The organism is Flavobacterium sp. LHD-85, assembly GCF_030929595.1.
Taxonomy (GTDB): Bacteria; Bacteroidota; Bacteroidia; order Flavobacteriales; family Flavobacteriaceae; genus Flavobacterium.
The window spans coordinates 1,153,429-1,267,417 of sequence record NZ_JAVFVR010000001.1; the positions used below are offsets into that span (position 1 = coordinate 1,153,429).

At 32.2% G+C, this 113,989-nt stretch carries 111 protein-coding genes and 1 tRNA gene; 66 read left to right on the top strand and 46 right to left on the bottom strand.

The window, feature by feature from the left end:
• Positions 1-41: 41 nt before the first annotated feature.
• From RB618_RS04935 to RB618_RS04985, 11 genes are read left to right on the top strand one after another with little or no spacing between them, the layout of a single operon-like run.
• Complete coding sequence (locus RB618_RS04935) at positions 42-1,208, top strand: hypothetical protein (RefSeq protein WP_308067740.1); 1,167 nt, start codon at positions 42-44, stop codon at positions 1,206-1,208.
• Between the two features lie 10 nt (positions 1,209-1,218).
• Complete coding sequence (locus tag RB618_RS04940; protein WP_308067741.1) at positions 1,219-1,716, top strand: DUF4280 domain-containing protein; 498 nt, start codon at positions 1,219-1,221, stop codon at positions 1,714-1,716.
• A gap of 22 nt (positions 1,717-1,738) precedes the next feature.
• Entirely contained in the window at positions 1,739-4,339 is a 2,601-nt protein-coding gene (locus tag RB618_RS04945) for an OmpA family protein (RefSeq protein WP_308067742.1), read from the top strand.
• 1 nt (position 4,340) lies between these two features.
• Positions 4,341-5,048 carry a hypothetical protein gene (locus RB618_RS04950; RefSeq protein WP_308067743.1) on the top strand — a complete coding sequence of 236 codons (708 nt, stop codon included), beginning with the start codon at positions 4,341-4,343 and terminating at the stop codon, positions 5,046-5,048.
• A complete protein-coding gene (locus RB618_RS04955; RefSeq protein ID WP_308067744.1) occupies positions 5,045-5,395 on the top strand; it encodes a hypothetical protein in 351 nt (116 codons plus the stop codon). The genes RB618_RS04950 and RB618_RS04955 overlap by 4 nt, the downstream gene beginning before the upstream one ends.
• Positions 5,392-6,180, top strand: a complete 789-nt coding sequence (locus tag RB618_RS04960; protein WP_308067745.1) for a hypothetical protein — start codon at positions 5,392-5,394, stop codon at positions 6,178-6,180. The genes RB618_RS04955 and RB618_RS04960 overlap by 4 nt, the downstream gene beginning before the upstream one ends.
• 18 nt (positions 6,181-6,198) lie before the next feature.
• Positions 6,199-7,020, top strand: coding sequence for a hypothetical protein (locus RB618_RS04965; protein ID WP_308067746.1), 822 nt, complete (start codon positions 6,199-6,201; stop codon positions 7,018-7,020).
• Between the two features lie 9 nt (positions 7,021-7,029).
• The gene (locus tag RB618_RS04970) at positions 7,030-7,743 is read left to right on the top strand and encodes a hypothetical protein (RefSeq protein WP_308067747.1); all 714 of its coding nucleotides are present in this window, start codon (positions 7,030-7,032) and stop codon (positions 7,741-7,743) included.
• A gap of 4 nt (positions 7,744-7,747) precedes the next feature.
• A complete protein-coding gene (locus RB618_RS04975; RefSeq protein ID WP_308067748.1) occupies positions 7,748-8,593 on the top strand; it encodes a hypothetical protein in 846 nt (281 codons plus the stop codon).
• Between the two features lie 9 nt (positions 8,594-8,602).
• Complete coding sequence (locus RB618_RS04980; RefSeq protein ID WP_308067749.1) at positions 8,603-9,094, top strand: hypothetical protein; 492 nt, start codon at positions 8,603-8,605, stop codon at positions 9,092-9,094.
• Between the two features lie 11 nt (positions 9,095-9,105).
• Positions 9,106-9,804 carry a hypothetical protein gene (locus tag RB618_RS04985; protein ID WP_308067750.1) on the top strand — a complete coding sequence of 233 codons (699 nt, stop codon included), beginning with the start codon at positions 9,106-9,108 and terminating at the stop codon, positions 9,802-9,804.
• Between the two features lie 85 nt (positions 9,805-9,889).
• Here RB618_RS04985 and RB618_RS04990 read toward each other — a convergent pair whose 3' ends face one another.
• The gene (locus RB618_RS04990; protein ID WP_308067751.1) at positions 9,890-11,140 is read right to left on the bottom strand and encodes a tryptophan 7-halogenase; all 1,251 of its coding nucleotides are present in this window, start codon (positions 11,138-11,140) and stop codon (positions 9,890-9,892) included.
• A gap of 101 nt (positions 11,141-11,241) precedes the next feature.
• Here RB618_RS04990 and RB618_RS04995 point away from each other — a divergent pair, with 101 nt between their 5' ends.
• The 32 genes from RB618_RS04995 (at position 11,242) to dusB (ending at position 43,961) form a co-directional block, all read left to right on the top strand.
• Positions 11,242-12,762 (top strand): aromatic amino acid ammonia-lyase, encoded by a 1,521-nt coding sequence (locus RB618_RS04995; protein ID WP_308067752.1) that lies wholly within the window; start codon positions 11,242-11,244, stop codon positions 12,760-12,762.
• Positions 12,763-12,802: 40 nt separating this feature from the next.
• Entirely contained in the window at positions 12,803-14,026 is a 1,224-nt protein-coding gene (locus RB618_RS05000; protein WP_308067753.1) for a WG repeat-containing protein, read from the top strand.
• Positions 14,027-14,120: 94 nt separating this feature from the next.
• A complete protein-coding gene (gene fabG, locus RB618_RS05005) occupies positions 14,121-14,852 on the top strand; it encodes a 3-oxoacyl-ACP reductase FabG (protein WP_201999149.1) in 732 nt (243 codons plus the stop codon).
• A gap of 180 nt (positions 14,853-15,032) precedes the next feature.
• Positions 15,033-16,268, top strand: coding sequence for a beta-ketoacyl-[acyl-carrier-protein] synthase family protein (locus RB618_RS05010; RefSeq protein WP_308067754.1), 1,236 nt, complete (start codon positions 15,033-15,035; stop codon positions 16,266-16,268).
• Positions 16,261-16,515, top strand: a complete 255-nt coding sequence (locus RB618_RS05015; protein ID WP_008465907.1) for an acyl carrier protein — start codon at positions 16,261-16,263, stop codon at positions 16,513-16,515. The genes RB618_RS05010 and RB618_RS05015 overlap by 8 nt, the downstream gene beginning before the upstream one ends.
• The gene (locus tag RB618_RS05020) at positions 16,516-17,397 is read left to right on the top strand and encodes a lipid A biosynthesis acyltransferase (protein WP_308067755.1); all 882 of its coding nucleotides are present in this window, start codon (positions 16,516-16,518) and stop codon (positions 17,395-17,397) included. It begins immediately after the preceding gene.
• 313 nt (positions 17,398-17,710) lie between these two features.
• Positions 17,711-18,613, top strand: coding sequence for a dialkylrecorsinol condensing enzyme DarA (locus RB618_RS05025; protein WP_308067756.1), 903 nt, complete (start codon positions 17,711-17,713; stop codon positions 18,611-18,613).
• A 17-nt stretch (positions 18,614-18,630) separates the two neighbouring features.
• Positions 18,631-19,764, top strand: a complete 1,134-nt coding sequence (locus RB618_RS05030; RefSeq protein WP_308067757.1) for a beta-ketoacyl-ACP synthase III — start codon at positions 18,631-18,633, stop codon at positions 19,762-19,764.
• Entirely contained in the window at positions 19,764-20,192 is a 429-nt protein-coding gene (locus RB618_RS05035) for a hypothetical protein (protein ID WP_308067758.1), read from the top strand. Before RB618_RS05030 ends, RB618_RS05035 begins: the two co-directional genes overlap by 1 nt.
• 8 nt (positions 20,193-20,200) lie before the next feature.
• Positions 20,201-20,668 carry an ABC transporter permease gene (locus RB618_RS05040; RefSeq protein ID WP_308067759.1) on the top strand — a complete coding sequence of 156 codons (468 nt, stop codon included), beginning with the start codon at positions 20,201-20,203 and terminating at the stop codon, positions 20,666-20,668.
• Positions 20,669-20,990: 322 nt separating this feature from the next.
• Complete coding sequence (locus RB618_RS05045) at positions 20,991-21,395, top strand: hypothetical protein (RefSeq protein ID WP_308067760.1); 405 nt, start codon at positions 20,991-20,993, stop codon at positions 21,393-21,395.
• The gene (locus RB618_RS05050; protein ID WP_308067761.1) at positions 21,396-22,394 is read left to right on the top strand and encodes a BtrH N-terminal domain-containing protein; all 999 of its coding nucleotides are present in this window, start codon (positions 21,396-21,398) and stop codon (positions 22,392-22,394) included. It begins immediately after the preceding gene.
• Positions 22,395-22,457: 63 nt separating this feature from the next.
• On the top strand, positions 22,458-23,156 hold the full coding sequence (locus RB618_RS05055) for an ABC transporter ATP-binding protein (protein ID WP_308067762.1): 699 nt from the start codon (positions 22,458-22,460) through the stop codon (positions 23,154-23,156).
• Entirely contained in the window at positions 23,146-24,429 is a 1,284-nt protein-coding gene (locus RB618_RS05060) for an ABC transporter permease (protein ID WP_308067763.1), read from the top strand. The genes RB618_RS05055 and RB618_RS05060 overlap by 11 nt, the downstream gene beginning before the upstream one ends.
• A complete protein-coding gene (locus RB618_RS05065) occupies positions 24,404-24,853 on the top strand; it encodes a thioesterase family protein (RefSeq protein ID WP_290963861.1) in 450 nt (149 codons plus the stop codon). The genes RB618_RS05060 and RB618_RS05065 overlap by 26 nt, the downstream gene beginning before the upstream one ends.
• Before the next feature lie 261 nt (positions 24,854-25,114).
• On the top strand, positions 25,115-26,266 hold the full coding sequence (locus RB618_RS05070; protein ID WP_308067764.1) for a beta-ketoacyl synthase N-terminal-like domain-containing protein: 1,152 nt from the start codon (positions 25,115-25,117) through the stop codon (positions 26,264-26,266).
• Positions 26,267-26,345: 79 nt separating this feature from the next.
• The gene (locus tag RB618_RS05075) at positions 26,346-26,963 is read left to right on the top strand and encodes a 3-oxoacyl-ACP synthase (RefSeq protein WP_308067765.1); all 618 of its coding nucleotides are present in this window, start codon (positions 26,346-26,348) and stop codon (positions 26,961-26,963) included.
• Between the two features lie 2 nt (positions 26,964-26,965).
• Positions 26,966-27,223 carry a phosphopantetheine-binding protein gene (locus RB618_RS05080; protein WP_111378796.1) on the top strand — a complete coding sequence of 86 codons (258 nt, stop codon included), beginning with the start codon at positions 26,966-26,968 and terminating at the stop codon, positions 27,221-27,223.
• 151 nt (positions 27,224-27,374) lie between these two features.
• On the top strand, positions 27,375-28,574 hold the full coding sequence (locus RB618_RS05085; protein ID WP_308067766.1) for a beta-ketoacyl-[acyl-carrier-protein] synthase family protein: 1,200 nt from the start codon (positions 27,375-27,377) through the stop codon (positions 28,572-28,574).
• Complete coding sequence (locus RB618_RS05090; RefSeq protein WP_308067767.1) at positions 28,574-29,635, top strand: beta-ketoacyl synthase N-terminal-like domain-containing protein; 1,062 nt, start codon at positions 28,574-28,576, stop codon at positions 29,633-29,635. Before RB618_RS05085 ends, RB618_RS05090 begins: the two co-directional genes overlap by 1 nt.
• Before the next feature lie 113 nt (positions 29,636-29,748).
• Positions 29,749-30,417, top strand: a complete 669-nt coding sequence (locus RB618_RS05095; RefSeq protein ID WP_308067768.1) for a polysaccharide deacetylase family protein — start codon at positions 29,749-29,751, stop codon at positions 30,415-30,417.
• Positions 30,418-30,528: 111 nt separating this feature from the next.
• Complete coding sequence (locus tag RB618_RS05100; protein ID WP_308067769.1) at positions 30,529-31,155, top strand: outer membrane lipoprotein carrier protein LolA; 627 nt, start codon at positions 30,529-30,531, stop codon at positions 31,153-31,155.
• Positions 31,121-31,756 carry a hypothetical protein gene (locus RB618_RS05105; RefSeq protein WP_308067770.1) on the top strand — a complete coding sequence of 212 codons (636 nt, stop codon included), beginning with the start codon at positions 31,121-31,123 and terminating at the stop codon, positions 31,754-31,756. Before RB618_RS05100 ends, RB618_RS05105 begins: the two co-directional genes overlap by 35 nt.
• 37 nt (positions 31,757-31,793) lie before the next feature.
• Positions 31,794-32,393 carry a porin family protein gene (locus RB618_RS05110; RefSeq protein ID WP_308067771.1) on the top strand — a complete coding sequence of 200 codons (600 nt, stop codon included), beginning with the start codon at positions 31,794-31,796 and terminating at the stop codon, positions 32,391-32,393.
• A 40-nt stretch (positions 32,394-32,433) separates the two neighbouring features.
• Entirely contained in the window at positions 32,434-32,805 is a 372-nt protein-coding gene (locus tag RB618_RS05115) for a 3-hydroxyacyl-ACP dehydratase (protein ID WP_308067772.1), read from the top strand.
• Positions 32,806-32,807: 2 nt separating this feature from the next.
• Positions 32,808-33,293: a hypothetical protein gene (locus tag RB618_RS05120; RefSeq protein ID WP_308067773.1), complete on the top strand. Its 486-nt coding sequence runs from the start codon at positions 32,808-32,810 to the stop codon at positions 33,291-33,293.
• Between the two features lie 16 nt (positions 33,294-33,309).
• A complete protein-coding gene (locus RB618_RS05125; RefSeq protein WP_308067774.1) occupies positions 33,310-34,485 on the top strand; it encodes a DUF2062 domain-containing protein in 1,176 nt (391 codons plus the stop codon).
• A gap of 168 nt (positions 34,486-34,653) precedes the next feature.
• Positions 34,654-38,331: a 1-acyl-sn-glycerol-3-phosphate acyltransferase gene (locus RB618_RS05130; protein WP_308067775.1), complete on the top strand. Its 3,678-nt coding sequence runs from the start codon at positions 34,654-34,656 to the stop codon at positions 38,329-38,331.
• Positions 38,328-39,845, top strand: coding sequence for an NAD(P)/FAD-dependent oxidoreductase (locus RB618_RS05135; protein WP_308067776.1), 1,518 nt, complete (start codon positions 38,328-38,330; stop codon positions 39,843-39,845). Before RB618_RS05130 ends, RB618_RS05135 begins: the two co-directional genes overlap by 4 nt.
• A gap of 7 nt (positions 39,846-39,852) precedes the next feature.
• On the top strand, positions 39,853-41,517 hold the full coding sequence (locus RB618_RS05140) for a C45 family peptidase (RefSeq protein WP_308067777.1): 1,665 nt from the start codon (positions 39,853-39,855) through the stop codon (positions 41,515-41,517).
• Positions 41,514-42,806, top strand: a complete 1,293-nt coding sequence (locus tag RB618_RS05145; protein WP_308067778.1) for an AMP-binding protein — start codon at positions 41,514-41,516, stop codon at positions 42,804-42,806. The genes RB618_RS05140 and RB618_RS05145 overlap by 4 nt, the downstream gene beginning before the upstream one ends.
• A gap of 162 nt (positions 42,807-42,968) precedes the next feature.
• The gene (gene dusB / locus RB618_RS05150) at positions 42,969-43,961 is read left to right on the top strand and encodes a tRNA dihydrouridine synthase DusB (RefSeq protein ID WP_308067779.1); all 993 of its coding nucleotides are present in this window, start codon (positions 42,969-42,971) and stop codon (positions 43,959-43,961) included.
• Between the two features lie 145 nt (positions 43,962-44,106).
• Here dusB and RB618_RS05155 read toward each other — a convergent pair whose 3' ends face one another.
• The 3 genes from RB618_RS05155 to rbfA all read right to left on the bottom strand — a co-directional run bounded on the left by RB618_RS05155 (position 44,107) and on the right by rbfA (position 47,301).
• Positions 44,107-45,534: an MATE family efflux transporter gene (locus tag RB618_RS05155; protein WP_308067780.1), complete on the bottom strand. Its 1,428-nt coding sequence runs from the start codon at positions 45,532-45,534 to the stop codon at positions 44,107-44,109.
• 173 nt (positions 45,535-45,707) lie between these two features.
• Positions 45,708-46,907: an FtsX-like permease family protein gene (locus tag RB618_RS05160; protein WP_308067781.1), complete on the bottom strand. Its 1,200-nt coding sequence runs from the start codon at positions 46,905-46,907 to the stop codon at positions 45,708-45,710.
• A 1-nt stretch (position 46,908) separates the two neighbouring features.
• Positions 46,909-47,301, bottom strand: a complete 393-nt coding sequence (rbfA, locus tag RB618_RS05165; RefSeq protein WP_144216310.1) for a 30S ribosome-binding factor RbfA — start codon at positions 47,299-47,301, stop codon at positions 46,909-46,911.
• 124 nt (positions 47,302-47,425) lie between these two features.
• Between rbfA and RB618_RS05170 the strand changes: the two genes are divergently transcribed.
• Complete coding sequence (locus RB618_RS05170) at positions 47,426-47,845, top strand: CBS domain-containing protein (RefSeq protein ID WP_308067782.1); 420 nt, start codon at positions 47,426-47,428, stop codon at positions 47,843-47,845.
• Positions 47,846-47,889: 44 nt separating this feature from the next.
• Here the strand turns inward: RB618_RS05170 and RB618_RS05175 are convergent, their stop codons facing one another.
• From RB618_RS05175 to RB618_RS05265, 19 genes are all read right to left on the bottom strand, one after another.
• The gene (locus RB618_RS05175; protein ID WP_308067783.1) at positions 47,890-49,143 is read right to left on the bottom strand and encodes a peptidoglycan DD-metalloendopeptidase family protein; all 1,254 of its coding nucleotides are present in this window, start codon (positions 49,141-49,143) and stop codon (positions 47,890-47,892) included.
• Between the two features lie 24 nt (positions 49,144-49,167).
• Positions 49,168-49,947 carry a DUF4292 domain-containing protein gene (locus RB618_RS05180; protein WP_308067784.1) on the bottom strand — a complete coding sequence of 260 codons (780 nt, stop codon included), beginning with the start codon at positions 49,945-49,947 and terminating at the stop codon, positions 49,168-49,170.
• 13 nt (positions 49,948-49,960) lie between these two features.
• On the bottom strand, positions 49,961-51,313 hold the full coding sequence (locus RB618_RS05185; RefSeq protein ID WP_308067785.1) for a tetratricopeptide repeat protein: 1,353 nt from the start codon (positions 51,311-51,313) through the stop codon (positions 49,961-49,963).
• A gap of 48 nt (positions 51,314-51,361) precedes the next feature.
• Complete coding sequence (locus tag RB618_RS05190) at positions 51,362-52,378, bottom strand: sugar phosphate nucleotidyltransferase (RefSeq protein ID WP_308067786.1); 1,017 nt, start codon at positions 52,376-52,378, stop codon at positions 51,362-51,364.
• Positions 52,379-52,441: 63 nt separating this feature from the next.
• Positions 52,442-52,876: a dUTP diphosphatase gene (dut, locus tag RB618_RS05195; RefSeq protein WP_008465845.1), complete on the bottom strand. Its 435-nt coding sequence runs from the start codon at positions 52,874-52,876 to the stop codon at positions 52,442-52,444.
• A 27-nt stretch (positions 52,877-52,903) separates the two neighbouring features.
• Positions 52,904-54,361: an oligosaccharide flippase family protein gene (locus tag RB618_RS05200; protein WP_308067787.1), complete on the bottom strand. Its 1,458-nt coding sequence runs from the start codon at positions 54,359-54,361 to the stop codon at positions 52,904-52,906.
• A 95-nt stretch (positions 54,362-54,456) separates the two neighbouring features.
• Complete coding sequence (locus RB618_RS05205) at positions 54,457-54,903, bottom strand: GNAT family N-acetyltransferase (RefSeq protein WP_308067788.1); 447 nt, start codon at positions 54,901-54,903, stop codon at positions 54,457-54,459.
• Positions 54,904-55,563: 660 nt separating this feature from the next.
• Complete coding sequence (gene atpG / locus RB618_RS05210; protein ID WP_201999192.1) at positions 55,564-56,424, bottom strand: ATP synthase F1 subunit gamma; 861 nt, start codon at positions 56,422-56,424, stop codon at positions 55,564-55,566.
• Between the two features lie 88 nt (positions 56,425-56,512).
• Positions 56,513-58,090: a F0F1 ATP synthase subunit alpha gene (gene atpA, locus RB618_RS05215; protein ID WP_095930606.1), complete on the bottom strand. Its 1,578-nt coding sequence runs from the start codon at positions 58,088-58,090 to the stop codon at positions 56,513-56,515.
• A gap of 37 nt (positions 58,091-58,127) precedes the next feature.
• Positions 58,128-58,661: an ATP synthase F1 subunit delta gene (atpH, locus tag RB618_RS05220; RefSeq protein ID WP_308067789.1), complete on the bottom strand. Its 534-nt coding sequence runs from the start codon at positions 58,659-58,661 to the stop codon at positions 58,128-58,130.
• 4 nt (positions 58,662-58,665) lie between these two features.
• Positions 58,666-59,166 carry a F0F1 ATP synthase subunit B gene (locus tag RB618_RS05225; RefSeq protein ID WP_308067790.1) on the bottom strand — a complete coding sequence of 167 codons (501 nt, stop codon included), beginning with the start codon at positions 59,164-59,166 and terminating at the stop codon, positions 58,666-58,668.
• A gap of 90 nt (positions 59,167-59,256) precedes the next feature.
• The gene (gene atpE / locus RB618_RS05230) at positions 59,257-59,454 is read right to left on the bottom strand and encodes an ATP synthase F0 subunit C (protein ID WP_008465835.1); all 198 of its coding nucleotides are present in this window, start codon (positions 59,452-59,454) and stop codon (positions 59,257-59,259) included.
• A 34-nt stretch (positions 59,455-59,488) separates the two neighbouring features.
• Positions 59,489-60,664 carry a F0F1 ATP synthase subunit A gene (gene atpB / locus RB618_RS05235; protein WP_308067791.1) on the bottom strand — a complete coding sequence of 392 codons (1,176 nt, stop codon included), beginning with the start codon at positions 60,662-60,664 and terminating at the stop codon, positions 59,489-59,491.
• A 118-nt stretch (positions 60,665-60,782) separates the two neighbouring features.
• Positions 60,783-61,175 carry a hypothetical protein gene (locus tag RB618_RS05240; protein ID WP_308067792.1) on the bottom strand — a complete coding sequence of 131 codons (393 nt, stop codon included), beginning with the start codon at positions 61,173-61,175 and terminating at the stop codon, positions 60,783-60,785.
• A gap of 59 nt (positions 61,176-61,234) precedes the next feature.
• On the bottom strand, positions 61,235-61,462 hold the full coding sequence (locus RB618_RS05245; protein WP_111368381.1) for an AtpZ/AtpI family protein: 228 nt from the start codon (positions 61,460-61,462) through the stop codon (positions 61,235-61,237).
• The gene (locus tag RB618_RS05250; RefSeq protein ID WP_201999196.1) at positions 61,443-61,841 is read right to left on the bottom strand and encodes a polymer-forming cytoskeletal protein; all 399 of its coding nucleotides are present in this window, start codon (positions 61,839-61,841) and stop codon (positions 61,443-61,445) included. The genes RB618_RS05245 and RB618_RS05250 overlap by 20 nt, the downstream gene beginning before the upstream one ends.
• Before the next feature lie 12 nt (positions 61,842-61,853).
• The gene (locus RB618_RS05255) at positions 61,854-64,466 is read right to left on the bottom strand and encodes a tetratricopeptide repeat protein (RefSeq protein ID WP_308067793.1); all 2,613 of its coding nucleotides are present in this window, start codon (positions 64,464-64,466) and stop codon (positions 61,854-61,856) included.
• A gap of 90 nt (positions 64,467-64,556) precedes the next feature.
• Complete coding sequence (locus tag RB618_RS05260; protein WP_308067794.1) at positions 64,557-65,252, bottom strand: ABC transporter ATP-binding protein; 696 nt, start codon at positions 65,250-65,252, stop codon at positions 64,557-64,559.
• A 47-nt stretch (positions 65,253-65,299) separates the two neighbouring features.
• Positions 65,300-66,760 carry a DUF5687 family protein gene (locus RB618_RS05265; protein ID WP_308067795.1) on the bottom strand — a complete coding sequence of 487 codons (1,461 nt, stop codon included), beginning with the start codon at positions 66,758-66,760 and terminating at the stop codon, positions 65,300-65,302.
• Between the two features lie 128 nt (positions 66,761-66,888).
• Here RB618_RS05265 and RB618_RS05270 point away from each other — a divergent pair, with 128 nt between their 5' ends.
• From RB618_RS05270 to RB618_RS05280, 3 genes are all read left to right on the top strand, one after another.
• Positions 66,889-67,941, top strand: coding sequence for a 2Fe-2S iron-sulfur cluster-binding protein (locus tag RB618_RS05270; RefSeq protein ID WP_308067796.1), 1,053 nt, complete (start codon positions 66,889-66,891; stop codon positions 67,939-67,941).
• A 159-nt stretch (positions 67,942-68,100) separates the two neighbouring features.
• Positions 68,101-68,409 (top strand): hypothetical protein, encoded by a 309-nt coding sequence (locus tag RB618_RS05275; protein ID WP_308067797.1) that lies wholly within the window; start codon positions 68,101-68,103, stop codon positions 68,407-68,409.
• Positions 68,410-68,549: 140 nt separating this feature from the next.
• Positions 68,550-68,984, top strand: coding sequence for a hypothetical protein (locus RB618_RS05280; protein WP_308067798.1), 435 nt, complete (start codon positions 68,550-68,552; stop codon positions 68,982-68,984).
• A gap of 199 nt (positions 68,985-69,183) precedes the next feature.
• Here the strand turns inward: RB618_RS05280 and RB618_RS05285 are convergent, their stop codons facing one another.
• Both RB618_RS05285 and RB618_RS05290 read right to left on the bottom strand, forming a co-directional pair.
• On the bottom strand, positions 69,184-70,191 hold the full coding sequence (locus RB618_RS05285) for a glycosyltransferase family 9 protein (RefSeq protein WP_308067799.1): 1,008 nt from the start codon (positions 70,189-70,191) through the stop codon (positions 69,184-69,186).
• A gap of 43 nt (positions 70,192-70,234) precedes the next feature.
• The gene (locus tag RB618_RS05290) at positions 70,235-70,840 is read right to left on the bottom strand and encodes a DUF4254 domain-containing protein (RefSeq protein WP_095930592.1); all 606 of its coding nucleotides are present in this window, start codon (positions 70,838-70,840) and stop codon (positions 70,235-70,237) included.
• A 110-nt stretch (positions 70,841-70,950) separates the two neighbouring features.
• Between RB618_RS05290 and upp the strand changes: the two genes are divergently transcribed.
• Entirely contained in the window at positions 70,951-71,604 is a 654-nt protein-coding gene (upp, locus tag RB618_RS05295) for a uracil phosphoribosyltransferase (protein ID WP_308067800.1), read from the top strand.
• Here upp and RB618_RS05300 read toward each other — a convergent pair.
• On the bottom strand, positions 71,599-72,528 hold the full coding sequence (locus tag RB618_RS05300) for a DUF6427 family protein (protein WP_308067801.1): 930 nt from the start codon (positions 72,526-72,528) through the stop codon (positions 71,599-71,601). The two genes, upp and RB618_RS05300, sit on opposite strands and share 6 nt — an antisense overlap.
• Positions 72,529-72,669: 141 nt before the next feature.
• Here RB618_RS05300 and RB618_RS05305 point away from each other — a divergent pair, with 141 nt between their 5' ends.
• Positions 72,670-72,900 (top strand): hypothetical protein, encoded by a 231-nt coding sequence (locus RB618_RS05305; protein WP_031453858.1) that lies wholly within the window; start codon positions 72,670-72,672, stop codon positions 72,898-72,900.
• 42 nt (positions 72,901-72,942) lie between these two features.
• Here the strand turns inward: RB618_RS05305 and purD are convergent, their stop codons facing one another.
• Entirely contained in the window at positions 72,943-74,217 is a 1,275-nt protein-coding gene (gene purD / locus RB618_RS05310; protein ID WP_308067802.1) for a phosphoribosylamine--glycine ligase, read from the bottom strand.
• Positions 74,218-74,352: 135 nt separating this feature from the next.
• Here purD and RB618_RS05315 point away from each other — a divergent pair, with 135 nt between their 5' ends.
• Both RB618_RS05315 and RB618_RS05320 read left to right on the top strand, forming a co-directional pair.
• On the top strand, positions 74,353-75,663 hold the full coding sequence (locus RB618_RS05315; RefSeq protein WP_308067803.1) for a phenylacetate--CoA ligase family protein: 1,311 nt from the start codon (positions 74,353-74,355) through the stop codon (positions 75,661-75,663).
• 43 nt (positions 75,664-75,706) lie between these two features.
• Positions 75,707-76,234 (top strand): ORF6N domain-containing protein, encoded by a 528-nt coding sequence (locus RB618_RS05320; RefSeq protein WP_308067804.1) that lies wholly within the window; start codon positions 75,707-75,709, stop codon positions 76,232-76,234.
• A 287-nt stretch (positions 76,235-76,521) separates the two neighbouring features.
• Here RB618_RS05320 and RB618_RS05325 read toward each other — a convergent pair whose 3' ends face one another.
• The 4 genes from RB618_RS05325 to RB618_RS05340 form a co-directional block, all read right to left on the bottom strand.
• Positions 76,522-77,289, bottom strand: coding sequence for a glycosyltransferase family 2 protein (locus RB618_RS05325; RefSeq protein WP_308067805.1), 768 nt, complete (start codon positions 77,287-77,289; stop codon positions 76,522-76,524).
• A gap of 29 nt (positions 77,290-77,318) precedes the next feature.
• On the bottom strand, positions 77,319-78,302 hold the full coding sequence (locus tag RB618_RS05330) for a UDP-glucuronic acid decarboxylase family protein (RefSeq protein WP_177211503.1): 984 nt from the start codon (positions 78,300-78,302) through the stop codon (positions 77,319-77,321).
• A 62-nt stretch (positions 78,303-78,364) separates the two neighbouring features.
• Positions 78,365-79,489: a glycosyltransferase gene (locus RB618_RS05335; RefSeq protein WP_308067806.1), complete on the bottom strand. Its 1,125-nt coding sequence runs from the start codon at positions 79,487-79,489 to the stop codon at positions 78,365-78,367.
• A 2-nt stretch (positions 79,490-79,491) separates the two neighbouring features.
• Positions 79,492-80,541 (bottom strand): glycosyltransferase, encoded by a 1,050-nt coding sequence (locus RB618_RS05340; RefSeq protein ID WP_308067807.1) that lies wholly within the window; start codon positions 80,539-80,541, stop codon positions 79,492-79,494.
• Between the two features lie 75 nt (positions 80,542-80,616).
• Between RB618_RS05340 and RB618_RS05345 the strand changes: the two genes are divergently transcribed.
• Positions 80,617-81,855, top strand: a complete 1,239-nt coding sequence (locus RB618_RS05345; protein ID WP_308067808.1) for an oligosaccharide flippase family protein — start codon at positions 80,617-80,619, stop codon at positions 81,853-81,855.
• A 1-nt stretch (position 81,856) separates the two neighbouring features.
• Entirely contained in the window at positions 81,857-83,065 is a 1,209-nt protein-coding gene (locus RB618_RS05350) for an O-antigen ligase family protein (protein ID WP_308067809.1), read from the top strand.
• Here RB618_RS05350 and RB618_RS05355 read toward each other — a convergent pair.
• The 7 genes from RB618_RS05355 to RB618_RS05385 form a co-directional block, all read right to left on the bottom strand.
• On the bottom strand, positions 82,991-84,196 hold the full coding sequence (locus RB618_RS05355; protein WP_308067810.1) for a hypothetical protein: 1,206 nt from the start codon (positions 84,194-84,196) through the stop codon (positions 82,991-82,993). The genes RB618_RS05350 and RB618_RS05355 overlap by 75 nt on opposite strands.
• 31 nt (positions 84,197-84,227) lie before the next feature.
• The gene (locus tag RB618_RS05360) at positions 84,228-84,743 is read right to left on the bottom strand and encodes a hypothetical protein (RefSeq protein WP_308067811.1); all 516 of its coding nucleotides are present in this window, start codon (positions 84,741-84,743) and stop codon (positions 84,228-84,230) included.
• 15 nt (positions 84,744-84,758) lie between these two features.
• Positions 84,759-85,751: a hypothetical protein gene (locus tag RB618_RS05365; RefSeq protein ID WP_308067812.1), complete on the bottom strand. Its 993-nt coding sequence runs from the start codon at positions 85,749-85,751 to the stop codon at positions 84,759-84,761.
• 6 nt (positions 85,752-85,757) lie between these two features.
• Entirely contained in the window at positions 85,758-87,437 is a 1,680-nt protein-coding gene (locus tag RB618_RS05370; RefSeq protein WP_308067813.1) for a hypothetical protein, read from the bottom strand.
• A gap of 124 nt (positions 87,438-87,561) precedes the next feature.
• Positions 87,562-88,167, bottom strand: a complete 606-nt coding sequence (locus RB618_RS05375; RefSeq protein WP_308067814.1) for a hypothetical protein — start codon at positions 88,165-88,167, stop codon at positions 87,562-87,564.
• 37 nt (positions 88,168-88,204) lie between these two features.
• Entirely contained in the window at positions 88,205-89,689 is a 1,485-nt protein-coding gene (locus RB618_RS05380) for a GH3 auxin-responsive promoter family protein (protein WP_308067815.1), read from the bottom strand.
• A gap of 11 nt (positions 89,690-89,700) precedes the next feature.
• Positions 89,701-90,207 (bottom strand): peptidase, encoded by a 507-nt coding sequence (locus RB618_RS05385; protein WP_308067816.1) that lies wholly within the window; start codon positions 90,205-90,207, stop codon positions 89,701-89,703.
• Positions 90,208-90,420: 213 nt separating this feature from the next.
• Here RB618_RS05385 and RB618_RS05390 point away from each other — a divergent pair, with 213 nt between their 5' ends.
• Together RB618_RS05390 and RB618_RS05395 are read left to right on the top strand one after the other, a co-directional pair.
• On the top strand, positions 90,421-90,600 hold the full coding sequence (locus RB618_RS05390; protein WP_008465789.1) for a twin-arginine translocase TatA/TatE family subunit: 180 nt from the start codon (positions 90,421-90,423) through the stop codon (positions 90,598-90,600).
• 118 nt (positions 90,601-90,718) lie between these two features.
• Positions 90,719-93,214 (top strand): T9SS type A sorting domain-containing protein, encoded by a 2,496-nt coding sequence (locus RB618_RS05395; protein WP_308067817.1) that lies wholly within the window; start codon positions 90,719-90,721, stop codon positions 93,212-93,214.
• 102 nt (positions 93,215-93,316) lie between these two features.
• Here RB618_RS05395 and RB618_RS05400 read toward each other — a convergent pair whose 3' ends face one another.
• Positions 93,317-95,440 (bottom strand): Tex family protein, encoded by a 2,124-nt coding sequence (locus tag RB618_RS05400; protein ID WP_308067818.1) that lies wholly within the window; start codon positions 95,438-95,440, stop codon positions 93,317-93,319.
• 116 nt (positions 95,441-95,556) lie between these two features.
• On the opposite strand from RB618_RS05400, the gene RB618_RS05405 reads away from it, so the two are divergent.
• Positions 95,557-95,826, top strand: a complete 270-nt coding sequence (locus RB618_RS05405) for a DUF1294 domain-containing protein (RefSeq protein ID WP_308067819.1) — start codon at positions 95,557-95,559, stop codon at positions 95,824-95,826.
• Between the two features lie 140 nt (positions 95,827-95,966).
• On the opposite strand, the gene rpiB is transcribed toward RB618_RS05405, so the two are convergent.
• Together rpiB and RB618_RS05415 are read right to left on the bottom strand one after the other, a co-directional pair.
• The gene (gene rpiB, locus RB618_RS05410) at positions 95,967-96,398 is read right to left on the bottom strand and encodes a ribose 5-phosphate isomerase B (RefSeq protein WP_008465784.1); all 432 of its coding nucleotides are present in this window, start codon (positions 96,396-96,398) and stop codon (positions 95,967-95,969) included.
• A gap of 803 nt (positions 96,399-97,201) precedes the next feature.
• Positions 97,202-97,435, bottom strand: coding sequence for a putative signal transducing protein (locus RB618_RS05415; protein ID WP_308067820.1), 234 nt, complete (start codon positions 97,433-97,435; stop codon positions 97,202-97,204).
• Between the two features lie 110 nt (positions 97,436-97,545).
• On the opposite strand from RB618_RS05415, the gene rnr reads away from it, so the two are divergent.
• Genes rnr through RB618_RS05430 form a run of 3 tightly spaced genes read left to right on the top strand, consistent with a single transcriptional unit; the run spans position 97,546 to position 101,116 of the window.
• Positions 97,546-99,729, top strand: coding sequence for a ribonuclease R (rnr, locus tag RB618_RS05420; protein WP_308067821.1), 2,184 nt, complete (start codon positions 97,546-97,548; stop codon positions 99,727-99,729).
• A 24-nt stretch (positions 99,730-99,753) separates the two neighbouring features.
• On the top strand, positions 99,754-100,422 hold the full coding sequence (locus RB618_RS05425) for a head GIN domain-containing protein (RefSeq protein ID WP_308067822.1): 669 nt from the start codon (positions 99,754-99,756) through the stop codon (positions 100,420-100,422).
• Positions 100,423-100,435: 13 nt separating this feature from the next.
• Positions 100,436-101,116, top strand: coding sequence for a LysE family translocator (locus RB618_RS05430; protein WP_111378732.1), 681 nt, complete (start codon positions 100,436-100,438; stop codon positions 101,114-101,116).
• A gap of 276 nt (positions 101,117-101,392) precedes the next feature.
• Here RB618_RS05430 and RB618_RS05435 read toward each other — a convergent pair.
• Positions 101,393-101,463: transfer RNA gene (locus RB618_RS05435), tRNA-Cys, on the bottom strand.
• 94 nt (positions 101,464-101,557) lie between these two features.
• Positions 101,558-101,917, bottom strand: coding sequence for a dihydroneopterin aldolase (folB, locus tag RB618_RS05440; protein ID WP_125718486.1), 360 nt, complete (start codon positions 101,915-101,917; stop codon positions 101,558-101,560).
• Positions 101,918-102,024: 107 nt separating this feature from the next.
• Between folB and RB618_RS05445 the strand changes: the two genes are divergently transcribed.
• The 5 genes from RB618_RS05445 to RB618_RS05465 all read left to right on the top strand — a co-directional run bounded on the left by RB618_RS05445 (position 102,025) and on the right by RB618_RS05465 (position 106,939).
• The gene (locus RB618_RS05445) at positions 102,025-104,142 is read left to right on the top strand and encodes a glutamine--tRNA ligase/YqeY domain fusion protein (RefSeq protein WP_308067823.1); all 2,118 of its coding nucleotides are present in this window, start codon (positions 102,025-102,027) and stop codon (positions 104,140-104,142) included.
• Between the two features lie 1,214 nt (positions 104,143-105,356).
• Positions 105,357-105,836 carry a hypothetical protein gene (locus RB618_RS05450; protein WP_111378727.1) on the top strand — a complete coding sequence of 160 codons (480 nt, stop codon included), beginning with the start codon at positions 105,357-105,359 and terminating at the stop codon, positions 105,834-105,836.
• Positions 105,837-105,929: 93 nt separating this feature from the next.
• Entirely contained in the window at positions 105,930-106,256 is a 327-nt protein-coding gene (locus tag RB618_RS05455; protein WP_111378726.1) for a YtxH domain-containing protein, read from the top strand.
• A gap of 75 nt (positions 106,257-106,331) precedes the next feature.
• A complete protein-coding gene (locus tag RB618_RS05460; RefSeq protein ID WP_308067824.1) occupies positions 106,332-106,682 on the top strand; it encodes a competence protein in 351 nt (116 codons plus the stop codon).
• Positions 106,683-106,684: 2 nt separating this feature from the next.
• Complete coding sequence (locus RB618_RS05465; protein ID WP_177211520.1) at positions 106,685-106,939, top strand: DUF6327 family protein; 255 nt, start codon at positions 106,685-106,687, stop codon at positions 106,937-106,939.
• A 19-nt stretch (positions 106,940-106,958) separates the two neighbouring features.
• On the opposite strand, the gene RB618_RS05470 is transcribed toward RB618_RS05465, so the two are convergent.
• Complete coding sequence (locus RB618_RS05470) at positions 106,959-107,942, bottom strand: SPFH domain-containing protein (protein WP_308067825.1); 984 nt, start codon at positions 107,940-107,942, stop codon at positions 106,959-106,961.
• 134 nt (positions 107,943-108,076) lie between these two features.
• On the bottom strand, positions 108,077-109,582 hold the full coding sequence (gene gltX, locus RB618_RS05475; protein ID WP_308067826.1) for a glutamate--tRNA ligase: 1,506 nt from the start codon (positions 109,580-109,582) through the stop codon (positions 108,077-108,079).
• Positions 109,583-109,745: 163 nt separating this feature from the next.
• Between gltX and RB618_RS05480 the strand changes: the two genes are divergently transcribed.
• Positions 109,746-113,123, top strand: a complete 3,378-nt coding sequence (locus tag RB618_RS05480) for a DUF4175 family protein (RefSeq protein ID WP_308067827.1) — start codon at positions 109,746-109,748, stop codon at positions 113,121-113,123.
• The gene (gene ybeY, locus RB618_RS05485; protein ID WP_308067828.1) at positions 113,120-113,539 is read left to right on the top strand and encodes an rRNA maturation RNase YbeY; all 420 of its coding nucleotides are present in this window, start codon (positions 113,120-113,122) and stop codon (positions 113,537-113,539) included. The genes RB618_RS05480 and ybeY overlap by 4 nt, the downstream gene beginning before the upstream one ends.
• Positions 113,540-113,786: 247 nt before the next feature.
• On the opposite strand, the gene RB618_RS05490 is transcribed toward ybeY, so the two are convergent.
• Positions 113,787-113,989, bottom strand: a 203-nt coding sequence (locus tag RB618_RS05490) for a hypothetical protein (protein ID WP_308067829.1), incomplete at its 5' end; no start/stop codon positions are given.

The following is a 113,989-nucleotide window of genomic DNA, read 5'->3' on the forward strand; positions in this document are numbered from 1 at the left end:
GGAAAAAACATATATTTGGTTCTAACTATTCTACCAGCCTAATGCATTATATTCCAGAACCTTCACTTGAAGATTACTTAACCTACAAGATTAAAAAAGGAGATACTTTACTTAGTGTTGCTCAAGATTTGGGAGTCGAACCTTACCTTCTCAGAAGCTATCATAATCGATTTGCCTTATCAATAAAAGACTTAATTGAAGCAGATTTTCCTCATCATCTAGAATATATTATTTTAGAACCTCAAAAAGCTCCACTTTCTGATGAAGAAAAAGAACAAAACCGAACAAAAATCAACACTTCGGGTTCATTTACACTTTCTCTTGATAATTCTCATATCAATAATTCATACGCTGTTCTCTACTCTATTGAAAAAGGACAAAATGTATATCATATAAAACAAGAAGTCAATGTAAAATGGAGAGCCAAAAATGAAGATGGTTATTCTTTTTTTGAAGTAGACCGAATTGGACATCTTTATATAAATGACACACGAACCTCAACAATGGCCGATGAAATTGCAGAAAAAGCTTCTGCAGCCTTATATCCTCTATTGGTGGTGGTTGATGAATCTGGAAAATGGGTTTACATTAATAACTTTAATCAAATTGAAGAACGTTGGATTGAAACCAAAAAACAGATCCGAAAATATTACAAAGGCGAGCTGGTCGAAAAATACATTTCTATTTATGACCGAAATTTAGAAGACAACGATTCTTTATATATCTCACTTTCTAGAGACTGGTTTCTTAATGCATTTTTCAACGAAATTCATGTTGAATATCCTGCTTCTTTAAGCATTCGGAAAGAGCAGGAATTTCCATTCATGGTTAAAAGCGACAATCTTAATTTTAATGTTGAGCAAAAAGTGGATGGGTACTTAGACATCGATAACTTTTTAGTAATTGATGTTAACGGAAAATTAAATGACCATCGAACAAAGACTGATTTAGAAAAAGAATTAGGCCTGCCCGTAAAAGAATATTCAGAGGAAAAAGCGATAGGCAATTACAGAGCAAAATATTTTTTAAATCCGCAAAATCATATGCCTGAAGTCGTTTTTATAAGCTGTGATTTAGCATTAGAAACACCTCAAAAATTTTCGATTACCATATCCAATAAAGACGATCAAAAAGAAATGAGCGCAAAACCCCAACCACAATTATTTGTTGAAGAAGTCGAACCTAAAAAGAAGTGGTGGCAATTTTAAAAATCAAATTATGAGCGAACAACATTTTGTAGTACAAGGCGCTACTTGCAAATGCAAGTTTAGCGAAGACCCTTCTAAAACAGATAAAATTAAAGTCAAATCACAAAACAAACATTTTGGAAATGATAAAGAAGGTTCAGAAAAACTTATAGCCACATCAAAAGAAATTGGTCAGACTTTAGAAAAAAACACCTTTGGCAAATGCAAGAAACAACCTGTAGGAAACAGTTTTATGGTTTGCCAAGCCACAATCACCAAATGGAGTGGTTTTTATGAAAAAGTAACCCTGAGCAATGAGGGCAAAATATTATTGGAAAACAGCAAGGCAACCTGCCCAATGGGAGCGCCCGATTGTATCGAAATTACAGATCACGGACAAACCGCAGAACCTGGCGAGCAGAATTTTAAAAATACCGAACCAATGGTACACAATCTAATAAACCCAATGGTAGATGTTAGAGATATGTACACAAAGGAAGCGAAGCATGAGGGAATAAGCGATGCATAATTGATTAAAAAATGTTTTTATAATGGCAAAAGGTGTTAAAAAAATAAAATGGACAGGGCAGGGAATTGTAAAAAAAGATTCATCAATTCCGAATAAAAAAGTAGTTATTGCGCCAGATCAGCATGTGTTTTTTGAAGTTGATCAATGGTATGATGGAACTTCTGAAACGGATAAAAAAAAGAACGTAACTTGGATCTTTCAAGATCGCAAAGTAAAAACCATTGTTTTGCAAAAAACTTTGCCTTCCAATAATCGATATGGCATAAAGCTTCCAAAAGCCTTATGTGGTCCGTTTGAATATTATCTTGAAGCTAGTCTTTCGGGCAAAAGAGACGTGATTAACCAAACTGGTTTATTGATTAGCGGCTCTTGCCCGGCAAAAATAGTAAGCAGCAAATGGTGCACTACAAACGATGGAAAGGATGTTCGAAAAGAACACGTATTTAGCTATGGCGAAACGGTTTATTTAAATCTAAAAACTGAAGGGCTCAATGGTAATTTAAATTTAAGTGTTGACGTTTTTAGAAATTCTGGCGATGGCAAAACAGCTTTATTCAGATACACAAGTGTCGATGTAATTGATGGCGAAATAAATCTCGAAATTAAAAATACTTTTTCCTGGTTTCCTCTTATAAAAGGTATAAAAGAAACAGAGGAGTTTTATGTAAAAGTATTTGATCCTGCAATCAAGCATTATATTCCAAATGGTCAAAACGAGACCAAACATGCCAGTTTTTTAAAAATCAATAAAAAAATTGTTTCGCAAACGGCAAAACCACCAACAAACTTATCTCCTTTAAAAACAGGAGAGCCAGACAAAAATGCCACAAGATATGAACCTTGCAAGTTTGAAACCATTACTATTATTGAAGATAAAAAAGAAGATGGAAAAACAACAAAAGTTAAAGCTTTAGTCTTCGACAATGGCAAAAACCTAATGAATAAAGTTCCTAAAAAAGAACCCATCAGAAAGTCAATTCTCTTTGAATTCGATAAATATGACATTACAGCAGATGCAAAAACAGTACTTAACAACATACTCCAATTTTTACTGGAACACCAGTTTTCAAGCATAAAAATTGATGGGCATGCCTGCGTAATTGGCAAAGAAAATTATAACCAAAAATTATCACAGCAACGAAGTGATGCTGTTAAAAAATTATTTGTTGATGGCGGTTTAGATGCAAAGCGCATCACCTCTATTGGTCACGGCGAAGTAAACCCAACAGACGACAAACAAGGCCGTGACAATTTAAAATACAGAGATGAAAAAGAATACAAAGAAAACCGACGTGTAGATATTTCGTTTGATTATTATGGACATGACGCCCAAACGATAGTTTATGAAACTATTGCGCCAAGTTTTGATAAAAATATTACAATTGATATTACCGAATATCAAAACAAAGCCTGTTTTAGAGAAAAAGGAAAACACACAAAGAACATTAAAGTTAGCTCTCCTGAATACAACAAAGCAATCGATCAGGTTACCAATAAATTAGACTTTCCTATAAAGTCCAATTTAAGCCAATTCAATCTTTTTCCTTTAAAATACATTTGGCCGAAAGTTTTTGCCAATGAATATAATATTGATGTACACTCTTGCCGTTATTTTTCTAATGATACAAATTCTACAATTCAGGTAATGGTTTATCCTGATATCAAGTGGACTTTGGAATTTAAGTGGAATCACAAAGAAGCTTTCGCTTACACTTATGGTAACAAACTTCATCCTCACGATATAAAAGAAGGAAAAAACAAGGTCATTAGATCCGAGTTTGACAGAGCTCTTTCTAAAAATTACGGTGAGATGAACCAATCTTTCGAATTATCTTTGCAGGCACAGTGGGATGACAAAGCTCACACTGCTGAAATAGGAAAAGAATTTGCTGATAAAATTAGAAAAACACTTTCAATTTTTAATAAAATTAAAAGTATGACTGAATCTATTGCAAACTCACCTCTTTCTAAAGGAAAAACAACTTTTGAAATTAAAGCTCCTGTTATTGCGGTTTCTGCTCAATGGTATCTACAAAAAACTGATAATACTGTTGGTGAAATTGTTGAAATAGGAGTAGAATCCAAACCGTTGGTTGAAGCAGAATTCACAATTAATCTTTTTAAAATATTCATTGAAAGTGCCGGAAATGGAGTTTGTCCAGGTGCTGGTTATCTCATCAATTGGCTGTTAGAAAAATTTGAAAGAAATGCTGGTATACATTTTTTAATAATTTTTTCTGGAGGAATAAATGTATCTGGAAAAACAACTATAAACATTTCCTATCCAAAAGAAACGACCGGGGAAATTAAAGCGACAGGAGAAATCAAGGCTGTAGTAGAATTAAAAGCTTGGGCAAAAGGGAAAATTGCAGTTGCAGAATTTGAAGGAATAATAAAAGCTAACCTTTCAACATCTGTAACAGGTGGAATAAAATTTGGCGCAGATAAAAATGGAATATATTCATCTCCAATAGCTGAATTCGCTGGTATTGTCGGAACTTTTGTTGCTGCTGGAAGTATTAAATTTGGGGTATACAAAAAAACTTTACAATATGAATCACCACAATGGATTATAATTGAGAAAGATGAAATCAAATTTAACAAATATTACTTAGACATATAAAATGAAAAAAATCACTATCTATCTTTTATTATCACTAATAATTATGAGTTGTAAAGGACAAACTTTAGATTTATCTACAATAGATTTCGATAAGCCTGCAAATAGCTATCCTTTAGAGAAATTAAAAATATATCGGAAAGAAAATCAAAAAGGGCATTATGAAATTAAAGAAGACAAAGACGGGGTCTCACTGGATCTAAAAGATAACGGAGAACGGGTCTTAAATTATATTTTTATGGATGAAAGCACCTCTCAAATTAATTTTAAAGGATTAAATATTGATCCTATATTAGGCGCAAAAATAGTTAATTACAATAATAAAATAGGATACATTTCGGCTAATATAATTTCAAAAGAAACTCCAGAACTAATTAACTCCTTAATGAAAACATTAGGACAACCTACTGAAGTGATTTATAATGAAAGGCTTGAAGAAACTCTAGAATTAGGAGCTTCTAAAATATTATTTAAAACCCTTCCTCAATTTACAAAAAAGCAACAAAATAATATAGGAAATAATATTATTAAGTACTCTCAACGCATTATTTGGAATAAGAACGATGTTATATATCAATTGACTTTAGAACCTTTAAATAATTTGGTTGGGAATGATATTAAAATCATTTCAAAAAAAGCTTTTAAAGACAGAATTATTATTGGTTTTCATAATCCAGAAAAAGATCCGTACTTAAGTAAATATCTAAAATGAAAAAAACTATAATTATAATGATGTCCATTTTGACTATATCATGTTCCCGAAGCATTGATAATGAAAAAAAAATTATCGGAAATTGGCAATGTGATCTAAAAGATGAGACAACAGGCAAAAAAATCGGGACAATAATTTTAGAGTTTACCAAGGATGGAAAATTCATATATAAAGAACACGAAAAAACATTTGAATCATCTTATCAGCAACTATATCATGCCGAAGCAAATGAAATTTATTTAAGAGGAATTGATACCAAAGACTATCCCGTAAGTTATTATTTTGAAAATGAAAAATTAATAATTGAGCTGGATGGTATTAAAAATACTTATGAAAAAACTAAATGAAAAATTTTATAAACCCATACTACTTAGTAGATTTTAACTCATCTATTTGTAATTTCAAAATTTACATTAATGATATCCCTGTTTTTAGCCATAGTGGAGGTGGTATAATTTCTTCACATTATCCGATTAATCATTTTATATTAGAAAGTGGCGAACAAAAAATAAAGTTAAAAATACTTCCGCTGAAAGGAGAAACTATATTAAAAGATGATGCTTTTTTAAAAATAAAAGTACATGCATACGATGACTACACCAATAACTATGAAAATTTGCTTGAAGTTTTCAATTTTGAAACTCCAAACTTATCTAATCCTAAATTACCATTAATAGAAATAGATGCCAATTTTATTGCTGATATTCCATACAAAGTTTCTGGTTGGAAAAATTCAATTTTTTTAGACGATGTCGACAAAATAAAAAACGAATTGATTTCTTTTTATGAAGAAATTTATGAATTAGCCAAAACTCAAAATTCAATAGCTTTTTATAAATTATTAAAAACTAGGTTAGATGAAATTGATGTTGCCATGTATATGAGAAATGAAGACAATTTAACAGAATTGAAAAATATGTTTGATAATCTTAACAAGGAGAATTTCCTTTTGGAAGATTTTCCAAAATTGTCAGAAATAGAAATCTATGGAGAAAATCGAATTTTTAATTTGATAAGAAGCGATAAAAATCCTATTCTACATTATGTAAATAAAATAACAAACGAAGAATTTAATTTGCCTTTGTTTGTTCATAGAAAAGTGAATTCTTCAAATTTTGAAATAATAAGATAGTTAAAAAAATGAAAATTCTTGAATAAATTAGAAAGACCTTTATATACCATTGACCCTCATATATATTGTGCAGGTACAATTTTGGTAAACGACATTCCAGTTATAGACTGGTATGGAAATCAAACAGAAGATGGAGGTTATCTTGGTGCATTAGATATAAATCATGTTCTATTACAAAGTGGCCAATGCAGAGTCGTTGGCAAAATGTTTCCAAGAAAAGGGCAAAAAACATTGACAGAAGAAGAGGCAATGCTTATAGATTTTTATTGCGCTGATGCAGATCCAAAAATATGGAAATCCTCTATATACAAATTCCATCCTAAAATAGAATCTCCATGGAGTGGCTTAAGTGAAAACATTAATTATCCTTACTTTGAAATAGCTACAGAAATAGAAGTTGAATTACCTTTTGTTTTAGATGGATGGCAAAATTCTGTCGATTTATCTAAATTGGACAAAAATGTTTTAAAAGAAAAAGTTCTGGAATACTACAGACAAATTCATGCTGTGCTTAAAGAGCATAATGCTGGTAAGTTTTTAGAATTATCAAGAGAAAAACAGAAATTACAGGAACAAGCTTTTTACTTTAATGAAGAAAGAAGACAAAGTTTTAAAGAAGGGCTTACAGCATTATTTAATCAAAACCTTGAATTGGAGCCTTTAAATGAAAAAGAACTAAAATTAGAGTTTTTAGGATATGGAAAACTAGTGAGATTAATGAAACTAGACGGCTCTCAACCTCTTCAATTTAAAAGTCCAAATCCTAAAGAACAGAGCAACATAGAATTAGAAATTAAATTACACGTCCGAAATGCTGAAAAAGGATTAAGCATTATTTAAAATCACATTATGAAAAAAACAATTCTTTTTTTAGCACTTATTATATTATATAGCTGTAATAACACACTGGATTTATCAACAGTTGAATTAGGAAACAAAGCTGATCAATATGATTTAGAAAGCAATAAAAATCTTGAACGCAATACTCTTAAAGGCCATTATGAATGGAAAACTACAGATGGAAAAAATACCCTTATCACCGTAGATAATGGAGAAATAATAACCAACTACAATGAAATTAATAAAATAAAAAATCAATTCAATTATTCAGGAATTCCTACTGATTCAACATGGGATGTAAAAATAGTTGTTTACAAAGACGAAATCGCTGAAGTCAACGCACGTTTTACAAAAGATAATGCATTCATTTTTTTAGAAAAAATATTACAAAAACTTGGAAATCCTTCAAAAATTAATTTTGATACAGCGACCATAAATAATAAATCTGATCGAGAGATTTATTTAAAATTACAAAAGTTTTTTCCAAAAGAAACAAAACTTTATAAACCAGAAGGAATTGTAGAGGAGGATTTCACTTATCCCAGAGATATTATATGGGATAAAGATAAAGTCTTATACATTGTAAATATTATTATGGATAGCGAAAATTTTAGTGTTAACTACAGACCAATGACTAAGAAAGCATGTAAAGATCGAGTACTCTATCCTGCGCCTTTACCAGAACAAAAAGATAACATTCCTTTTTATGAATATTTAAAGTAAAAAAATGTCAATAGGAAGTACAATAAATAATCCTTTCTACGAATTATATCCTAACCTAAATTGTTCAGGAATAGTTTTGATTAATGACGTTCCTGTATTTAGCTTTCTAGGTAAAGACACTAAAGACGGAATATTAGATGGCTCTGTTCCTATAAATCATGTGGTTTTACAAAGCGGAAAATACAACGTTGTTGGAAAAATATTCCCTAGGTTTGGGCAAAAAACTTTAACAGAAAATGATGGAATGGAAATCAGTTTTAATGTATCCGATATTGATAACTGGAAAGAAACAAAACAAAACTTTTTCCCTCAATTAAGTACACCAGACCCCTCATTTGACAAAAACAATAAAATAACAAGCCCTTTAAAAGGTTTACCCTACTTCGAAATTACCACAGAAATTGAAGTCGAATTACCATTTGTTTTAGATGGATGGCAAAATTCTATTGACTTAAATAAAATCAACAAAACGATTTTAAAAAATAAAGTCATAGAGTTTTATTCTCAAATACATGCCATTTTAAAAGAACATAATGCAAGTAAATTTTTAGAATTATCAAAAGAAAAAGAAGATTTACAGACTAAAGCATTTTACTTTAATTCAATTAGAAAACAAGAAATAAGAGACAGTATTATAAGTTTATTCAATAAAAACTTAGAGGTTTTACCTTTAAATCCTGATGAATTAAAACTTGAGATTTTTGGATATGGTAAATTAGTCTCACTTATTCGTACTGATGGGAGTGCAGCACTTCAATTTAAGCGCGAGAATATAGAGGGAGAAAGAAATATCGAATTAGAAGTTAAACTACATGCCCGAAGTTTAGAAAAAGGATTAAGTATCATTTAATAAAACAAAATGGATAGACGAAAATTTATTATAAATACAGGTCTCGGAGCAATAAGTTTGTACTTTGCTCCAACTCTTATAAGTTGCTCAAATAAAGACGCAATAAATTTAAATAACATAGTAGGTCAACCCTATTCTTTCTTATCAACAACAAATTATCTGAGCAAAGAAGGGAACAATCAGTTTGGATATTATCAATTTGATGAGGATAATTTTGTAATGGAACAATATAAAGCAAAACAAGCTTTTGTATTTTACAAAAACTCCAAAATTGTAGGTTACACTATTCAGATCGAAGGAATCGATTTTTTTTCAAAAAACATTGAGCTTATTTCAAAAACATTAGGAAAATTTAAAACCAATTTTAAAAATGATTTTGGACAAGAAATACAATGGAATAATTCTGGAAAAACAATAAAACTATCTGTTAATAATTTTCAAGATACTCCTAAATTATCTTTTTATAGCGAATTTACAGATAATTCAGGATTAATTATTTAAAACCTTATTTAATGAAAAATGTAATCAAGTTATTTATTCTATTCATTTTATTAAATAGTTGTACTTCGAAAGAAATGAAACCTGATGATGTAAAAAACATTCAGGAAATATTTAAAATTAAAGGCAATGTAAAAGAAATTCAAGAAAAAATAGTTACTGAAAATTTTTATTATTTCTCAATAACAACATTTGACAGAAATGGAAATCCCATTGAAACTGCACAATATGACAAAAATGGAAAGATAAAAAGTACCGACCCATGGATTAAATTAACAGAGGAAGAATTGGAACAGGTAAAAGTTAAGAAAGAGTATGATTATCATAAAAGACTAGTTAAACAAATAGAGTATAATAATTCAGGAACAATAGAAACGGAATATAAGTATAATTCCGCTGGCAAAAAATCAGAAGAAATTAGAAAATTTGGAGATCGAAAAATTAAATCCTTATTTGATTCAAATGGTTTTTTAAAAGAAGTTATAATATCCATTTTAGAAGACAATAAATTTTATGAACAAGGTAGAGAAAAGTATATATACAACAAAGGATATTTAACTGAAAAACAAAGCTATAACAATTATATTGAAAATAAAATTTCCAGTAAAGAATTATATCAATATGATAATGTTGGAAGTCTGATTAAAACAACTACTTATTATCATGACAGCAATTTACCAGAAATAAAAAATAGAAAAATTATCTATTATTAATTTGTTTTAACAAACAAAAGACTAATTCAATTCTTAAATTTTTTCTTATCATTCGTTTAATTTTAAACATAAAAAAAACCCTGAATCATTCAGGGCTTTGTTCTTTTTGCATATTTAATAAATACGCCATATTAGCAATTACGTGATCATGTTTTTTGACAAATGAATTTTCTTCGTTCCAAACATAACCTGCTAAAACCGCACATATTTTTTCTTTTACTTCTGGATTTTCAGGTTGGTGGAAAAATAAAGTCTGTAAATTTCCCGTATACCATTCTTGAACATAAGTCGTGAAAACGGCTATTCCGCGTTTCATGTATTGAGTAAATTCCACTTCCCAATCAACAGGAATTCCATGCGATTCTTTTAAGTATAATTTTGCTGCTAGCATTCCAGATTCTGTTGCAAAAGCAACTCCCGAAGAGAAAACCGGATCTAAGAATTCTGAACTGTTTCCTGTCAAAGCAAAACCATCGCCATACATTCTTTTTACCGCTCTTGAGTAGTTTTCTAATTTAACTGGCTCAAACAAAAATTCTGTTCCAGCAAATCTTTTAATATAATAATCCGATTTCTGAATGGCATTTCGCAACGCCTCAGCATTATCTTTATTTTCAGAAAGAGAATTGATAAAATCTGTCGGACCAACAACACCTAAACTTGTGTTTCCGTTAGAAAATGGAATTACCCAAAGCCAAACTTGAGTTTCTAAAATGTCAAACGAAATTTGAGTTCCCTCTACTCCTTCTTCTCTATTAATATCTTTTACATGCGTAAAAATCGAAGAATGCGGATCTAGTTTTGACGGAGTATCCAAATCTAAAAGCCTTGGCAAAACGCGTCCATATCCGCTTGAGTCGATGATAAATTTAGCGTGAATTTCTTTTAGGTTTCCGTCTTTATCTTTTACAATAGTTTTTGAATTTTTCCCTTCAAAAGAAACTTCCAGAACTTCGGTTTCAAATTCTAAATCAATTCCTTTTCTTATGACTTCTTGAGCCATTGTATTGTCAAAATCGGCTCTTGGAACTTGCCAAGTCCAGTCCCATCCTTCGCCAAATTTTACGCTGAAATCAAAATTGCAGATTTCTTCTCCTCTGATAAAACGAGCTCCTAATTTCTTTTCGAAGTTCATCGCGTCAAGGGCGTCAAACAATTCTGCCTCAGCAAAATGATCCATAACGCGCGGAATAAGGCTTTCGCCTACTACAAGTCTCGGAAACTTCGTTTTTTCTACAACTTTTACCTTTACGTTGTTTTTAAAAAGATACGATGCCGAAACACATCCAGATGGTCCTGCACCAATCACTAAAACATCAACAAACTCCTTTGTCATATTAGAATTATTATCATTAATTAACCTACATTTGCCATCATCAAAATAACTACATTTATTTTGATAAATAAAATTAAATTAGCGCAACCAAAATCGATTTGATGAATACAATAAATGAATATCTAAGTTTAGCAGAATTTGAAGCCATAATCTTTGGAAAAAACAAAGTTGCCATAAGCGATGTGGTTCAAAATCGAGTAAACGAAAGTTTTAATTTCTTAAAAGAATTCTCAGGAAATAAAGTAATATACGGCGTAAATACAGGATTTGGTCCAATGGCTCAATACAGAATTAAGGAGTCAGATCAAATTCAATTACAGTACAATTTAATCAGAAGCCACTCTTCTGGAACTGGAAAACCTTTAAACGCTGAGTGTGCAAAAGCCGCTATTCTTGCAAGATTAAATACACTTTCTTTAGGAAATTCGGGAGTTCATTCTTCTGTTATTCATTTAATGGCTGAATTAATCAATCGAGATATTACGCCTTTAATTTTCGAACACGGCGGTGTGGGTGCCAGCGGCGACTTAGTACAATTATCACATTTAGCTTTGGTATTAATTGGCGAAGGCGAAGTTTTTTATAAAGGCGAGAGACGTGCAACTGCAGAAGTTTTCGAAATTGAAGGTTTAAAACCAATTCAGGTAGAAATTAGAGAAGGTTTGGCATTAATCAACGGAACTTCTGTAATGACAGGAATTGGAGTGGTAAATGTTCATTATGCAAAAAAATTATTAGACTGGTCGTTAAAAGCTTCTTGCGCCATTAACGAATTGGTTCAAGCTTATGATGATCATTTCTCTGAAGAATTAAACCAAACCAAACGTCATAAAGGACAGCAAGAAGTTGCTGAAAGAATGAGACAAAATCTTTCTGACAGTACTTTGATCCGTAAAAGAGAAGACCATTTATATTCTGGCGAAAACACAGAAGAAATCTTCAAAGAAAAAGTTCAGGAATATTATTCATTACGTTGTGTTCCTCAAATTCTGGGGCCAGTTTTAGAAACTATAAATAATGTCGCTTCTATTCTAGAAGACGAATTTAACTCGGCAAACGACAACCCAATCATCGACGTAAAAAACAAACACGTTTACCACGGCGGAAATTTCCACGGAGATTATATTTCGCTTGAAATGGATAAACTGAAAATCGTTATTACGAAATTAACAATGCTGGCAGAACGTCAATTAAATTATTTATTGAATTCAAAAATCAACGAAATTCTTCCTCCATTTGTAAATCTAGGAACATTAGGATTTAATTTCGGAATGCAGGGCGTTCAATTCGTAGCAACTTCAACAACTGCCGAAAACCAGATGTTGTCTAACCCAATGTACGTGCATAGTATTCCAAACAACAATGACAACCAAGACATTGTAAGTATGGGAACCAATGCGGCGGTTATTACATCTAAAGTAATTGAAAACTCATTTGAAGTTTTAGCTATCGAATTAATCACAATTGTTCAGGCAATTGATTATTTAAAACAAAAAGATCAAATTTCGTCTACGACTAAAAAATGGTACGACGATATCAGAAATATAATTCCAGAATTTAAGGAAGACCAGGTAATGTATCCTTTTGTTCAAAAAGTAAAAGATTATTTGATCAACAGTTAAAAATCTTTATTTCACAGTATTAATATTGAATCTTAAAATCATGAAAAAGTCACTTGTTTTTTTATTGCTAAGTTGCATTCAATTTGTTAATAGTCAAGAATTAGCATTAGTTAAGAAAAATTCTAAAATTGGATATCTGTCTAAAGACGGATCTTTTAAAATCGAACCTCAATATAAATCTGCCAGAAGTTTTTCTGAAGGATTAGCCGCTGTAGAAAATGGCGGAAAATGGGGATTTATCGATGCAAAAGGAAGTTGGGTAATTCCAGCCGATTTTAAAGATGCTAAAGATTTTAACAGCGGAATTGCAGTTGTACAAAAAGACAAAGACTGGGTTTATATTAATACAAAGGGAGAAGTCCAAAAAGGACCAACTACTGACAAAATATTTGATTTTAATGACGGTGTTGCCTTCTTCAGACAAAACAATAAAGTGGGTTTAATCAACAACAAAATGACTGTTGTTTTGGAACCAAAATACGATCAGATCAAACCTTTTGAAAATGGTTACGCGAGAGTGGAACTGAACAAAAACTGGGGAATTATTGATACCAACGGAAAAGAATTGGTTGAACCTGTTTATGCTGAAGTTGGAAATTATTTTAAAGGAACAACTTGGGCAAGAAAAGACAAAACTTTCGGTTTGGTAAGCAGCGGAAAATTTATTCCAGTTGACGGAGCTGAAAAAATCTGGGATTTTGAAACTCAAGATTTGACCTTTGCTAAGAAAAACGGAAAAATTGGATACATCGATTTAAAAGGAAATTGGGCCATTCTTCCTATTTATGATAAAGGGAAAGCTTTCTCAAAAAACCTTGCTCCAGTTTTAGTTGGAAAGAAATGGGGATTCATTAATCCAGAAGGAAAGTTTGTGATTGAACCAACTTACAGCGATGCAGAAGTTTTCAGCACAAACGGACTTGCTCCTGTAAAAGAAAGCAACTGGGGATTCATCAACGAATCTGGAAAACTAGTAATTCCAACTCAATACGGTATCACCACAAATGCCATTATTGCGATGTTTACAGAGCAAGACAAAGGATTTATTGGTGGTGTTGCCAGAGTAAAAAACGAAGGAAAATGGGGATTTCTAAAACCTGACGGAACAGTTTTGGCCAACCAATGGTTTGAAAATGCTGAACTATTTTCTAAAAGTGCAGAAAAACCTCAGCCAGCTGCAGCTCCTGCCGAAAAACCAAAAGAGGAAACTAAGCCAGTAGCAAAAAAACCAGCTGCAAAACCAGCCCCGAAAAAAAAGAAATAATATTTATCTCCAAATAAATTAGAACTTTGCATAAATGAAATCGCATTTTATAAGGCGGTTTCATTTATGGCGAATAAAAATAAACCCTACATCAATGAAGTGTGTATTAGTAACAGGCGGTTCGAGAGGAATTGGAAGTGCGATTTGTAAAAAACTGGCCGTAGAATCCGATTATCATATTCTGATTAATTATCATTCGAATAAAACAGCTGCCGAAGAAACATTACAAGAAGTACAAAAATTAGGCGCAACAGGAGAAATCTTAGGTTTTGATGTTTCTAATTTTGAAAACGTACAAAATGTTTTAACTGCTTGGCAGGAAGCAAATCCTGAGAAATTGGTTGAAGCAATTGTAAACAATGCCGGAATTACAAAAGATGGTCTTTTTATGTGGATGACACCAGAAGACTGGAACGGCGTTATGAATACAAGCGTAAACGGTTTCTTTAATGTTACACAATTTTTTATTCAAAAAATGTTACGCAACAAATACGGCCGAATCGTAAATATGGTTTCGGTTTCTGGAGTAAAAGGTACTGCAGGACAAACCAATTATTCGGCAGCAAAAGGTGCCATTGTAGCAGCGACTAAAGCTCTAGCCCAAGAAGTTGCAAAACGAAACATTACTGTAAATGCTGTCGCTCCAGGTTTTATCAGAACTGACATGACGAGCGAATTGGACGAAAAAGAATTATTAAAGCTAATTCCGGTAAACCGTTTTGGCGAAGCAGAAGAAGTAGCAGATTTGGTAAGCTTTTTGATTTCTAAAAAAGCAAGCTATATTACAGGAGAAATTATCAATATTAACGGCGGAATATATTCTTAAAGAATACTATGTTTGCGAGATTATTTAAAGATTTTTAAACATAGAAAATTGCTCGCAATCCCGATGGCTATCGGGAGCTAAGTCGCAAAGTTTTAGCAAAAGACTTAAAAAAACTTAGTGCCTTTGCGGCAAGATTAAAAAAATTACACTTTAAGGATAAAAAATTACTTTTGAAAGACGATGAATAGACGAGTTGTAATTACTGGAATGGGAATTTATTCTTGTATCGGAACTTCTTTAGACGAAGTAAAAAATTCGTTATATGAAGGAAAATCTGGTATTCAGTTTGATTCTGAACGTAAAGAATTTGGTTTCCAGTCGGCCTTAACAGGGATGGTTCCGAAAGCCGATCTTAAAAATTTATTGACGCGCAGACAACGTATGAGCATCGGTGAAGAAACTGAATATGCTTATATGGCTACTATAGAAGCTCTTAAAAATGCCAATATTGATGATGCCTTTTTCGACGAGCGCGAAGTAGGTATCATGTACGGAAACGACTCTGTTTCTAAAGCAATCATTGACGCGACAGATATTGTACGCGAGAAAAAAGACACCGCACTTATCGGCTCTGGCGCTATTTTTAAATCGATGAATTCTACCGTAACAATGAATCTTTCTACGATTTTTAAACTTCGCGGTATCAATCTTACTGTTAGTGCGGCTTGTGCGAGCGGTTCTCACTCTATTGGTTTGGCTTATTTTTTAATAAAAAGCGGTTTTCAAGATATTGTTATAACTGGCGGAGCTCAGGAAATTAACAAATATGCGATGAGCAGTTTTGATGGATTAGGTGTTTTTTCTAACCGAGAAGGCGATCCAACAAAAGCTTCAAGACCTTTTGATACTGGTCGCGACGGATTAATTCCGAGTGGCGGTGGCGCAACTTTGATTTTAGAAAGTTACGAATCTGCTATTGCTCGCGGCGCCAATATTATTGCTGAAATTGGCGGTTACGGATTTTCATCAAATGGCGGACATATCTCAACTCCAAACGTTGAAGGACCAGCAACAGCAATGAAGCGTGCACTTGACGATGCCAAATTAGAAGCTTCAGATATTGAATATATAAATGCTCATGCGACCTCAACGCCAGTTGGAGATGCCAATGAAGCCAAAGCCATTTTTGAAGTTTTTGGAGAAAAAAATCCTCCGGTAAGTTCTACAAAATCAATGACTGGCCACGAATGCTGGATGGCGGGAGCCAGCGAAATCATTTATTCTATCCTCATGATGCAGCACGATTTTATCGCGCCAAACATCAATTTGGAAAACCCAGATGAAGATGCGTCAAAATTAAATTTAGTTAAAACTACGTTAAACAAAAAATTTGACATATTTTTGTCCAATTCTTTCGGTTTCGGAGGAACCAACTCTGCGTTGGTGGTTAAAAAGTTTAAATTGAACAATGAATAAAGAAGAGATTATAGCAAAAATTAATGGTTTTTTAGTTGATGAATTTGAAGTTGATAATGACGACATTGAACCAAATGCTAATTTAAAAGATACACTTGGGTTAGACAGTCTGGATTATGTTGATTTGGTCGTTTCAATAGAGGCAAACTTTGGTGTAAAACTAGTTGAAGCAGATTTTGTTGGAATTTCTGATTTTCAAAGTTTTTATGACTTAATCGAAACTAAAATCAAAGCCAAATCAGCTTAAATGAGTCAATGGGATGGTAAATCCAAAGGAACTGTTTTAGGTTATAAAATATTCGTTTTTTTAATTCAAAAAGCGGGTGTCAAAGCTGCTTATGCCTTACTTTATTTCGTAGCTTCTTATTATTTTTTGTTTCTTAGAAAAAGCAACAAAGCTATTTTCTATTACTTTAAAGAAAGGTTGCAATACTCCTATTTCAAATCCAAAAAAATGGTTTTCAAAAGCTATTATACTTTTGGACAAACCATTATTGATAAAGTTTCCATTTCTGCTGGAATGAGAAACAGATTCACTTACGAATTTGACGGAATAGAAACACTGAAAAAATTACTTGCCGAGAAAAAAGGCGGTGTTCTTATTAGTGCACATGTTGGTAATTTTGAAATTGCAGAACATTTTCTAGGAGATATTGATCTTAATTTCCAAATCAATCTTGTTACAACAGATTTAGAACATTCTGCTATTAAGAATTATCTAGAAAGTGTTTCTCAAAAACCAACCGTAAAATTTATTATCATCAAAGAGGATCTCTCTCATATTTTTGAGATCAATGCCGCTTTGGCCAATAACGAATTAATCTGCTTTACAGGCGATCGTTATTTTGAAGGAACAAAATCGCTTTCTGAAAATCTTTTAGGCAAAGAAGCCAATTTTCCTGCGGGTCCGTTTTTAATTGCTTCAAGATTAAAAGTTCCAGTAGTTTTTGTTTACGTAATGAAAGAACCAAACCTTCATTATCATTTATACGCAAGAGAAGCCGAAGTCAAACACCGAGACGAAAAAGCGCTTTTGAAAGAATATGTAAAAAGCGTAGAAAGCATCTTAGATCGTTATCCATTACAATGGTTCAATTATTTTGATTTTTGGAACGATATAAAATCGTAATTTTTTTTAGCCACAACCCGAGCGATAGCGAACAGGCGAAGCAATTCACGAATTTCGCTAATCATTTGTACCGAAATTTTAGCTGTGAATTTCACCAATTTCCATTAATCTATTTTTTGTAAAATCATAACTTTTGCACGAATGATAATTCGTGAAATAAACGTCATTCATAATTTAAACAAAATCATTCATAACAGCTGTATTTTGAATAATTCGTGAATTCGTGGCTAATAAAAAAACCTTGGTCGAAATAAGAAAATTCGTTTAAATAAATTTACTTATTTTTGCTGACCACCAAAGCCAAAAAACCTAAATGAAAAATGTTCTCGTAATTTATTATACGCAATCTGGACAACTGGAATCTATTGCAAAAAATATTGCAAAACCATTCCTAAATTCAGACGAAATAAATCTCACATTTCACGAAATACAATTAGAAAAACCATTCCCATTTCCATGGAACAAAGAATCCTTTTTTGATGCCTTTCCAGAATCTTTTTTACAGATTCCAACCGCATTAAAACCAGTTCCAGAAGAAATTCTAAATACAAAGTTTGATCTAGTTTTATTTCATTATCAGGTTTGGTACTTATCGCCTTCAATTCCGATCAATTCATTTTTGAAAAGTGATGATGCCAAGAAAATTTTAAACAATACACCTGTTATCACGATAAGCGGTTCAAGAAACATGTGGATTATGGCTCAGGAAAAAATCAAAGTTTTACTGAGAAAAGCCAATGCCAATTTGGTCGGAAACGTAGCTTTGGTAGATCGCGTTGGAAATTTAATCAGTGTAATTACCATTGTAGAATGGATGTTCTCTGGGGTTAAGAAAAAATATTTAGGCATTTTTCCGCTTCCTGGGGTTTCAGAAAAAGACATACAAGAATCGAGTCAGTTTGGAGAAATCATGCTGGATTCTTTACAGCAAAATAATTTAGCCCAATTACAGCCAAAATTGGTCGATGCCGGCGCTGTAAAAATAAGTTCGTATTTGGTGACTGTCGACAAAACGGCCAATAAAATTTTTAATAAATGGTCAAATATCATTTATAAAAATCAAAAAAACCGAAAACAGCTGCTTAAAGTATTTAATGTTTATTTATTCCTTGCGATATGGTTAATCTCACCAATAGTGTATATATTGCACCTTATTACCTATCCGCTTAAGTTAAAATCTATAAAAAAGGAAACTCAATATTATCAGGGAGTTTAGAAGACGAAATTTAAATTATGTTTGAAGTATATATTACAAAAGCTGCAAAATATTTGCCAAACGAAGCCGTTTCAAATGACGAAATGGAAGCCTATCTAGGCCTTATCAATGATACTGCTTCAAAAGCAAGACGCATTATTTTGCGCAATAATAAAATTACAAGCCGATATTACGCTGTTGACAAAGAAGGAAAAAGCACTCACAGCAATGCCGAATTAACCAAAAATGCTATTTTACCATTATTTGACGAAAACTTTACGCCACAAGATTTAGAAGTACTTTCATGCGGGACCTCAACTCCCGACATTTTTCTGCCTTCGCACGCTGCGATGGTTCACGGTCTTTTAAAAAATAAATCGGTAGAATTAAACTCTTCAACAGGAGTTTGCTGTGCCGGAATGAACTCTCTTAAATTTGGTTTTCTTTCTATAAAATCTGGAAATTCAAAAAATGCAATCTGTACAGGATCAGAAAAAGTTTCGACCTGGCTGAATGCTCAAAAATACAATCACGAGGCCGACAATTTAAAAAGCCTTGAAGAACAGCCAATTATTGCTTTCAAAAAAGATTTCCTTCGTTGGATGTTGTCTGATGGTGCAGGAGCTTTTCTTTTGGAAAATAAACCAAGAGGACCAATTTCACTAAAAATCGAATGGATGGAAGCTTTTTCGTATGCATACGAATTAGAAACCTGCATGTATGCTGGAGGTGATAAATTGGAAAATGGAGAAATTAAAGGCTGGAGCGATTATTCGCCAGAACAATGGCTGAACGAATCTGTTTTTTCAATAAAACAAGACGTTAAATTATTAGATGAATTTATCCTGTCAAAAGGTGCTGAAAGCATGAAAGACGCCATGGATAAAAACAATATTAAATCGGAAGATATCAATTACTTTATTCCTCACGTTTCTTCAAACTTTTTTGTTGAAGGACTGAAAAAAGGATTAAATGAAAAAGGTATCGGAATGAGCGATGACAAATGGTTCATGAATCTTTCTCGAGTTGGAAATGTCGGCTCTGCCTCTATTTATCTAGCTCTTGAAGAATTATTGAATTCAGGGAATTTGAAAAAAGGAGATAAAATTTTATTATCTGTTCCAGAAAGCGGAAGATTTTCTTTTGCTTATGCCTATTTAACAGTTTGTTAATGGAAACAATGCTTTTAGAAAAAGAAATGGTAGAAAATTTATTGCCGCAAAAGTTCCCTTTTGTGATGGTAGACGCTATGCATTCTTATTCTGAAACTTCTTTGGTTTCAGGTTTAGAAATTCAGCGCGAGAATATTTTTGTATCAAACGATATTTTTCTTGAAGCTGGATTAATAGAACATATGGCACAATCTGTGGCATTGCATACAGGATATCAATATTTTTTGAAAAACGAAATTGCTCCAACGGGCTATATTGGTTCTATTAAAGAAATTGAAATTAAGAAACTTCCAAAGCTTAACGATACTATTCAATCTGAAGTTACAATTCTGCAGGAATTTGCAGGAATTACTCTTGTTGACATTGTTACGACGTTAAATAATGAAGAAATTGCCCGAGGACAAATGAAAACCGTTTTGGCAAAATAAAAGCATCGATGAAAACTACTTCTGCTGTTGACATACAAAATTACTTACCACACCGAGCACCAATGCTTATGGTGGATTTGATTTTGGATATAGATGCCAACTTTGTAGAAACTATCTTTTTGATAAAAGAAGACAATATTTTTGTTCAGAATACTGTTTTTAACGAAGCAGGTTTAATCGAAAATACAGCACAGACTTGTTCTGCAATTGTTGGAAAAAAATACTTTTTTGACGACAACGGAATCGAGAATGAAAACGTAAATGTAATCGGATTTATAAGTGCTTTGAAAAGTGTAAAAATTCATGCGCTTCCAAAAGTTGGCGATACAATCATAACAAAAGCCAATCTGGTTTCTAAATTTGTTGGAGACGATTACACTTTGTGCACAATGAGCTGCAAAAGCTTATTGGAAGACCAGATACTCTTAGAATGCGAAATTAACTTGTTTATTCAGAAAACAATTTCAGTTGGATAATTTTAAAAAAGTCATTTCACATTTAGGAATTCGAATCGGGATTTTATTGTCATTGTTTGGATTATTAGTCTTGTATTGGAGCTTCATTTATGACCCGCATTCACTTTGCGATCAAGACCAACATAGACATACAGATGCAGGTTTAGGAATGTTTGTTTTAGCATTATTCATCACTGTTTTTTTCTATTTTGGATTATTAATAGAAATGATTTATTTATTCGTGAAGAAAAACCGAATTTTAGCTTTCGCAAATCTTGGATTTTTAATAATTAGTTTATGTATAGTTTCAATCTGTATGTTTCTAATAAATTAATTTAGCAAAATGGAAAAAGACAAAGTCCCTCAGGATCAAAGCAACTTAACGAAAAACAACGTAAAAGAGCTTTTGTATGCAACAGATGAAAATGGTAATTATACCACAACATTAAGTACAGGCTGGGAACCTAAAACAATAGCACTTTCAAATTCTATTGACGAAATAAACGAACGAATTGCCGATGCCAAACAGCAGGTCTTAAATGGCGAAGTAAGTCCGATTGTGTATTTTATGGAGGCCAATAAAATGGATCTTAACATCTTATGCAGCTACGTAGGGTTTTGGAAATGGCGCGTAAAAAGACATTTTAAACCTAGTGTTTTTGCCAAACTAAACGATAAAATCCTGAAAAAATATGCTGATACTTTTGGAGTATCAATCGAAGAATTAAAAAACAGCATTACCAAATAAATGGAATTAACTTTCACACATCATCAGTCTGCTCATTGCGAGAATGGAGTAGCGTCAAATCTGCTAAAAAATAGCGGACTAAACATTAGCGAACCGATGGTTTTTGGTATTGGCTCTGGATTGTTTTTTGTATATCTGCCATTTATAAAAGTGAATCATGCACCGGCAATCAGTTACAGAACTTTGCCTGGACAGATTTTCAATAAAGTGGCTACTCGTTTAAATTTAAAAATAAAAAGACAAAAATTTTCTTCTGTTGCAAATGCCAATAAAGCATTAGACGAAAATTTAAAAAATAATATTCCAACAGGATTACAGGTTGGCGTATACAATTTAAGTTATTTCCCAGACGAATATCGTTTTCATTTCAACGCGCACAATTTAGTCGTTTACGGAAAAACCGAAACCGAATATTTAGTGAGCGATCCTGTTATGGAAACCGTTACGACTTTAACTTATGAAGACATGGATAAAGTACGTTTTGCCAAAGGAGCTTTTGCGCCTCGCGGACAAATGTACTATCCGATTCAGATTCCAAAAGAAGTCGATTTAAAAAGCGCCATCATTAAAGGAATCAAAAATACGTGCCGAGATATGCTCGCGCCAATGCCAATTGTTGGTGTTCGCGGCATCAAAATGGTTTCTCGCCAAATTCGTAAATGGCCTGCAAAACATGGCGTTAGAAAAGCCAATCATTACCTAGCGCAAATGGTTCGTATGCAGGAAGAAATTGGAACTGGAGGCGGTGGTTTCCGTTTTATTTATGCGGCATTTTTACAAGAAGCTTCGGTTATTTTAGGTAACGAAGAATTAAAAGATCTTTCTAAAGAAATGACCAAAATTGGCGATTCATGGCGTGATTTTGCTGTTGAAGCTTCCCGTATTTACAAGAACAGAAGTGCCAAAGAAGATGCCTACAACACTATTGCTGATGAACTTTTGGACATTGCCAATAGAGAAGAAATCTTTTTCAAAAAATTAAAAAAAGCGATTAGCTAACACACTATTTTGCAGTCTATCATTCAAATAGAATCCCTTTCGAAAAAGTACAAAAATGCAGAAATGTATTCTTTGGACAACGTTTCGCTAAATATAAATGAAGGTCAGATTTTTGGCCTACTTGGCCCAAACGGTGCTGGAAAAACTACTTTGATTTCTATGCTCTGCGGATTGGTAAAACCAACTTCTGGGCATTTTACAATTGATGGTTTAGACTATCAGCATCATGCTTCAAAAATTAAAAAAATCATAGGCGTTGTTCCACAAGAATATGCTTTGTATCCAACTTTAACCGCTAGAGAAAATCTGCTTTATTTTGGAAGTATGTATGGTTTAAAAGGTTCTGATTTAAAAGATAAAGTAATCGAAACGCTTGATCTTTTAGGCTTATTGAAATTTGCCGATAAACAAGTTCAGACTTTCTCCGGCGGAATGAAACGCCGTGTCAACCTGATCGCGGGAATTCTCCATAATCCAAAAGTTTTGTTTTTGGATGAACCAACAGTTGGTGTCGATGTGCATTCTAAAACTGCCATTATCGATTATTTGAAAGTGCTGAACCAAAACGGAACAACTATTATTTATACCTCGCATCATTTGGCTGAAGCCGAAGATTTCTGTTCTCAAATTGCGATTTTAGATCAAGGGCAGATTTACGCACAAGCAACTCCGTCGGCATTAATTGAATCTACAAAAGATGCTCGAAATCTCGAAGATGTTTTTATTTCATTAACTGGTAAAGCGTTGAGAGATGATATATAAAATTTGGATGTCGGTAGTAAAAGAATTCCTTTTGCTAAAAAGAGATTTAGGTGGATTGATTATTTTATTTATCATGCCTTTGGTTTTGGTAATTGCCGTAACCTTAATTCAGGACAGCACTTTTAAAGCCGTAACCGATTCTAAACTTCAGATTCTTTTGGTTGACAAAGACCATGGATCTGTTTCTAAAACGGTTTTTGAAAATTTAGAAAAAAGCAAATATTTTACTGTTGTAACCCAAATCGACAATAAACCTATTACCGAAGAAATTGCCAAAGAAAATGTCTACAAAGGAAAATTTCAATTGGCAATTGTAATTCCAGAAAACCTAAGTTCCGATTTACAGGAAAAAGTAAATCAGAATGTAGAGAAAATTGTAAGCAATTTAGGTTTGACCGATAGTACAACAGCTGCCGAACCTCAACGCGTTATTAAAGAAAAAGAAGTTAAACTGTATTTTGATCCAGCGGTACAAATGAGTTTCAAAAATGCTGTCATGAGTTCGATCGACAAAATGATTTCGCAGATTGAAACCAAATCGATTTACAGCACTTTTCAAAAACAATTAGGCGAAGAAACGATCGATTTTGAACAGAAGAACTTTATCACTTTCAAAGAAATAATTCCGAGAATCAACAACAAAGAAGTTCGTCCAAATTCCGTTCAGCATAATGTTCCGGCGTGGACACTTTTTGCTATCTTTTTTATTGTCATTCCGTTATCGATCAATATTGTAAAAGAAAAATCACAAGGAACTTTTGTTCGATTAAGAACCAATCCAGTTTCTAATTTAGTGGTGATTATCGGAAAAACCATTACCTACTCGATCATTTGCATGATTCAGTTTTATATGATGGTTGCCGTTGCCGTATTCTTATTCCCGTCGATCGGATTGCCTTCTTTAAACATTGAAGGTCATTTCTTGCTGACAAGTGTTGTTGCATTATTTTCAGGTTTTGCAGCAATCGGGTTCGGAATCTTATTAGGAACAGTGGCAAGCACGCAAGAACAATCGGCTCCGTTTGGTGCAACAAGTGTGATTATTTTAGCGGCGATTGGTGGTGTTTGGGTTCCAGTTTTTGCTATGCCGAAAATCATGCAATATATCGCAAAATCATCTCCAATGAACTGGGGGTTAGAAGCTTTTTACGATGTATTACTTAGAAACGTTTCTTTCGTCGAAATCATACCAAGAATAAGTTTATTATTTTTGTTTTTCATTATTACCACTTCCATCGCATTATTTTATGATAAAAAGAAAAGAGCAGTTTAAAGAAGCTACAGATCTAACTGTTTCACACGAAATCAGGATTCGTTTTAACGAAACAGATCCGCTTGGAATTGTTTGGCACGGCAATTATATCACGTACTTCGAAGATGGACGAGAAGCGTTTGGACGCCAACATGGACTTACGTATCTGGATATTGCCAAAACGGGTTATACAACGCCAATTGTAAAATCGACTTGCGAACATAAATTGTCTTTGCGTTATGGAGATGTGGTAACAATAGAAACAACTGTTGTCGATACTCCAGCCGCGAAAATGATTTACCGCTTTAAAATAATTGATGACAAAGGAGAAGTGGCCTGTACAGGCGAAACCACTCAGGTTTTTTTAGATAAAGACGGAAATTTAATGCTGACAAATCCTCCTTTTTATGAGGAATGGAAACGAAAAGTGGGGTTATTGAAGTAGAACACGGATTTCACGAATTTTCACGAATTAAAAATAAAATAATCTGAATCTATTTCCTGCAAGGTTTCCAAAACCTTGTAGGTATAAAAATAAAATCTGCTCAAATCTGCAAAATCTGCGTGAAACCTTTTTCCAGATAAGGCTTTAAAAATAAAATCTGCTCAAATCTGCAAAATCTGCGTGAAACCATTTTTCAGATAAAGCTTTAAAATAAATACCTACAAGGTTTCCAAAACCTTGCAGGAGAAATCGAAATATAAAATGTTAAGAGAAATATACATTACAGAAACGAATTGTATCACGCCTTTAGGTTTTGATGTTGAATCTAATATCAGCGCCATTCTTAGCGGTGATTCTGGAATTCAACTTCATAACGATGTTTCTTTGATGCCGAATCCGTTTTATGCTTCGATTATTTCTAATGAAAAAATAAACAGTGCTTTTTCAAAAATCAGCACTGAAACCAAATATTCCCGTTTAGAGAAAATGATGATTTTGGCTTTAGAACCTATTATCAAAAACTCAAACGTAGAATTAAATTCAAAAACCGCTTTTATACTTTCTACCACAAAAGGAAATGTAACCGCTTTAGCAAATGATTCTGGCGACAATTTCAACAACGCACATTTAGATGTTCTAGCTAAAAACGTTGCCAATTTCTTCGGATTCCAAACACAACCCATTGTAGTTTCAAATGCCTGTGTTTCTGGAATTTTGGCTGTTTCAGTTGCTAAAAGAATGATTCAGTCTGAACTTTATGACAGCGTTTTTGTGGTGGCTGGAGATGAAGTTTCAGAATTTGTTTTGTCTGGTTTTAATGCTTTTCAGGCGATGAGCGAACTACCTTGCAAACCCTATTCTAAAAACAGAACTGGAGTAAGTTTAGGCGAAGCGGCAGCAGCAGTTTTAGTTTCGGCGGAAGCCAAAAACGCTAAAATAAAAGTAATTGGCGACAGTTCTATAAACGATGCCAATCATATTTCTGGGCCTTCAAGAACAGGTGAAGGTTTGTTTAGAAGTATTCAAAATGCTTTGAAAGAAGCTCAAATTGAAGCTCAAAAATTAGATTATATTTCAGCACACGGAACCGCAACTCCTTATAATGACGAAATGGAAGCGATTGCCTTAACTCGTTTAGATTTACAAAATGTTCCAGTAAATAGTTTAAAAGGATTTTACGGTCATACACTTGGCGCTTCGGGATTATTGGAAACCGTAATTGCAATAGAATCTGCCAATCAAAATAAACTTTTTGAATCCAAAGGTTTTGATGAAATTGGAGTTAGTGAAAATATTAATGTGATTGAAAAAAATGGAGAAAAAAATATTGAATATTTTCTAAAAACGGCTTCTGGATTTGGAGGTTGTAATACGGCTGTGGTTTTTGAGAAAGTGAAACACAAATTACACTAATTTTCACGAATTAATTAGTGTCATTTAAACCCAATCAAAATCTGTGTTAATTCGTGAAATTAGTGTTTAAATTAAAACAATGACTCAAAACAAAACCTACATACAATCCTACATCACCATCCAAAACAACGAAATTGTTTTGAACGGAACTTCTGTATTCAAAATTGAACCGACCGATTTTGCTGATTTCTCGAAACAAGTGTATCGTAATTTTGAAATGCAATATCCAAAGTTTTTCAAAATGGATGCTTTGAGCAAACTGGCTTTTTTAGGATCAGAATTGCTTTTGAGTCCGATAACCTCAACGGAACAAGAAAATAATATTGCTTTGGTTTTGGCCAATAAATCGTCGAGTTTGGATACCGATGTAAAATATCAGGAATCTATTTCAGACAAAGAAAACTATTATCCGAGTCCGGCGGTCTTTGTTTATACACTGCCAAATATTTGTTTGGGCGAAATAAGTATCCGTCATCAGCTGAAAAGTGAAAATTCTTTCTTTATATTTGACACTTTTAACACCGAATTTATGTCTAATTATTCGAATATTCTTCTGAATACGAATAAAGCAGATGTAGTTCTATGCGGTTGGGTAGAATATTTTAACGACAATTATAAAGCTTTTTTATGTACAATTAGTACAGAAGAAAATGCAAAATATACAAACGAGACTATCAATACATTATACAATAAATAATCATGGAAGCATTAAAAGAAGAATTAAAAAATAAAATCATAACAACTTTAAACCTTGAAGATATTGCAGTAGAAGATATTGCTGATAATGATCCTTTGTTTGGAGATGGTTTAGGTTTAGACTCGATTGATGCACTTGAATTGATCGTGATTTTAGATAAAGATTACGGAATTAAATTAGTAGATCCGAAAGAAGGAAAATCTATTTTCCAGTCTATCGAAACTATGGCAGCTTACATCAGCGCAAATAGAACGAAATAATCGAAAGAAATTTTGTCAAAGATTGCTAAAACTTAGCGACTCTGCGACTTTGCGAGATTAAATTTATAAGCTTTGTTTCTTAGCTGAGAAATATGCTCGCAAAGACGCGAAGACGCAAAGTTAATCTACAATCATAAATCTAAAATCTAAAATGGCAAGAGGTGTTGCAATAACGGGAATGGGAATTATCTCTGCGATTGGTAATTCGGTTGAGGAAAACTACATTTCCTTGATTGAAAACAAAATCGGTGTTTCTCGTATTCAAAATATTTCGACTGTTCATGCAGATGTTATCAAAGTTGGCGAAATCAAAAAAACCAACGAAGATCTTGTTGATGAACTGAAATTAAATGAGGATAATAATTTCTCCAGAACCGCTATGATTGGCACTTTGGCAGCCAAACAAGCTGTTGAAAATGCTGGCATTACCGATATAAATGAATTTAGAACGGGACTTATTTCGGCTACAAGCGTTGGCGGAATGGACATGACGGAAAGACATTATTACGATTATTTCGAAAAACCAGAATTGACCAAATACATCACTTGCCACGATGGCGGCGATGTTGCCGAAAAAATTGCTGAAGAATTAGGTTTAAAAGGAATGGTTACAACCATAAGTACCGCTTGTTCGTCTGCTGCCAATTCGATTATGTTGGGAGCAAGATTGATCAAAACGGGAAAATTGGATCGCGTAATTGTGGGCGGAGCAGATGCTTTGGCAAAATTCACCATCAACGGATTCAAGACTTTGATGATTTTGTCTGACGATTACAACAAACCTTTTGACAACACCAGAAAAGGATTGAATCTTGGAGAAGCTGCCGCTTTTTTGGTTTTAGAATCGGATGAAATTGTAGCAAAACAAAACAAAAAAGTATTGGCTAGAGTTTCGGGTTACGGAAATGCAAACGACGCTTTTCATCAAACTGCTTCTTCAGAAAATGGAGACGGCGCTTATTTGGCGATGAAAAAAGCATTTGAAGTTTCGGGCTTAAAACCTTCTGAAATTGACTATATCAACGTGCACGGAACGGCAACTCCAAACAACGATTTATCTGAAGGAAGAGCTTTAAAAAGAATTTACGAAAATAAAAAAGTTCCAGATTTCAGTTCTACAAAACCTTTTACGGGACATACTTTAGCGGCTGCAGCTGCGATTGAAGCCGTTTATAGTGTTTTAGCAATTCAGAACAATGTGGTTTATCCAAATTTGAATTTTGAAGTTCCGATGGAAGAATTCGATTTGAAACCACAGACAACTTTAAAGAATAAAACTATCGAGCACGTTTTATCCAACTCTTTTGGTTTTGGTGGAAACTGTTCAACTCTTATATTTTCAAAAAGCTAATGAAGAAGACATATATAAATGGAGTAGGCTGTATTTCGACTCAAAAAACATTTGATACTGTTTTTTTAGAAGAAGCTGTTGTAAATCATGAAGAAAATGTATTGGCAATTGTTCCGCCAGCATACAAAGAATATATTTCGCCTGCTGCCAGCCGAAGAATGGCAAAAGGTGTAAAAAATGGAATCGTTGCTTCGGCATTAGCCATGAAAGATGCTAATATTGAAAATGTCGATGCGATTATTACCGGAACTGGTTTAGGATGCATCGAAGATTCTGAAAAATTTCTAAAAAGCATTTTAGATAATAATGAAGAATTTTTAACTCCAACTTCTTTTATTCAATCTACTCACAATACCGTTGGAGCGCAGATTGCACTTTTACAGCAATGTAAAGGTTATAATTTTACGTATGTAAATGGCGCTGTTTCTTTTGAATCAGCTCTTATTGACGCTAAAATGCAAATTGAAGAAGACGAAGCTAACTCAATTTTAGTGGGTGGCGTTGATGAAAATGGCGATTATACTACTTCGCTTTTTAAACTCAACGGACGAATTAAAGCAGACAATTCTGCTCCGTACGACGTTTTAAATTCTACAACAAGCGGTGCTGTTTATGGCGAAGGTGCGAGTTTTTTTGTTTTAGAAAACGAAAAAAAAGAAAATACTTATGCCGAACTTTTGGATGTTTCTATCATAAATACTTTGGAAGAAAATGAAGTTGAAACAGCTATTCAATCATTTTTAAAATATAATAATTTAGAAATTTCAGATGTTGATGCTCTTGTTTTAGGTTTTGACGGAAATGTCGATTTTGAGAATTATTATAGAAATCTTGCTGATAATGCATTTGCTCAAACTCCTATTTTATATTACAAACATTTGAGCGGAGAATACGATACAGCTTCGGCTTTTGCTTTTTGGATGGCTTCTAAAATTTTGAAAACTCAGGAAATTCCTGAAATTGCAAAAGTAAATGCTGTCGAAAAATCAGACTACAAAACGATTTTATTATACAATCAATTAAACGGAAAAAACCATAGTTTTACGCTGCTGTCAAAATGATAACGCACAAAAACATATCACTGTTTTTTATCTTTTTATTGCTTTTATTGTTTCTCCTGAATCTGTATAATGCAATTCATTTTCTGTGGTTTGTACTTATAATTCTAGTTTGGTTGGGAATAAACGCTTTTGGTTCTGCTCGAATTTCTTCCAATTATCATGTAAAAGCATTTTGCAGTAATCCGCTAGAAACAGAAAAAAAAATCGCACTTACTTTTGATGACGGTCCTAGCATTTATACTTTGGAAGTTTTGGAACTCCTGAAAAAATACAATGCCAAAGCGACTTTTTTCTGCATCGGAAAAAACATCGAAACACATCCTGAAATTCTCCAAAAAGTAATTGACGATGGGCATTTAGTTGGAAATCATTCTTATTCACATTCTAAGTTTTTTGATTTTTATAATGCTAAAAAAATAACCGAAGAACTTCAGAAAACAGATGCCCTTCTGGAAAAATTCACTTCTAGAAAAATCAACTTTTTTCGTCCGCCTTATGGAGTTACGACGCCTTCGATTAGAAGAGCTTTAAAAATAACCGGACATAAAACAATTGGCTGGAATATTCGTTCTCTTGACGGAGGAACTCAAAATCAGGAATTAATTTTCAATCGGTTAATTCAACATATATCTCCCGGCGGAATTGTACTTTTGCACGACACAGGCAAACATTCTGTTTTGGTACTGGAACAGTTTTTGCAATTTTTACAGCAAAATAATTATGAAGTGATTTCTATTGAAGAATTACTGAAACTTAATGCTTATGAAATTGGACGCGGATAAAACAGATTCGCTTTCGCGAAAGCGCAGATAAAAACGGATTCTTGTTAAATCAAAAATTCGTGGTTTTTCGTGTAATTCGTGGCAAAAACATTAAGCACAATATTATAAAATATGAAAACTAAAATAGCACTACTCATTCTATTTATTTCAGGCAATTTGTTCGCGCAGGAACAAAAAATGACCGATGCCGAAATTGCTTCTTTTAAACAAGATGTAAATGTTGTGGCTAAAAAAATCAAAACTTTAAGTACCGATTTTGTTCAGTATAAACATTTAGATTTTTTATCGAAAGACATTGAAACTTCGGGAAAAATGGTTTTTAAAGAACCTGCTTTGCTTCAATGGCAATATAAAAAACCGTACAATTACAGCATCACTTTCAAAAACGGAAAAATTCTGATTAACGATGAAGGAAAGAAAAGTGCGGTTGATATTGGAAACAGTAAAATCTTTGCAAGAATAAATAAATTAATTATTGGAAGCGTAAGCGGAAATATGTTTGATGATAAAGAATTTACGATTTCGTATTTTAAATTGAAAGGTCAGAATCTGGCGAAATTTATTCCGAAAGATGCGACGCTGAAAAAATATATCAAGCAAATTGAACTGACTTTTGACAAAGAAGAAGCAACAGTTGTTCAAGTAAAATTATTAGAATCATCTGAAGATTACACTCGAATTGTACTTAAAAATAAAGTGATCAATGCAAAAATCGACGATTCAGTTTTTACTAATTAATTGCTTTCTGGCAATTGTTTTAATTTCTTGTGGCTCGATCATAAAAAATTATACGCCAAAAAAATTAGACAAAACGTCTTATACGGTTCCTTATTTCACAGATTCAAAAACCGATTATGTTTATAAAACAAACATCAGTGTTTACGGAAATGAATTGTCTGGAATTTTCATTGCCAAGAAAATAAACGACACTACGCACCGAATTGTTTTTACAACTGAATTCGGAAACAAATTAATGGATTTTGAAATCTCAGAAACCGATTTTAAAGTCAATTCTATTGTTTCAGAATTAGATCGAAAAATATTGATTAATACTTTAAAAGAAGATTTTAGACTGCTTTTAAAAAAGGAGTATTTGATTCAAGAGCAATTTGAAAACTCTTCAAATGACATTTATAAATCGGCAGATGGCAAACGCGACAATTATATTTTTATCTCCAAAAAAGATCAGAAATTAGAAAAGATCGTTCATTCATCTAAAACAAAAGAAAAATTTACACTGCTTTTCAATTCAGAAAACAATATTTTTGCTGATAAAATCCAAATAATTCATCAAAACATAAAGCTGAAAATCGTTTTACAGCAGCTGAAATCAGAATAAAAAATTAAACTAATCCTAAACTTTAAATCAATTAGAAATGAGAAATTTTGTTGTACTTGCATTTGTTTTATTAATCGGAATCGGATCAAGTAATGCACAGGTAAAAGCTAGTCCAGGACTTAGAGGCGGTTTGAATGTATCAACATTAACGAATATTGATGATAATAGTTCTAAAACTGATTTCTATATTGGTGGATTGGTAAATATTAAATTCAATAAATATTTCTCGGTTCAACCAGAGATAAATTATTCAAGACAAGGTGATGAAGGAAGATATTTTGAAAATGGCCGTTATTATACTGAAAAGTACGAGTTGAATTATGTAACACTGGGAGCGGTTGCAAAATTTAACTTTGGAGGTGGAGGATTTCATCTATTGGCAGGCCCTTCTTTAGATTTAAAAGTTAGTGACAATTATATAAATACGAATCCCGAAGATTTTGATCTTTCATTTGTTGGAGGTGTTGGTTATACTTTGCCAAATGGTTTAACTTTTGAAGCTCGACTTAAACAAGGATTAATTGATATTTATGGTTATAACGGATATGATTATGACAATGACGGATATTACTATAATGATGTAATCTTAAATCAAGTTTTCCAGCTTGGTATTAGCTATACATTCAAGACAAAATAATAATTTTAGGAGTTTCCTATTTACTTGGAAAATAAAAAATATGATTTTACAAGATTTCTATAAAATACTATCAGAAGAAAAAGTATCTGATTCGAAATATACAATTACAATTTTAGTCAATGAAAAACATGAGGTTTTTAAAGGACATTTCCCTGGAAATCCTATTATGCCTGGTGTCTGCATGATTCAGATTATCAAAGAACTTACAGAATCTATTACGAAAAGTTCGCTGATGATCCAGTCTTTGGCAAATGTAAAATTCATGGCGCTGATTAATCCGGAGGTAACTCCAGAATTACGATTGGAACTGGATGTTACAACAACTGAAGACGGTTTGGTAAAAGTGAAAAACACGACTTACTTTAACGACACTACTGCTCTTAAATTGAGTAATGTGTACAAAAAAATATAATTATGAAACTGTTCCTGACATTACTTTTATGGGTGAATTTTGCTGGGGTGCCAGATTTGGCTTCGATCCGCAAAATGTATTCTGATGTAGCAAAATCAGAAAGCAATGCTAAAGAGTTTGCAACAAAACTTTCTGGAGTTTCAAATAATGACGATAAGATTTTAGTAGCCTACAAAGCGGCTTCTATTTTAGTAGATTCTAAATTTGAAAAAAAATTAAGCCAGAAAATGGATCGTTTTAAAGAAGGTGCAAAATTACTTGAAGCAACAATAAAAGGTGATCCAAGTAATATCGAAATGCGAATGATCAGACTGAGCGTTCAAGAAGATGTTCCTGCTATTACGGGCTACAAGAAAAACATTAAAGAAGATAAAAAATTCATAACAACATATTATGCAGCGCAAGGTGCGGCTTTGAAAGATTATCTTAAAGACTTCGTTTTACAATCTAAAAGTTTCTCTGAAAAAGAGAAGCAATTTGTGAAGTAAGCTCAAAAAACACCTCATGAAATCACAGCAAGAATTACTCAGTTCGACTAACTTTTGCGTTATTGTACCCACTTACAATAACCAAAAAACACTGAAAAAAGTACTGGATTCTATTTTAGATTTCACCACAAATGTCATTATTATCAATGACGGTTCAACTGATTCTACAAGCGAAATTCTAAAATCGTATTCGGAATTAACTCAAATTCACCATCCTAAAAACTTAGGAAAAGGACGAGCGCTGAGAAACGGATTTAGAAAAGCGCTTGAACTAAATTTTGAATACGCCATTACAATCGATTCTGACGGTCAGCATTTTGCAGCAGATATTCCAATTTTCTTAGAAGCAATTCAAGAAGAACCAAGCGCTCTTTTGATTGGAAGCCGAAATATGACTCAGGAAAATGTTCCGAAGAAAAGCAGTTTTGGAAACAAGTTTTCTAATTTCTGGTTCAAGTTTGAAACCGGAATTAAACTCGACGATACCCAATCTGGTTTTAGATTATATCCACTTCGACTGCTTCCAAAACGTTTTTATACCAATAAATTTGAATTTGAAATTGAAGTTATCGTACGTGCGGCTTGGAAAGGAATTGTGGTAAAAAATATTCCGATTCAAGTTTTGTATGATCCTGCCGAAAGAGTTTCGCATTTCCGTCCGTTTCAAGATTTTACCCGAATTAGTATTTTAAATACGGTTTTGGTTTCTAATGCTTTGCTGTACATAAAACCGAGAGATTTTTTTAGAAGAGCAAAAAAAAAAGGTTTTAAAAAATTCTTTCTCGAAGATATTTTAGAAAGCAACGATTCTAATTTCAAAAAATCGGCCGCAATCGCGCTCGGTATTTTTATCGGACTTTCGCCTTTTTGGGGATTTCAAACCATATTGCTTTTTACTTTTGCTGCCTTGTTCAGACTCAACAAAGTCATTGCTTATCTTACTTCAAATGTAAGTTTTCCGCCTTTTATTCCGTTTATTATTTTTGCTTCGCTTCAAGTTGGGAGTGTTTTTGTAACCAGTGACACACCGCTGGTTTTAGACAGTTCGATTACGCTCGATGATATTCAAAAAAATGCTACACAATATATCGTAGGAAGTCTTATTTTAGCATCCGTTTCAGCGCTATCAGTTGGCTTTATAAGTTATTTGCTTTTAACGGCTTTTAGTTCTAAAAAACAAATCGAAAATTAAATTAAGTTTGCCACAGATTAAAAGGATTAAAATGATTTTTACATCCAGTTTGTCAGGCTGAGCGAAGTCGAAGCCCACGTCCAATTGGAACGCCCTTCGACTTCGCTCAGGGTAACAAACCAAAGCTAATCTTTTAATTCGTGGGGAAAAAAATTTTAAACCTAAACCATGCATCAATACTTCTACGCCATTCATTTATTTGTAAACCGAAGAAAATCTCTTTCGGTTTTTTTGGCTGTTCTGATGCTTTTGGTTTTTGGATTTTTCGCCTCAAGATTAAAATTTGAAGAAGATATCACCAAACTTATTCCAACAAACGATAAAACCGATGTTACCGCCAAAGTCTTAAAACAATTAAACTTTGCCGATAAAACCACCGTAATTTTTAGCTTAGATAAAAATGGTTCTGCCGAGGATTTAAAAGAAATGGCAACTATTTTTTCAGACAGTGTTTCTAAATCCTGCAAACCGTATATAACGGGAATTCAAGGAAAAATAGACGAAGAAAACATTCAGGAAACCATAGATTTTGTTTACAATAATTTACCGCTTTTTCTAGATGATAACGATTATGCTGCTATCGAGAAGAAACTTCAAAAAGACAGTATTGCAGCAACCGTTCAAGGAAATTACAAATCGATTATTTCTCCGTCTGGATTTATTACCAAAGATTTTATTCTGCAAGATCCGTTTGGGATTTCTTTTATTGCTTTAAAAAAATTACAGCAATTAAACATTGGCGACGATTTTACGCTCGAAAATGGTTTTGTAATGACAAAGGATAAAAAGAAATTATTGCTTTTTATAACATCGAATATTCCATCAAGCGAAACAGAAAAAAATACGGTTTTTGCTGAAAAGCTGAAATCCATTCAGGAAAATCTCAATCAGAAATTTAAAGGAAAAACGTCGATCAGTTATTTTGGTTCTGCATTAATTGCCGTTGCAAATGCCAATCAGATAAAAGGAGATATTATTTTGACAACATCCATCGCGATGTTTACTTTAATGCTGATTCTGATTTTATTTTATAGAAAAATATTAATTCCCCTTATTATTTTTCTGCCAACGGTTTTTGGCGGTTTATTTGCTATTGCATTTTTATATTTCGTTAGAGAACAGATTTCGGCAATTTCTTTAGGAATTGGTTCTATTTTATTGGGAATCACAATCGATTATTCTATTCATATTCTCACGCATTACAAACACAACAGCGATGTAAAGACATTGTACAAAGACATTACAATGCCAGTAATTATGAGCAGTTCTACAACTGCGGTTGCGTTTTTATGTCTGCTTTTTGTAAAGTCAGATGCCCTGAATGATCTCGGAATTTTCGCTGCTGTTATCGTTATGGCTTCAGCTATTTTCTCGCTTTTGATTGTTCCTCATTTATATAAACCAAAAGAAAATCCAGCAGAACACAAAAAGAATGTGATCGATAAAATGGCTCACTTTTCTTTTCACAACAATAAAATCTTAATCGGACTCTGTGTTATCATTACCATAATCTGCTGTTTTACTTATAATGATGTTAGTTTTAATAATGATTTATCACAGCTGAATTTTATTCCGAAAGAAATTAAAGCTGCCGAAAAACAACTGGAAGAAAGCACGAGTTTAACTTCCAAAACGATTTATGTCGCTTCTTACGGAAAAACGATGGAAGAAGCTTTGCAACATAATAGCAAACTTTTTGATGATTTATCTGCAGAAAAAAAACAGGATAAAATTTTAAATTTCAGCTCGGTTGGCGAGATTGTGCTTTCGCAAAAGGAACAATTGCAAAAAATTGAAAAGTGGGATTCGTTTTGGAATTCGCAGAAAAAACAATTTGTAAAATCTGAATTAATCTCAGAAGGTTCTAAACTTGGTTTTAAACCAACAACATACACTTTATTTTTTGATCATTTAGACTTTGATTTTAAACCCGTTTCTGCGGATGAATTTTTAAAAATTAAAGCGCTTCAGTTACAAGAATTCATCACAGAGAAAAATGGTTTTTACACCGTTTCCACTTTAGTAAAAGTTGCTCCAGAACAGCGAGATGCTTTTGTAAAATCGGCTTCCGCAAAAGAAAACATAATTGCAATCGATCGCCAGCAGATGAACGAAACGTTTTTCAGCACTTTAAAAACCGATTTTAATTCGCTTGTAAATTATTCATTTGTAGCCGTAGTTTTAATTCTGTTTTTCTTTTTCCGAAGAATCGAATTGGTAATCATAAGCTGTATTCCAATTGCGTTGACGGGGATTGTGACCGCAGGAATTATGGGTATTTTTGGCATTCAGATGAACATTTTCAGTATGATTGTCTGCACGTTGATTTTTGGTCACGGAGTCGATTTTAGCATTTTCATGACCAGTGCCTTGCAAAAAGAATATACAAATGGCGTTAACGAAATTGCCATTTACAGAACCTCAATTATTCTGGCAGTTATCACGACAATCTTAGGAATCGGCGCGATGATTTTTGCTAAACATCCTGCTCTTACTTCCATTTCACTGGTTTCGTTAATTGGGGTTTTTGCGGCACTGATTATTACGTTTATTTTCTACCCGATTTTATTCAAACTGTTTTTATCCAATCGTCCGAAAAAAGGAAATCCGCCTTTTCAATTACGAACTTTTGTTCATGGTGTAATTTCATTTGCTTATTATGGTTTGGGAGGAATCGTAATGTCGGTTTTCAGTTTTACTATCATGCCAATTTTGCCTTTTAGCAAAAAATCAAAAATGAAAGCTTTCCGATATGTGGTTTCAAAATTCATGAAATCGGTGTTGTATTCAAATCCTTTTATTCGCAAAAAAGTAGTTAATAATTTCAATGAAACATTTGAGAAACCAGCTGTAATTATTGCCAATCATTCTTCTTTTCTGGATATTTTGGCAATCGGAATGCTAAGTCCGAAAATCATTTTCTTGGTGAGCGACTGGGTTTACAACTCTCCTATTTTTGGCGGTGTTGTGAGAAAAGCAGGTTTTTATCCTGTTTCTGAAGGTCTTGAAGGAGGAGTTGAACATTTACGCAAAAAAGTAAACGAAGGATATTCTCTGATGGTTTTTCCAGAAGGAACCCGATCAGAAAACAATGTTATAAAGAGATTCCATAAAGGCGCATTTTTCCTTGCCGAAGAATTTAAAATAGATATTCTTCCTGTGGTCATTCATGGCGCTTCAGAACTAATTCCGAAAGGCGATTTTGTTATTCATCACGGAAAATTGACGGTTACCATCTTAGAAAGAATTGCTCCAGACGATCTTACATTTGGAACTAATTATACCGAAAGAACCAAACAAATAAGTACTTTCTTTAAAGCTGAATTCCGCAAAATAAGACAAGAACTTGAAAGTCCAGATTATTTCAAAACAATGCTGATTAACAGTTACGATTATAAAGAAATCGAAGTTGGAAATAGCGTCAAAAAAGATTTGAAACAAAATCTCGAAACTTATTACAACTTAAATAAATACATGCAACCAAAAGCGAAAATCCTTCATTTAGGAAATGATTATGGCCAGTTGGATGTATTGATGGCCTTACAGGAACCGCAACGAAAAATATTTTCTTTTATAAATGATGAAGAAAAACTGCTGGTTGCCAAAACGAATTATATCGTTACAAAGAGAAAAATAGTTTATCTGGAGAATCTAGAATCTGCACTTGAAAATCATTATGACATTCTCTTAATTTCTGACGAAAGTTATCATGATGAAATTGAAAAAGCAATTTCGAATGTTGCTTCTATAATTTTAATGAATTGTTCCCGTTTAAAAAATCAGTTTGAAGATTTTGAAATTATTTCTGAAGAAAATGCTTTACTAGTTTTAAAGAAAAAAGGATGAAAAAACAGTACGATGTAGTGATAATTGGCAGCGGTTTAGGCGGATTGGTTTCTGCTGTTATTCTGGCAAAAGAAGGCTACAGCGTTTGTGTACTCGAAAAAAACAATCAATACGGGGGAAATCTACAGACTTTCGTAAGAGACAAAACCATTTTTGATACAGGAATTCATTACATCGGAGGTTTAGGCGAAGGCCAAAATCTTCACCAGTATTTCAAATATATCGGAATAATGGATCATTTGAATCTAAAAAAAATGGATGAAGATGGTTTTGATATTATTTCTTTTGTTAACGATAAAACCGAATATCCGCATGCGCAGGGTTTTGAAAATTTCATTGAAAAACTAACTCAATATTTTCCTGAAGAAAAAGAAAATCTAGAACAATATTGCCAAAAAATAAAAGCCGTCTGCAAAGCATTTCCGCTTTACAATCTAGAATCTGAGGGAAAATATGACGATGAAATTTTAACGCTTAACGCGAAAGAAACAATCGATTCTTTTACTGAAAATGAAAAACTGAAAGCCGTTTTGGCAGGATCTAATTTTCTATATGCTGGAATTCCAGATAAATCTCCTTTTTACGTCCATGCGCTTGTCGTAAACTCGTATATCGAAAGTTCATGGCGTTGCGTAAATGGCGGAAGTCAGATTACGAAACAGCTTTTGAAACAATTGAAAAAATACGGTGGCGAGTTTTTCAAACATAAAGAAGTCACCAAAATTGAAGTTGAAAACCACAAGGTGAATTCGGTACAAATGAAAGATGGAACCGAAGTTTCTGGAACGTATTTTATTTCGAACATCGAGCCTAAAACGACTTTGAAAATGGCGGGACAGGAAAACTTTAGAAAACCATTTTTCAATAGAATTCAGAATTTAGAAAACGTACTTTCTGCTTTCAGTTTGTATATCGTTTTTAAACCCAAAACTTTCAAATACATTAATCACAATTATTATCATTTTAAAAGTGCAAATGATGTTTGGACCGCTTATGAATACGATGAAAATTCATGGCCTAAAACCTTTATGGCTTCTATGAGTCCGTCAAAGAAAGATGAAGAATGGGCAGACGGAATGACGTTTTTGACTTATATGAAATACGATGATGTTAAAACTTGGGAAAACACTTTCAATACCACTTTTGAAGAAAATGATCGAGGAGAAAGTTATGAAGAATTCAAAACCAAAAAAGCCGCGAAATTTTTAATAGAAATCGAAAAGAAATTCCCTGGAATAAAAGAATGTATTAAATCAGTTCATACTTCCACACCGCTTTCATATCGCGATTACATTGGCGGAGACGGCGGAAATATGTACGGATATGTTAAAGATTCAAATAATCCGATGAAAACTATGATTCCTACTAAAACTAAGGTAGAAAATCTTTATCTTACAGGCCAAAGTATCAACATGCATGGTGTCTTGGGAGTTACGGTTGGAGCGGTTATAACCTGCTCTGAAATTGTAGGAAAAGAATATCTGCTCGAAAAAATTAAAAAAGCATCTGAATAGTCTCATTATGAAAAACCGAATTCTTTATATTTTCCTCATCGGTTTTTTAAGTTTGATGGTTTCCTGCGGTACTTCAAAATCAAAAAAACACACGCCAGACCTTACAGGTTTAAACGATACAAAACCTGTTGTCACCAAATTGTCTGATAGTATTTTTATTTCTGGAAAAAACTCACTTTTAAAAAATAAACAAGGTCTTTGGGAATTGTACGTAGAAGGCGATCCACTCGAAATAGGTCTTTCAACTGGTGCTTTGACCGATTCGCTTTTGCACAAACAGCAACGCATTTTCTTTTCTAAAATTACCGATTTAATTCCTTCAAAATTTCAGCAGAAAATGCTTCGTCAGTTTTTAAAATGGTACAATCGAAAATTGTATCTGAATGTTCCTGACGAATATCAAACGGAGATTTATGGCGTTTCTCAATATACTTCGAACGACTTTGATAATATCGCGCCGCAATACCAGCGTGGTCTATATCTGCATGCTGCGCATGATATTGGACACGCTTTACAGGATTTAGCTTTAGTTGGCTGTTCTTCTTTTGCGGCTTGGAATGAAAAATCGGAAGATGGAAATTTAATTCTGGCTCGAAATTTTGATTTTTATGTGAATGACGCTTTCGCGGAAAATAAAATCGCCGCTTTTATCAAACCAAAAGAAGGTTATCCGTTTATGATGGTAACTTGGCCCGGAATGATTGGTGCCGTTTCTGGAATGAATTATGAAGGGTTGACTATAACGATAAATGCTTCGAAATCTAAAATTCCGCTTAGCGCGAAAACTCCAATTTCGATTTTGACTCGTGAAATTTTACAGCACGCCAAAAATTTAGATGAAGCAGTTGCTATTGCAAAAAAAAGAAAAGTCTTTGTTTCTGAATCGATTATGGTTGGAAGTGCAACTGACAACAAAGCGATTTTAATTGAAGTTTCTCCAAATAAAATGGACGTTTATGATGTTCCTAATAGTAATCAATTAATTTGTTCCAATCATTTTCAAGGTGAAGCATTTGCAGCCGATAAACGAAATCTGGAACAAATTGCCAACAGCCATTCTGAATACCGTTACGAAAGAATGGAGGAATTGCTATCTGAAACTCCAAAAGTAAATCCTGAAATTGCTTCGGAAATTCTTCGCAACAAAGAAGGTTTAAAAGATATTTCTCTAGGATATGGAAACGAGAAAGCGCTCAATCAATTGCTTGCGCATCATGGAATTATCTTTAAACCAAAAGAAAAACTGGTTTGGCTTTCGGCAAATCCGTATCAAATGGGCGAATTTGTCTGCTATGATTTAAATGTGATTTTTGGTGAAAACAGAAATGCAGCAAAATCTTTTCAAAAAGAAAACCTGAATATTGCCAAAGATCCTTTCTTAGAAACAACCACTTTTCAGAATTTTAAAAATTTCAAAATTGAAGATCATAAAATAGATTCGATTATAAAAAAGAAAGAAACTATTTCTCCAGAATTTCTTGAGCAATATCAGGCATTAAACCCTAATTATTGGGTTGTATATTATAAGGTAGGGTTGTACTTTTACCAAAAAAAGGAATTTCTTCAGGCAAAGCTTAATTTTGAAAAAGCTTTAAGTCACGAAATCACTACAGTTCCTCAAAAAGAAGAAATTGAAAAATATTTAAAAAAAGTCAAAAGAAAATTACAATGATTCCAGCAATAGAAAAAGATTCTTTAGAAGAGATTAAAATTTTTCAAGAAAAAAAATTAGCCGAACTTTTAGCTTACATCAGCGAGAATTCTCCTTTTTATAAAAGACTTTTTGCAGGACAGAATATTGATATTTCGAAAGTAAAAACACTGGAAGATTTACAACATTTACCTGTTACAACCAAAGAAGATTTACAGCAATATAACGATGATTTTTTGTGTGTTCCGCAGCATAAAATCATTGATTATGCTTCTACTTCAGGGACTTTAGGCGATCCTGTAACTTTTGGTTTAACCGATTCTGACTTAGATCGACTGGCATATAATGAAGCAATTTCATTTGCCTGCGCCGGAATTGCAGAAGGCGATGTTGTACAGTTAATGACCACAATTGACAGAAAATTTATGGCAGGTCTTGCTTATTTTCTTGGTCTTCGAAAACTGAAAGTTGGCGTAATTCGCGTTGGAGCAGGAATTCCAGAAATGCAATGGGATTCAATTTTAAAATACAATCCGAGTTATTTGATTACGGTTCCTTCTTTCCTTTTGAAATTAATCGAATACGCCGAAATGCACGGAATCGATTATAATAATTCGAGCATAAAAGGTGCTATTTGTATTGGAGAATCTTTGAGAGAACAAGATTTTTCAATGAATATTCTATCTAAAAAAATCACTGATAAATGGAATATTAAGTTGTTTTCGACTTATGCTTCTACCGAAATGAGTACCGCATTTACAGAATGCGAACACGGAAAAGGCGGACATCATCATCCGGAATTGATCATTGTAGAAGTTTTAGATGAAAATAATCAGCCTGTAAAAAATGGAGAAACGGGCGAGCTGACTTTTACTACTTTAGGAATTGAAGCAATGCCTTTACTGCGTTTCAAAACTGGAGATATGGTTCAGTTTCACGACGAGCCTTGCGCTTGCGGAAGAAATACTTTGCGCGTTGGTCCAGTTGTCGGCCGTAAAAAACAAATGATCAAATATAAAGGAACAACACTTTATCCTCCAGCGATGAACGATGTTTTGAGCAGTTTTGATAATATCGAAAACCATTTGATTGAAATCTCTACAAACGATTTAGGCACAGATGAAATCCTGATTAAAATTGCCGTCAAAAATCAAACTCCAGAATTTTTACAGGAAATAAAAGATCACTTTAGAGCAAAATTAAGAGTAACTCCAAAAATAGAATTTGCGTCAAAAGAAATTTTAAACCCTCTGGTTTTTAACCCAATGAGCCGAAAACCAATTCGATTTTTTGACTACAGAAACATATAAAAATTTTCCACCATGTAAGTGATATAAGTTCATTTAAAAAGATTGCGTATAACAATACTACAATTAAATGAACTTATATCACTTATATGGTTTAATTTCAGCTTCTTAAATGTTTTGCTGTGAATTGAACTAAATGTTGTAATTTTGCAAAAAATTACGAAGATGGTCAAGATTGGCAACATAGAATTACCCGAATTTCCTTTATTACTAGCACCGATGGAAGATGTTAGCGATCCGCCGTTTCGCAGATTATGCAAAACGCATGGCGCGGACATGATGTATTCTGAATTTATTTCATCGGAAGGATTAATTCGTGACGCTATAAAAAGCCGCATGAAACTGGATATTTTTGATTACGAACGTCCTGTTGGAATTCAGATTTTTGGTGGTGATGAAGAAGCAATGGAAATGTCTTCTAAAATTGTTTCTACTGTAAAACCTGACTTAGTGGATATCAACTTTGGATGTCCAGTAAAAAAAGTGGTTTGCCGTGGTGCTGGAGCAGGAGTTTTAAAAGATGTGGATTTGATGGTTCGTTTAACGAAAGCGGTTATCAAAGGAACAGATTTGCCTGTTACAGTAAAGACCCGTTTAGGCTGGGATGATAGCTCAATTAATATTGATGAAGTTGCAGAAAGACTTCAAGATATTGGTGTTCAAGCTTTAACTATTCATGCTAGAACTCGCGCACAAATGTACAAAGGCCATTCTGACTGGTCGCATATTGCGCGTGTAAAAAATAACCCAAGAATTACGATGCCTATTTTCGGAAATGGCGATATCGACAGTCCTGAAAAAGCATTAAAATATAAAAACGAATACGGAATTGACGGTATTATGATTGGCCGAGCGGCGATTGGTTATCCGTGGATTTTTAACGAAATCAAACACTATTTCAAAACCGGTGAACACTTACCTGCTCCAACGGTTATTGATCGTGTAGAAGCCGCTAGAAACCACTTAAAATGGTCAATGGAATGGAAAGGTGAGCGTCTTGGAATTGTAGAAATGCGCCGTCATTATACGAACTATTTTAAAGGAATTCATTCGTTTAAAGAATTCAAACAAAAATTAGTTACCACAGATGCTCCTGAAGATTTGTTCGCTATTATGAAAGAGATTGAAGAAGTTTATGCTGGTTATGAGTTTGTTTAAAATCTCATAACAAAAGTCTAATCTTTGTCGAGCTTCTTGTGGAGATTTCTCCTTCGTCGAAATGACAAAAAATACGCAAAGATTAGCTTTGACAAAAAATATTGATAAAAAAAGACCTTCAAAATTTGAAGGTCTTTTTTGTTTATTAAACTTGAACTCGTTTCCACTTTCCTCTTTTATAGAAAAATATCCCCGTTAAAGTGATTGCAGTTTCAGCAACAGGAATCGCAATAAAAACTCCTGTTGGTCCCATATTGAAATGTTTGGCTAAAACAAAAGCAAGCGGAATTTGAAAGAGCCAAAATCCAAAGAAGTTAATTCCGGTTGGCGTCCAAGTATCTCCTGCTCCATTGAAAGTATTGATTAAAACCATTCCGATTCCGTAGAAAATAAATCCGATGCTCATAATTTGCAATGCCTCAATTGCAATGCTTTTGACTTGTAGATCATTCGTAAAAAACGAAATAATATATTGTCCAAAAACCAATGTAATAATCATAATCGAAGCCATGAAAATTACATTATATCTGGCGGTTGTATAAACCGATTTTTCTGCGCGTTCAATTTGTTTGGCTCCTAAATTCTGCCCTACTAAAGTGGCAGCCGCATTACTCAATCCCCATGCTGGAAGTATAAAAAACATCATTATTCTTAAAGCCGTTTGGTAACCTGCAGAACCGTGATCGCCTCCTGTTGTCGCAACTAATTGTGCCAAGAAAATCCAACTGCAGGAAGCAATTACAAATTGCAGAATTCCAGGTGCGGCAATTTTTACTAAAGCTTGTATCTGTTTAAAATCGGGAGCAAAATATGGAATCTTAATTTTTAAAACTCCATTTCCAAAAAACAAATGATATACTTGATACAAAACTCCAATACTTCTTCCTATAGTTGTTGCCAACGCCGCGCCGACTAATCCAAAAGCGGGAACTGGTCCAAAACCATTAATTAAAATCGGACATAAAATGATATTGCAAATATTGGCAATCCAAAGGCTTTTCATAGCAATAGCTGCATTTCCTGCTCCACGGAAAATTCCATTTATTAAAAACAAAAGCATAATGCACAAACTAGAACCAATCATAATCTGAGTAAATTGGAAACCATGTTCGGCAGATTCTACAGAAGAACCCATTAAGATCAAAATATCTTTTGCGTATATAATTCCAAGAATACTCATTACACTATTAATAGCAAATGCTACAATAATGGCTTGCATTCCAGCTTTGGCTGCAGCGACCGGATCTTTTTCTCCTATTCTTCGTGCAACAACTGCAGTCGCGGCCATACTCATTCCGATTGCAAGAGAATAAATTACTGTCAATACAGATTCGGTCAAACCAACGGTCTGAATGGCAAAACTGCTATGTTCTAAATGTCCAACAAAATATAAATCGACTAGAGCAAAAACCGATTCCATCATCATTTCTAAAACCATCGGAATGGCCAATAGAATTACGGCTTTTTTAATGCTTCCAGAAGTATAATCAAAAGATTCGTCGCCTTTTAAGGCTTGTTTAATTGTGGTAAAAATTTTAGAAAATAAACTTTTCTTTATAGATGTTTCTGTCATGATATTTTAGAATAAAAATGATAAAGTTGGTCCAGATGTATCTTAATCTGAACTAAAAAAAGTAAACGTAAGTATCCTAATTATTCTAAAAAATAAAATAGGATTAGGCAGAAACAATCATATGCTGTAGATTTTCAAAGCAGTAAATATAAGTAATATTTCTAAAGAAGAAATTAATCGAGTAATTTTTTACTTACTCGGCTGCTTGCAATTAATGAAGCAACAAATCCTAATGAAATTATTGTTGCCATCACGATTAGAACATTTTCTACTGTAAAAACAACAGGATAAGCCAACGTTGGCGTGATCATGATAAGTTCAAATTTCTGTTGTAATATTACTAAGATTATGCCTAAAACAAGTCCGATTAAGCCACCAAAAACGCTTAATAAAGTTCCTTGTAACAAAAATATTTTTCGAAGATCACCGATATCTGATCCTAAATTGAAAAGCGTTTTAAGATTTCCCTTCTTTTCTAAAATCATCATAATCAGTGCACCGATCAGATTAAAAAGTGCCACGATGATAACTAAGGTAAAAATAAGGTAAACCGCTATGTTTTCGGTATTGAGCATTTTGTACAGCGACTCATTTAATTGTGCTCTATTTTTTAAAGTAATTTTATTTTTAAAAATAGAATTAAGCTGTGTCTTTATTGCGCCTTCGTCTGCGTTTTCTTTTAATTTAAATTCTAATCCTGAGATTTGATTGTGTTTGTACATTAACAATTCTTGTACTAAACCTAAATCTGCAAATACATATTTTGAATCTAAATCTTCGCTGATGGAGTAAATTCCAACAGGCATAACATCAGTTTTATTGAACGCTTCTTCAGGATTTTCTATTCCCCCTTTTCCTGGTTTTGGAGCAAAAATCTGGAGCGGGTTTTCAAAATCCAAAATTCCCATGGAGAAATTTTGAGCTAAGCCATAACCAATTACGACCTGAAAAGTATCTGGTTTCAGCCATTGCCCATTAAAAAGTTTTTTCTTGATATCGTTAACAACTGGATATAAGCTGTCAGTGCCTTTCAAATATGTAACTTGCTGTTTGTCTTTGAATAAAAACAGAACGCGCTCTTCTATGATTTTTGTGTAAGAAGCAACACCGTTGATTTTCTTAATCTGATTTTCCTGATCGGGTGTAATTAAAAAAGACTTTCCGTATGTACTTGTCAATTTTAAATCAGGATCAATTTCGTTTGTAAACGAAAGACTGAAGACCTTTAATCCGCTGAAAACAGATAAAACAACAAACAAAGCCATTGTACCAACAATGATTCCCATGCTGGCAATACGATTGATAATATTAATAGCATTGTTTTTACTGCTGCTAAAAATATAACGTTTGGCTATGTATAAAGGGAAATTCAAATTATGACTTTCTTCTTTTTTCTAAAAGATCACGATTTTCTATAGGGTTTTCTTTTCCTGCAAGTGCATTGTCAATTTTCTCTATATAATCTAAAGAGTCGTCGATAAAGAATACTAAATTTGGAACACGACGCAATTGCAAACGAACACGTTGTGATAAATCATGTTTGATTAATGTTGTATTGGTTTTAATTGCTTCTAAAGTTTCTTTGGCTTTTTCTTGCGGAAAAATACTTAGATACACTGTTGCCACAGACAAATCTGTAGTCACACTTACTTTGGATACTGAAATTACCAAGTTTGTAATTCCGTTTTTTCTCACTTCACCTTGCAAAATGTCAACCAGATCTTTCTGAAGAACACCGCCTATTTTTTTCTGTCTATTTGTTTCCATACTGCAAAAATACTAAAATTTAGTCGTATTACATGTTCTTTTAATTGTTTTAAAAGCTGATAAAGATCATAGCGTTTGAGAGAATTATTCTACATATTTGATGTAAATATAAAACTAATCTATCATGAAAAAAAGAGAACCAATCAGTCATATTATGACAAAAACTGTAGTTACTGCAAACGAAAAAGATGATTTAAAAACTGTAGTCGAAAAATTAAAAGCAAACACAATTCGCCATATTCCGATCGTAAAAGGTAAAGAAGTAATCGGAATAATTAGCCGAACTGATATTAACCGATTAACTTTTGGCGCTTTGTTTGAAGGTCAGGACAATGCTGATGAAGCTATATTAGAAATGCTAACTGTTCCTCAGGTAATGACTTCGAAGCCAAAAACTGTTTCGTCTGATACCATAATCAGAGATTTAGCTGAAATTTTTGTGAAAGAAGATTTTCATGCCCTTCCTGTTGTTGATAAAGGTGAACTTAAAGGAATTGTAACAACTACCGATGTTGTAAAATATTTTTTAGAGCAATACGATTAAATATATAATTGAATAAAAAAGGGAGCTAAATGCTCCCTTAAATTTTATCTGCTTTGCAACCATCCTTCCGGATTATTGTTTGATGTATTTTGTAGAATCAAGAATTTAATAATGGTTTTTCCAGTATCGCCACTTGTTCTCACTCTTCCGATGTTTTGCTTAATTGTCACTTTATCCCCTTGACTTACAGAAACAGAACTTAAGTTTTGATAGACGGTAAAAAAGTCTCCATGCTGGATTACAACTGCTTTATTTACTGGAGACAAAACGATAACCTTAGAAACTTCTCCAGCAAATACTGCTCTAGCGCTTGCGCCATCTTCTGTTGTAATTTCAACTCCGGAATTATGAACTGTAATTGACGGATGCAATGGGTGTGGCTGATCTCCATAACCTAGAGAAATAAATCCTTTCTCTACTGGCCAAGGCAATCTTCCTCGGTTCGCTTTAAAGTCAGCAGCTAAAATTTTATCTTCTGGCGTCAATGCAATTTTAGAAGAAGAAACTGGTGCTTTTGCTTCACTAGAACCTGGATTTGCTTTTGCTCTTTCTGCAGCTGCTTTTCTATTGGCTTCGGCAATTGCTTCACGAATTAAACGATCAATTTGTCTGTCAATTCTCTTAGCTTCACTTTGTTTTGATCGAATATCCGCGGCTATTTTATTTTTATCTTTTTTAAGAGCATTAACTAATTTTTGCTGTTCTTTTTTCTCTGCTTCCAGAGTAACTTTTTCTTTCTGGTTTTCAGCAATTACCTTCTTTTTTATTTGTCTTTGACCGTCCAGTTTAGCATTAAAATCTACCAACTGAGCAGTTTTGGACTGAATTTCTAGACCTTGGTTTTTTCTGAAAGCAGTATATTGCTTTAAATATTGTGCTCTTTTATAAGCTTGCAAAAAACTTTCAGAAGACAAAATGAACATAGCACGGCTTTGCTCAGAACGGCTTTTGTACGATTTTAAAATCATCTCCGCATAATCTTCTTTTAGAACTTTTAGTTCTTTTTTAAGCTTATTTACCTGAACTTGATTAATATACATGTCATTACTAAGCAGCCTTTCTTGTTTTGCCGTAGTATTAATTAATTTCTCTTTAAGTTTGATTTTATTCGCCTGAATTAAATATTCATTCACAGCAGATTTCTCTTTTTTTCGAACAGACTGAAGCATCTTTTCGTTATCTCTGATTTCCTGCTGAATTTGAGCTTTACGCTGTTCCAGTTTTTCTTGCTGAGAATCTTGCGCCCATACAAATGTAGTGGCACAAATTAAAACTAGACTTAGGAGAAATTTTGGCATGTTTCTGTTTTTATTTTTGCAAATTTACTTAATTGTGACTTTTTTATAACCGCTTGGAACGCTATACGGAAAAGAAAGTTCTTCATTAAATGAAATATTGTTGTAATTTAAGTTAATACTTGTTTTACCTTTTGGCTGAACGGCATTGATTTCTATACTTGTTGGTAATATTCCCTGATCAAAAACTTTAGTGTCTGAATAAGCGATTTGCAACGTTCTATTTTCAGATGGCTGCGAAATCTCTTCTTTCTGAATCAAGTATTTTTCTCCATCTAAGAAAAAAGTTTTCTTTAAATTGGCATCTTTTTCTTCGTCCAATCTAAAAAGATTATCTACAATAGTCTGAGTATATTTTCCTTTTCTTAAATCGTCAAAAGCTTCTCCAACCAATAGATTTTGAACTTTAGAATAATCTAAATCTGTTCCAAGCCATTTGCTTAAACTTGTAAAATCGCCTTCATAATAAGTCCCGTTCATTTTTTCATAATAACTTACTGCAGAAGGTGTTATTAAAGCTTTAGCCATTGTAATTCCTAAGAAACGAACGCTAATTAAAATCTGCTTGTCTTTTTCGATTCTAATTTCGGCAGTAACATTTTGGCTTTGTTTTTCATCAGTATATCTTGCGCTCGCTTTTATGTACAAAGTCGAAAAATCTAACTTGTTATCGTAATGTTTTTCAATTACTTTTTTGTCTTCTTTTGGTGCAATTGTCTGGCTTGTATTTCCTTGCACCGCTACTGCTTTCGATTTACATGAAATTACAGCAATAGACAATACTAGTATTGATATATATTTTTTCATTTAAGTTCTCTTTTTATTTTTTCTTTTTTAATACTTCATTTGCCTTCAAAAAGTATTCCTCTTTTTTCTTTGCATCTCCTAGTCCATTGTATGCCTCTCCTAACTGAATATTAAAATTCGATTCTAATTTTACGTCATCCACTACATAATCAAGACCCATTTCTAAGACGGTTTTTGCATTTTTAAATTGTTTCAGCTGATTGCTTCCTAAACCAGCATAATAGTAAAACTGAGCCTGACTCGGATAAACTTCAATCAGCATCATGGCTCTTTTGGTCATTGGCTCGTATTGTTTTGCCTGTGCATACGCTTCCAGCAATAACATATTGGTCTCAAGATTAGTATCTGAATTGGCGCTTAAATCTTTTTCATAATATTTAATGGCATTTTCAAATTGTCCTTTGCTATGATAAAATTTTCCAATTTCTTTAGCAACATCAACATTCTTATCATTATCAAAATAGGAAATGGCTTTTTCTAAATCGGCAGAATACTGTGGATTTTTATTTACATAAATCAAAAATTCATTCAAAGTTCTGTGTTTGATTTTTGAATCGATTTTTGAACTTGCTAAAATCACATTCATCGATTTTATAGCTTTATCCGCCTGATTGGCATCCAAATAAGTTTTAAACAAACTCACCTGTCCCCATTCTGAATTTGGAATTTCTTTAGCCAGCTGTTTTGCTACTTCAAGTGATTTCTCATTTTCATTGTTTTTTGAATACAATAAAATAAGATTCAAATAATTTGATTCTTCTTTCGGATCTTTTTTAATTTGCTGAACTAAATTATCAATTTCAGCATTTTGATATTTTCCCTGAGATAAAATCTGAGCCTTATAAATCTCGCGATCCGAGGATTTTCCGAACTTATCGTTCATTTCATTAATCGCTGTCAATGCCTTGTCATACTGATTGGTAATCATGTACAGCGAAATCAAATCATCTTTATATTCTTCGTCAAAAACAATTATTTTTTGAATAATATCAATTGCCAGAGGATAATTTTTGGTCTCATAACTTACATCGTAAATTCCGAGCCAGAACCATTTGTTTTTAGGATCAAGCTGTGTGGCTTTTTCAAAAGCGGTCTGTGCGTTCTGATATTCTTTAAGCGCAAAATAGTTTTTTCCTAATTCAAAATAAGCAACTGCATCATTGGGTTTAAGTTTGATACATTTCTCCAATGATACAATAGCTTTATCATAATTTTCAATTCCTTTTTGTTTTAATGATTCATAAAACGAGTCTTGATATTCATCTGTTGTCATAGCAATGTCTTCGGGTTCTGTCTGAGCAAAAACCGAAAATGATGTGCTGAATAACGCAAAAACCAATAATGCAAAAACTCTTTTTTTAATCATTTCTAAAAATTACATTTTAAACAAAACGAAACTTTCTTAATTTTTATTTTATTCTAAAACAGCGTAATCTCCAATGCTGATGCTTTTAAATTTACCATCGTAACTTACATGATTTCCAATCATTGCATTATCTAAAGCAGCGTTTTTAATTTGAGAATAAGTCTGAATCAAACTGTTTTTGATTGTACTGTCTGTTACATGACAACCATTTCCAAGCGAAACATTTGGGCCGATTGTAGTGTTTTTCAAAACAACATTTTCTCCAATATAACAAGGAGGAATAATAGTTGAATTTTCTAAAGTTACTCCATAATCTACTAAATGTTCTCCGTCATTGTGTAGAAAACCTAACATTCTTGTATTGGTTTCAACCGTAACATCTTTATTACCGCAGTCCATCCACTCGTCTACACTTCCAGTTTTGAAAACTTTTCCGTTTGCCATCATCGCTTTTATACCATCATTAATCTGGTATTCTCCGCCATTCTGAATATTATTATCCAAAACATTCTGAAGTTCATTTCTTAAAATTCCAACTTCTTTAAAATAATAAATTCCGATAACGGCTAAATCGCTAACAAACTCTTTTGGTTTCTCAACCAATTCTATAATTTCATTATTTTGGTTTAGTTTTACCACACCAAAAGCTTCTGGTTGCTCTACTTGTTTTACCCAGATTACAGCATCTGCTTCTGGATCTAATTCGAAATCTGCTCTAATTAAAGTATCTGCGTAAGCAATTACAGCTGGTCCAGAAAGAGATTCTTTAGCACACATAATAGCATGCCCTGTTCCTAGCGGCTGATCTTGACGATAAATTGAGGCTTTTGCTCCTAATCCTTTTGCCAAATCTTCTAAACTTGCTACAACATCATCTCCAAAAAAGGCTTCATCTCCTAAAATAAAAGCAACTTCTTCAATTGGTTCTTTTAATATTTTGGCAATATCTTCAACTAAACGGTGTACAATCGATTTTCCGGCAACTGGAATTAACGGTTTAGGAACCGTTAATGTATGTGGCCTCAATCTTGATCCGCGGCCTGCCATTGGCACAATTATTTTCATTCTTTATTTGATTTTATGGGAAGATCTCTCAAGATCTTCATTGGGTTTGGTCTTTCTTTTTTATTATTTCACGCCAGTGCTTCCAAAGCCTCCTTCACCTCTGGATGTTTCAGAAAGTGTTTCAACTTCTATCCACTCAGCTCTTTCGTGTTTTGCAATAATCAGCTGTGCAATTCGTTCTCCATTTTCGATTACAAAATCATCATTAGATAAATTTACTAAAATTACTCCGATTTCTCCTCTGTAATCTGCATCAACAGTTCCTGGCGAATTTAAAACAGTCACTCCTTTTTTTGCAGCCAGACCGCTTCTTGGTCTTACTTGTGCTTCATAACCAATTGGTAACTCAATAAAAAGTCCTGTTTTTACAATTGTTCTTTCTAAAGGTTTTAACGTAATAGGTTCGATAATATTGGCACGCAAATCCATTCCAGCAGAAGCAATCGTTTCGTAATTTGGTAAATCGTGCTGTGATTTATTGATAATTTGAATTTTCATTTTTGAATATAATTTTCTTAAAACGTCTTATTTTTTCATTATTCCTTTAATGGTATCTTTTTCAAAATGGTAAACCATATACATAAAGATTAAAAGAAGTGGAATTCCAACATAATATTTTTCTCTAAATCCGTAAAAAGAAATAATTGAAAACAATATGGAAACCCCTAAATAAGCACCAATCTTGTTCATATCATAAGGAATTGGATAATATTTATTCCCCAAAACATAAGAAATAAGCATCATACTTCCGTAGGCTGAAATGGTTGCAATTGCAGAACCATAATAACTATACTTCGGAATTAAAAGATAATTTAAAATTAAGGTTACAATCGCACCAACAATAGAAATGTAAGCCCCGATTTTTGTTTTATCAGTAAGTTTATACCAAACTGATAAATTATTGTAAATGCCTAGAAAGAAATTCGCTAAAATAATAAGCGGTACAACTTTCATTGCTTCCCAATACGATTTGTTGTCTAATAACAGGTATTTTAAAACATCTGCAAAAACAATTACACCTAATAAAATCAATGATCCTAAAATCACAAAATATTTGGTGATAACGGCATAAGTCTGTGGAGCATTTTCATTTTTAGCATGACTAAAAAAGAAAGGTTCAATTCCTAATCTGAAAGCTGTAGCAAAAAGAACCATAAATAATCCTAATTTGTAACAAGCAGAATACGCACCAACTTCAGATTTTGCTAAGTTTTCAGGAAGCAAATAGCCTAATAGAATTTTATCGAAATGTTCATTTACAGCAAAAGCCAATCCGGCAACCAAAATAGGAAGTCCGTATTTCATCATTTTTTTCCAAAGTACAGGATCAAACTTTCGCCCAAGCGAAAGATAATTAGGAGAAAGCACAATAAATGTTGCTAAACTTGCTAGAAGGTTTGCAATGAAAATATAAGCAATCTGGAAATTTTGCACATACAAATTATCCCAAACAGAATTCGGGTTTGCCTCTGCCAATTTTGGAAGATAAATCAAGAAGAATATATTCAGCAATAAGTTTATTACAACATTTCCAATCTTAATCGCCGCATAAACCATTGGTCGTTGATTGGCTCTAAGTTTTGAAAACGGAATTAAGACCAGTGCGTCTAAAACTAAAATCCAAATAGTATAGGTAATATACTGAACATCTACTTCGGCTAAGTTTGCCAATGTGTTTCTAAAAATCAATCCAGCGAAAAGAAAAATTATCGACGTCCAAAATATTGAAATAGTAGATGTTGCGATTACATTTTTCTTATCCTCTTCGGCACTATAAAATCTAAAAAATGCAGTTTCCATTCCGTATGAAAGAACCACATTAAAGAAAACCATCCAAGACAATACGATCGAAACTTCGCCATACTCTGCTGTAGGCAAAATTCCTGTATACAATCTCACTAATAAAAAACTCAGCATTCTTGGTAAAACTGTAGCCAGTCCGTAAATTGCCGTTTGCTTGAATAGATTTTTATATAATCCCAAAATATAATTCTAATAATGTTTGTAAGACAAAAATAACCATTTCTTTTGTTTAATGGTGCTTTTGTTGATGCAATAAAGAAAACTTCTAACTGTTTTTAAACCGTTAATTTCTTTTCGTCCAAAATTTTTACAAAATGAAATCCTTTTGGTGCATAACCCTGATTATAATAAAATCTATGGGCTCCAAAATTTCCTGTAAACGCATCCAAAACGATACTACTGCAATTCAACTCTATTGCTTTTTTCTCTACATATTCCGTAAGCATTTTTCCAATTCCTTTGGATCTGTATTCAGGATTTACAACAAAATTATCTATCTCCAGATATTTTCCTGTCCAAAGTTTTGTTGCCGACCAACATCCCGTTAGACCAAGACAAGCCTCTCCTTCAAATACCGCAATTTGAATATAATTATGAGAAAGCATTTCAAAGAGAAATCCGTGATACTTCTCTAGGGATATATTTGGATATAAAAATCGAATCGTATTTATTTGAGCTGTCATATCTTCAATGGTCGTGAGCTCTCTTATTTGTAAAGTCATGTTATAAACGAAATAGAATTCAAAAATACTTAAAATATAAGGCAAGCCAAGATGAATTAAACTTTGAAAAATAAATTTTAACAAAAAAAGAAGAATTATTGTACAAAGTAATCTTAAAATACTTATCTTTAACTAATTATAACACGTTTTTTTAACAGAACATGTGAAATATATAAAATTTAGTTAAAAATTATGTAACATTTTTTTTACAGTCTTTGATTAAATTTGTTTCAAAGGGAATGAGAAAGCTAGATACAACCCTTTTAAAAAAAGAAGCACTGGGACTAATAAAGCTTGTTTGTTCCCATAAAAGACAAAGCACAAGGGATTGATTCAGCTGTAATGTAACCCTAATAAAAACAGAGCACTGGGACTAATAAAGCTTGTTTGTTCCCATAAAAGACAAAGCACAAGGGATTGATTCTGCTGTATTGTAACCCTTAAAAAAACAGAGCATTGGGATTAATAAAGCTAGTTTGTTCCCATGAAAGACAAAGCACACAGAGTTATCTGTCTATTTTTATAAAATGGTAGTGATTCTCAACTTAACTGTAATTTGAGAATCACCATTTTATAAAAATATTTTTAAAAAAGAATAAAACTTCCAATAAAAAGAAAAGCCAGCGTTAGCTGGCTTTCTTTTGTTTATTATAGAATAGATTATCCATTCAAAGCTTCTGCTCCACCAACAATTTCCAAAATCTCACTTGTAATTGCAGCCTGACGAGCTTTGTTATAAGTTAATTTCAATTGGTTTCTTAAAGCAGTTGCGTTATCTGTTGCTTTGTGCATTGCTGTCATACGCGCTCCATGCTCAGAAGCAAATGAATCACGAATACCTTTGTACAATTGTGTTTTTAAAGACTTCGGAATTAAAGCCAATACGATTTCTTCTTTTCCTGGCTCAAAAATGTAATCTCCAGAAACTGCAGCTGCATCGGTATTAATAGGCGCTAACGGTAAAAACTGCTCTACTTGAACAATTTGAGTCGCAGCGTTTTTAAACTGATTGTAAACTAACTCAATTCTGTCGTATTCTCCAGTTAAAAACTTTTGTGTTAAATCATCTGCAATTCCAGCAACATTTTCAAATGTCAAATTATCAAAAATTGCATTATGATGACCGTGGATTTTATGCGTTTTAATTAAAGCATCTCCACCTTTTTTACCAATGGCAAAAACGTCAACTTGCTTTCCAGCATAAAAATCAGTACGATTCTTAATCTCTTTAATAATATTTGAATTGAAAGCACCACATAAACCTCTGTTTGAAGTTACAGCAACTAACAATACTTTTTTTACTTCACGTTGTGTAGTGTAATCTCCTCCTATTTCACCTTCTAGTGTAGCAGAAAGATCTTGCAATAACTCCGTTAATTTCTCGGCATAAGGACGCATTGCAGTGATTGCATCTTGTGCTTTCTTCAGCTTTGCAGCAGAAACCATTTTCATAGCCGATGTAATCTGCATCGTCGATGAAACGGAAGTAATTCTATTACGGATTTCCTTTAAATTTGCCATCTATTAATTAGAAAATGTGACAATTTTAAAATTAGATAATTAGAAAAATGCTTACCATTCTCTAATTATCTAATTTACAATTATCTTATTAGTTATATTTTGCTGAAACTTCTTTTGCTGCTTTTTCGATAACATCTGTAATTGCGTCATCTAATTTACCAGCTTTCAAAGCATTAAGTGTATCTTTATGTTTGCTGTTTAAGTAAGCTAAGAAATCTGCTTCAAATTCTTTTACTTTATTTACAGGAACATTTTTTAATAAGTTTTTAGAACCAGCATAGATAATAGCTACCTGGTTTTCAACTGTATAAGGATCATTTAAACCTTGTTTCAAGATCTCAACGTTTCTTTTTCCTTTTTCAATTACGTTTAAAGTAACAGAATCTAAGTCAGAACCAAATTTAGCGAAAGCTTCTAATTCACGGAATTGAGCTTGGTCTAATTTTAAAGTTCCAGAAACTTTCTTCATTGATTTAATTTGAGCATTACCTCCAACACGAGATACAGAGATACCTACGTTAATTGCAGGACGAACCCCAGAGTTGAACAAATCCCCATCAAGGAAAATCTGACCATCTGTAATAGAGATTACGTTTGTTGGGATATATGCAGAAACGTCACCAGCTTGAGTTTCGATAATTGGTAATGCAGTTAATGAACCACCACCTTTTACGATAGATTTGATAGAATCTGGTAAATCGTTCATGTTTTTAGCAATACCATCATCAGCGATTACTTTACAAGCACGCTCTAATAAACGAGAGTGTAAGTAGAAAACGTCTCCAGGATAAGCCTCACGTCCCGGTGGTCTTCTTAATAAAAGAGAAACCTCACGGTAAGCAACAGCTTGTTTAGATAAATCATCATAAACGATAAGAGCTGGACGACCAGAATCTCTGAAGTATTCTCCAATTGCAGCACCAGCGAATGGAGCATAAACTTGCATTGGAGCTGGATCAGAAGCGTTAGCAGCAACGATAACTGTATAAGCCATTGCTCCTTTTTCTTCTAACATTTTTGCAATTCCTGCTACAGTTGAAGCTTTTTGTCCAATTGCAACATATATACAGAATACAGGTTTTCCTGCATCGTAAAATTCTTTTTGGTTTAAGATTGTGTCGATACAAACAGTTGATTTACCTGTTTGACGGTCACCAATAACAAGCTCACGTTGTCCACGACCAACTGGGATCATAGCATCAACAGCTTTTACACCTGTTTGCAATGGCTCAGTTACTGGCTGACGGAAGATAACACCAGGTGCTTTTCTTTCTAAAGGCATTTCGTATAAGTCACCACCGATTGGTCCTTTTCCATCAATTGGAAAACCAAGAGTGTTAACAACACGTCCTACCATTTGCTCACCAACTTTAAGAGAAGCAATACGTTGAGTTCTTTTTGCTGTAGATCCTTCTTTAATACCAGTTGATGGTCCTAATAATACAACCCCAACATTATCCTCCTCAAGATTTAATACGATACCTTCCATACCGTTATCAAATTCCACTAACTCTCCATATTGTACATTAGACAGCCCGTAAACACGAGCAATACCGTCTCCAACTTGAAGTACTGATCCTACTTCCTCTAGTGTAGCACCAGATTCAAAACCTTCTACTTGCTTTCTTAATATTGCTGAAATTTCAGCAGGTTTGATTTCCGCCATCTTAATTTATAATTTAGACACTTTTTGTGTTATAAAACTAATTACTTAACTCTCTTTTTAATACTTGTAATCTGTTAGCAACTGAAGCGTTGTACTGATTATCTCCTATTCTCAAAATAAATCCACCAATAATTGAAGGATCTACTACATTTTCTATTGTAATCTTTTTATCTGATAAAGTTGCAACTTTTGCTAAAACTTTAGCTTCTAAAGCAGCATCCATTGGGATAGCTGTAGTAACTTTTGCTACTTCAACTCCATTGTTTTCATCAAATAATTTATTGTATTCTAATGCAATTGCATCTAGAATTTCAAATCTTTTGTTTTCGAATAATAAACGGAACAAACCTTTAGTTACTCCATTTACATTTGCAAAAACTTCTAAAAGAGCACTTTCTTTAACTTCAACAGTAGTTGTTGGGTTTTGAATAAATGTGCTCAACTCTTGATTCGTCTCAATTGCATTTGCAATTGATTTCATATCGTTATTGACAGCTTCGGCAACACCTTTAGAGTTTGCTAAGTCTAGAATTGCTTTTGCATAACGAATTGCTGCTCTTGTACTTGCCATAATCTTAGTTTAACTTTACGTCACCTAATAATTTCTCTACTAATTTAGTTTGAGATTCTTTATTAGATAATTCTTCTTTCAATAATTTTTCAGCAATACTCAAAGATAGAGTTGAAACTTGAGATTTCAATTCTGCCATTGCAGCATTCTTTTCGCTTTCGATAGCTGCTTTAGCTTGATCAATCATTTTTTGACCTGCTTCTTGCGCTTCGTTTTTAGAATCAGCAATCATTTTCTCTTTCATTTCGCGAGCTTCTTTTAACATCGCGTCACGTTCAGCACGAGCTTCATTCAAAATTCTTTGATTGTCAGCTTGTAAGTTTTCCATTTCTCTCTTTGCGTTTTCAGCAGAAAGCAATGCATTTTTAATACCTTCTTCTCTAGCAGTAATAGATTCCATAATTGGTTTCCAAGCAAATTTTACTAAAAGTAAAATCAAAACTACCAAGATTAAAGCTTGCCAGAAGAATAATCCGAATGAAAAATCGTTAATTAACTTATCCATTTTATATAACTATATTAAATATTTAATTTCTTTTTTAAAAGTAACAACATCTTTAACCAACCGTTAAAGATGCTGTTATTTCTCTCTTTATTATTTTCCTAAGATTAAAGCAGCAAATGCTAAACCTTCTAATAAAGCCGCGATAATAATCATCGCAGTTTGAATTTTACCAGCAGCTTCTGGCTGACGAGCAATAGCGTCCATAGCAGATCCACCGATTTTACCTAAACCTAAACCTGCACCGATTACTACTAAACCAGCACCTACTAAAGTTGGAATTGTTCCCATAACTATTTATATATATAAAATTAAACTTCTAAAATTAAATAATCGCAGTTTCGTCTTCATGGTGGTGAGCGTGATCATGATCTTGAACAGCCATACCAATAAACAATGATGATAACATTGTGAAGATAAACGCTTGTAAAAATGCAACCAAAATTTCAATAACAGAGATAAACAAAGTTAATCCTAATGAGATTGGTAAATCTGCTGCTAAATTTTTTCCAACAAAGATCATTGCAATTAAACTCATAATTACTACGTGACCTGCAGTAATGTTTGCATACAAACGAATTAATAATGCGAATGGTTTTGTTAATGTTCCTAAAATCTCAATTGGAGCTAAGATAATTTTCATTGGAACTGGAACTCCTGGCATCCAGAAGATGTGTCCCCAATAATCTTTGTTTGCACTAAATTGAGTGATGATAAACGTAAATGCTGCTAAACAAACTGTAATAGCAATATTTCCTGTTACGTTGATTCCTAGTGGAGTCATTCCCAATAAATTTAAAATCCAAACAAAGAAAAATACAGTTAATAGGTAACCCATATATTTACGGTATTTTTTCTCTCCAATATTTGGAACTGCGATTTCGTCTCTAATGAAAATTACTAGTGGTTCTAAAACTCTACCAAATCCTGTTGGGATCGGTCCTTTTTTATATGATTTTGCTAAACCAGTAAACATGAAGAACAATAATACTGATACGAAAAGCATTGAAACAACATTTTTAGTAATTGAAAAGTCTAATGGTTTTTCGTTTGATGGATGACCGTGCTCATCAAGTGTAACTGTTCCGGCAGCATCTGTTTTGTAAATTTTACCATGAACTAATTTGTAGTAGCTACCATCAACTTCTGCAACTGTTTCTCCGAAGTGGAATTTTGAAGAAGAGAAAACTTTTAATCCACCATCAATTAAAATAACTGGTAATGAAAAACCGTAGTGCTTATTTTCTTTTTCATCTTGAAAGAAAACAAAGTCATGAGAATCTTGTAAGTGGTGATCAATAAATGCATCAACTTTTGCCTTAGGATCTAGAGCAACATGCTCTCCTTCTTCGTGAGCATTATGTGAAACTACTTTCTCTTCGTGAGTCGTTTCAGTTTGAACATGCGTCGAATCATTCTCTTGATTTGCAAAACCCATAATAGGTAGAGAAGCTACAAAAGCTGCAAGAATAAAGCTGAGTGGTTTGTTTGAAATCACCATATCGTGGAAAATCTTATTTTTTTACGTTTCTAAAATTTGGTGCAAAGGTACATTTTTTATTAATATTCAAAAGGATATGAAAAATTATTTTTAAACCTTGTTTTAAAGAATTGTTATTTTAACGCTTTCCATTTAATAATCGGACAGTTAAAAGCGTCTGAAATAACAAAAACAGCACAAAAGTTATAAAAAAACTAACTTTTTCAACATCACTTTCTCCGGTTTTGTTTTTTAAGATTGGTTGAAGAGCTAAATAGGCTAATAACATTTGTGTAAAAGTTCCGAACAGAAATGCCATTCCGACAATTTCAAAATTCTTCTTTTTTACTACTAATAATATAAGGTATAATAAAGACGAAATTGCGAAGAAAGAAAAATACAGTAATTCTAAACTGTAATGAAAGTTCTCCATGCTAATTTCACTAAAGAAAAAAACTGCTTTATGAATAATATATGTTCCTAAAGCAAGACATAACAAATAAAAAAACGGTTTGTAATTTTTTGTAAGCATTCGAAATAATTTTTTGCACAAAGATGCAACTTTTATCTCAAGACGTTTTTATTTATAAACTACTTTGTTTTATTGATATCATTTACTTGTCGGATTACATTGTATAATGCAACTCCAACACCGGCTAATACAAAAATGGTGTTATAATATACTTTTGGACTTGGGTGTTTCTCGTCGAGCCAGGTTCCAAAATAGGAAAATACAAAAATGATTACTCCCATTTGAAAGGGAATATTAATAAATGCCAACCATTTATTTCTTCTATCATTATTCGGTTCCTTTTCCATCTTCTAGCATGATTACAGGATTTGAATGGGCAAGCATGGTACAGGTTGCTGTGAAGTCGGCTCCTGGTTCTATCGAAAGTTTTCCTACTGCCACTTCTCCGTGAATTTGAGCAGTCGATTTAATATTAAGGGTTTCCAGAACTTTTATCTTTCCGTGAAATTCTCCTTCAATATCAGCATTATTACAAATTATTTCTCCTTTAACGGCTCCTTTGGCCCCAATCACAATTTTGCCCTGAGAAGTAAAATTTCCAATCAATTCGCCGTCTAATCTAAAATCGGCTTTAGAGACTATATCTCCTACTATTGATGTTCCTTCAACAATTCTATTTGTTTTTCCTAATTGTTCAGTTCCATTTTTTTTTACTTTTTCAAACATGGCGGTTAAGATTTAAGGGGTTTTGGGGGCCAAGTATGCGTCCAAATTCTTTTTGATCTGAACGATCTTGTAATTATCATTTGATATTATTATTGCTTGATCTGGGATTTTATATTTCTTATCATCTCTGAAAACTCCTGCAATATCATTTGCATAAGCTTCAGATTTTAAACCATGAATAACTACAAAACTTTCTGTTTTATTGTATTTATCCAAAGATGTTGTCAATCTTTCGTAGTTTTCAACTAATAAAAACACTCTAATTGCTTCTTCGATTCTTTTAACCGCTTTTGTATCACTATTAGAAACACGATATGCAATTTTCCAATTTTTAGTGTCTGTCGTTGTAAAATTAAGTTTCTCTAAAACAGGAACTTGTTTCTCTAGAATTTCTCTAGCATTTCTACCTTCCTCACTATTCGGATAGTTGTCTGCCACATTCTCAAGTCCTTTTTTATAAGCATCTAAACCATATACTTTTCCTAACGTGTTCGCTTTTAGCAATTCGTATTTAGAAACAATATCATCGCCAGAATATTGGTTAATTAGATTGTCAATATTGGCTAAAACTTCATCAAATTTTTCTTCTTCAAAAAGTTTATACCATTTTTGATATTCTTTGTCCGGACTAGAATTTGAATTGTCTTCTTTATTATTTAAGATGTGGGCATATCTCGAATCTGGATATTTCGAAGAAATCTCTGCTTTCATGGCTTCTGCTTTTGCAGGATCTGTAATTTGATAAATTTTATACAAATTATACATAGATGGCAATACCAGTTTTTCTTCAGGATTATTCTGAAGTAATTGTTCTAGTTTATCGCTGGCCAAATTATATTCTTTAAACTTCTCCTTATATATAAGACCTAACTGGTAATATGAAAAATTACGTTCTTTACCAATACTGTCCATCGCTGCTTGCGAAGTTGGAAGCTGTTTTACATAATATTCTACAGTATATTTTTCTTGTACTATTGTATCATTCAATGCATTGGCAACTTCTTTGGTAGCAATTGTATCATTCATTGCATCATTATTGGCTCCTTTTATTCCAGCCAATCTCCAGTTTCCACCCATAGTTCTGCTGCCCCACATTTTTTTAAACTGCAGTTTTCCATAAGCAACAGTTGTCGGATTATAAAAATAGAATGTACTTGCATTGTCATTTCCGCCTGGAGGCATTCCAATTCCTTCTGTTTCAACTGGTTTACCTAAAGAATTAGGATTAACTGCTTCGTTTCCTGAAATTTCCGACTGAGAATTTCGATCGATATTGGCTAATCGTTCTTTTTCTTTTTCCTCAAAAAGTCTTTTCGCTTCGTCTTTCTTTTTAAGTTCGGCTATATAATTTTCGAAATAATCTTTCTTTTCATTTGGCGGCAGATTGTATACTTTAATAATACTATCGTTGCGTTTTGCAATAGCTTCGTATTTTATTACGTCATCAAGATTCTTTCTGTTTTTTTCTATAAAAGCAAATTCTCGAGTTTTAGGATCTAACTTTACCAAAGTACTGTCGTAATACTTCGCTGCCATCGAATAATCTGTGTTTTTAAAATACATGTTTCCAATGTTTCTGTAAGCAGAAGCCATCAAATATGGGTCTTTTGATTTTCTTCCTAACGATTTATTGTAGAACAACAATGCATTTTCTTGGTCTTTATTTTTCTCAAAGAAAACTCCCATTTCATAAAACAAAAGGTCATAATATGGACGGTTCTCTCTATCTTCTACCAGTTTATTGTAGGCTTCAATAAACATATTCTTATCGCCATTTTCATAATCAAACATCTGTGCTTTTTTCGCGTAAGCGTGCATCATATACTTACGATCTGCTTTTCTGTTTAAATCAATTACGGCATTATAAAAATAAATGGCGCTGTCACGCTGTCCTTCTGCCTGATACATCTGGCCAAGGATAAAACGATATCTCGCACGTTCTTCGTTACTTTTAGTAAATTGCTCCGCAACTTTAAGTTTAGTAACGGCGCTATCTTTTTGTTCTAAATTTAGATAAGCTTCTGCCAAAAGCGCATTTGCATCTGCATAAGTCTGCTTATCTAAATCTGTTTTTTTAAGTAATATTTTTATGTTTTTAAGAGCAATTGCATCATTACCTAAACGCATATTGGTTTTCTCGCGCCAGATTTTTGCTGTATAAATATTATTGCTTTCTGGATACTTGTATAAAATATAATTGAAAGCCTCAATTGCCGGAATAAAACGCTGATCATAGTATCTTGCTTTCCCAAGCATAAGATACGCTTCATCCATCTGCCAGTTTCTTTCTCTTCCTCCAATATTCATAGAGTGCTTTTGAATGGCTTTTGTAGCTTTTGTTTCTGCCAGTTCAAAATCTGGGTTTTTAGCTTTTTCGCCTTCAGAAAAATTTTCATCAAACTGCATTTTTTCAATTGGCAGCAGTTTCCAAAAATTATCTTCATTATTGGCCTGAATAGATTTTAAGCCTTTATCTAGGCCAATTCCCCCATTATAAAGAATATTATATTTTGTCCCAATCGAGTGAGAACTTCGAGCCAAAAAAGTATTTTTTTTGGTAGAACAAGCTATCAAAAAGAATAAAAAAATGGGAATAAAACTATATTTAAGAGTATTCTTTTTCAATAGAAAAGAGTTTAAAACACATAACTACTAAAAACCAATTTTAGTATAATCACTTGTAAAAATACGCTTCTTTTTGAAATATAGAAATTCTTACACAGCAAAAAATAATTCTAGTTCTTGTAAGGTCTCTTTTGAGGTCTGAATATCTTTAACAATTTCTCCTTTATTTAGAGCTACAATTCGATCACAAACCTCCACCGTATGCTGTAAATCGTGACTTGAGACCAAAACTGTTACATTTGGATCATCTGCTAATTCTCTGATTATTTTTTTTAATCGGCTAACTGTTGTTGGATCTAAATTTGCAAAAGGTTCGTCTAAAATTACAACTTCAGGATTACCAATAAGTGTGGCAATAATACCCACTTTTTTCTGATTTCCTTTAGAAAGGTCGCGAAGGTATTTTTTGTTCTTTAAAATTTCTCCGTTAAAAAACTCTTCGTGTTTTGCTAACAATGCATCAATATCTGCCTTGTTCTGATTGCGTAAATCGCCAATAAAATAAAAGTATTCTTCTGGAGTTAAATATCCGATAAGGAAATTTTCATCTAAAAATGATCCCGTGAAAGATTTCCAATTCTCACTTGCATTTACTTGAATATCATTACTTTTTATATGTCCGGTTGAAGGTTGGATTAGATCTAAAAGCAAACTGAAGAAAGTTGTTTTTCCTGCTCCATTATTTCCTACCAACCCGAAACTTTGTCCTTTTGGAATTTCTAGATCACTAATATTTAAAACTGTTGTTCCGTTGTATGTTTTTGAAAGCTGATTTACTTGTATCATGGTAATTGTTGATTTTAGATTAATTATCTAATTGACTCCTTTTCTAATTAATTCTTTTGTTTGTATGCACTAATCGTACTGTATTTCTCAATTTTGTATCTTTTTTCGATTAGAGAAAATACTTTTTCTTTGAAGATAAATCCTAAAATTCCTGCTCCGGCTACCAAGCTTAACGCCACGGTTTTATCTGCAAAATGTAATCCGAGCCAATACAATACTAAAGGCAGAAATATTTTTGGCAAAGACAAAAGCATCGAATTCACATTAAAGGCTTTTTTATCTCCAAAAGCTCCACCGGCGTTACTCAAATCAATTGGAGTTTTTGTAAAAGCTCCGCCTAAAAGCACCAAATGAGAATTGACTCCGATATTATAAATCGCTCCAACGACAATAGTTAAATATACTTCCCATCCATACAAAAGATAAAAAGAAGCCAAAATGGTAGAAATAAAAGTAGCAATTACAATAAGCCACCATTTTGCGGTAATGTAACCTCTATACGGAATATTTTGCGTCATCATTAATTGATAATACGAACTGTCCCAGCTTGGCACAAACTGTCCAAAGACAAATAGAAATCCTCCTGAAACAAATATTCCAGCAAAAATTTGCATAGCAGGCGGCTGGTGCGTATTTCCGAAAAAAATCAATCCATAGAATAAAAAGATCACACTCATAACTATGGTGGTTTTTGACCTTTTGTTTCTTTTGATAAGTTTTATGTCGTTTTTAAGAAAAGTCCCCAAAGTACCAAATTGATTCAGCCAAGTCAGATTTTCTGTTGACGCCACGTCATGTTTTATAGAAAGGCCTGCATCTAGGTATAAATTCTTTTCGAAGTATTTAAAAGTAAAAATATAAAGTCCGATTAATATTAAAATCGGAATTAAAAACACTCCGTCAATATCATAGAAATTTTGAAAAAGTGGAGTTGTGAATAGAGTAATATCAAATAACTTATAATATTGTGCACCTCCTAAAACTACTATCAATACTACAAATACAGCAAATAATCTGTCAATATTGCTCAAGATAATATTCAGGAAATTATTAATGTATATCATGGCCATTATTCCTAAATGCCAGAAAATAATTTCAACAACATCATATCCGTTCAAAATTAATACAACAGAAAACGGAATAAAAAATAAAGCATGTACCCAGTTAAAAAAAGACAAAGCCGTTTTGCCCAAAGAAAAATGAACAATTGTTGGTTTCTTAAAAGGGAGAACCAATAACGGTTTAATATTTAAAACAGGTATTGACTGCAATAACAATCGAATTATTAAATCTAAAAGAAAATAGTAAAAAAGAAACTTATTGACTGTTACTAATGGTTCCAATTTCATATCCTTTAGAACATAAAATGCCCCAACGCCCATTGCGACAAAAATTAATGAAAAATAGATCATCAAAAAACCTATTATAATTTTCATTGTCAGGTTTTTACCGAATGATGCCGACCTAATAAAAGCCTTCCATTCGAGGTAAATAAACTTCTTAATCATGGTTTATGGTTTTAATATTTTTGTAGTAAGAGACCAAATGTAGGAAAACGTTACAAAAAAAGTTAAAAAAAATAATTTCGTGCTAAACTTTTAATAGTGGTTTGCTACTTTTGCATAAAAATTCTATCATGCCTTCATTCTTAAAACTTATAATTAAAGAGGTTAAACGTGAGACTGCAGATGCTGTTTCTATTCTTTTTAATGTTCCCGAAGAACTAAAATCTGACTATAATTTTATAGCAGGTCAATATATAAATTTAAAGCTAACTCTTGATAACCAAGAAATTAGACGTGCTTATTCTATTTGCTCTGCACCAGACAGTGGCGAATTAAGAATTGCCGTAAAAGCCGTAAAAAATGGTCTTTTTTCTCAGTTTGCCAATACGACACTAAAAGCAGGAGATGTTCTTGAAGTAGGTCATCCAGAAGGTAAATTTACTTTTGAACCAGATGCTGAAAGACAAAAAAACTACGCTGCATTTGCTGCAGGAAGCGGAATTACTCCAGTTCTTTCTATTATAAAGTCGGTTTTAAAAAATGAACCAAAAAGTTCATTTGTATTGGTTTACGGAAACAAAACTCCTGAAAGTACAATCTTTCATCAGGAACTTCACGATTTACAATTACAATATGTAGGCAGATTTTTTGTGCATAATGTGTACAGCCAGGCAAAAGCTGAAAATGCTTTATTTGGAAGAATTGAAAAGTCGGCTGTAAATTTTGTTTTAAACAACAAACACAAAGAACTTCAATTTGATAAGTTTTTCCTTTGCGGACCAGAAGACATGATCAATACAGTTTCTAATGTTTTGAAAGAGAAAAATGTAAAAGAATCTGCTATCAAATTTGAGTTGTTTACCTCTTCTTCTGAAGAACATGCAATTCAGGGTTCGCAGGAAGGCCATACAAAAATTACTGTTTTGGTAGACGATGAAGAAACTACTTTTGAGATGTCTAAAAAACAAACAATTCTAGATGCTGCTCTAAAACAAGGCGTGGATGCTCCTTATTCTTGCCAAGGCGGAATTTGCAGCAGCTGTTTAGGACGCGTTACAAAAGGAACTGCCGAAATGACGAAAAATTCTATTTTAACAGACAGCGAAATTGCTGAAGGTTTAATTTTAACTTGTCAGGCGCATCCAACATCAGAAACTATTTATATTGATTACGACGACGTCTAGTCTATAAAATTCCAATATCAAAAATTCCAAATTCCAACCTAACAATTGGTGTTTGGAATTTTTTTTGTTTAATTGCATTTCTGCTCTTTGTTAAAATTTAAAACTTTGACAAAGATGTAACTTGGAATTTGGAATTTAAAAATTGAAAATTAATTGTTTATGAAATCTGTACGAGAAATTTTTAGAAACAAAGAATATCTTCTGGACGAACCAGAAGTTATGAAGCTGGTTGATTACTGTGAAGAACTTCAAGACGAAATTGTTGAATTTAAATTTCAAAAAACGGACAATAAAGAACTTGCTTTACTTGATATGATCAAAGAAGTTATAAAAGGATGTGATGCCATTGAAAGAGAACAAATGGAACATGAACGATATGGTTATGACGCACCCAATTACCAAGAAACCATCGCAAATCTAAAAAGCTATATTTATCGTCGCTGCCGTGATGAGAAGATTTGGCTGTAATTGAAATAAAAGCAAAAATTTATCGAAATATTGCCGATTTTTCATTAAATTAGAGGTATGATTATAGTAATCTCAATCTCATCGCTTGAGAATTTGCAGAGCTAAATCAAATTTGTCAAACATTTAAAACATTAAATATCATGACAGCTCACGTACAGCACTTTCATTTATATCTAATCATTATGTTGGTTGTAACTGCCTCGCTATGCGTTCTGGCAGTTGTTATAAAAATGAAAAACAAAAAAGGTCCCAAGTTGCTCGAAAGAGAAAAATACAATTCGACTTTGACCGAAAAAATGGTAGAAGTAAAAAAAACAGATTCGAATATCTTCAATATCTGGCCTTATGTAAGTAAACTTAAGTCGGCTAGAATTTTATCTAAAAAAATTAAAGACAACGACTTAATTTATAAAATTTACAGAGATTCATCCGATAAATTCGAACATATTCTATTGTCAACCGAAGACAAAAATAACTTTGTCTCCATTATAGTAAACAAAAAAAGAAAAAAAACTATCGGATATTCTTTTCTCGACGCTAATGAAAGATATGTTTTAAATAAAAATATTGCTTAAAGATTTTTATTAGCAAATATCCCGGCGGGGATAAAATATTTATAGAATCTCAATAAAACTAATGAAAAAAGCTCCGGCGGAGCGACATATTATAAAAAAACATGTCGCTCCGCCGGAGCTTTTATTTTGTGGATACATTCTTTGTTATAAATATCTCGCTTCTCCGAAGCTTACAAAAAAGCTCTTTTTTAGTCTTTCATTAAAGCTGCTCTACAACTTTGTCAACAACCTGTTGCGGTAAAATTGTCCTCATAGCATCCTCATAACCTTCAACAACTTTATTGCCATAAACGGAAGTCGGTAATTTTGGATATTGATTTCGGTCTGAAGTCAGTGCATTTTCTAAACTTTGGTTGAATGGCAAAAATCCAGCGTACGGATGTGTTGCACCCCAAAGCGTAATGACTTTTACGCCAAGCATTGCTGCAATATGCGCGTTTCCAGAATCCATAGAAAGCATGACATCAAGATTGCTTATCAATTGTAATTCCTGCTGAAATTTGATTTTTCCAGCCATATTTATTACATTTTCAAAAGGCTCAGAAATTGAATCCAAAATTTCAATTTCTTTCTTTCCTCCGCCAAAAAGCAAAATTTTATATGATGAATTTTCAGCCAATTTTGCAATTACTTCTTTCATCAAATCCAGAGGATAAACCTTAGAATCGTATTGAGCAAAAGGAGCAATTCCTATAAGTTTTTGATTTTCATTTCCGATAATTTGTACAATATCAGAACTTAAAACTGCTTTTTCAGGGAATGTTGAATTCGATAAATTTAACGGAAAACCAAGTTCTTCAAATACTTTTACGTGTCTTTCGAACATCGTTGGCAATTGTTTGAAAATCTTGTTCTCTTCACGCGTTAATTCTTTTTTTCCTTCTCTTCCTTTATCTACGGTTGCTCTTTTTTTTCCGCTTAAAGCGAAAAGCAAACCCACAACTTTAGATCGTAAAACATTATGAAGATCGGCAAAAGCATCAATCTTCAGTTTTTTTACATCTTTAAACAAGCGTAAAAGCCCCGCAAATCCTTTATGTCTTTCTTTTTCATCAAAAGCAAAAAAATCCAAATTCGGAATTCCGTCAAAAAAGGGTTTGAAAAATGGACGAGAAATCACGGTTAGTTTTACCGTTGGATATTGTTTTACAAAAACGCGTAAAACAGGAACCGTCATGGCGACATCTCCCATTGCGGATAGTCTCATGACGGCTATATGCTTAATTTTGCTAGACAAGTCTGCCAAATTATTATTTTTTATTTTGATATAAAACTGGATTCAAATCATCATCATTGTACATTTTCATTTGTTTGTACACTTTCATGAATTTATCTCCATTTTCGATATCTGTCAATAATTCTTCAATTGCTGTAGATAAGTCTGTTCTTTGCTCTAAAAGAATATTTAATTTTTCCTGACATTTATCTCTGTGTTCCTGAGAAGCTTCAGCACGATTTGCTTCTTCATGCATATGATAAATTTTTAAAGCCAAGATTGACAATCTATCAAAAGCCCATGCTGGACTTTCAGAATTGATTTTTGCTCCGTCTTTTACTTTTACATTACTGTATTTTTGTAAAAAGTAGCTATCTATATATTCCACCATATCAGTACGTTCCTGATTTGATGCGTCAATTCTTCTTTTTAAAGTTAATGCCGCAACTGGATCAATCTGTGGATCACGAATAATATCTTCAAAATGCCATTGAACAGTATCAATCCAATTTTTTAGATATAACAAATGCTCGAACTTATCTTTTGGATAAGGATTATTGATCGGCTGATCTACATTATCAAACTGATGATAATCTTTAATGCTTTGCTCGAAAACAGAATATGCTAATTTTGAAAACATGTCTTTATTTTTTTATAGATACAAAGATACTTTTTATACTTTTATGCTGCGAAGAAAAGGAATTATTTTTCGTTTCATCATTATATCTCTAAATAAATTACAATTTCATCATGAAAATTCATTATATCTCTGAAAATAACAGCGTTTTAAATCATTTCTTAGGACAAATTAGAAATGTAAATGTTCAAAATGACAGTATGCGTTTTCGTAGAAATATTGAACGCATTGGAGAAATTATGGCTTATGAGCTGAGCAAAATTTTACCTTATAAAAAGGTTGATATCCAAACCCCTCTTGGAATTAAGAAGACTACAGAAATTGACACGGATTTGGTCTTATGTCCTATTTTACGGGCTGGATTACCGCTTCATAATGGTTTTTTAAATTATTTTGATCATGCCGAAAACAGCTTTGTTTCTGCCTGCAGATTTCACCCAAATAATGATGACGAATTTGAAATTCGTGTTGAATATCAAGCTATTTCAGATCTAAATAATAAAACTGTTTTGCTTCTTGACCCGATGCTAGCTACAGGACAATCAATTGTAGCTGTTCATAAAAAGCTAATCGAGAATGCTACTCCAAAAGAAATACACATTGTTGTTGTTATCGCTGCTCCTGAAGGAATAGCTTATCTTGACAAAAATCTTCCTGAAAACTGTCATTTATGGGTAGCGTCTCTAGACGAAAAACTAAATGAGAAAAACTACATCGTTCCTGGTCTTGGCGATGCTGGTGATCTTGCTTACGGAAGCAAATTATAACTGAGAGAAAAAAGTAAATAAACTACACACAATCAGCGTATAATAAACAATTTCGTTATTAAGTTTCTGTTGCATATATTCTACATGGCTCGTTGCCATAATACTTAATGGTGCAATACTAAACAATAATAAATCGTTGCTTTTGTTTGGCGAAATGATGAAAACAAAGACTGCTATAAAAAAACAAGCTACTACTTTCTTATATGAAGAATGTACAATTTGAGGTCTGTTTGACAAGGTCATTAACATCGAAGTAACAAAAAACAAGGCTACTGCTGTATATATCGAAAGTGCGGCATTTTCGTAATTATTCTTAAAATAATCAATTCTAAAATCGATTACAGCTCTTTCCTGAATAAAAGCTACTGCATCAAAATTTAAAATTAATGATGTCATATAGAATAAAATTGTTACGGCCAAAAGTGCTATAAATGGCAAAACCCAGTTTCTATAATCTCTTGAAACGTGAAAAACAATAGATATGTAAACCAATATTAAGAAGAGAATACTCCAAAATTGAAATAAAGAAGCTACAAAAATCCAAAACGCAGCATCAAATATTTTTTCTTTTGAAGCTTTTAGAGATTGCAGTGAAATTAATCTTCGAAGTGCCAATAAAATGAAAAAATTGGCATAGATAATATTTGAGTTATTAAATATGGTCGGAAAAAATAAAATAAACAACAAGTAAAAAAGTATCGCGTAACCATTGTCTTTACTGAGTCCATTCTTTTTTACAATGAAATTAATCATAAAAAAAGAGGCCAAAATAAAGCATAACAAACTTACTTTTTGAAAAGCCAAAAAATAAGAAGTAACCCAAGAAGGGTCTTTAATTTGGAACATAAAAAAGAAAACCAGTATTAAAATTACAACCAATGAATAATTTAATGGCGTAGATTTTTTAAAAACACTTGTTATCATAAGGATATTTTATACTTTTGTGATTGTAAAGATAATACTTGTTTAAAAGGAAAAACCTAACAAGTAGAAAAAAGATTTGGTTTACCGAATTTTATCTTCAAGGCATTACACAACAATAAATAACATATAATTTTTAAAATTATGACAGCTTTTTTTGAAGGAATTCAATACCTATTTGTTAACATTTTGTTTGCTCCTCTTGACTTCTTACGTCGTTTGGAATTAATTACATGGTTTGGTGCAAACACTATTAACTGGATTTTCATGATCATCTGCTCATGCGCAATCGTTTATTGGATTAAACAATTACGTATTTTTGATGACGCTGGAACAGAAAACCAAGATACAACGGCTCATTCATTTTTAAAATAAAAAATCAAACCCTTTAATTAAAAAGGGCTTGTGAATTTATTTTTAGATTAAATCGAAACCGATATCTTTTCTAAAATACATCTTATCAAAGCTTAGTTTATCTATGTTTTGGTAAGATTTTTTTATAGCCTCTTGGAAATTATCTCCATAAGAAGTTACAGCAATTACACGTCCTCCATTAGTAACGACATTTCCGTTATCTAATTTTGTTCCTGCATGAAAAACTATAGAATCCTCAATATTTTCTAAGCCAGAAATTACTTTTCCTTTTTCAAAATCTTCAGGATATCCGCCAGAAACAACCATTACAGTCGTAGCGCTTCTTGGATCAACTTCTAAATTAAAGTCTCCTAATTTTTGATCAGCAACAGACAAGAACAATTCTACTAAATCTGATTTCAATCTAGGAACCACAACTTCTGTTTCAGGATCTCCCATTCTAACATTATATTCAATAACTATTGGTTCTCCTTTTACATTGATTAAACCGATAAATACGAAACCTTTGTATTCGATTCCGTCTTTTTGGAAACCTTCGATTGTTGGTTTTACGATACGAGTTTCAATTTTTTCCATCAAAACTGCATCTACATAAGGAACTGGAGAAACCGCTCCCATTCCGCCTGTATTTAAACCTGTATCTCCTTCTCCAATTCTTTTATAATCTTTTGCAGTTGGAAGAATTTTATAACTTTTTCCGTCTGTTAAAACAAAACAGCTTAATTCTATTCCGTCCAAGAATTCTTCAATAACCACTTTTGCACTTGCTGTTCCGAATTTTGCATGAACTAGCATGTTTCTTAATTCTGTTTTTGCTTCTTCAAGATCCTGAATAATCAAAACACCTTTTCCTGCTGCTAAACCGTCTGCTTTTAAAACGTATGGAGGTTGTAGCGTTTCAAGAAACTTACATCCTTCTTCAACTGTTTCGGCAGTAAAACTGTCATAAGCTGCTGTTGGAATATTATGTTTCATCAAGAATTCTTTTGCAAATTCTTTACTTCCTTCCAATTGCGCACCTAATTTTGATGGTCCGATAACTGGAATATCTTTTAAACTTTCGTCGTTTTTAAAATAATCATAAATACCTTTTACCAACGGATCTTCAGGTCCTACGACTACTAAACTTATTTTTTCTTTAAGTACTAATGCTTTTACTGCTTCAAAATCTGTTGCAGATATTGCCACGTTTTCAGCAATTGCAGCCGTTCCTGCATTTCCAGGCACTACGAAAAGTTTTTCGCAAAGTGGACTTTGAGTCATTTTCCATGCAAAAGCATGCTCTCTTCCGCCTGATCCCAATAGTAAAATTGTCATGTGTTGTTGTATTATTAGTTGTGATGCAAAAATAATTGCTTTTGAACGTAAAAAATAATTAATTCTTAAAAACTTCGTGATTCTTGATTGTTAGTAATTGGTAAATATTATTTTTGACGAAAATTATACCAAAAAATGATTCGTCTTTTTGATCTTTCGCTCAAACTAAACGGTTTTCCAATTAAGGAAGCCAAAGCCGAATTGGATCAAATTGTTCATTTTTCTGAAGAAGAATTTGCTTTGTTTCTTCAAAACAAAAAAACAGAAATTGTTGATTTTCATTTAAAAAACAACTCATTTTATAAAGAGTTAGCAGGAAATGCGATCGCACAAAATTGGGAAAATCTTCCTATTTTAAATAAACATAATTTACAAAAACCATTAGAAGAAAGACTTTCAAAAGGTTATACAAAAAAATCTGTTTACCTCAACAAAACGTCTGGATCTAGCGGAACTCCTTTTGTTTTTGCAAAAGACAAATATTCTCATGCTTTAACTTGGGCTTCCAATATTATGCGTTTTGGTTGGTTTGGAATTGATTTTAATCATTCGTATCAAGCACGTTTTTATGGTATTCCGATGGATTTTATTGGATACCAAAAAGAACGTTTAAAAGATTTTTTGAGTCATCGTTTTCGTTTTCCAGTCTTTGATTTGTCTGATAACGTTTTAGAAAAATTTCTGAAAAAATTCAAAACTAAAAAATTTGCTTACATTAACGGATACACAAGCTCAATTGTGCTTTTCGCTAAGTTTTTAGAACATAAAAATATCATTTTAAAAGAAGTCTGTCCGACTTTAAAAGCTTGTTTTGTTACTTCGGAAATGCTTTTTGAAACAGATAAAAAACTCTTAGAAAAACAATTCGGAATTCCAATTATCAGCGAATATGGTGCATCTGAATTGGATTTAATTGCCTTTGAAAATCCGCAAGGTGAATGGCAAGTGAATTCTGAAACCCTTTTTGTAGAAATTTTAGATGAAAATAATAATCCTGTTCCACATGGAACAGAGGGAAAAATTGTGATTACTTCCTTATTCAATAAAGCAAATCCTTTTATAAGGTATGAAATTGGCGACATTGGTATTATAGACGAAAAAAGCACTCCGCAAAAACCAATTCTTAAAAAGTTGATTGGTAGAACAAATGACGTTGCAATTCTTCCAAGCGGAAAAAAATCACCAGGTTTGACCTTTTATTATGTAACCAAAAGTATTATTGAAGATGATGGAAACGTAAAAGAATTTATCATCAAACAAACCAAAATTGATACTTTTGAAATTGAATATGTTGCTGAAAAAGAATTAGTTTCAGAACAAATTCAAAAAATAAAAGAAGCCATCGATTTGTATTTAGAACCGAATTTAAACTTCACTTTTACAAGAAAAACCGTTTTAGAAAGAACCAATCGCGGGAAACTAAAACAATTTAAATCGTATTTATAAATATGAATAAAATCTTACATTTGTTTTTTTCAATTAAAAACTTATGACAGATCAATCTTTACTTTCTGAAGAAACAATTTCTAATAAAATATATTTTATTCGCGGTCAAAAAGTGATGCTGGATCGTGATTTGGCAATTCTGTATGGAATAGAAACTAAAGTTCTAAAACAATCTGTAAAAAGAAATTTGTCTAGATTTCCTGAAGATTTTATGTTTGAACTGGATAAATCAGAGTTTGAAAATTGGAGGTCACAATTTGTGACCTCCAATTCTGATAAGATTGGTTTACGATATGCACCAATGGCTTTTACTGAACATGGTGTTATGATGCTTTCAAGTGTTCTAAAAAGCGACAAAGCTATTCAAACCAATATTCAAATCATGCGTATTTTCACGAAAGTGAGGCAAATGCTTTTAGATACAACCGAAATTAAAGTTGATATTATGCAGATTCAGAAGAAATTAGAAAATCATGATAAAAATATTGAATTGGTATTTTCTTATTTAGATGAATTGACCGAGAAGAAAGAAAATGAATCTGAAAGAGTGAAGATTGGCTATAAAAAATAGCTTTCTAAGGTCACAAATTGTGACATCGAGTTTGTGATTAACTTTTAGAATAAGGCTTGAAAATTAGATTAAAATTGTCAAAAACATAGCCAGTGGTTTCAACCACTCGACACCATAAATTTCCGCAATACGTTTCCCACGGTTGAAACCGTGGGCTATGTTTTGAATAAGATATAGATAAAATTAGAGGTCACAAATTGTGACCTCCAATTCTAAACGAAATTCTTTAAGGTCGCAATTTGCGACCTTGAAACTTGAAGTCGCAATTTGCGACATCAAGTTGAATTTTAAACCTTCTTTATAAATTTTGGTTTGATAATCAATTGAGTAAACAAAAACCTCATCATTAATAAAACAGAAAAAACTAAATTATATCCATGAAAATCGCGATAAACTCCAAAATTATGTTTGATCAATTTAAACTTTGAAGAGGAAATAGAATCTTTTCTGATTCTATAAAAAGCGAGACTTTCTGGAACTGCTTTTGCCGTTTGTATTTGTTTTAGAATTGTAAGCCATATTCTCCAATCTTGCCTTTTCTCAGAAGATTCTAATTTGATTTTTCCGAAATATTCTGCATCATAAATAGCAGTAAGATTACCCACGTAATTGCAAAAAAACAATTCTTTATACGTTAAAGGATTTGGAGATTCGACTCTTCTGTTTAAGCTATTTCCTTCTTCATCAATCGAATCGTAATAACTAAAAGTAAATGGCTGATTATTTGCTTTTAAAAACTGAATCTGTTTTTCCAATTTATCCGAAAACCATACGTCATCAGCATCGAGATAGGCAATGTATTTTCCGGAAGCTTTTTCTAAAGCTTCATTTCGGGCAAAACCATTTCCGCAATTTTTGGATAGTTTGAATAATTTTATTCTGCTATCATCTTGGGCAAATTCTTCTATAATAGAAACTGTTCCATCTGTAGAAGCATCATCAACCAAAATCATTTCCCAGTTTTGATAGGTCTGATTTTGAACTGATTCTATAGTTGCTCTAATGAACGTTTCAGTATTGTATGTTGGTGTTAAAATAGATACTAAATCGTTCATTAGATTTATTATTCTTTCAGAATCTTAATTTATTTTATATAGCTTGAAAAATCTTTGTGTTCTTCTTTAGCCAGTTCTTCAGGAGATAAAGATTTGAAATACTCATATGTGATTTTCATTCCTTCTGCACGGTTAACTTTTGCTTCCCATCCTAACAATTCTTTTGCCTTTGTAGTATCTGGCTGACGCTGTAAAGGATCGTTTATTGGCAATGGATGATAAACCACTTTCTGGTTTGTTCCTGTCAATTTAATGATTTCTTCCGCAAAATCTTTAATCGTGATTTCGTCTGGATTTCCAATGTTTACTGGATAAACGTAATCTGAATGCAACAATCTGTAAATCCCCTCAACTTGATCGTCTACATAACAAAAAGAGCGCGTCTGCATTCCATCACCAAAAATCGTTAAATCTTCGCCACGTAAAGCCTGACCAATAAAAGCAGGAATTACACGTCCGTCGTTCAGTCGCATTCTTGGTCCGTAAGTATTAAAAATACGCACGATTCTGGTTTCTACGCCGTGAAAAGTATGGTAAGCCATTGTGATCGATTCCTGAAAACGCTTTGCTTCGTCGTAAACACCACGTGGACCAATTGTATTTACGTTTCCGTAATATTCTTCGGTCTGAGGATGCACTAAAGGATCTCCGTAAACCTCAGAAGTCGATGCAATCAAAATTCTTGCTTTTTTAACTCTCGCTAATCCTAATAAATTGTGTGTTCCTAAAGAACCTACTTTTAAAGTCTGGATTGGAATTTTTAAATAATCAATCGGACTTGCCGGCGAGGCAAAATGCAATATATAATCCAAATCGCCCGGAACATGTACAAATTTGGTAATATCATGATGATAAAACTCGAAATTTTCAAGTTTGAATAAATGTTCAATATTCTTAAGATCTCCCGTGATTAAGTTATCCATTCCGATTACAAAGTAACCTTCTTTGATAAATCTATCACATAAGTGTGATCCTAAAAATCCTGCCGCTCCAGTTATAAGTATTCTTTTCATGATATTTATTTAACATCGCAAATGTAACTGATTTGAAAATTATTTTCAGTTATCTTTCGTATTTATGTTGCTTTTAAAGACTCTTGATGTTCCTTATATTTTATTTCTACAAATTCTTTCATTTCTTTTTCAAATCGCTGCTTTGAAAAAGAAATAGAATGTTTGCGTATTATTTTGGGGTCAAAATTTTTAGTTCCAAAATGAATTACTGCTTCTTTAATTTTCTGAGCAGATTGTTCATCGAAGAAAATTCCTGTTTCGTTATCAACAACAGTTTCCATCGTCCCTCCTTTGGATAAAGCAATAACAGGAGTTCCACAAGCTTGAGCTTCAACAGGTATTATACCGAAATCTTCTTCTGCGGCAAAAACAAATGCTTTTGCTTTCTGCATTAAACTTCTCAGATTTTTATTATCAACAAAACCAACAAATTCTATATTGTTTTTGGCTATTTTTTGAAGTTTTTCTAATTCTGGCCCGTCTCCAGCAACTATTAATTTTAAATTGGGCAGTTCATTAAAAGCTTCCACAATAAGCTGTGTTTTTTTATACGGAACCAGCCTTGAAGCTGTTAAATAATAATCTTCTTTAACTTCTTCTAAACTAAAAAAATCAACATCAACAGGCGGATAAATTACTGTCGATTCTTTCTTATATGATTTTTTAATTCGTTTGGCAATATGCTTCGAATTGGCAATAAAATAATCTACATTTTCTGAATTAGAAAGATCCCATTTCTGGATTTTATTTAAGACCGATTTTGCATACAATCCTTTTAAACCTTTGGTTAATCCGGCATCTTTTAAATATTGCTCTCTTAGATCCCAAGCATAACGCATTGGCGAATGGCAATAACAAATATGAAGCTGATTTTTTTCTACTTTTATCCCTTTTGCTACTGCAGATGAAGAACTGATTATCAGATCATAATCGCTTAAATCAAACTGTTCTATCGCAATTGGAAATAACTGTAAAAATTTACGATGGTTTTTCTTTACTGTAGGTAGTTTTTGAATAAAGCTGGTTTTGGCTTTTTTACCATTCAAAATAAACTTTCGATCTTCATCGTTCAAAAAGTCAATTAATGCAAAATGGTCAAAATCGTTCCAAATTGAGTTTATAGAATGAATCACTTTTTCGGCTCCTCCATTTACATAATACCAATCGCTAATAAGGGCTTTTTTCATTTTTATTGCATTATTTTTCTCGTAAGATAATACACGTAATAGGCATTTTTGCCAAAAGTGATATTTAAAAAATATAAAGTTTTCGGAATCCAATGATCGAACAAATCTAATTTTTTTAATTCAGATTTGAGCTCTTTTAAAGTTTCTTTCGAAACCCCGACATTCATTTCAAAAACATGAAAAGACTGTCTGACCATTAATTCTCTTCGCAATTCTTCACGAATTTCAATATTATATAAATTACCAACCTCTTTTCCGATGTCTAAAACTCCTTTCCACATGGAGGCTCTTCCTTTGGCAGAATAAGATCCAGGAATATGAAGATTTCCATCTTTTTCAGAATCTCCAAATAATGGTGGATTTCCTGCTCTCCCTCCCACTGAAGGATTTGCTAGATAACCAATTCCAGTCGTACAGAAAGCGTTTGCCGCAAGATAAATTTGGTAAAATAAAGTTCCATCGTATTTATCTGTAGCTAGTTTTTTTGCCCATTCTTTATTAATAACTAATCCTCCAACAAAACCACACATTCTGAAAATTAGTTTCGCAGAATCATTTTTTCCGATAATAGCTTCCGTTGACAAAATTCTAGAAATTCCGAGTGGTTTATTTATATCTTTTTCAAAACGAATGAACGGTCTCGAAATCATAGCAATTGATTCATTTCTTTTACAAAAATTGTCAATTTCATTTAAACCGTTTTTCAAAAATAAATCATCGTTACCAATTAATATCACCCATTTGCAAAGCGCTAAATCAATTAGTTTTCGAATATTTGCATCGTATCCTAAGTTTTTTTCATTTTCTATATAAGAAAGAATTACATTTTTGGTGTTAAAAATAGTATGATACTTTTCTACAATAGCCCGTATTGCATTTCTTTCTTTAGAAAAATCTTCGCAAATTATAATTTCGTTTGGCAGCATATCCATTTCATAAATAGATTCTAATAAATCTTTAAATTCATTTGGCCTGCCGTAAGCGGGAATTGCGATACTATATCCTTGCGTCATTTTTATATTAAAAAAACTTACATTTTCTGATTTTATCAAAAATATAATTTTAATTTGTATTTGCTAGAAATAAAAAATCAAGTTTCTGTGTAAAATTTAACAACAAACTATATAGTGCTTAAAAACATATCATTGAGCTTTGGAATAAATTTTATTAATTTATTATTTCCATTGTTATTAATTCCATTTTACATCAAAACATTTGGAATTGATACTTACGGTTTAATTGCAATATCCATGGCATTCATTAATATAGTTTCTGTTTTATATGATTATTCCTGGTATGCATTTGCGCCGATAGAGATTCAAAAAGTAAAAAACGAGCCCAGTTTAATCAATCAATATATTTCTAAAATCATTAATTGCAAGATTGCGGTATTTCTGCCATCTGTATTTTTATTACTTGCTTTTATTTTATGTTCTGAAATAAAATACAATATGATTTTTTCATTTTCATTACTGGTATTTCTATTTTCAAGATCTCAAAACAACCTCTGTTTCTTTATCGGATTGGATAAAGTTTTTCCTTATTTCATCATTAATACTATTGTAAAAATTGGTTGTATTGCCCTGATTTTTATAACTCTACTTGAAAAAACTGATTATCAGTTTGTTTTTTACTATCTGGGAATATCTGATATTCTAATTTTCATTCTTTCTACTTTATATTTAGTCAAAAAAAATGATTTTAAGTACCATTTTTCATCTATTTCAGAAATTTACGATGAACTTGTTTTTGGCCATAAATTGTTTTTAACCAACCTAACTATTTGTGCTCTGATGAATTCGAGTACGATAATTTTAAGTGTCTTTTTTGACAATAGGATTGTAGGAATTTATAATGTCGCAGAGAAAATTATTATGCTTTGCAAACAATCAATCAGTGTATTATTTCAAGGTGTTTATTTTAAAGCTTGCGAAATTGGAATTTCAAAGATTAAACAGCTCAACCATTTCCTAAAATCAATTTTTTGGGCTTATTTTTTAATGTATGGCTTTGGAGGTCTTTTATTAATTGTTTTTCCCAATTTAATCATTAGTATTTTAAGTTCAGAATATACTATTAATTCCTCTCTATATTTAATTTACCTTGCTCCAATCCCGCTTATTAATGCATTGAACCAATCTGCTTACATGTCGTTATTACTGCATCATAAAAAAAGCATTTATTTTAATGCGCATCTTTACGGACTGATTATTAATATTATTCTTTCTTTTGTTCTATGCTATTTTATGAAAGTTTATGGTATAATTTTATCTTTAATTTTAACTGAAGTATTTATAACTGTTTATCTCAATTTTGCCATTGTCAAAAATGACGAGTTAAATTTTTTCAAGAACAAAACTGTCTAAAATGAATTTTTCAAAAAAGCTTATTAAACCAATACTTTATTTGCTTGTAGGTTCTTCTCTGATCTATTTTATAGAAGCTTTTCAATCTATTATGATGATTGTAACAGCTTTGTTATTAATAAGTTTTACTACGTTTGAAGATTTTAAAATTTCTAAAAAGAATGCTCCTTTTCTGCTTTCTTTCTTCATTTTAGCTTTTTATTACACCCTGTTTTTTAGTTCTAAAAGTCTCAAACTTATTGCCGAAAGTTTGCTGTTATTTGTTATTCCGCTCTTGAGCATTTATTTATATCAGTTAGAAACGTTTACAAAAGATCTAAAAAAAATACAATTTGCTTACAGTATTTCGTTGAGCTTACTATGTTTGTATTTTTTAGTTTTTTACATTTATGACATTCCTAATCATCACTTTGATTGGTATTTAGCGCGTTATAATCTAGAATTTTATAATAAAATACATGGCACTTACATTTGTTTATGGATTGCAATTGCTATTTTATTTCTAGCCGATCTCACCTCTGGATTTAAACAGTTTTCTTTGCCGAAAAAGGTTTTATTTAGTGTTATGTTTGCCCTTCTTTTTTCAGGATTAATTATTTACAATTCAAGAAATATTATTGTTGGTCTTATTATAATTTCGAGTATTCGATTTCTGCTATTAAAAAAACGAAACAAAACGATTTCAAAAAAACTGCTTTTTCTGGTCTTATTTGCCGTTATCACTGTTATTTTGTTATCGCAACGTTATCTAGAAGATATTCAATTTTTATTTGAAAATTCGTTTAAAAATTCGACTCGATACGCGGCTTGGTCTTGTAGCGCTCAATTAATTTACGACTCCAATTTTTTGGGTATGGACTTTAATTTAATTCAGGAAAAATTAAACGAATGTTATGTTCCTTTTCACAGTTTGGAACTAACAAAATTTAAAATTAATTCTCACAATCAATATCTTGATTTTTTATTAAAAGGTGGAATTTTAATGCTTTTGGCTTTTATTTCGATCTTGTTCGTAAAAGTAAAATACGCTCTTAAAAGCCACAATTACTTGTATTTATCAGTAACCATCTTGTTTGTTATTTCATTTATAACCGAAAATATTCTGGTAAGACAATATGGAATTTACAGCTATTTTTTATGTGATGTTTTGTTTCTCGGTTCTATTCTTGGAAATAAAAATCATAGTAGATATGAAGTAAAAAAATACTAATGTTGGTATATATAGCATACATCCATCGCTACAGCAAACAAACAAATAAATCATACAGCCAACTAAATAGAGATAATTGTTGTTTTTGGTTGTAATGGCAATATAAACCGGCATAAAAAAAGAAAAGCAAAACAGTAAAATTCCAACAAAACCAAGTTGTTTAAAAATAGACAAATACACAATTTCTTCAATAAACTTAAAAGTTTGGCTTCCAAAAAAGCTTAAACCACTTACTTGTCTAATCTGCTCGATTCTTCCTCCTAATTTTGAATCTAAAATAAACCCAGATAATGAGCCATATTGAAAATAACGATTCATAAAAAATGTCCCGATAACAACCAGAATTAATCCCAGTAAAGCATAAATTCTTATCAGTCTGAAAATACTGTCTTTATAAATAAGCACAAAATAAAACAGTAATCCAAGCCAGACAGTTCTTGATAATGTAAGTATTAAAGCCAAAATTACTATCATCAATTTTATCTTAGAAGTATTTTTTTGATGAAAAATAGGAAATAGCATTAAAAGGCAAACTCCAAAAATGTTTCCATTATTGTAGGTAGAAATCAGCTTATAAAGCGAACCTCTCATATTGTATTTTCCTTCTAAAGTGCCCAAATCTCCTGCATTTACAGTCACATAAGGAATTTCAATATAATGCCCCGTAACTTGCTTGAAAATAAAAAGCAAAACGCCATACAAAGAAACTAAAAATACTGCCTGAGTTATTTTTTCTTCTATGAAGTAATAATTTATTTTCTTTAAAAATGGACTTAAAAAAAGGTAAAAGAATAACGGAAGAAATGCAAAACTCACGTAGAAAGCCACAAGATTTCCAAGTGAACCTGAATATCCTCTAAAAATCAGATTTAACGAAAAATAAACAACAAATGGCAAAGTCGCCAAGTAACAAGTAAGATGTTTGGACTGTACTAAAAATGCCTTTTTTTCTAGCAGTATTATAATTAAAAGCAGAAAAATTAGCCCTAAATATAAATATCCCCAAGTGAAAGGTATTCCTGCAATTTTGAAGCCTCCTTTTGGCAGATAAACTAAAAATAGCAACGCAATAAAAAAAAGATACTCTCTAATTTTTTCGTTATTCAAAATAAGTTTAAAATTAAATCGCATCTTTTTTTAACTATTTTTTACTTGTAAATATTTAGTATTTAAGTCTTTGTAATTCGTCCATTAATTCTTTATTACCCATCAAAAAAGGATCATATTGATTATTAACCTGACTTAGTTTGTAACCGAAGTAGTTTGGATCCCAGGTAACAAATTCGTTACCATAAAAATATTTTTTGTAAGCTTCAAAATCTCCATCAATTACTTTCGAATTATGTTGTATAGAGATATTTTTGATAGTAACATTCTGCTGAGTAGTATTATAACCTAAATCTACTCGAATATTTTCAGGAAAAACTTTATCTGGAAAATTGACTACAATTTTTTGCATTTCGTTTGATGCATAAACTGGTCGAAAAACTGAGTTTTCATCTTTCCATTCCCCGCCTTCCGGCAAATAAAAAATCTGTAGTTTATCATTTTTTGCAAAAACAGCTTCAATAGTAACGGTAAAAACATCTTTTTTTCTGGCTATGTTTTCTTCCTTTTTCCCACAAGATGATAGTAATAAAGCAATTAAAACGCAGGTCGAAATGACTTTAAATTTCATTTTAAAAAAATTATATTATTTGTTTTTTTCTTTTTCTACAAGTAAAAGCTGCTTTTTGTAAAATGCCTTAAATGAATTAAGAAGCACAAAAAGTAAAATAAATAAAAACGGAAGATAAAACTTTAGCTTACTATTTATCGATTTTTTGCTTTCTACATTAATTGTACTGCTTATTTCTTTGATTGTTTTATTGTAACTAATCAATTTAAGTCTATTTCTTCCTTGATCTTCAATTAATGTTTGTTTTGTTTTTATAAGATCATTCAGTTGCGTATTCTCGTTATAATAAACCAATTTGTCATTTCGAGTTCCTTTTGCAACATTAGAAAAATTACTTAAAACAGTATTAATCTGCTTGATAATCGAATCGTTTTGAACAATATTTGATTGTAAATTTTTTAATTCAATTTTCTGAATAGCATTAAAATATTCTGAATTATTTAAAAAATTTAAAATCGGCGTCGCAAAATCTGAATCATTTCCTATTTTACTTGTAGTAAAAGAAATCGTGTGATATCTGTAGTTTTTACTGGTTATGGTGTCTACCAATATTTTATTGATATCGCCATTTTCGGCCATAAGTTCCAATAATTGAAAATTACGCTCTTTGTTTTCTACAAACTTATAAGCTTCAACTATTGGCCTGATTAGAATTCTTTTAATCAATTTTGGCTTTTTAACACCAACAACATTTTTTAGAAAAACAGTATCATTTGAAATCAATTTTGACTGCAGCAGATCAATTTTTGAATACAAATAATCTACACTTTCAAAATTTGGTTCTACAATAATTTGATTACTGTATGTTTTTCTTGTTGTATCTAAATACCAGCCAATTGCAAAACCAGTTACGATCAATACTAAAACTATAATCCAGTTTCTTAGAAAGAATTGAATACTGTTAAAAATAGAACGATTGAGTCTCTCAAAAAAGTCACTAATTTTTTTTGAAATCTGAACTAAATCAATCTCCTGATCTTCCTGGTTCTGCGGTACTTTTGTACTCATTTACGACTATTTAATATTGAAAATCTGTTCTAAAATTTTAATGGTAATCAAATATGTTGGTTTTACACCAGTTGTTCCCAATCCGCCAGAAGCCAAAGTACTTCCTGTCTCCAAAGGATTATCTGAAGCATAATAAGCATAGCGAACTTTAATATCGTGTGGCACGCTTTTTCTAATTTTTGATGCCGACTGAATTGCTTTTTGGTAATAAGATCCTTCCATTTCAAGACCAATTACACCCCAAGTAGATTCGTGGAAGAATTTCAATAAATCTCTGTTTTGCAATGAAGTTCCAAGAACGGTTACCATTGCGCCTTCATAAATGTCAATATCGTTTCCTTCGAACATTGCGCCTGTAAGTTCATTTTCGAAGAAATAATTATCTGCAGTTCCTTCATTTATATGTGCTGTTGGAATCATGATATCTCCTTTTCCACCTTCTAGAATTCCAGCTTTACCCATAATAGAAACTGATTTTACGTTAAGTAAAGTTTCTTTTTTAAATGGCTTCAAAAGCTCGTCGATTGTTTCATAAGCCTGCTCTCCAAAAGCATAATCCATTACGATAATAACAGGTTTATCTTCACCAACATTAGCGTGTGAAAAAGCTGTTTTTGACCAGTCAATTTTAGCTGTGTCAAAAATTTGAACATCGATATTGGTTCCCGAACAATCTGGCAGCGAAACCATTCCGTTTTTTAAAGCCAAATCTTCTACTTGAGATCTGATTTCTTTTGAACCTGAGCTGCTTAATTCCTCATAAATAAAGAAATCTGTTTTTCCTTTATACTTTGTTTTCAGCAAAGGCGTTGCAAAAATCGAATTCATCACACTATGCATGTTAGCACTGATAACGTGAATTGGTCTTTTCAGTAAATTGTTTGCTTTTAAAACTTCCTTAATATTTGTCGCCCAGATTTCTCCATGAATATGGTGTCCTAATCTTTCACGTAAAACTGGACTAAAAGTAATTGTACGTTTGTTGTTTTCAACAATTTCTTCAATCGCCAGTTTTCCTAACCAGTAAATAACGTGCAAGAAACGATCTGGCGCATTTTCTGAACCAAAAGCGTCATAAATATCTAAAACTTCCTCAAAAGTTCTCGCTAAAATATTGGCAACATGCGAAATTGCTTTTTCTTTTTCTACCAAAGTAAGCTTTTTAGTCTGCATAACTGCTTGCTCTAGTTTCTGCCAATCGCGAGAAACCTCTCCTCCATCGTCTATTAAAACTCTGTTTTTGATTTTATGAGATTCGATGAAAATGAAAGTCAAATGCGTCAGGATATCATAAATATCTGAACGCCCGCGCGTGATTTCGACATTCATTTGCTCTTCATCAATTCTATAGCAGTTTCTTCTTCTTTTTGGAGGAACAATCGGCTGAAAATGCGATTTAGAATAGCCTTCGTCCGAAGTTAAATTTATGAATCGACATTGCTCAATTCCAATTGGAAGACGCTCAATAACGTACAAAAGTCCGTTTAACTCTACTTTTTCTTCGGCAATATTTCCATAAATTTCTGGGCGTAAAGCCAATAATGATTCGCGTAAGCTGTCACCAGAAACTCCCATTGGTTTGTAAAAACCTCGGTTGAATAAATGGCGCATTGTAATGTACATTTTTTCTATCGCGGCAGAAGATTCCTGCGCTCTTGATCTCGATATATGTTTAGTTTCTTTCATGTCTTTTTAATTTTAAAATCATCTTCATTTGTAAAGAAGATGTGAATATTTCAATAAACGAAAGTAGGAATTATATATACAACTTTAATGAATTTCCATTTAACAAATTGTTAGAAAGCCTAAATCATTGATTTTCTTTGTATTCATTAAAAATTTTTACAATACCTGGATTTTGATTCGAATAAATAATTTTAATAGTATCGTTCACTCTAAAATAATCCGAACGAAAATTTACTGAATACTTATCATTCCCATATTCAATAAAAATATAATTATTTCCTTTTATGTTTTTGTTTATTTTTTTTAAAACAATGTTTTCAATTACTCCATTTGTTGTCAATTCATTGTTTTCATAAATTTTTACAGAATATCTAAATAAAAAAATGGTTAAAAACAAAATTGGAAATCCAATAAAGGAAATTGCTCTCTTAAATCTTTCAGCTTTTTTTAAACCTATTTCCGAAACATAATATTCATTGCTGATTAAATCGAATGGAGAAATAAACTGATGATGATCGATATTAACTACTAAAAGTCTAATTATCATTATAGTAAGAAACAATATTCCGATCCAGCATATTCCGATAGAAAGTAATAAAATGATAGTACCTTTATTTAAACCTGAAAAAATTAATGGATCTGTCCACCAATATTTAATCGCCAATAAAATACCTATTGCATTTAATATTAAATAAATCGATAAATATTTTATTTTTGTTTTTAGATTCATTCGATTTTAATTTCAGACAATTATCAAATATATTTCTCTACCTCAAATTATCCGCAATATCTCTATTATTTGATAATCTCGGAATCTTATTCTGTCCGCCCAGTTTTCCTTGTGATTTCATATAATCTTGAAATCCGTTTTTAGAAACTTTCGTGATCACTACTTTTCTTAAAACATTTCCGGTAATTAAGTCATCGTAATAGATATTTTGCTTTCGCATCGAACTGTCAATCGTTTCAGCAAAAACTTCCATGTTTTCAGGCTCTTTTTCAAACTCAATCAGCCATTCATGATACGGAAGTCCGTTATCTGGATTAATCTGAGGTGCCACGGTAAATTCATTGATTACTATATTAGTTGAATTTACAGCTTCTTTCATCGCATTTTCGACTTCATTAGCAATAACGTGTTCGCCAAAAGCCGAAATATAATGTTTGATACGTCCAGAAACTATAACACGGTACGGCGCCAAAGATGTAAATTGAACAGTATCTCCAATATTATAACGCCAAAGTCCTGCGTTGGTAGAGATAATCAAGACGTAATTTACTCCTAGCTCAACTTCACCAATTGTATATACTTTCGGGTTTTCGCTAAAAAATTCATCTGCTTTTATAAACTCATAGAAAATTCCTGAATTCAAAAGTAATAACATTCCTTTTTCTTTCTGCGAATCTTGGTACGCAAAAAATCCTTCAGAGGCAGGAAACAATTCAATGCTATCTACTTTTTTACCTATCATCTGTTCAAATTTCGCTCGATAAGGCTCGTAATTTACTCCGCCGTAAATAAACAGATTAAAGTTTTTGAATATCTCGCTAATCTTTTTCCCTTCGCTTTTTTGCTGTAGACGTTCAAAATACATCTGTACCCAAGACGGAATTCCAGAGATAACCGACATATCTTCTTTTATGGTTTCGTCTACAATGGCATCTACTTTGGTTTCCCAATCATCAATACAATTGGTTTCCCAAGACGGCATTCTGTTTTTCTGTAAATATTTAGGAACAAAATGTGCTACAATTCCCGAAAGTCTGCCAAATTTAATTCCGTATTTTTCAGTCAGGATTGGACTTCCCTGCAAAAAAATCATTTTTCCGTCAACAAAATCGGCTTTTCCAGTTTCGTTAATATAATGAAGAATTGCATTTCGCGCCGCTTCTATATGATACGGCATGGATTCTTTGGTAAGCGGAATAAATTTTGCTCCAGACGTTGTTCCCGAAGTTTTAGCAAAATATAATGGTTTCCCTTTCCAGAGAATATCAGCTTCTCCTTTTACAACTTTTTCTACATAAGGTTTTAAATCTTCATAATCCCTTACAGGAACAAGTTTCTGAAAATCTTCGAAAGTTTTTATTTGATTAAAATAATGATCTTTTCCAAATTCGGTGTCTTGAGCATTTTCAATCAGACTTTCAAAAACCTTTTGTTGCGTTTCAACAGGTTTTTCGGCCCATCTAAGCGTTTGTTTATATATTTTTCGGGCAAAAATTTTCGCCGCAATTGACTTAATTGACATTTTCAGTGGTATTATTTTTTGTCACTTTTCCTTTTGTCTTTAGATTCAGCCTTGATTTCTTTTTCTGTTTCGGCTACGTCTTCTCTCAATTTTATTTCAGCATCAGATGCTTTCATATTTACATCTGAAGCATCTTCAACAGATTCTGATAATATTGAATCTTTATTAAATTTTGAATATTCTAGTTCGCCCTTTAAAACTTTCTGAATGCCTTTTATGTAAATTTCATTCTGTCTTAAAGCCGTTTCTAAAGAATCTGATTTAATTGCTAGTCTAGTAGCGTTTCGTTTTAATTCTGTAGAAGAATATCCTGGAATAAATTCGCGAAGCGGTGTAAAAGCAATAATAAAAGTAGTAACCAAAATTAGAAATATTCCTCCTAAAGTAAACGTTACAAAGACATTCATTAAAGTAAGCCTAAAAGAAAATATCTCTTCAAAAGTGTCTTCATTTAAAATTACTAATCGGTTTTTAATGAACAGTTTTTTCCTAAAATTCCCTTTATTTTTTTTAGTCATTATGCTTCTTTATTCTAGCAAATATAGTAATTAATCGTCACGAAATTTGTTCGAAAAATTTCATGAAGACCTATAATTTACGATTTTATAAAATATTTAACGCGGTTTCATACAAATATTTTAAACTAAAAATACTTCTATTTCGTATATTTCTATATACCTTTGCGGAATAATTAAGAAAAACAATTTGCTTCGGCATTAAATATATTAGTCATGGGAAGATTAGGTCTTACAGAAATCCTTGTTATCGTAGGTATTGTGATATTACTTTTTGGAGGTAAAAAAATTCCAGAATTAATGAAAGGTTTAGGAAGTGGAATTAAGGAATTTAAAAACGCTGCTAAAGACGATCAACCTGCTGCTTCTAAAAAACAAGAGGAAGAAACGAAATAATAAATTCGAAAAAATTAAAATCCCAGATTACAATGTAGTCTGGGATTTTTTATTGCTTACAAATTTCGCCAAATTTTCTGAGAGAAAATTTCTATATATTTGACGCAAACTTATGTATATGAAAAAAACTCTACTCTTTTTACTTTTCTTTTTACGGTTTATTTCTTTATCAGCTCAAAATCCAGCTGAAATTGAACACAATTTCGGAACAATTCCTGGATTTGATGACGAAGTAAAATGTATACTAATTCAATCTGATGGAAAAATAATTATGGCTGGAAAATTTTCTAGCTATAACGGAAACTCCAACATCAAACAAATAGTTCGTTTAAATCCTGATGGAAGTATTGATTATTCTTTTAATTATATTAGAGAGGGTGAATATTATGAAATATTGTCTATTGCATTACAATCTGATGGAAAGATACTTGTGGGAGGCACAAATTATCTCGCAGAAAAACGATTAATTCGTTTAAATGTTGATGGTAGTAAAGATAATACTTTTGACGTAGGATCGAATTTTATTGTAAAAAATAGGGTAAGTTCTATAAGCATACAACCAGATGGTAAAATACTAGCAGCTGGTGATTATTTAATAGCACGTTTAAATTCGGATGGAAGTAATGATGCCTCTTTTAATTTAGGAACTGGTTTTGATAACAAAATTTCATCTATAGCTCTACAACAAGATGGAAAAATAGTTGCAGGAGGATCGTTTAATAAATTTAAAGGAATTAATCAAAATTATTTAATTCGTCTAAATTCGGATGGAAGTAAAGATAGTACATTTGATATTGGGACTGGATTCAATGGTTTCGTTAATACTATTATTATTCAGCCAGATGGAAAAATAATAGTAGGAGGTCGTTTTGGCACTTATCAAGGAAGTTCTCAAAATCGTTTGATTCGCCTAAATACAAATGGAAGTAAAGATTCCTCTTTTGTTGTTGATAATTATAGAGATGTAAACGATTCGACAGGTGTAACTTCTTTGGCGCTACAGTCAAATGGCAAAATAGTTGTTGGCTACGGGGGTAGTGGTAACTCCGATAAATCAGCAGTTTTGCAATATTTAAACCCAGATGGAACGAAAGATCAAAATTTCATTGGAACTAGATTCAACCATGATATTTATTCTGTAGCTATTTTAAATGATGGAAAAATATTGGTTGGAGGTAAATTTCGAGGTTGGCGAAACAATATTCAGTACTATAATATTCAATATTATATGGTTTGTTTAAATGCTGATGCAACCAAAGATATGACATTCAATAAAGAAACTGGTTTTGACGGTATAATATTATGTTCTGCTTTGCAAAAAGATGGTAAAATTTTGGTTGGTGGTTATTTCAATAATTATAAAGGAATTCTACAAAGAAATCTGATTCGTTTAAATTCTGATGGAAGTATTGATAATTCTTTTAATTTGCAATATAAATTCAATAATTCAATTACTTCTATAATCTTACAACCAGATGGGAAAATATTAGTAATGGGTTCATTCACTTACTATGATAACAATAACTATAACACCTCTAAACAGTATCTCGTACGTTTAAATCCTGATGGAACATTAGACACTTCTTTCGCTAAGAGATTTGATTATGAAGTTAGCGCAATAGCTTTACAAACTGATGGAAAAGTATTAGTTCATACATATCAAGATAATTTTCCTAACCTCCCAAAAAACAAATTATATCGATTAAATCAAGATGGAACTCAAGATCAATCTTTCTTAACAGGGACAGATTTTAACAATGTAGCCTATAGTATTGTTGAACAGTCAGATGGAAAAATACTTGTAGGCGGTCAATTTACTTCTTTTCAAGGAACCACTCAAAATCGTTTAATTCGTTTAAATGCTGATGGAAGTAAAGATAATTCGTTTAATATAGGAACAGGATTTGATGCCAGCGTTAGATGTATAACTTTACAAGATGATGGAAAAATTTTAGTTGGCGGTGATTTTGACAATTTTAAAGAGATTCCTCAAGTAAATTTGATCCGATTAAATAAAGATGGAATTAAAGATGAATCATTTGATTTGGGAATTGGTTTTGGACATTTACCCAGATCAAGTTACAGCTTGGGTGTTAAATCAATAGTTTTACAAAAAGATAAAAAGATAATTGTTGGAGGAGAATTTCAGTCTTATAAAGAAAGTGTTCAAAATCGCTTAATTCTTTTAAATACTGATGGAAGTAAAGACAATTCCTTTGATATAGGAACGGGATTTAACGCTCCTATCGAGACTATAGCATTATACTCAGATGGAAAAATATTACTAGGAGGATGGTTTTTATCTTATAAAGACCAGCTTTCTTCAAATTTAATTCGTTTAAAAGGAACTGAGGTTGTTTTATCAAACGAAGATTTCATCAAAGAAAACAAATCATTTTCTGTATGGCCAAATCCAGTAAAAAATACATTAAATATTAACTCACTTAATAAATCTAATTACTCAGTAAAAATTTATGATTTGTTAGGAAGATTGATTTACACAAAAGAAAATGTAAATACTTCAATAGATGTAAGCTCTTTTACATCAGGTTTGTATTTAATTAAAATAAAATCCGAAAATGGAGAAGCTTCACAAAAGTTTATAAAAATATAATCCTTTGATTTAAAAAGTAAAACTCCCAAATTACAATTGTAATTTGGGAGTTTTTTTTATTTAAAGATTCCAACCGTTTTGGAATTTAAGAAATTGGAATTTTTACAAAACCATCGTCAACTGAATTCTCTTTCTATCTTCATCAACCTCAGTAACTTTAACATCAACATGCTGATGTAATTTTACCACTTCGTTTACATCGCTTACAAATCCAGCTTTTAACTGCGAAATATGCACTAAACCGCTTTCTTTGATTCCGATGTCAACAAAACAGCCAAAGTTGGTGATGTTATTAACAATTCCTGGTAATATCATTCCGGTTTTCAAATCTTTTATTGATTTTACGTTGGCATCAAACTCAAAAACCTTAGCCGACTTTCTCGGATCCAATCCAGGCTTTTCAAGCTCTTTTATAATGTCTTTTAGCGTAAGTAAACCAATTTCAGGTGTAACATACTTTTCTGGCTTAATAAGCGCTGTTTTCTCTTTATTTGCAATTAATTCATTTAAAGAAATATTCAAATCCTTCGCCATCTTTTCAACAACCGGATAAGCTTCTGGATGTACTGCCGAATTATCCAACGGATTTTTAGCATTTGTAATTCTAATAAACGCCGCTCCTTGCTGATATGCTTTGTCTCCAAGACGAGGCACTTTTTTAAGCTGTTTTCTGTCTTCAAAAGGTCCGTTTTCAGAACGGTATTGTACAATGTTTTCCGCCAGCTTCTCCCCGATTCCACTCACATAACTCAATAAGTGTTTACTTGCGGTATTAATATTAATTCCAACCGAGTTTACACAACGTATAACCGTGCTGTCCAATTCTTCTTTAAGTTTCGTTTGGTCAACATCGTGCTGATACTGTCCCACTCCAATTGCTTTTGGGTCGATTTTTACCAATTCGGCCAAAGGATCTGAAAGTCGTCGCCCGATTGAAACTGAACCACGAACAGTCACATCGTAATTTGGAAATTCTTCACGCGCAATTTTTGAAGCCGAATATACTGAAGCTCCAGCCTCAGAAACCACAAAAACCTGAACTGGTTTGTCAAACGCGATTTTTTTAATGAAAAATTCTGTCTCTCTTGAAGCTGTACCATTTCCGATAGAAATCGCATCAATCTGATACGCATTTACCATCGAACGGATTTTCTTTATCGCCATAGTTTCCTCGTTTTGAGGTGCGTGCGGATAAATGGTTTCATTGTATAATAAATCGCCTTTTTCATCCAGACAAACTATTTTACAACCACTTCTAAATCCAGGATCAATTGCTAAAATACGTTTTTCTCCTAACGGCGGAGCCAATAGCAACTGACCTAAATTATTAGCAAAAACCTGAATTGAATTCGCATCTGCTTTTGCTTTTGCTTCCTGCAACGTTTCGTTACCAATTGCAGGATTCAGTAAACGTTTATAACTGTCTTCAATTGCTAATTGCAAATGAGCTGTTGAATTATTTTGTTTTTTAATGATAATTTCGTCAATAACATCGTAGGCATCGTCGATATCAACATCAATTTTCATTTTGATAAAACCTTCGTTTTCTGCACGAAGCATTGCTAATAAACGGTGCGCTGGCGCTTTTGTCAAAGGCTCTTCCCAATCAAAATACTGATCGAATTTTTTTGCGCCTTCTTCTTCGGCTTTCTTTTTAACCACTTTTGTTGTGATTGTCGCTTTACGTTGAAACAATCTTCTTAATTGTTTACGAACATAGATATTTTCGTTAATCCATTCTGCTACAATATCTCTTGCGCCTTGAATAGCGGCTTCTTCGTTAATAACATTTTCATTAATATATTGTGTCGAAATAAAATCGATATCGGCATCACTTTCAGATATAATCAGTTTAGCCAAAGGTTCTAAACCGAATTCACGCGCAACATCGGCTTTTGTTTTTTTCTTCTTTTTGTATGGAAGGTAAAAATCTTCTATTTCTTGTAAATCAAAACTGTCTTCAATTTTTTTCTTCAAATCGGGTGTAAGCGCTTTTTGCTCTTCAATAGATTTTAAAACCGCTTCTTTACGTTTTATAAGTGTATCATAATCTTTTTGAAGTTTCGCAATCTGCTCAATTACAGTTTCATCTAGATTTCCAGTAGAATCTTTTCGGTAACGCGAAATAAACGGAATCGTACAATCTTCTTCTAATAATTTTACTGTGTTTTGAATACTGACTGCGGGCGCCTGAACAGACTTGGCAATGAATTGAATATTAGTCATACTTTTAATGAAATGATTTTCTTACTTAAAAATGATATAATTTACTTGTTAAAACGTTTCTGCAAAATAGTAAATCATTCGGCTAAAATAATATCTTTGTTTCTAATTTTAAGCCTATGAAAATTTTATTATTATATTTTTTATTGATAAACATTCTGGTTTTTATTTTCGCGGGATATGACAAATCTCAAGCCCGAAAAAATAACCGACGTGTTTCTGAAAAAACCTTGTTTCTCATGGCTTTAACCGGTGGATCTCCAGGGTTATTAACAGCAATGTTATTATTTAGACATAAAACGAGTAAAACTTCTTTTATTGTAAAGTTTGTTGCTATTTTAGTAATTCAAGCTACACTCATAATTGCTTATTTAAACTATAAAAAGTAGATATTAACATTGTTGATAACTCAAAAAAAAGTATATAAATAACTGAATAATAAATACTTAAAATAAAAAACCGAGCAAATTAAAAATTGGCCCGGTGTATTTATGAATAGGTGCGCAGCACCGAATTTTTTTTTGACTTTTTATGCGCAAGCAATTTTGTTCACTCTATTTTGGTGTCTTCCGCCTTCAAAAGCTGTATCCAAGAAAGTTTCAACGATTTCAACAGCTTGATGAATAGAAGTAAACCTTGCTGGAATACTTACAATGTTTGCATCATTGTGTAAACGTGTTAAATACGCGATTTCTTTAGTCCAGCATAAGCCAGCTCTCACTTTCGGGTGTTTATTAACAGTCATTGCGATTCCGTTACCACTTCCGCAGATTACGATTCCAAAATCAGCTTTACCTTCAGATACATCATTGGCAACTGGATGCCCAAAATCTGGATAATCTACAGAAGCATCAGTATCTGTACCGTAGTTAGTTACTTCATATCCTCTCGCTTTCAGCATTTCAACAATTGCTTTTTTATATTCTGGTCCTGCGTGATCGTTTCCTATCGAAATTTTCATTTTTCTATACTATTAAGTTGTGTTATGCAAATTTACTCAATTAATAAATGGTTGCCACGAATTACACCAATTTTCACAAATTTTTTTCTTTATACGTACTATATCAACAAAGCAATTTATAATTATTTTACATTCATAAAATTCATGACTAAAACTCTCATTTCACAACTATCTTACTCTCAAAAACTTATAGGTTATTAACAATTTTAATAAGTCTATAACTATCTCACAATCAATGAAGAATAAACAGAATATTTGTTAAAATTTTAAGGTGTTAATAGGAGTTTGTAATCGCTTGATATTCAATTAACTTTAAGTTAACAGAAAATGTTAATAAGTTCGAAAAGAAAATTAGAAGTTTTTTTTGGTTGTTTCGAAAAAATACTTAATCCAAAACTGGAATGAAATATGCAAGAAAAGTTTCGTGAATTTTTGGAAAAGTTATCAATATCAAAAATACCATTTTCAACAGAAATCAACATATCAACTTATCTACAAAATCAATTCAATTTTGGTTGTCAACCGTTGTTAATTAAAATACAAAAAGTCTTATAAATTAATCATTTAACCAAAAATAACTATGTTGATAACTCAGAATAAATAAGTAAAACGAGATTTCAATGACTTCAAAAAAAAAATTATTCGACATATTAACAAGCTATAATAACAACCAAATTTTTTTAAATTTTAAAAATTCTTTTTTGTTGTATTTAATATATGTTGAAAACTAAAAAAGTTGAAATTGAAAAAATTTTATTTTAGTTTGAATTTTACTCTGATTTGAATTTGTTTTGAATCTTGTTTCAGACGATTTTAAGCGGATTGTTGAGATTGTCCAGAATTTGCTGAACTTCTTCGAAATCGTTGGGATGTACTTTGAGTCTGATGCCTCCAAGCGCAGCCGAGTACATTGGAGCGACAGATAATGTCATTTCGTTTTCAAAAAAATAAGGGATTCCTTCCTGTTCCAGTAAGTGTTTGAGAACCACTGTTTCGTGCTGATAATTGAATACGGCGATGGTTTGAAAGCTTTCCATAAAGGCTGTTTTTGTAAATGTACGAAAAGTTATAATTTTAATAATTCTATTTGTTAAAATCTGTAATCTGATTTCTTATTTGTAATTTTAAACCTTATTAGAAAAGATATATGAGTAAGAAAATTAGAAAGCCGATAAAAAAAGAGAAAGATTTCTCTGGGAAGATCCTGAAGATTTTATCGCAAAATGCTAATAAGCCATTCAATTACAAACAAATAGGAGCAAAGTTAGAACTTGATGATACAAAAAGCAGAAATCAGATTATAAAAGATCTAAAGATTCTGGCAGCTCAGAAAAAAATTATAGAAACAGAACCTGGAAAATACTTAGTAAAAGCTATTAGTCAGGATTACTACGAAGGAACAATAGATATGACGAGCAGAAAAACGGCATATTTTATTTGTGACGAGTTTGAGGAAGATGTTTTTATTCCGACCAATAATTTGAATCGTGCTTTAGATAAAGACAAAGTAAAAGTTTACGTTTATAACAGAAGAAAAGGAAAAAGACCTGAGGGTGAAGTAATTGAAGTTATAGAAAGAGATAAAACAGAGTTTGTAGGTGTAATTGATATGCAGCCGAATTTTGCTTTTGTTTCTACTGCAAACCCTAAAATGTATACCGATATTTTTATCCCTAAAGATAAAATTGGTGAAGCAGAAAACGGTGATGTTGTTTTAGTTAAGATTGAAGATTGGCCAAAAAGAGCCGATAGTCCGTTTGGATCTGTAATTAGAGTTTTAGGAAAACCTGGAGAACATAATACTGAAATTCATGCGATTTTAGCAGAATACGGATTGCCAGCCGATTTTCCTGTTGAAGTAGAAGTTTTTGCACAAAAACTAGATACTTCGATTCAGGAATCTGAGATTGCAAAGCGTCGTGATATGCGTGATACACTTACCTTTACGATAGATCCAAAAGATGCAAAAGATTTTGATGATGCTTTGTCTTTCAAAAAGTTAGAGAATGGAAACTTTGAAATTGGAATTCATATTGCAGACGTTTCGTATTATCTTGAAGAAGGAACAATCTTGGATGATGAAGCGTATCAAAGAGCCACTTCGGTTTATTTGGTAGATAGAGTAGTGCCAATGCTTCCAGAAGTATTGTCTAACTTTGCCTGTTCGCTTCGTCCAAATGAAGAGAAATATACTTTCTCTGCCGTATTTGAAGTTTCTCCAACTGCACAAGTTATTAACCAATGGTTTGGAAGAACTGTAATTTATTCAGATCAGCGTTTTGCTTACGAAGAGGCTCAGCATATTATTGAAACAAAAGGAAATAACACGATTCCAGTTGATATCTCTATTACTGGAGATTCTTATGTTGTGTCAGATGAAATTGTTGAAGCTACTTTAAAACTAGATGAATTAGCGAAGATTTTAAGAAAGAAAAGAATGCAGCAAGGCGCTATTTCTTTTGATAAAGTGGAAGTGAAATTTAATCTTAATGAAGAAGGAGAACCAGAAGGAGTTTATTTTAAAATATCAAAAGATGCCAATCATTTGATTGAAGAGTTTATGCTTTTGGCTAACAGAAAAGTAGCAGAATACATTGGAAAACAGAAGAAAACCTTTGTTTATCGTATTCACGACGAACCAAATGAAGATAAACTGATTGCAATGCAAACTGTTATTGCTAAGTTTGGTTATAAGATTGATTTTAGAACAAAAGGCGATATAGCAAAATCTATAAACGCTTTGATGGAAGAAGTAAATGGTAAGAAAGAACAAAATCTTATTGATACTCTTGCTATTAGAAGTATGAGCAAAGCCAAATATTCGACAGATAATATTGGACATTACGGTTTAGCTTTTGATTATTACAGCCATTTTACATCGCCAATTCGTCGTTATCCAGACGTTATGGTACACAGATTGTTGCAGTATTATCTGGACGGAGGAGCTTCTGTAGACGAAGAAACTTACGAAACAAAATGTCTGCATTGTTCAAACATGGAAAATTTAGCCACAAATGCTGAGCGTGACAGTATCAAATACATGCAGGTTAAATACATGCAGGATCACCAAGACGAAGAATTCCTTGGAGTTATTTCTGGTGTTACCGAATGGGGAATTTATGTTGAAATCGTTTCTAATAAATGCGAAGGAATGGTAAGAATCAGAGAGATAAAAGAAGATTACTATACTTTTGACGAAAGACAATATGCCTTGGTTGGAGCTAATTCAAATCGTTTATTGCAGTTGGGAGATGAAATTTATGTGAAGGTAAAAAATGCCGACTTAGTGAAAAAACAACTGGATTTTCATTTTTTAAGACGAGCAGAATAAAATAATTAATTTAAAAATAAAAGTATGAAAAAGCTAATTATAGGAGCAGCAATTTTATTTGTACAAATGTCTTTTGGTCAGGTAACCAAAGAGTTGGGTGATTTTGATACCGTTAAGGTTTTTGATAAATTAAGCGTAAAAGTAGTTCAGGCATCTGAAAATAGAATTGTTATAAAAGGAACAAGAGAAGCTGAAGTTGAAGTTGTTAATAAGAATGGTATTTTAAAATTAAGAATGCCTTTTCCTAAACTTTTATCAGGAAATGATCTAAGTATTACTTTATATTACAAGCATATAGAATTAATTGATGTGAATGAAGGGGCAACAGTAACAAGCAATGAAGCTATCAAAGCTACTTCGTTTAAAGTAAGCGCTCAAGAAGGCGGAGTTATTAATGTTGATTTAGATGTTGATAAACTAAAAGTAAGCTCAGTATCAGGAGGTTCTATTACATTAACTGGTAAAGCTGCAAATCAAGATGCTAGTTTAGGAGCTGGAGGTTATTTATTGGCAAGTAAACTTAGCACGTCTCAGACTACTGTGAGCGTTTCTGCGGGCGGAAAAGCCGATATTAATGCTTCTACCCTTGTCGATGCAAAAGTGAGCGCAGGAGGCTCTATTTACATTTATGGAAAACCAAAGCAAATAAACCAGAAAACTGTTTTTGGTGGTAAAATAGAAGAAGTAAAATAACACGAGATATTTGATGATAAATGATATTCTGGCTGGACTGCCATGGGGACTTGTTCTTAGTTTTATGGTTGGCCCAGTATTTTTTGTTTTATTAGAAACCAGTATTACTAAAGGATTTAGAGCTGCAATTGTTTTTGATTTAGGCGTAGTATTGGGTGATATTTTTTTTATTGCTATTGCTTATCTTGGAAGTTATAGACTCATTTCTAGTTTAAAAGACGATCCAGCACTTTTTATTTTTGGAGGAATAATTATGCTTTCTTATGGTATTATTTCATTTGTAAAACTAAAGAAAGAAGAAAAAATAAACGATGAAGAAATTGATCGAGATATTCTGAAAAGAAACTATGGAAGTTTGTTTGTAAAAGGCTTTTTACTTAACGTTATCAACATTGGTGTTCTTGGTTTCTGGCTTGCTGTAATTATTTCGGTAGGACCAAAATTAGATATGCAGACTCCAAGAATGATGACATTTTTTACTGCTGTAATTATCACTTATTTATTAATAGATTGTGCTAAAATTTTATTAGCTAAACAGTTAAAATCAAAAATGACTCCAACAAATATTCTTAAGATCAAAAAAGGAATTAGCGTTGTTTTAATGGTTTTCGGATTTGCTTTAGTAATTCAAGGATGGTTTCCTAAAGAAAAAGAAATGGTTAAAAATGCCTTTGAAAGAATAGAGAAGAAGTAGTTGTTAATAACTCAAAATATTAAAATTAAACCTCTGAATTTCAGAGGTTTTTTTGTGTTTATAAGTGTTGGTTTAGAACTTTGTAAAAGTTTCAAACTTTGACAAAGTTGACAACAGTTTGTCATTTCGACGAAGGAGAAATCTTCACGAGAAGCTCTACAAAGATTGGACAAATTTTTGCGGAGTTACTTGTGAAGATTTCTCCTTCGTCGAAATGACAAGATTGTGGAAAAATTAAGCACAAAAAAAAGAGACACATTTCTGTATCTCTTTTTGAGGCATCGTCCGGATTCGAACCGGAGTAGGAGCTTTTGCAGAGCCCAGCCTAGCCGCTCGGCCACGACGCCATTACTTGAACGGTTGGCAAAAGTAACTAAAATCTTTAAATTTCAAAAGTTTCATAGTAACTATTTTAAAATTTTAGGATTTTAATTTTTAAAATTACTTCCTAATTTCCGTCATTTTTATAGTAACTGACTCAACATCACCACCAATAGGCGGATTTATTTTAGAAACCCAAACTGTGGTTTTTTCTATCATTTCTATCTCTGCCAGCACACGAATATTGATTCTTTTGGCAACATGTTCCAATAAATGAGAACGAATTGCCATTTCTTCTGTTACAATTTTGTTCAAATGAACGTAGTCAACAGTATCTAAAAGATGATCTGTTTCTGCTGATTTCTGTAGATTGGTTTTAATTTTTAGATCAACTGTATAATCAGATCCAATTTTTCCTTCTTCAATTAAACATCCGTGGTAAGAAAAAGTACGGATATTTTTCAATTTTATAACTCCCATTTTTGTATTGTTTCACGTTTAAAGTTTCAGGTTTTATGCCAGTTAGATAACTTTAAACCTGAAACCTGAAACCTTTTTTTTATCTTTGCTAAAATTACTATAAAATAATGGCATCAGAAGAGAAATCACTCAATTTTATTGAACAAATCATAGAGGAAGACGTAAAATCGGGTCTTTCAAATACTAAACTTCGCTTTCGTTTTCCACCAGAACCTAATGGTTATTTACACATTGGGCACGCAAGTTCTATTGCGTTAAATTTTGGTTTAGGAATTGATTATCAATCTCCTGTGAATTTACGTTTTGATGATACCAACCCTGAAAAAGAAGAGCAGGAATTTGTTGATGCTATTAAAAAAGATGTAGAATGGTTAGGATATACTTGGGCTGAAGAATGTTATGCATCAGATTATTTCCAACAATTATACGATTGGGCAGTTTTCTTAATTAAGAAAGATAAAGCTTATGTTGATAGTCAGACTTCTGAAGAAATGGCGATCCAAAAAGGAACTCCAACAACTCCAGGAACTGATAGTCCGTACAGAAATCGTTCAGTTGAAGAAAACTTAGATTTATTCGAAAGAATGAAAAACGGTGAATTTGAGGCTGGTACTCATATTCTTCGTGCAAAAATTGACATGAAATCAACAAACATGTTAATGCGTGATCCTATCATGTACAGAATTTTACACAAACATCACCATAGAACTGGAGATGCCTGGAAAATTTATCCAATGTACGATTGGGCACACGGACAAAGTGATTATTTAGAACAAATTTCTCATTCATTTTGTACACTAGAATTCTTGCCTCACCGTGAATTATACGATTGGTTTTTAGATCAGATTTTTGATGATAATAAGCTTCGTCCAAAACAAAGAGAATTTGCTAGACGTAACTTATCACACACAGTTGTTAGTAAAAGAAAATTACAGCAACTAGTTAAAGAAAAGCATGTTAACGGTTGGGATGATCCAAGAATGTCAACCATTTCTGGATTAAGAAGACGTGGTTATACAGCTGCTTCTTTGCGTAATTTTGCTAATACAATTGGTATTGCAAAACGTGATAATTTGATTAATGTATCGGTTTTAGAATTTTGTATTCGTGAAGATTTGAACAAAATTGCACCTCGTGTAATGGCTGTTTTAGATCCTGTAAAACTGGTAATTACCAATTATCCAGAAGGAAAAGAAGAGTGGTTGGAAGCTGAAAATAACCAAGAAGATGAAAATGCAGGTTTCAGAAAAGTGCCTTTTTCTCGTGAATTATACATTGAAAGAGAAGACTTTTTAGAAGAAGCTCCAGCTAAATTTTTCCGTTTGACTTTAGGAAAAGAAGTTCGTCTTAAAAATGCTTATATCATTAAAGGTGAATCTGTTATAAAAGATGAAAACGGTAATATTACAGAAATTCACGTAACGTATGATACAGATTCTTTAAGCGGAAGCGGGACTGAAGCAAGCCAAAGAAAAGTATCAGGAACATTACATTGGGTTTCTATCAAACATGCATTAGAAGCAGAAGTTCGTTTGTACGATCGTTTGTTTACAGATGAAGCTCCAGACAGTTATAAAGAGAAAAATTTCTTAGATTTTGTGAATCCTAATTCATTAGAAATTGTAACCGGATATGTTGAACCAAGTTTATCAACAGCTCAAAATGAAGATAAATTTCAGTTTCAACGTTTAGGATATTTTACTGTTGATAAAGACTCAACTCCTTCAAAATTAGTATTTAACAAAACTGTTGGATTGAAAGATGCTTGGGAAGAAAAGGGTAAAAAAGAAGAAAACAGTATTAATAATTCTTTGAAAGATATCAACAAATATTTTAAAGTTGAAACTAAAGCTGAAAGAATTGCAATTGAAAGTGCGATAGGGGAGAACATCAAAAATATCTCTACTTTTTCTCTTTTACAGAATTCTTTAAAGAAGAATATCAATAATAATAAGGCTTCGCTGTTGTTTTCTCAGTTTATTTTGAAGTATTCAAACTGGAAATCAACAGATTTTGAAGAAGAAGATATTAAGAAATTATATTCAATGTCTCTAAAAAGTGAATCGACTTATGTAAGATCAAAAGCACTTTTGAATTTAAGAGATATTGAAAGTGAAGATTTGAGAAATCAGTTTTCAGATGAAATTTTAAAATTATATTCAAATCCACCAAAAAATGCTTCTGAAAGAGAAATTGAAATTCTTTCTGAAATGGTAAAGAAGTAATATCAACTTAATTTATGAAAAGCGCTTTTATAAGCGCTTTTTTTTATTATATAGATTAACTATTAAAATTAATAATTTTATAATTTTTATAGATTTAAAGTGACTTTCATAAATTGATTTTAATAGAAAATAAAAATATGTTGGATAAGGAATTCATTTTTTTAATTTTCTTCTATTTGGAAGCTTTATTTTAATTTTAGTCTTTTTTTACTCCCAATTTTTGCTATAAAACTTTATTATATAGTTTATATTGATGTGATTTATATTTTCAATCATGTATATTTATTATTAATAAAATCTATTATTTTTATAATTTTAATTTATTTTATAGATTAAAAGTGACTTTCATAAATTATCTTTAAGCTAATATAAAAAATAGTTAAGTAGAGAAGACCTTTTTTTGTTTTTCATTCCTTAAAACTCTTTATTTTAATTTTCTGCTTTTTTTAGTTCCAATTTTCTTCTAAAAAACTAAAATTAAAGTTTTTTCTTATTTTTTAAATTTTTAACTTCAATTTTTATAATTATAAATTTTTCTTATTATTATATATTAAAATTTAGATTATAATTATTATTTATAAAACTGACTGTGTAATTTAAAACTATAGTTTTTTATTATTTTTAAGTCTTTAACTTCAATTTTGTATTTATAAATTTTAATGATTAATATTTTTAGATTTTAGTTTTTAACTATTATTTATATAAATGATTAAAAATATGAAAATAATAGTTTTTATATATCAATTTTAACCTTCATAAATTGATTTTAAGACAGTTTTTAAACTGAATTGATATATAACTCATTTTTTGAATTATTGTTTATTTATGGTCTTTATTTTAGTTTTTACTGTTATTTTAGTCAGTTTAACGGGTTGTTAACACACAATTGTTTATAAAACTGCTACTTTTAACTCAATACCAAAAGTCAGAGATGATTTTTGTAAAAAATTAAAATTTGCCGAAAAGAATCTAAGTTGAAATTTATTGTTTTTAGAAACTCGTAATTTTTATCACAATAGATTTTCAAAACTGATTTCCTAAAAAGACAATTTTATGTTCTCATTTTTATTATGATGTAGTTTTGATAATATTTCCCGTAAAAGATATTTTTTCAAATTGTATCATAATGTACAAAATTCCATAATGTTGAATTTGAGTGAAAGTTTAGTTTTTAAATTTCAGGTCTGACAATTTTTAATTTAAATCTAATTATCATGAAAATTTTATATTTCGCAGTAGCGCTATTATTTGCAAACGTTGCAATTTCGCAAACACATCAAATTACAAAACACAATGGAGAACAACTTGATGTAAATTTTATTAAAAACGAAAATGGTTTTGTTTATTATTCTTTAAACGGAAGTTCTGAAGAAATCAAAATAAGTAAATATGCTGTTTCATCTATTACAAATAAAGAAACAAAACAAACTCAAAAAGTTTCTGATAAAATAATAGTTGATTCAAAAGACGATTACAAAATGGTAACTGTTCTTCCACAAGACAAAACAATAGGGCTGAAACAAGCAGCTAGTTTTACAGGAGTCTCAACAAGGACAAAAGGTGAACCGCCAATTGCAAATCAGAACCAGACTGCTATGAGAATCAAATCTAAATCGGCTTCAAATGGTTATCCTTTTGTTAGCATTGTTGAAAAAGCAGATGGTAAGTACGAAGCTGTAGCTTATGTGTATTAATAAGATTGTTAATTTTTTGTAAATTACAATTAATCAAAGTTTTATCATTTTAAAAAAGAGTATCTTTATTAATAATTTTAAATTGTAACTATCATGTCTAAGAATTTAAATACGGCAGCAGCAATTTTGGCTGCAGCAGCTGCAGGAGCGGCAATCGGAATTTTATTTGCTCCAGATAAAGGATCAAAAACAAGAGCAAAAATTAAGGAAGGTATTGACGATGCTAAACATAATCTGAAAGATTCTTTTGATGCCAGCTCTGAAGTTCTTCGTGAAAAATTTACGAGTGCTACTCATAATCTTGACGGAACTTTGAATGAGTTACTTTCTAATGTCAGCCATAAAACAGAAGAGGTAATTACTTTTTTAGAAACTAAACTGGCTGAGTTAAAAGCACAAAACGCTAAACTTCAGAAATAATATTTTTATAAAGCACATTACTTGCTTATTTTTATAAGAAAGTTTTGTGCTTTTTTTTTATCTAAAATTTTAAATATGGCTTTTGAAGAATTAAAAGAAAACACCGAAAAAGTTCAAGATCAGGCTAAAGAATATATTGATAGTCACTTAGCTTATTACAAACTTTGGGGTTTTAAAGTTGCAATGAAATCTACAACTTTAATCTTTAAGTTTACTTTGATTTTATTGTGTTTCAGTATGGTGATGATTTTTGGATCTTTTGCCGCAGCGTATGCTTTTGGTTCTTTGTTTGAAAGTAATGCTCTCGGATTTTTGATGGTGGGAGGTATCTATTTGGTAATTACTATTTTGCTTTTGTTTATAAAAGACAAATTTGTTGAAGGGCCAATCTTGGAGAAATTTTCAGAAATCTTTTTTAATGATTAATTATGGAAAGAAAAAAATACTCTTCGTATGCTGAGATTGAAAGAGATCTAGAAATTTTGAAGTTGGAGAAAGAAATCAATTATCAGAAATTGGTTTTGAGTTTTCAGAAAACAAAGGAAAGCATCACTCCGCAAAATATTGTAAATGGTTTCATTTCATCTTACACTGATTACTTTTCAAATTCTTATGTAAAAATTCTGCAGACCATTTTGCCTTATGTAATTGGCTGGTTTATAAATAGAAAAAGAGGCGATTAAGCCTCTTTTTTATTTTAAATTATTGTTGAACGTCTGGTTGAACGTCATCTTCATAACCAGATTGTGGATGAGTAGGTTTTGGCTTTTCTACTTTTTTGTTATGTTTTTTCATCATTTCTCCAACTTGGTTTGATGCTGTAAATGATGCAACCATATTGTTTAGCATATCGCTTCCGGCTTGTGGTGAATTTGGAAGTAAAATTAAATTAGCATTTGCATCGGCTCCAATTGCTTGTAAAGTATCATAATGTTGCGTAACTACAATTAGGGCAGAAGCTTCTTGAGAATTGATTCCAACTTGGTTTAAAACTTCAACACTTTCTACAAGACCTCTTGCAATTTCACGACGCTGATCTGCAATACCTTGTCCTTGTAAACGTTTACTTTCAGCTTCGGCTTTTGCTTTTGCAACGATTCTAATTCTTGAACTTTCAGCTTCAAATTCTGCAGCCGTTTTTTCTCTATCAGCAGCGTTGATTCTATTCATTGCATTTTTTACCTGGATGTCCGGATCAATATCGGTAACCAAAGTATTGATGATATCATATCCGTAAGTAGACATTGCTTCGTTCAATTCACGTTTTACCGCCACTGCAATATCATCCTTTCTTTCAAAAACATCATCCAATTTTAGTTTTGGAACTTCGGCACGAACCACGTCAAATACGTAAGAAGTAATCTGATCGTGTGGATATTCTAGTTTATAAAAAGCTTCATATACTTTTTCCTGAATTACTTTGAACTGAACTGAAACTTTCATTTTGATGAAAACGTTGTCTCTAGTTTTGGTTTCGATGATAACATCTAATTGCTGAATTTTAAGATTTACTCTTCCGGCTAATCTATCAACCAACGGAATTTTAAGTTGCAATCCAGAATTTCTAACACTCTGAAATTTTCCAAATCGCTCAATAATAACAGACGATTGCTGTTTTACAGTAAAGAAAGACGACATGAAAATGAAGAATGCCAATACTAAGAAAATAATAAATGGTGTACTCATGGTTATGTAATTTATATTTATGATTTTGGTAAATTACGAAAATTCTTCTAAAAATAAATTATCAAATATTAAAAAAACGCTAAGAACATTTTTATGATGTTTCTTAGCGTTTCTATTTTTAAATGAAATTTTAATTATAAAGTTTCAATTGCTTTCTGAATTCTAGAAATAGTTTTTGTCTTTCCGATAATTTCAACAATGTCAAATAGGTGAGGACCTTTAAGCGCTCCAACCAAACTTAGACGGAAAGGCTGCATAACTTTACCCATTCCGATTTCGTTTTTAGTTAACCAATCTTTTACAATTGCTTCAATATTTGAAGAAGTAAAATCTTCAATATTTTCTAAAACAGAAATCAATTCCTGCATTAAAGTAGGAGTTTCTTCTTTCCAGTTTTTACTTGCTTTTTCATCGTATGAAGTTGGAGCCTGGAAAAAGAAATCTGTCAAATCCCAAAATTCTGAAACAAAATTTGCTCTTTCTTTGATAAGTGACACAATGCGAGTTGTCACTTCGAGCGGAGTCGAGAAGCCTTTTTCTTCTAAAATAGGAGAGAAGGTTTTTGCTAAATCTGCATCATTTTGTTTTATTAAATATTGGTGATTGAACCATTTGTTTTTCTCAGGATCAAATTTTGCTCCAGCTTTGTGAACTCTGTTTAAGTCAAAAGATTGAGCTAATTCTTCTAGAGAAAATAATTCTTTATCAGTTCCATCGTTCCATCCTAAAAGAGCAAGGAAGTTTACAACCGCTTCTGGGAAAAATCCTTTTTCTCTGTAACCAGATGAAACACCTTCTTCAGTTTTCCATTCTAATGGAAATACTGGGAATCCCATTTTGTCTCCATCTCTTTTTGATAATTTACCATTTCCAATTGGTTTTAAAATCAAAGGCAAATGCGCAAATTCTGGAGCTTCCCAACCAAATGCTTTGTATAATAAAACATGAAGAGGCATAGATGGCAACCATTCTTCACCACGAATAACATGTGACGTTTCCATCAAATGATCATCTACAATATTTGCTAAATGGTAAGTTGGCATTCCGTCACTTTTGAACAAAACTTTATCATCTAAAAGATTAGTTTCAAACTTCACATCACCACGAATGATATCTTTCAAATGTAAAGTTTCATCAACTGGAGTTTTAAAACGAATTACATAATGTTCTCCATTTGCAATTCTTTTAGCAGTTTCTTCAGCAGAAATTACCAATGATGTATCTAACTTTTCACGATTATGATGATTGTAAATAAATGTTTTTCCTTCAGCTTCGTGTTGTTTTCTATGTGCATCCAAAGCTTCAGGAGTATCAAAAGCATAATAGGCCCAACCAGAATTTATCAACTGATCTGCGTATTGCTGGTATAAATCTTTACGTTCGCTTTGTCTGTATGGACCAAATTTTTCATTTTTCCCAACCGTTTCTTCAGGAGCAATTCCTAACCATTCAAGAGCTTCCATAATGTAAGCCTCTGCACCAGGAACAAAACGAGTTTGATCTGTATCTTCAATTCTCAGATAAAAAACACCATTATGTTTCTTTGCAAATAAATAATTAAATAAGGCAGTACGAACTCCGCCAATATGTAACGGTCCAGTCGGACTTGGTGCAAAACGCACACGAACTTGCTTTGACATTTGTTTAAAATTTTGTTGCAAAGATACGACTCTGAATTAGAAAATTAGGTAATGAGAAAATTAGATAATTACTCGTGTTAAGCTTAATTGACTAATTTTCTAATTGATCATTATCTAATTAATAATTATTACTTTTATAGGTTATAATTAAAACAGATTTATTTTGAAAACATCATCTGCAATATATCAAAAGTTAGAGGCTTTCATTAAGAAATATTATACCAACGAATTGATAAAAGGGATATTACTTTTTACTGGTTTTGGATTATTATATTTTCTATTTACGCTTTTTGTGGAGTACTTTCTTTGGCTAAAACCTTTGGGAAGAACGTTTCTATTTTGGTTATTTATTGGAGTTGAAGTTTTCCTTTTAGTCCGTTTAATTCTTTTCCCATTATTCAAATTATTCAAACTTCAAAAGGGAATAGATTATACTGAGGCTTCAAAAATTATTGGAAATCATTTTACAGAAGTGAGTGATAAGCTTACCAACTTTTTGCAATTGTCTTCTGAAAATAATTCAGAAAGTTCAGAATTAGTTCTAGCTTCAATTGAGCAAAAAGCAAATTCTTTGCAACCAATTCCATTTGGAAATGCAATCAATTTTAAAGCTAACAAAAAATATTTACCATTGGCTTTAGTTCCAATTTTACTTTTTGGTGTGTTTTATATTTCTGGAAATAGTAATATTATTTCTCAAAGTTTGAATAGAGTAGTGCATTTTAATTCTGCATTTTTACCACCAGCTCCTTTCAAATTTGTGGTTCTGAATTCTAATTTACAAGCAGAGCAAAACAAAGATTTTGTGATCAAAATGGAATCTGTCGGAAATGTAGTTCCAGAAAATGTGATGATTCATATTGGTGATGAAAGCTACTTTATGGAATCTTCTCAACCTGGAAAGTTTGAATTTAAAATTGAAAAGCCTTCTGAAAATATTCAGTTTTCTTTTGAAGGAAATTCAGTTGTTTCAGAAGAATACGAATTGAAAGTTATAACAGTTCCATCTATTGCAAACTTCGAAATGGTTTTAAATTTTCCTTCTTATTTAAAGAAAAAATCAGAGACAATTCAAGGAACTGGAAACGCAATTGTACCTGAAGGAACAACTGTAACTTGGAAAATGAACACCAAATCTACGCAAGAAGTAGCATGGAAAAGAGATAATGATGTATTTAAGTTCAATAAGGCCGAAAATGAGTTTAAATTGACTAAAAATATAAGTCAAAATACCGAATATCAAATACTTACATCAAATGATAAGGTTAAAAACTACGAAAAACTAGATTATCAGCTGTCTGTTATCAAAGATCAGTTTCCAACTATCAATGTGGGTCCTGCACCGGACAGTTTGAAGCTGGATAAGAACTATATTCTTGGAAGATTAGGTGATGATTACGGACTTTCAAAATTGCAAATTGTATATTACGAACGTAACAAACCTCAGTCTGCTAAGCGTGGAAACATTCCTGTTAAGGCTGGCGTATTCGATCAGTTTGTTTTTAATTTTCCAAGTAACCTTCCTGTAGAAGAAGGTGTTTCATACGAATACTATTTTGAAGTTTTTGATAACGATGCACCACATGGATTTAAGTCTACCAAGTCTTCTACATTCTCAGATCGCGTAGCAACAACTGATGAAATTCAGGATCAGGAATTACAGCAACAAAATCAGAATATTAATAGTTTATCTAAATCTTTGAAGAACCAAACGAAGCAGATTTCAGAAATGGATAAGCTTCAGAATACAGGAAAAGAAAAAGATAATTTAGAGTTTAAAGATCAGCAGAAGATCAATGATTTTATCAAACGTCAAAAACAACAAGACGAAATGATGAAACAGTTTTCTGAAAAAATGAATCAGAACTTAGATAAATTTAAGGATGATAAGAAAGATAAAACAGCTGAAGATTTACAAAAGCGTTTGGATAATGCACAGAAAGATTTAGAAAAGAATCAGAAATTATTAGACGAATTAAAGAACTTAAATGATAAATTAAACAGTGAAGAACTGTTTGATAAGATGGAAAAGTTCAAGCAAATTAGTAAAAACCAATCTCGTAATTTAGAACAATTGGTTGAGTTGACCAAGCGTTTTTATGTTTCTAAGAAGGCTGAACAAGTGGCTGAGAAACTAAACAAACTGTCAGAACAACAGGAACAGTTAGCTAATAAAGAGAAGGAAAATACGAAAGAGAAGCAGGATGAAATCAATAAATCTTTTGATAAAATTCAGGAAGATTTAAAAGATTTGAAAGAGGAAAATAAGACTTTAAAGAAACCTTTGGATATTCCATCAGACGCTTCTAAAGAGAAAGATGTAGACAATGATCTTAATAAAGCTTCTGAAGAATTGAGTAAAAAGAATACTTCTGCTGCTAAACCAAAACAGAAAAGCGCAGCTAAGAAAATGAAGTCTATGGCTCAGGAAATGCAGAGCGAAATGGAAGGTGGAGAACAAGAGCAATTAGAAGAAGATGTTGCAATGCTTCGTCAGATTCTGGATAACCTTTTAGCATATTCTTTATCACAAGAAGATGTGATGAAACAGTTTAAAGCAATGAAATTAGGTTCTTCTACATTCACAAAAAACATCAAGATTCAGCAAAATTTGAAACAACAGTTCAGACATGTAGATGATAGTTTGTTTGCACTTTCGTTACGTAACCCGAAGGTAGCTGAAGACGTAACTAAAGAAATTGGAAACGTACAATACAACATGGATAAGGCTATTGAAACGTTAACCGATGTTCAGATTCCTAGAGGAGTTTCACATCAGCAATATGCAGTTTCATCTGCCAATAAGTTAGCAGATTTCTTAAGTGATTTATTGAACAACATGCAAATGTCTATGCCTAAACCCGGAGCTGGAAAACCTAAACCTGGAGATGGACAAGGTATGCAATTACCAGACATTATTCAGAAGCAAAAAGGTCTTGCTGATAAGATGAAAGAAGGAATGCAATCTGGACAGAAACCTGGTGATAAATCTGGACAGGGAGAAAATGGTCAGGGAAAAGATGGACAAAATAAAGAAGGTCAAGGAAACAAAAGTGGTGGTAAAGATGCTTCTGGTAAGGATGGAAATAATGGAAAGGGTGAGAAGAATGGTAATGAAGGAGAAGATGGAGAAGGTGATGCTGAAGCTATAATGGAGATTTACAAGGAGCAAGTTAAGCTTAGAGAAGCTCTTCAAAAAGAATTAGCGAAGAAAGGTTTAGATGCTCAAGGCAGATCTATTATAGATCAGATGAAACAATCTGAAAAGCAGATTTTGAATAAAGGATTTAAGGATGAAAACCTGCAACGTATATTAAACATCCAACAAGAATTATGGAGATTAAACAATGCAGTTCAGCAACAAGGTCAGGATACACAAAGACAATCTGAAACAAATAAAGCAGAATTTACAAATCGTTCCAATGCTTTACCGAGTTCACTATTGGAATATTTAAACAGTGTAGAGATATTAAATAGACAATCACTACCTTTGCGCTCGAATTTTAATCAAAAAGTTCAAGAATACTTTAATACAAAATGATAAATTTTAATTACGAAACAGATTTTTCTTTAGGAGACGAGCAGGCGTTTAGTGATTGGTTAAGTGCTGTAATTGTTTCTGAGAACAAGAACGAAGGAGAAATCAATTATATATTTTGTGACGATGAATATCTTCATAAAATAAATGTTGAATATCTAGATCATGATACACTTACTGATATTATCAGTTTTGATTATACAGTTGGTAACGAGTTAAATGGAGATATTTTTGTTTCTGTAGAACGAGTTGCAGATAATGCAAAAGACTTCAATGTTTCATTTGCTGAAGAACTTAGAAGAGTGCTGTCTCATGGTATACTTCATTACTGTGGATATAAAGATAAGACAGAGGAGCAAGCTCAATTAATGAGACAAAAGGAAGAAGAAAAGATGAAGATGTTTCACGTGGAACAGTAATCAAATCTCTTTTTAATATTTATGTTCCACGTGAAACGTTTTGGTTTTTGATTTTTTGAACGTTCCACGTGAAACATATTTAAAGAGATTAAAGAAATTATTATAACGTTCCACGTGAAACGTTGAAGTAAAGAATTCGAATAAAAGATTAAATCGTTCCACGTGGAACGATTTTTAAACTTGAATTTTAAAGAGAAAGAATAAGATGTTTCACGTGGAACATGGTTTAAAATTGTTCTTTGGAAGTTTAAAATGGAAGTTTAGAATGGAAGTTTAGAAATGTTTCACGTGAAACATTGTACTTTGAAAGTTCTGCTTTGAAAGTTCTGATTTGAAAGTTCTGATTTGAAAGTTCTGATTTGAAAGTTCTGATTTGAAAGTTCTGATTTGAAAGTTCTGATTTGAAAGTTCTGATTTGAAAGTTCTGATTTGAAAGTTCTGATTTGAAAG

Excerpts from the sequence above, each read along its gene's own strand:
- RB618_RS05040 (WP_308067759.1), top strand. The coding sequence starts at position 20,201 with ATGAAAACTACTTCTGCTGTTGACATACAAAATTACTTACCACACCGA.
- RB618_RS05170 (WP_308067782.1), top strand. The coding sequence starts at position 47,426 with ATGAAAAAAAGAGAACCAATCAGTCATATTATGACAAAAACTGTAGTT.
- RB618_RS05415 (WP_308067820.1), bottom strand. The coding sequence starts at position 97,435 with ATGGAAAGCTTTCAAACCATCGCCGTATTCAATTATCAGCACGAAACA.
- RB618_RS05455 (WP_111378726.1), top strand. The coding sequence starts at position 105,930 with ATGTCTAAGAATTTAAATACGGCAGCAGCAATTTTGGCTGCAGCAGCT.
- atpE (WP_008465835.1), bottom strand. The coding sequence starts at position 59,454 with ATGGGAACAATTCCAACTTTAGTAGGTGCTGGTTTAGTAGTAATCGGT.
- RB618_RS04945 (WP_308067742.1), top strand. The coding sequence starts at position 1,739 with ATGGCAAAAGGTGTTAAAAAAATAAAATGGACAGGGCAGGGAATTGTA.
- purD (WP_308067802.1), bottom strand. The coding sequence starts at position 74,217 with ATGACAATTTTACTATTGGGATCAGGCGGAAGAGAGCATGCTTTTGCA.
- RB618_RS05120 (WP_308067773.1), top strand. The coding sequence starts at position 32,808 with ATGAAACTGTTCCTGACATTACTTTTATGGGTGAATTTTGCTGGGGTG.
- RB618_RS05010 (WP_308067754.1), top strand. The coding sequence starts at position 15,033 with ATGAATAGACGAGTTGTAATTACTGGAATGGGAATTTATTCTTGTATC.
- RB618_RS05140 (WP_308067777.1), top strand. The coding sequence starts at position 39,853 with ATGAAAAACCGAATTCTTTATATTTTCCTCATCGGTTTTTTAAGTTTG.
- RB618_RS05050 (WP_308067761.1), top strand. The coding sequence starts at position 21,396 with ATGGAATTAACTTTCACACATCATCAGTCTGCTCATTGCGAGAATGGA.
- rbfA (WP_144216310.1), bottom strand. The coding sequence starts at position 47,301 with ATGGAAACAAATAGACAGAAAAAAATAGGCGGTGTTCTTCAGAAAGAT.
- RB618_RS05405 (WP_308067819.1), top strand. The coding sequence starts at position 95,557 with ATGAAAATTTTATTATTATATTTTTTATTGATAAACATTCTGGTTTTT.
- RB618_RS05400 (WP_308067818.1), bottom strand. The coding sequence starts at position 95,440 with ATGACTAATATTCAATTCATTGCCAAGTCTGTTCAGGCGCCCGCAGTC.
- RB618_RS05035 (WP_308067758.1), top strand. The coding sequence starts at position 19,764 with ATGGAAACAATGCTTTTAGAAAAAGAAATGGTAGAAAATTTATTGCCG.
- RB618_RS05060 (WP_308067763.1), top strand. The coding sequence starts at position 23,146 with ATGATATATAAAATTTGGATGTCGGTAGTAAAAGAATTCCTTTTGCTA.
- RB618_RS05280 (WP_308067798.1), top strand. The coding sequence starts at position 68,550 with ATGACAGCTCACGTACAGCACTTTCATTTATATCTAATCATTATGTTG.
- RB618_RS05250 (WP_201999196.1), bottom strand. The coding sequence starts at position 61,841 with ATGTTTGAAAAAGTAAAAAAAAATGGAACTGAACAATTAGGAAAAACA.
- dut (WP_008465845.1), bottom strand. The coding sequence starts at position 52,876 with ATGAAAATTCAAATTATCAATAAATCACAGCACGATTTACCAAATTAC.
- RB618_RS05000 (WP_308067753.1), top strand. The coding sequence starts at position 12,803 with ATGAAAAAGTCACTTGTTTTTTTATTGCTAAGTTGCATTCAATTTGTT.
- RB618_RS05225 (WP_308067790.1), bottom strand. The coding sequence starts at position 59,166 with ATGGATAAGTTAATTAACGATTTTTCATTCGGATTATTCTTCTGGCAA.
- RB618_RS05105 (WP_308067770.1), top strand. The coding sequence starts at position 31,121 with ATGCAAAAATCGACGATTCAGTTTTTACTAATTAATTGCTTTCTGGCA.
- RB618_RS04980 (WP_308067749.1), top strand. The coding sequence starts at position 8,603 with ATGGATAGACGAAAATTTATTATAAATACAGGTCTCGGAGCAATAAGT.
- RB618_RS05090 (WP_308067767.1), top strand. The coding sequence starts at position 28,574 with ATGAAGAAGACATATATAAATGGAGTAGGCTGTATTTCGACTCAAAAA.
- folB (WP_125718486.1), bottom strand. The coding sequence starts at position 101,917 with ATGGGAGTTATAAAATTGAAAAATATCCGTACTTTTTCTTACCACGGA.
- RB618_RS05370 (WP_308067813.1), bottom strand. The coding sequence starts at position 87,437 with ATGAAAGAAACTAAACATATATCGAGATCAAGAGCGCAGGAATCTTCT.
- RB618_RS05070 (WP_308067764.1), top strand. The coding sequence starts at position 25,115 with ATGTTAAGAGAAATATACATTACAGAAACGAATTGTATCACGCCTTTA.
- RB618_RS05450 (WP_111378727.1), top strand. The coding sequence starts at position 105,357 with ATGAAAATTTTATATTTCGCAGTAGCGCTATTATTTGCAAACGTTGCA.
- RB618_RS05100 (WP_308067769.1), top strand. The coding sequence starts at position 30,529 with ATGAAAACTAAAATAGCACTACTCATTCTATTTATTTCAGGCAATTTG.
- RB618_RS05320 (WP_308067804.1), top strand. The coding sequence starts at position 75,707 with ATGACAGATCAATCTTTACTTTCTGAAGAAACAATTTCTAATAAAATA.
- RB618_RS05145 (WP_308067778.1), top strand. The coding sequence starts at position 41,514 with ATGATTCCAGCAATAGAAAAAGATTCTTTAGAAGAGATTAAAATTTTT.
- RB618_RS05245 (WP_111368381.1), bottom strand. The coding sequence starts at position 61,462 with ATGGAAAAGGAACCGAATAATGATAGAAGAAATAAATGGTTGGCATTT.
- RB618_RS05460 (WP_308067824.1), top strand. The coding sequence starts at position 106,332 with ATGGCTTTTGAAGAATTAAAAGAAAACACCGAAAAAGTTCAAGATCAG.
- RB618_RS05300 (WP_308067801.1), bottom strand. The coding sequence starts at position 72,528 with ATGATAACAAGTGTTTTTAAAAAATCTACGCCATTAAATTATTCATTG.
- RB618_RS05445 (WP_308067823.1), top strand. The coding sequence starts at position 102,025 with ATGGCATCAGAAGAGAAATCACTCAATTTTATTGAACAAATCATAGAG.
- RB618_RS05430 (WP_111378732.1), top strand. The coding sequence starts at position 100,436 with ATGATAAATGATATTCTGGCTGGACTGCCATGGGGACTTGTTCTTAGT.
- dusB (WP_308067779.1), top strand. The coding sequence starts at position 42,969 with ATGGTCAAGATTGGCAACATAGAATTACCCGAATTTCCTTTATTACTA.
- RB618_RS05315 (WP_308067803.1), top strand. The coding sequence starts at position 74,353 with ATGATTCGTCTTTTTGATCTTTCGCTCAAACTAAACGGTTTTCCAATT.
- atpA (WP_095930606.1), bottom strand. The coding sequence starts at position 58,090 with ATGGCGGAAATCAAACCTGCTGAAATTTCAGCAATATTAAGAAAGCAA.
- RB618_RS05385 (WP_308067816.1), bottom strand. The coding sequence starts at position 90,207 with ATGACTAAAAAAAATAAAGGGAATTTTAGGAAAAAACTGTTCATTAAA.
- rpiB (WP_008465784.1), bottom strand. The coding sequence starts at position 96,398 with ATGAAAATTTCGATAGGAAACGATCACGCAGGACCAGAATATAAAAAA.
- RB618_RS05375 (WP_308067814.1), bottom strand. The coding sequence starts at position 88,167 with ATGAATCTAAAAACAAAAATAAAATATTTATCGATTTATTTAATATTA.
- RB618_RS05305 (WP_031453858.1), top strand. The coding sequence starts at position 72,670 with ATGACAGCTTTTTTTGAAGGAATTCAATACCTATTTGTTAACATTTTG.
- RB618_RS04995 (WP_308067752.1), top strand. The coding sequence starts at position 11,242 with ATGAATACAATAAATGAATATCTAAGTTTAGCAGAATTTGAAGCCATA.
- RB618_RS05030 (WP_308067757.1), top strand. The coding sequence starts at position 18,631 with ATGTTTGAAGTATATATTACAAAAGCTGCAAAATATTTGCCAAACGAA.
- RB618_RS05330 (WP_177211503.1), bottom strand. The coding sequence starts at position 78,302 with ATGAAAAGAATACTTATAACTGGAGCGGCAGGATTTTTAGGATCACAC.
- RB618_RS05325 (WP_308067805.1), bottom strand. The coding sequence starts at position 77,289 with ATGAACGATTTAGTATCTATTTTAACACCAACATACAATACTGAAACG.
- RB618_RS05065 (WP_290963861.1), top strand. The coding sequence starts at position 24,404 with ATGATAAAAAGAAAAGAGCAGTTTAAAGAAGCTACAGATCTAACTGTT.
- RB618_RS05110 (WP_308067771.1), top strand. The coding sequence starts at position 31,794 with ATGAGAAATTTTGTTGTACTTGCATTTGTTTTATTAATCGGAATCGGA.
- RB618_RS05205 (WP_308067788.1), bottom strand. The coding sequence starts at position 54,903 with ATGACTTTACAAATAAGAGAGCTCACGACCATTGAAGATATGACAGCT.
- RB618_RS04985 (WP_308067750.1), top strand. The coding sequence starts at position 9,106 with ATGAAAAATGTAATCAAGTTATTTATTCTATTCATTTTATTAAATAGT.
- RB618_RS05390 (WP_008465789.1), top strand. The coding sequence starts at position 90,421 with ATGGGAAGATTAGGTCTTACAGAAATCCTTGTTATCGTAGGTATTGTG.
- RB618_RS04975 (WP_308067748.1), top strand. The coding sequence starts at position 7,748 with ATGTCAATAGGAAGTACAATAAATAATCCTTTCTACGAATTATATCCT.
- RB618_RS04955 (WP_308067744.1), top strand. The coding sequence starts at position 5,045 with ATGAAAAAAACTATAATTATAATGATGTCCATTTTGACTATATCATGT.
- RB618_RS05180 (WP_308067784.1), bottom strand. The coding sequence starts at position 49,947 with ATGAAAAAATATATATCAATACTAGTATTGTCTATTGCTGTAATTTCA.
- RB618_RS04960 (WP_308067745.1), top strand. The coding sequence starts at position 5,392 with ATGAAAAATTTTATAAACCCATACTACTTAGTAGATTTTAACTCATCT.
- RB618_RS05355 (WP_308067810.1), bottom strand. The coding sequence starts at position 84,196 with ATGCGATTTAATTTTAAACTTATTTTGAATAACGAAAAAATTAGAGAG.
- RB618_RS05190 (WP_308067786.1), bottom strand. The coding sequence starts at position 52,378 with ATGAAAATAATTGTGCCAATGGCAGGCCGCGGATCAAGATTGAGGCCA.
- RB618_RS05365 (WP_308067812.1), bottom strand. The coding sequence starts at position 85,751 with ATGAGTACAAAAGTACCGCAGAACCAGGAAGATCAGGAGATTGATTTA.
- RB618_RS05155 (WP_308067780.1), bottom strand. The coding sequence starts at position 45,534 with ATGACAGAAACATCTATAAAGAAAAGTTTATTTTCTAAAATTTTTACC.
- RB618_RS05265 (WP_308067795.1), bottom strand. The coding sequence starts at position 66,760 with ATGATTAAGAAGTTTATTTACCTCGAATGGAAGGCTTTTATTAGGTCG.
- RB618_RS04935 (WP_308067740.1), top strand. The coding sequence starts at position 42 with ATGCATTATATTCCAGAACCTTCACTTGAAGATTACTTAACCTACAAG.
- RB618_RS05085 (WP_308067766.1), top strand. The coding sequence starts at position 27,375 with ATGGCAAGAGGTGTTGCAATAACGGGAATGGGAATTATCTCTGCGATT.
- RB618_RS05240 (WP_308067792.1), bottom strand. The coding sequence starts at position 61,175 with ATGCTTACAAAAAATTACAAACCGTTTTTTTATTTGTTATGTCTTGCT.
- rnr (WP_308067821.1), top strand. The coding sequence starts at position 97,546 with ATGAGTAAGAAAATTAGAAAGCCGATAAAAAAAGAGAAAGATTTCTCT.
- gltX (WP_308067826.1), bottom strand. The coding sequence starts at position 109,582 with ATGTCAAAGCAAGTTCGTGTGCGTTTTGCACCAAGTCCGACTGGACCG.
- RB618_RS05395 (WP_308067817.1), top strand. The coding sequence starts at position 90,719 with ATGAAAAAAACTCTACTCTTTTTACTTTTCTTTTTACGGTTTATTTCT.
- RB618_RS05275 (WP_308067797.1), top strand. The coding sequence starts at position 68,101 with ATGAAATCTGTACGAGAAATTTTTAGAAACAAAGAATATCTTCTGGAC.
- RB618_RS05270 (WP_308067796.1), top strand. The coding sequence starts at position 66,889 with ATGCCTTCATTCTTAAAACTTATAATTAAAGAGGTTAAACGTGAGACT.
- RB618_RS05380 (WP_308067815.1), bottom strand. The coding sequence starts at position 89,689 with ATGTCAATTAAGTCAATTGCGGCGAAAATTTTTGCCCGAAAAATATAT.
- RB618_RS05290 (WP_095930592.1), bottom strand. The coding sequence starts at position 70,840 with ATGTTTTCAAAATTAGCATATTCTGTTTTCGAGCAAAGCATTAAAGAT.
- atpG (WP_201999192.1), bottom strand. The coding sequence starts at position 56,424 with ATGGCAAATTTAAAGGAAATCCGTAATAGAATTACTTCCGTTTCATCG.
- RB618_RS05285 (WP_308067799.1), bottom strand. The coding sequence starts at position 70,191 with ATGAGACTATCCGCAATGGGAGATGTCGCCATGACGGTTCCTGTTTTA.
- RB618_RS05350 (WP_308067809.1), top strand. The coding sequence starts at position 81,857 with ATGAATTTTTCAAAAAAGCTTATTAAACCAATACTTTATTTGCTTGTA.
- RB618_RS04940 (WP_308067741.1), top strand. The coding sequence starts at position 1,219 with ATGAGCGAACAACATTTTGTAGTACAAGGCGCTACTTGCAAATGCAAG.
- RB618_RS05425 (WP_308067822.1), top strand. The coding sequence starts at position 99,754 with ATGAAAAAGCTAATTATAGGAGCAGCAATTTTATTTGTACAAATGTCT.
- RB618_RS05115 (WP_308067772.1), top strand. The coding sequence starts at position 32,434 with ATGATTTTACAAGATTTCTATAAAATACTATCAGAAGAAAAAGTATCT.
- fabG (WP_201999149.1), top strand. The coding sequence starts at position 14,121 with ATGAAGTGTGTATTAGTAACAGGCGGTTCGAGAGGAATTGGAAGTGCG.
- atpH (WP_308067789.1), bottom strand. The coding sequence starts at position 58,661 with ATGGCAAGTACAAGAGCAGCAATTCGTTATGCAAAAGCAATTCTAGAC.
- ybeY (WP_308067828.1), top strand. The coding sequence starts at position 113,120 with ATGATAAATTTTAATTACGAAACAGATTTTTCTTTAGGAGACGAGCAG.
- RB618_RS05135 (WP_308067776.1), top strand. The coding sequence starts at position 38,328 with ATGAAAAAACAGTACGATGTAGTGATAATTGGCAGCGGTTTAGGCGGA.
- RB618_RS05335 (WP_308067806.1), bottom strand. The coding sequence starts at position 79,489 with ATGAAAAAAGCCCTTATTAGCGATTGGTATTATGTAAATGGAGGAGCC.
- RB618_RS05080 (WP_111378796.1), top strand. The coding sequence starts at position 26,966 with ATGGAAGCATTAAAAGAAGAATTAAAAAATAAAATCATAACAACTTTA.
- RB618_RS05260 (WP_308067794.1), bottom strand. The coding sequence starts at position 65,252 with ATGATACAAGTAAATCAGCTTTCAAAAACATACAACGGAACAACAGTT.
- RB618_RS04990 (WP_308067751.1), bottom strand. The coding sequence starts at position 11,140 with ATGACAAAGGAGTTTGTTGATGTTTTAGTGATTGGTGCAGGACCATCT.
- RB618_RS04950 (WP_308067743.1), top strand. The coding sequence starts at position 4,341 with ATGAAAAAAATCACTATCTATCTTTTATTATCACTAATAATTATGAGT.
- RB618_RS05125 (WP_308067774.1), top strand. The coding sequence starts at position 33,310 with ATGAAATCACAGCAAGAATTACTCAGTTCGACTAACTTTTGCGTTATT.
- RB618_RS05130 (WP_308067775.1), top strand. The coding sequence starts at position 34,654 with ATGCATCAATACTTCTACGCCATTCATTTATTTGTAAACCGAAGAAAA.
- RB618_RS05470 (WP_308067825.1), bottom strand. The coding sequence starts at position 107,942 with ATGAGTACACCATTTATTATTTTCTTAGTATTGGCATTCTTCATTTTC.
- RB618_RS05020 (WP_308067755.1), top strand. The coding sequence starts at position 16,516 with ATGAGTCAATGGGATGGTAAATCCAAAGGAACTGTTTTAGGTTATAAA.
- RB618_RS05360 (WP_308067811.1), bottom strand. The coding sequence starts at position 84,743 with ATGAAATTTAAAGTCATTTCGACCTGCGTTTTAATTGCTTTATTACTA.
- RB618_RS05045 (WP_308067760.1), top strand. The coding sequence starts at position 20,991 with ATGGAAAAAGACAAAGTCCCTCAGGATCAAAGCAACTTAACGAAAAAC.
- RB618_RS05075 (WP_308067765.1), top strand. The coding sequence starts at position 26,346 with ATGACTCAAAACAAAACCTACATACAATCCTACATCACCATCCAAAAC.
- RB618_RS05055 (WP_308067762.1), top strand. The coding sequence starts at position 22,458 with ATGTATTCTTTGGACAACGTTTCGCTAAATATAAATGAAGGTCAGATT.
- RB618_RS05465 (WP_177211520.1), top strand. The coding sequence starts at position 106,685 with ATGGAAAGAAAAAAATACTCTTCGTATGCTGAGATTGAAAGAGATCTA.
- RB618_RS04970 (WP_308067747.1), top strand. The coding sequence starts at position 7,030 with ATGAAAAAAACAATTCTTTTTTTAGCACTTATTATATTATATAGCTGT.
- RB618_RS05185 (WP_308067785.1), bottom strand. The coding sequence starts at position 51,313 with ATGATTAAAAAAAGAGTTTTTGCATTATTGGTTTTTGCGTTATTCAGC.
- atpB (WP_308067791.1), bottom strand. The coding sequence starts at position 60,664 with ATGGTGATTTCAAACAAACCACTCAGCTTTATTCTTGCAGCTTTTGTA.
- RB618_RS05025 (WP_308067756.1), top strand. The coding sequence starts at position 17,711 with ATGAAAAATGTTCTCGTAATTTATTATACGCAATCTGGACAACTGGAA.
- upp (WP_308067800.1), top strand. The coding sequence starts at position 70,951 with ATGAAAATTCATTATATCTCTGAAAATAACAGCGTTTTAAATCATTTC.
- RB618_RS05175 (WP_308067783.1), bottom strand. The coding sequence starts at position 49,143 with ATGCCAAAATTTCTCCTAAGTCTAGTTTTAATTTGTGCCACTACATTT.
- RB618_RS05015 (WP_008465907.1), top strand. The coding sequence starts at position 16,261 with ATGAATAAAGAAGAGATTATAGCAAAAATTAATGGTTTTTTAGTTGAT.